The sequence below is a fragment of the Streptomyces sp. NPDC093064 genome, assembly GCF_044754605.1.
Classification (GTDB): Bacteria; Actinomycetota; Actinomycetes; order Streptomycetales; family Streptomycetaceae; genus Streptomyces.
On record NZ_JBIVPK010000008.1, the window covers coordinates 177,272 to 279,924 of the forward strand.

Annotated in this window: 91 protein-coding genes and 1 riboswitch; of the genes, 65 read left to right on the forward strand and 26 right to left on the reverse strand. The window is 70.7% G+C overall.

Going from position 1 to position 102,653, the window contains the following annotated elements:
* Positions 1 to 166: 166 nt before the first annotated feature.
* Positions 167 to 829 (reverse strand): bifunctional DNA primase/polymerase, encoded by a 663-nt coding sequence (locus ACIQFZ_RS12900; RefSeq protein WP_365419660.1) that lies wholly within the window; start codon positions 827 to 829, stop codon positions 167 to 169.
* Positions 830 to 1,276: 447 nt separating this feature from the next.
* Between ACIQFZ_RS12900 and ACIQFZ_RS12905 the strand changes: the two genes are divergently transcribed.
* The 6 genes from ACIQFZ_RS12905 to ftsH all read left to right on the forward strand — a co-directional run bounded on the left by ACIQFZ_RS12905 (position 1,277) and on the right by ftsH (position 10,989).
* Positions 1,277 to 2,761, forward strand: coding sequence for a hypothetical protein (locus ACIQFZ_RS12905; RefSeq protein WP_402691214.1), 1,485 nt, complete (start codon positions 1,277 to 1,279; stop codon positions 2,759 to 2,761).
* Positions 2,762 to 3,073: 312 nt separating this feature from the next.
* Positions 3,074 to 4,438 (forward strand): ammonium transporter, encoded by a 1,365-nt coding sequence (locus ACIQFZ_RS12910; RefSeq protein ID WP_365419665.1) that lies wholly within the window; start codon positions 3,074 to 3,076, stop codon positions 4,436 to 4,438.
* Positions 4,435 to 4,773, forward strand: coding sequence for a P-II family nitrogen regulator (locus ACIQFZ_RS12915; protein WP_225079378.1), 339 nt, complete (start codon positions 4,435 to 4,437; stop codon positions 4,771 to 4,773). The genes ACIQFZ_RS12910 and ACIQFZ_RS12915 overlap by 4 nt, the downstream gene beginning before the upstream one ends.
* 23 nt (positions 4,774 to 4,796) lie before the next feature.
* Positions 4,797 to 7,244, forward strand: coding sequence for a [protein-PII] uridylyltransferase (locus ACIQFZ_RS12920; RefSeq protein ID WP_402691215.1), 2,448 nt, complete (start codon positions 4,797 to 4,799; stop codon positions 7,242 to 7,244).
* A 91-nt stretch (positions 7,245 to 7,335) separates the two neighbouring features.
* Positions 7,336 to 8,883, forward strand: coding sequence for a signal recognition particle protein (ffh, locus tag ACIQFZ_RS12925; protein WP_365419716.1), 1,548 nt, complete (start codon positions 7,336 to 7,338; stop codon positions 8,881 to 8,883).
* A gap of 156 nt (positions 8,884 to 9,039) precedes the next feature.
* Positions 9,040 to 10,989, forward strand: a complete 1,950-nt coding sequence (gene ftsH, locus ACIQFZ_RS12930; RefSeq protein WP_365419670.1) for an ATP-dependent zinc metalloprotease FtsH — start codon at positions 9,040 to 9,042, stop codon at positions 10,987 to 10,989.
* Positions 10,990 to 11,059: 70 nt separating this feature from the next.
* On the opposite strand, the gene ACIQFZ_RS12935 is transcribed toward ftsH, so the two are convergent.
* A complete protein-coding gene (locus tag ACIQFZ_RS12935) occupies positions 11,060 to 11,917 on the reverse strand; it encodes an SAM-dependent methyltransferase (RefSeq protein ID WP_402691216.1) in 858 nt (285 codons plus the stop codon).
* Positions 11,918 to 12,460: 543 nt separating this feature from the next.
* On the opposite strand from ACIQFZ_RS12935, the gene ACIQFZ_RS12940 reads away from it, so the two are divergent.
* The 17 genes from ACIQFZ_RS12940 to ACIQFZ_RS13020 all read left to right on the forward strand — a co-directional run bounded on the left by ACIQFZ_RS12940 (position 12,461) and on the right by ACIQFZ_RS13020 (position 25,671).
* The gene (locus ACIQFZ_RS12940; protein ID WP_361425376.1) at positions 12,461 to 13,057 is read left to right on the forward strand and encodes a hypothetical protein; all 597 of its coding nucleotides are present in this window, start codon (positions 12,461 to 12,463) and stop codon (positions 13,055 to 13,057) included.
* A gap of 340 nt (positions 13,058 to 13,397) precedes the next feature.
* Entirely contained in the window at positions 13,398 to 13,826 is a 429-nt protein-coding gene (gene rpsP / locus ACIQFZ_RS12945; RefSeq protein WP_365419675.1) for a 30S ribosomal protein S16, read from the forward strand.
* 5 nt (positions 13,827 to 13,831) lie between these two features.
* Positions 13,832 to 14,071, forward strand: a complete 240-nt coding sequence (locus tag ACIQFZ_RS12950) for an RNA-binding protein (protein WP_005479813.1) — start codon at positions 13,832 to 13,834, stop codon at positions 14,069 to 14,071.
* A 111-nt stretch (positions 14,072 to 14,182) separates the two neighbouring features.
* A complete protein-coding gene (gene rimM, locus ACIQFZ_RS12955) occupies positions 14,183 to 14,761 on the forward strand; it encodes a ribosome maturation factor RimM (RefSeq protein WP_365419678.1) in 579 nt (192 codons plus the stop codon).
* The gene (trmD, locus tag ACIQFZ_RS12960) at positions 14,761 to 15,594 is read left to right on the forward strand and encodes a tRNA (guanosine(37)-N1)-methyltransferase TrmD (protein ID WP_365419680.1); all 834 of its coding nucleotides are present in this window, start codon (positions 14,761 to 14,763) and stop codon (positions 15,592 to 15,594) included. The genes rimM and trmD overlap by 1 nt, the downstream gene beginning before the upstream one ends.
* A 135-nt stretch (positions 15,595 to 15,729) precedes the next feature.
* On the forward strand, positions 15,730 to 16,080 hold the full coding sequence (gene rplS / locus ACIQFZ_RS12965) for a 50S ribosomal protein L19 (RefSeq protein WP_361425388.1): 351 nt from the start codon (positions 15,730 to 15,732) through the stop codon (positions 16,078 to 16,080).
* Between the two features lie 45 nt (positions 16,081 to 16,125).
* Positions 16,126 to 16,857: a signal peptidase I gene (gene lepB, locus ACIQFZ_RS12970; RefSeq protein ID WP_365419684.1), complete on the forward strand. Its 732-nt coding sequence runs from the start codon at positions 16,126 to 16,128 to the stop codon at positions 16,855 to 16,857.
* Positions 16,850 to 17,941: a signal peptidase I gene (gene lepB / locus ACIQFZ_RS12975; protein WP_365419685.1), complete on the forward strand. Its 1,092-nt coding sequence runs from the start codon at positions 16,850 to 16,852 to the stop codon at positions 17,939 to 17,941. The genes lepB (ACIQFZ_RS12970) and lepB (ACIQFZ_RS12975) overlap by 8 nt, the downstream gene beginning before the upstream one ends.
* Positions 17,829 to 18,839, forward strand: a complete 1,011-nt coding sequence (gene lepB / locus ACIQFZ_RS12980; protein WP_376652190.1) for a signal peptidase I — start codon at positions 17,829 to 17,831, stop codon at positions 18,837 to 18,839. The genes lepB (ACIQFZ_RS12975) and lepB (ACIQFZ_RS12980) overlap by 113 nt, the downstream gene beginning before the upstream one ends.
* 148 nt (positions 18,840 to 18,987) lie before the next feature.
* The gene (gene lepB, locus ACIQFZ_RS12985; protein WP_365419691.1) at positions 18,988 to 19,764 is read left to right on the forward strand and encodes a signal peptidase I; all 777 of its coding nucleotides are present in this window, start codon (positions 18,988 to 18,990) and stop codon (positions 19,762 to 19,764) included.
* Positions 19,754 to 20,293, forward strand: a complete 540-nt coding sequence (locus ACIQFZ_RS12990) for an NUDIX hydrolase (RefSeq protein WP_376652188.1) — start codon at positions 19,754 to 19,756, stop codon at positions 20,291 to 20,293. The genes lepB (ACIQFZ_RS12985) and ACIQFZ_RS12990 overlap by 11 nt, the downstream gene beginning before the upstream one ends.
* A gap of 56 nt (positions 20,294 to 20,349) precedes the next feature.
* The gene (locus ACIQFZ_RS12995; RefSeq protein ID WP_008745401.1) at positions 20,350 to 20,658 is read left to right on the forward strand and encodes a DUF2469 domain-containing protein; all 309 of its coding nucleotides are present in this window, start codon (positions 20,350 to 20,352) and stop codon (positions 20,656 to 20,658) included.
* Between the two features lie 130 nt (positions 20,659 to 20,788).
* Positions 20,789 to 21,151, forward strand: coding sequence for a YraN family protein (locus ACIQFZ_RS13000; RefSeq protein ID WP_365776195.1), 363 nt, complete (start codon positions 20,789 to 20,791; stop codon positions 21,149 to 21,151).
* Positions 21,151 to 22,776, forward strand: a complete 1,626-nt coding sequence (locus ACIQFZ_RS13005; protein WP_402691217.1) for a YifB family Mg chelatase-like AAA ATPase — start codon at positions 21,151 to 21,153, stop codon at positions 22,774 to 22,776. The genes ACIQFZ_RS13000 and ACIQFZ_RS13005 overlap by 1 nt, the downstream gene beginning before the upstream one ends.
* Positions 22,773 to 23,933 carry a DNA-processing protein DprA gene (gene dprA, locus ACIQFZ_RS13010; RefSeq protein WP_402691218.1) on the forward strand — a complete coding sequence of 387 codons (1,161 nt, stop codon included), beginning with the start codon at positions 22,773 to 22,775 and terminating at the stop codon, positions 23,931 to 23,933. The genes ACIQFZ_RS13005 and dprA overlap by 4 nt, the downstream gene beginning before the upstream one ends.
* A gap of 262 nt (positions 23,934 to 24,195) precedes the next feature.
* Positions 24,196 to 25,038: an RNA polymerase sigma factor WhiG gene (gene whiG / locus ACIQFZ_RS13015; RefSeq protein ID WP_365429712.1), complete on the forward strand. Its 843-nt coding sequence runs from the start codon at positions 24,196 to 24,198 to the stop codon at positions 25,036 to 25,038.
* A gap of 75 nt (positions 25,039 to 25,113) precedes the next feature.
* The gene (locus tag ACIQFZ_RS13020) at positions 25,114 to 25,671 is read left to right on the forward strand and encodes a helix-turn-helix domain-containing protein (protein WP_365429718.1); all 558 of its coding nucleotides are present in this window, start codon (positions 25,114 to 25,116) and stop codon (positions 25,669 to 25,671) included.
* A gap of 93 nt (positions 25,672 to 25,764) precedes the next feature.
* Here the strand turns inward: ACIQFZ_RS13020 and ACIQFZ_RS13025 are convergent, their stop codons facing one another.
* Positions 25,765 to 26,499, reverse strand: coding sequence for a murein hydrolase activator EnvC family protein (locus tag ACIQFZ_RS13025; protein ID WP_402691219.1), 735 nt, complete (start codon positions 26,497 to 26,499; stop codon positions 25,765 to 25,767).
* A 270-nt stretch (positions 26,500 to 26,769) separates the two neighbouring features.
* Here ACIQFZ_RS13025 and rpsB point away from each other — a divergent pair, with 270 nt between their 5' ends.
* From rpsB to ACIQFZ_RS13060, 7 genes are all read left to right on the forward strand, one after another.
* Positions 26,770 to 27,720, forward strand: coding sequence for a 30S ribosomal protein S2 (gene rpsB, locus ACIQFZ_RS13030; RefSeq protein WP_402691220.1), 951 nt, complete (start codon positions 26,770 to 26,772; stop codon positions 27,718 to 27,720).
* Positions 27,721 to 27,879: 159 nt separating this feature from the next.
* Entirely contained in the window at positions 27,880 to 28,716 is an 837-nt protein-coding gene (gene tsf / locus ACIQFZ_RS13035) for a translation elongation factor Ts (RefSeq protein ID WP_365427640.1), read from the forward strand.
* A 209-nt stretch (positions 28,717 to 28,925) separates the two neighbouring features.
* Complete coding sequence (gene pyrH, locus ACIQFZ_RS13040; RefSeq protein ID WP_365427642.1) at positions 28,926 to 29,684, forward strand: UMP kinase; 759 nt, start codon at positions 28,926 to 28,928, stop codon at positions 29,682 to 29,684.
* A gap of 190 nt (positions 29,685 to 29,874) precedes the next feature.
* Positions 29,875 to 30,432 carry a ribosome recycling factor gene (gene frr, locus ACIQFZ_RS13045; protein WP_100571789.1) on the forward strand — a complete coding sequence of 186 codons (558 nt, stop codon included), beginning with the start codon at positions 29,875 to 29,877 and terminating at the stop codon, positions 30,430 to 30,432.
* Positions 30,432 to 31,619 carry a phosphatidate cytidylyltransferase gene (locus ACIQFZ_RS13050; RefSeq protein ID WP_402691221.1) on the forward strand — a complete coding sequence of 396 codons (1,188 nt, stop codon included), beginning with the start codon at positions 30,432 to 30,434 and terminating at the stop codon, positions 31,617 to 31,619. The genes frr and ACIQFZ_RS13050 overlap by 1 nt, the downstream gene beginning before the upstream one ends.
* Positions 31,620 to 31,945: 326 nt before the next feature.
* Entirely contained in the window at positions 31,946 to 32,464 is a 519-nt protein-coding gene (locus tag ACIQFZ_RS13055) for a hypothetical protein (protein WP_402691222.1), read from the forward strand.
* A gap of 289 nt (positions 32,465 to 32,753) precedes the next feature.
* Entirely contained in the window at positions 32,754 to 32,978 is a 225-nt protein-coding gene (locus tag ACIQFZ_RS13060) for a hypothetical protein (protein WP_402691223.1), read from the forward strand.
* A gap of 459 nt (positions 32,979 to 33,437) precedes the next feature.
* Here the strand turns inward: ACIQFZ_RS13060 and ACIQFZ_RS13065 are convergent, their stop codons facing one another.
* Positions 33,438 to 33,686: a hypothetical protein gene (locus ACIQFZ_RS13065; protein WP_365776172.1), complete on the reverse strand. Its 249-nt coding sequence runs from the start codon at positions 33,684 to 33,686 to the stop codon at positions 33,438 to 33,440.
* Between the two features lie 220 nt (positions 33,687 to 33,906).
* Positions 33,907 to 34,308 carry a hypothetical protein gene (locus tag ACIQFZ_RS13070; protein ID WP_365427658.1) on the reverse strand — a complete coding sequence of 134 codons (402 nt, stop codon included), beginning with the start codon at positions 34,306 to 34,308 and terminating at the stop codon, positions 33,907 to 33,909.
* A gap of 498 nt (positions 34,309 to 34,806) precedes the next feature.
* On the opposite strand from ACIQFZ_RS13070, the gene rlmN reads away from it, so the two are divergent.
* From rlmN to ACIQFZ_RS13095, 5 genes are all read left to right on the forward strand, one after another.
* A complete protein-coding gene (rlmN, locus tag ACIQFZ_RS13075) occupies positions 34,807 to 35,913 on the forward strand; it encodes a 23S rRNA (adenine(2503)-C(2))-methyltransferase RlmN (RefSeq protein WP_361421491.1) in 1,107 nt (368 codons plus the stop codon).
* Between the two features lie 32 nt (positions 35,914 to 35,945).
* Positions 35,946 to 36,051, forward strand: a riboswitch (TPP riboswitch).
* Between the two features lie 81 nt (positions 36,052 to 36,132).
* Positions 36,133 to 37,209 carry a thiamine ABC transporter substrate-binding protein gene (locus tag ACIQFZ_RS13080; RefSeq protein ID WP_365427661.1) on the forward strand — a complete coding sequence of 359 codons (1,077 nt, stop codon included), beginning with the start codon at positions 36,133 to 36,135 and terminating at the stop codon, positions 37,207 to 37,209.
* Between the two features lie 47 nt (positions 37,210 to 37,256).
* Positions 37,257 to 38,894: an ABC transporter permease gene (locus ACIQFZ_RS13085; protein WP_402691224.1), complete on the forward strand. Its 1,638-nt coding sequence runs from the start codon at positions 37,257 to 37,259 to the stop codon at positions 38,892 to 38,894.
* A complete protein-coding gene (locus ACIQFZ_RS13090) occupies positions 38,895 to 39,929 on the forward strand; it encodes an ABC transporter ATP-binding protein (RefSeq protein WP_365427667.1) in 1,035 nt (344 codons plus the stop codon).
* A 9-nt stretch (positions 39,930 to 39,938) separates the two neighbouring features.
* On the forward strand, positions 39,939 to 40,736 hold the full coding sequence (locus tag ACIQFZ_RS13095) for a maleylpyruvate isomerase N-terminal domain-containing protein (protein WP_376652177.1): 798 nt from the start codon (positions 39,939 to 39,941) through the stop codon (positions 40,734 to 40,736).
* Between the two features lie 59 nt (positions 40,737 to 40,795).
* Here the strand turns inward: ACIQFZ_RS13095 and ACIQFZ_RS13100 are convergent, their stop codons facing one another.
* The 6 genes from ACIQFZ_RS13100 to ACIQFZ_RS13125 form a co-directional block, all read right to left on the reverse strand.
* Entirely contained in the window at positions 40,796 to 41,536 is a 741-nt protein-coding gene (locus ACIQFZ_RS13100; RefSeq protein WP_402691225.1) for an LAETG motif-containing sortase-dependent surface protein, read from the reverse strand.
* A gap of 250 nt (positions 41,537 to 41,786) precedes the next feature.
* Positions 41,787 to 42,194, reverse strand: coding sequence for a VOC family protein (locus tag ACIQFZ_RS13105; protein WP_365776167.1), 408 nt, complete (start codon positions 42,192 to 42,194; stop codon positions 41,787 to 41,789).
* Positions 42,195 to 42,314: 120 nt separating this feature from the next.
* The gene (locus ACIQFZ_RS13110; RefSeq protein ID WP_402691226.1) at positions 42,315 to 43,805 is read right to left on the reverse strand and encodes a hypothetical protein; all 1,491 of its coding nucleotides are present in this window, start codon (positions 43,803 to 43,805) and stop codon (positions 42,315 to 42,317) included.
* A complete protein-coding gene (locus ACIQFZ_RS13115; protein WP_365430350.1) occupies positions 43,787 to 44,530 on the reverse strand; it encodes an ATP-binding cassette domain-containing protein in 744 nt (247 codons plus the stop codon). The genes ACIQFZ_RS13110 and ACIQFZ_RS13115 overlap by 19 nt, the downstream gene beginning before the upstream one ends.
* A gap of 256 nt (positions 44,531 to 44,786) precedes the next feature.
* Positions 44,787 to 46,166 carry an aspartate aminotransferase family protein gene (locus tag ACIQFZ_RS13120; protein ID WP_383057994.1) on the reverse strand — a complete coding sequence of 460 codons (1,380 nt, stop codon included), beginning with the start codon at positions 46,164 to 46,166 and terminating at the stop codon, positions 44,787 to 44,789.
* Positions 46,151 to 46,669 carry an Lrp/AsnC family transcriptional regulator gene (locus tag ACIQFZ_RS13125; RefSeq protein WP_141357882.1) on the reverse strand — a complete coding sequence of 173 codons (519 nt, stop codon included), beginning with the start codon at positions 46,667 to 46,669 and terminating at the stop codon, positions 46,151 to 46,153. The genes ACIQFZ_RS13120 and ACIQFZ_RS13125 overlap by 16 nt, the downstream gene beginning before the upstream one ends.
* Before the next feature lie 171 nt (positions 46,670 to 46,840).
* On the opposite strand from ACIQFZ_RS13125, the gene ACIQFZ_RS13130 reads away from it, so the two are divergent.
* From ACIQFZ_RS13130 to ACIQFZ_RS13140, 3 genes are all read left to right on the forward strand, one after another.
* Positions 46,841 to 48,280, forward strand: coding sequence for a gamma-aminobutyraldehyde dehydrogenase (locus tag ACIQFZ_RS13130; protein ID WP_365430346.1), 1,440 nt, complete (start codon positions 46,841 to 46,843; stop codon positions 48,278 to 48,280).
* 304 nt (positions 48,281 to 48,584) lie between these two features.
* Positions 48,585 to 49,775 (forward strand): extracellular solute-binding protein, encoded by a 1,191-nt coding sequence (locus tag ACIQFZ_RS13135; RefSeq protein ID WP_365430344.1) that lies wholly within the window; start codon positions 48,585 to 48,587, stop codon positions 49,773 to 49,775.
* Between the two features lie 13 nt (positions 49,776 to 49,788).
* On the forward strand, positions 49,789 to 50,340 hold the full coding sequence (locus ACIQFZ_RS13140) for an HXXEE domain-containing protein (protein ID WP_383057989.1): 552 nt from the start codon (positions 49,789 to 49,791) through the stop codon (positions 50,338 to 50,340).
* A 448-nt stretch (positions 50,341 to 50,788) separates the two neighbouring features.
* Here the strand turns inward: ACIQFZ_RS13140 and ACIQFZ_RS13145 are convergent, their stop codons facing one another.
* Positions 50,789 to 51,487: a glycerophosphodiester phosphodiesterase gene (locus ACIQFZ_RS13145; RefSeq protein WP_402691227.1), complete on the reverse strand. Its 699-nt coding sequence runs from the start codon at positions 51,485 to 51,487 to the stop codon at positions 50,789 to 50,791.
* A gap of 29 nt (positions 51,488 to 51,516) precedes the next feature.
* A complete protein-coding gene (locus ACIQFZ_RS13150; protein ID WP_402691228.1) occupies positions 51,517 to 52,680 on the reverse strand; it encodes an adenosine deaminase in 1,164 nt (387 codons plus the stop codon).
* Positions 52,681 to 52,813: 133 nt separating this feature from the next.
* On the opposite strand from ACIQFZ_RS13150, the gene ACIQFZ_RS13155 reads away from it, so the two are divergent.
* Positions 52,814 to 53,503, forward strand: coding sequence for a DUF4190 domain-containing protein (locus ACIQFZ_RS13155; RefSeq protein WP_402691229.1), 690 nt, complete (start codon positions 52,814 to 52,816; stop codon positions 53,501 to 53,503).
* A 119-nt stretch (positions 53,504 to 53,622) separates the two neighbouring features.
* Here ACIQFZ_RS13155 and ACIQFZ_RS13160 read toward each other — a convergent pair whose 3' ends face one another.
* Complete coding sequence (locus ACIQFZ_RS13160) at positions 53,623 to 54,192, reverse strand: NADAR family protein (protein ID WP_402691230.1); 570 nt, start codon at positions 54,190 to 54,192, stop codon at positions 53,623 to 53,625.
* 211 nt (positions 54,193 to 54,403) lie between these two features.
* On the opposite strand from ACIQFZ_RS13160, the gene ACIQFZ_RS13165 reads away from it, so the two are divergent.
* The 8 genes from ACIQFZ_RS13165 to ACIQFZ_RS13200 all read left to right on the forward strand — a co-directional run bounded on the left by ACIQFZ_RS13165 (position 54,404) and on the right by ACIQFZ_RS13200 (position 64,238).
* Positions 54,404 to 55,939, forward strand: a complete 1,536-nt coding sequence (locus ACIQFZ_RS13165) for a gamma-aminobutyraldehyde dehydrogenase (RefSeq protein ID WP_365419540.1) — start codon at positions 54,404 to 54,406, stop codon at positions 55,937 to 55,939.
* A gap of 47 nt (positions 55,940 to 55,986) precedes the next feature.
* Positions 55,987 to 57,234 (forward strand): spermidine/putrescine ABC transporter substrate-binding protein, encoded by a 1,248-nt coding sequence (locus ACIQFZ_RS13170; RefSeq protein WP_365775789.1) that lies wholly within the window; start codon positions 55,987 to 55,989, stop codon positions 57,232 to 57,234.
* Entirely contained in the window at positions 57,231 to 58,403 is a 1,173-nt protein-coding gene (locus tag ACIQFZ_RS13175) for an ABC transporter ATP-binding protein (protein WP_383057981.1), read from the forward strand. Before ACIQFZ_RS13170 ends, ACIQFZ_RS13175 begins: the two co-directional genes overlap by 4 nt.
* The gene (locus tag ACIQFZ_RS13180) at positions 58,403 to 59,326 is read left to right on the forward strand and encodes an ABC transporter permease (RefSeq protein ID WP_365419547.1); all 924 of its coding nucleotides are present in this window, start codon (positions 58,403 to 58,405) and stop codon (positions 59,324 to 59,326) included. Before ACIQFZ_RS13175 ends, ACIQFZ_RS13180 begins: the two co-directional genes overlap by 1 nt.
* Complete coding sequence (locus ACIQFZ_RS13185; RefSeq protein WP_365419550.1) at positions 59,327 to 60,127, forward strand: ABC transporter permease; 801 nt, start codon at positions 59,327 to 59,329, stop codon at positions 60,125 to 60,127.
* A 49-nt stretch (positions 60,128 to 60,176) separates the two neighbouring features.
* Positions 60,177 to 61,604, forward strand: a complete 1,428-nt coding sequence (locus ACIQFZ_RS13190) for an FAD-dependent oxidoreductase (RefSeq protein ID WP_365419553.1) — start codon at positions 60,177 to 60,179, stop codon at positions 61,602 to 61,604.
* A gap of 201 nt (positions 61,605 to 61,805) precedes the next feature.
* Positions 61,806 to 63,671 (forward strand): chitinase, encoded by a 1,866-nt coding sequence (locus tag ACIQFZ_RS13195; protein WP_383057979.1) that lies wholly within the window; start codon positions 61,806 to 61,808, stop codon positions 63,669 to 63,671.
* 114 nt (positions 63,672 to 63,785) lie between these two features.
* Positions 63,786 to 64,238 (forward strand): hypothetical protein, encoded by a 453-nt coding sequence (locus ACIQFZ_RS13200; protein ID WP_383057978.1) that lies wholly within the window; start codon positions 63,786 to 63,788, stop codon positions 64,236 to 64,238.
* Between the two features lie 41 nt (positions 64,239 to 64,279).
* On the opposite strand, the gene ACIQFZ_RS13205 is transcribed toward ACIQFZ_RS13200, so the two are convergent.
* A complete protein-coding gene (locus ACIQFZ_RS13205) occupies positions 64,280 to 64,903 on the reverse strand; it encodes a phosphatase PAP2 family protein (RefSeq protein ID WP_402691231.1) in 624 nt (207 codons plus the stop codon).
* 464 nt (positions 64,904 to 65,367) lie between these two features.
* Positions 65,368 to 66,702 (reverse strand): 4-aminobutyrate--2-oxoglutarate transaminase, encoded by a 1,335-nt coding sequence (gene gabT / locus ACIQFZ_RS13210; RefSeq protein ID WP_365419564.1) that lies wholly within the window; start codon positions 66,700 to 66,702, stop codon positions 65,368 to 65,370.
* A gap of 280 nt (positions 66,703 to 66,982) precedes the next feature.
* On the opposite strand from gabT, the gene ACIQFZ_RS13215 reads away from it, so the two are divergent.
* The 4 genes from ACIQFZ_RS13215 to ACIQFZ_RS13230 all read left to right on the forward strand — a co-directional run bounded on the left by ACIQFZ_RS13215 (position 66,983) and on the right by ACIQFZ_RS13230 (position 73,529).
* Positions 66,983 to 69,415, forward strand: a complete 2,433-nt coding sequence (locus ACIQFZ_RS13215; protein WP_402691232.1) for an ATP/GTP-binding protein — start codon at positions 66,983 to 66,985, stop codon at positions 69,413 to 69,415.
* A 192-nt stretch (positions 69,416 to 69,607) separates the two neighbouring features.
* Positions 69,608 to 71,275, forward strand: a complete 1,668-nt coding sequence (locus tag ACIQFZ_RS13220; protein ID WP_402691233.1) for a PucR family transcriptional regulator — start codon at positions 69,608 to 69,610, stop codon at positions 71,273 to 71,275.
* Between the two features lie 176 nt (positions 71,276 to 71,451).
* Positions 71,452 to 72,897: an aldehyde dehydrogenase family protein gene (locus ACIQFZ_RS13225; RefSeq protein WP_402691234.1), complete on the forward strand. Its 1,446-nt coding sequence runs from the start codon at positions 71,452 to 71,454 to the stop codon at positions 72,895 to 72,897.
* 284 nt (positions 72,898 to 73,181) lie between these two features.
* On the forward strand, positions 73,182 to 73,529 hold the full coding sequence (locus tag ACIQFZ_RS13230; RefSeq protein ID WP_365429083.1) for a helix-turn-helix transcriptional regulator: 348 nt from the start codon (positions 73,182 to 73,184) through the stop codon (positions 73,527 to 73,529).
* 11 nt (positions 73,530 to 73,540) lie between these two features.
* Here ACIQFZ_RS13230 and ACIQFZ_RS13235 read toward each other — a convergent pair whose 3' ends face one another.
* The 5 genes from ACIQFZ_RS13235 to ACIQFZ_RS13255 all read right to left on the reverse strand — a co-directional run bounded on the left by ACIQFZ_RS13235 (position 73,541) and on the right by ACIQFZ_RS13255 (position 77,711).
* Complete coding sequence (locus ACIQFZ_RS13235) at positions 73,541 to 73,729, reverse strand: hypothetical protein (protein WP_361425608.1); 189 nt, start codon at positions 73,727 to 73,729, stop codon at positions 73,541 to 73,543.
* 8 nt (positions 73,730 to 73,737) lie between these two features.
* A complete protein-coding gene (locus ACIQFZ_RS13240; RefSeq protein ID WP_402691235.1) occupies positions 73,738 to 74,490 on the reverse strand; it encodes an IS3 family transposase in 753 nt (250 codons plus the stop codon).
* A 218-nt stretch (positions 74,491 to 74,708) separates the two neighbouring features.
* Positions 74,709 to 75,398, reverse strand: a complete 690-nt coding sequence (locus ACIQFZ_RS13245; protein WP_365429089.1) for a hypothetical protein — start codon at positions 75,396 to 75,398, stop codon at positions 74,709 to 74,711.
* Positions 75,399 to 75,431: 33 nt separating this feature from the next.
* Complete coding sequence (locus ACIQFZ_RS13250; RefSeq protein WP_402691236.1) at positions 75,432 to 77,063, reverse strand: hypothetical protein; 1,632 nt, start codon at positions 77,061 to 77,063, stop codon at positions 75,432 to 75,434.
* A 435-nt stretch (positions 77,064 to 77,498) separates the two neighbouring features.
* Entirely contained in the window at positions 77,499 to 77,711 is a 213-nt protein-coding gene (locus ACIQFZ_RS13255) for a hypothetical protein (RefSeq protein ID WP_365429092.1), read from the reverse strand.
* Between the two features lie 739 nt (positions 77,712 to 78,450).
* On the opposite strand from ACIQFZ_RS13255, the gene ACIQFZ_RS13260 reads away from it, so the two are divergent.
* A complete protein-coding gene (locus tag ACIQFZ_RS13260; protein ID WP_365429095.1) occupies positions 78,451 to 78,786 on the forward strand; it encodes a hypothetical protein in 336 nt (111 codons plus the stop codon).
* A 128-nt stretch (positions 78,787 to 78,914) separates the two neighbouring features.
* On the opposite strand, the gene ACIQFZ_RS13265 is transcribed toward ACIQFZ_RS13260, so the two are convergent.
* Together ACIQFZ_RS13265 and ACIQFZ_RS13270 are read right to left on the reverse strand one after the other, a co-directional pair.
* Positions 78,915 to 79,154 (reverse strand): hypothetical protein, encoded by a 240-nt coding sequence (locus ACIQFZ_RS13265; RefSeq protein ID WP_365429098.1) that lies wholly within the window; start codon positions 79,152 to 79,154, stop codon positions 78,915 to 78,917.
* A gap of 96 nt (positions 79,155 to 79,250) precedes the next feature.
* A complete protein-coding gene (locus ACIQFZ_RS13270) occupies positions 79,251 to 79,751 on the reverse strand; it encodes a helix-turn-helix transcriptional regulator (protein WP_365429101.1) in 501 nt (166 codons plus the stop codon).
* A gap of 196 nt (positions 79,752 to 79,947) precedes the next feature.
* Here ACIQFZ_RS13270 and ACIQFZ_RS13275 point away from each other — a divergent pair, with 196 nt between their 5' ends.
* The 3 genes from ACIQFZ_RS13275 to ACIQFZ_RS13285 all read left to right on the forward strand — a co-directional run bounded on the left by ACIQFZ_RS13275 (position 79,948) and on the right by ACIQFZ_RS13285 (position 81,857).
* Positions 79,948 to 80,232: a helix-turn-helix transcriptional regulator gene (locus ACIQFZ_RS13275; RefSeq protein ID WP_365429104.1), complete on the forward strand. Its 285-nt coding sequence runs from the start codon at positions 79,948 to 79,950 to the stop codon at positions 80,230 to 80,232.
* A 102-nt stretch (positions 80,233 to 80,334) separates the two neighbouring features.
* On the forward strand, positions 80,335 to 80,910 hold the full coding sequence (locus ACIQFZ_RS13280; RefSeq protein ID WP_365429107.1) for a sigma-70 family RNA polymerase sigma factor: 576 nt from the start codon (positions 80,335 to 80,337) through the stop codon (positions 80,908 to 80,910).
* Entirely contained in the window at positions 80,907 to 81,857 is a 951-nt protein-coding gene (locus ACIQFZ_RS13285) for a BN159_2729 family protein (RefSeq protein ID WP_383057964.1), read from the forward strand. The genes ACIQFZ_RS13280 and ACIQFZ_RS13285 overlap by 4 nt, the downstream gene beginning before the upstream one ends.
* A 73-nt stretch (positions 81,858 to 81,930) precedes the next feature.
* Here ACIQFZ_RS13285 and ACIQFZ_RS13290 read toward each other — a convergent pair whose 3' ends face one another.
* Positions 81,931 to 84,786, reverse strand: a complete 2,856-nt coding sequence (locus tag ACIQFZ_RS13290; protein ID WP_402691237.1) for a glycoside hydrolase family 3 C-terminal domain-containing protein — start codon at positions 84,784 to 84,786, stop codon at positions 81,931 to 81,933.
* Positions 84,787 to 85,110: 324 nt separating this feature from the next.
* On the opposite strand from ACIQFZ_RS13290, the gene ACIQFZ_RS13295 reads away from it, so the two are divergent.
* From ACIQFZ_RS13295 to ACIQFZ_RS13320, 6 genes are read left to right on the forward strand one after another with little or no spacing between them, the layout of a single operon-like run.
* The gene (locus tag ACIQFZ_RS13295; RefSeq protein WP_402691238.1) at positions 85,111 to 86,805 is read left to right on the forward strand and encodes an extracellular solute-binding protein; all 1,695 of its coding nucleotides are present in this window, start codon (positions 85,111 to 85,113) and stop codon (positions 86,803 to 86,805) included.
* A gap of 28 nt (positions 86,806 to 86,833) precedes the next feature.
* On the forward strand, positions 86,834 to 87,859 hold the full coding sequence (locus ACIQFZ_RS13300) for an ABC transporter permease (RefSeq protein ID WP_402691239.1): 1,026 nt from the start codon (positions 86,834 to 86,836) through the stop codon (positions 87,857 to 87,859).
* The gene (locus ACIQFZ_RS13305; RefSeq protein WP_402691240.1) at positions 87,856 to 88,791 is read left to right on the forward strand and encodes a carbohydrate ABC transporter permease; all 936 of its coding nucleotides are present in this window, start codon (positions 87,856 to 87,858) and stop codon (positions 88,789 to 88,791) included. The genes ACIQFZ_RS13300 and ACIQFZ_RS13305 overlap by 4 nt, the downstream gene beginning before the upstream one ends.
* 44 nt (positions 88,792 to 88,835) lie before the next feature.
* Complete coding sequence (locus ACIQFZ_RS13310) at positions 88,836 to 90,794, forward strand: beta-galactosidase (protein WP_402691241.1); 1,959 nt, start codon at positions 88,836 to 88,838, stop codon at positions 90,792 to 90,794.
* Positions 90,791 to 93,028, forward strand: a complete 2,238-nt coding sequence (locus ACIQFZ_RS13315) for a glycosyl hydrolase family 95 catalytic domain-containing protein (protein WP_402691242.1) — start codon at positions 90,791 to 90,793, stop codon at positions 93,026 to 93,028. Before ACIQFZ_RS13310 ends, ACIQFZ_RS13315 begins: the two co-directional genes overlap by 4 nt.
* 39 nt (positions 93,029 to 93,067) lie before the next feature.
* A complete protein-coding gene (locus tag ACIQFZ_RS13320) occupies positions 93,068 to 93,781 on the forward strand; it encodes a hypothetical protein (protein WP_402691243.1) in 714 nt (237 codons plus the stop codon).
* 72 nt (positions 93,782 to 93,853) lie between these two features.
* On the opposite strand, the gene ACIQFZ_RS13325 is transcribed toward ACIQFZ_RS13320, so the two are convergent.
* Together ACIQFZ_RS13325 and ACIQFZ_RS13330 are read right to left on the reverse strand one after the other, a co-directional pair.
* Positions 93,854 to 95,905 carry a TIM-barrel domain-containing protein gene (locus ACIQFZ_RS13325; protein WP_383057954.1) on the reverse strand — a complete coding sequence of 684 codons (2,052 nt, stop codon included), beginning with the start codon at positions 95,903 to 95,905 and terminating at the stop codon, positions 93,854 to 93,856.
* 305 nt (positions 95,906 to 96,210) lie between these two features.
* On the reverse strand, positions 96,211 to 97,224 hold the full coding sequence (locus ACIQFZ_RS13330) for a LacI family DNA-binding transcriptional regulator (RefSeq protein WP_402691244.1): 1,014 nt from the start codon (positions 97,222 to 97,224) through the stop codon (positions 96,211 to 96,213).
* A 350-nt stretch (positions 97,225 to 97,574) separates the two neighbouring features.
* Here ACIQFZ_RS13330 and ACIQFZ_RS13335 point away from each other — a divergent pair, with 350 nt between their 5' ends.
* The 4 genes from ACIQFZ_RS13335 to ACIQFZ_RS13350 form a co-directional block, all read left to right on the forward strand.
* Positions 97,575 to 99,515: an acyl-CoA dehydrogenase family protein gene (locus ACIQFZ_RS13335; protein WP_402691245.1), complete on the forward strand. Its 1,941-nt coding sequence runs from the start codon at positions 97,575 to 97,577 to the stop codon at positions 99,513 to 99,515.
* 204 nt (positions 99,516 to 99,719) lie between these two features.
* On the forward strand, positions 99,720 to 100,982 hold the full coding sequence (gene dxr / locus ACIQFZ_RS13340; RefSeq protein WP_402691246.1) for a 1-deoxy-D-xylulose-5-phosphate reductoisomerase: 1,263 nt from the start codon (positions 99,720 to 99,722) through the stop codon (positions 100,980 to 100,982).
* 8 nt (positions 100,983 to 100,990) lie between these two features.
* Positions 100,991 to 102,283 carry a site-2 protease family protein gene (locus ACIQFZ_RS13345; RefSeq protein ID WP_365775792.1) on the forward strand — a complete coding sequence of 431 codons (1,293 nt, stop codon included), beginning with the start codon at positions 100,991 to 100,993 and terminating at the stop codon, positions 102,281 to 102,283.
* A gap of 170 nt (positions 102,284 to 102,453) precedes the next feature.
* A partial coding sequence (locus ACIQFZ_RS13350; RefSeq protein WP_037868215.1) for a flavodoxin-dependent (E)-4-hydroxy-3-methylbut-2-enyl-diphosphate synthase occupies positions 102,454 to 102,653 on the forward strand: 200 nt, incomplete at its 3' end.

Below are 102,653 nucleotides of genomic sequence, written 5' to 3' on the forward strand. Positions count from 1 at the left end.
GCGGTCGCGCTCGGCGGGACTGAATCCATGGGCGACCCGGTCGGCGGGGTCGAGCCCCGGCCCCGCTCGGGGGGCTGACCCCGTGGGCGACCCTGCTCTACAGGACGCCCCACAGCCGCTCGCCGACAGGTGTCCCCGGCGCCGCCGTTCGAGTTCCGTCCTCCGGCTATGCCCGTGACCGGTGGGCCACGTAGGCCAGGGTGCCCAGGAGGAGGCGGGCCTGGGGCGGCTTGGCCGTGTCCAGGGCGGGCGGGCGGAGCCAGCGGACCGGGCCGCGGCCGCCGCGGTCGGACGGCGGGGCCGTGAGGAACGTGCCGGGGCCGAAGCCGCGCAGGTCGAGGGAGGCAGGATCGTCCCAGCCCAGGCGGTAGAGCAGGGCGGGCAGCTCGGCGGCGGCGCCGCGGGCGACGAAGAACTGGGCCCGGCCGTCCGGGGTGGCGGTCACCGGGCCGAGGGGGAGGCCCATGCGCTCCAGCCGGGCCAGGGCGCGGCGCCCGGCCGGCTCGGCGACCTCGATGACGTCGAAGACGCGGCCGACGGCCAGCATCACCGCGGCCCCCGGCAGCTCCCGCCACGCCCTGGTCACCTCGTCGAGCGTGGCCCCGGCCGGGATCTCGGGCGCGAACTCCAGGGGGTGGGCGCCTGGAGCCGGGCAGTTCGTGCGGCCGCAGGAGCAGGCGCCGCCGACGGCCCGCGCGCCCCGCACCACGTCCCAGCCCCACAGCCCGGTGTACTCGGCCACCGCCGTGCACTCCGACGAGCGGTACGACCGACCGCGCCGCCGCGTGCCGGAGCGGATCTCGCGCATGCCGCCGATCGTGAAGCCCATGCCCCCTCCAACGGGTCCACCGCCCCGATGGTTACGAGGCGGATGCCGACCGTCACTCTCTGTTTTCGCCCCTCCCCGGCCCGGCCGGGTCCGTACGGTGTGCGGAAGCGCCGCGGGTGGTGCGTCCGGCGGCGCGCGCCCTCGCGTGCACCGCTCCACTCGCCCGCGCCTGTCCTATGTCAAGTGAATCGCCTAGAGGCAACCGAGGGTTCATTCGAAGGGGTGGCGAATGGTGGCGTTTCAGGGATCCCTGTGGCTGAGCGGGTGATCGTAGGATTACTGTGAGTGTGCGAGGCCTGGGGGCACATGCACTCGTGGGTATGCCGGAGGCAAGTCGCCAGTCGGTTCGAAGGGTGAGAATCGGCGGACGAACAGCCTTGTTGACCGGCATTCTGATAGGGCTTGGCGCACCAAGCGACAAGTGGTCTCAGGGATGGGGGCGTTCCAGTGAGCGGCAACGGCGAAAGCGGGACGAGCGCTGCGAGCGCGGACAAGCGCCCGAACGAGCTGCTCGCCTCGTGGTTCGTGCGCAGCGGCTGGTCCAAGGGCGAGCTCGCACGCCAGGTCAACCGCCGCGCCCGCGAGCTGGGCGCCAACCACATCTCCACCGACACCTCGCGCGTCAGGCGGTGGCTGGACGGCGAGAACCCGCGCGAGCCGATCCCCAGGATCCTCTCGGAGCTGTTCTCCGAGCGCTTCGGTTGCGTGGTCGCCGTGGAGGACCTCGGTCTGCGCACCTCCCGCCCGACCCCCTCCGCCACCGGTGTCGACCTGCCCTGGACGGGCCCGCAGACCGTGGCCCTGCTCAGCGAGTTCTCGCGCAGCGACCTGATGCTGGCGCGGCGCGGCTTCCTCGGAACGTCGCTGGCGCTGTCCGCGGGCCCGTCCCTCATCGAACCGCTCCAGCGCTGGCTCGTGCCCGCGCCCCCGGCCCCCCTGGAGGAGCCCGAGCCACCGGCCGCCTCCCGCCGCCCCGGCCGGCTCTCCCGGCCCGAGCTGGAGCTGCTGGAGACCACCACCGTGATGTTCCGGCAGTGGGACGCCCAGTGCGGCGGCGGCCTGCGCCGCAAGGCGGTCGTCGGCCAGTTGCACGAGGTGACGGACCTCCTCCAGGAGCCCCAGCCCGAGCCCACCGGCCGCCGACTGTTCAAGGTCGCCGCGGAACTCGCCGAACTGGCCGGCTGGATGAGCTACGACGTGGGACTCCAGCCCACCGCGCAGAAGTACTTCGTCCTCGCCCTGCACGCCGCCAAGGAAGCCGGTGACAAACCGCTCGGCTCCTACGTCCTGTCCAGCATGAGCCGCCAGATGATCCACCTCGGCCGCCCCGAGGACGCCCTGGAGCTCATCCACCTCGCGCAGTACGGCAGCCGCGACTGCGCGAGCCCGCGCGCCCAGTCCATGCTGTACGCGCTGGAGGCCCGCGCCTACGCCAACACGGGCCAGCCCGGCAAGTGCAAGCGCGCCGTGCGCATGGCCGAGGACGCCTTCGCCGACGCCGAGGACTGGGACGAGCCCGACCCCGACTGGATCCGCTTCTTCTCCGAGGCCGAGCTGTACGGCGAGAACTCCCACTCCTTCCGCGACCTCGCCTACGTCGCCGGCCGCAGCCCCACCTACGCCTCACTGGCGGAGCCGCTGATGCAGAAGGCCGTGGAGCAGTTCGCCGAGGACCGCGAACACCAGCGGTCGTACGCCCTGAACCTCATCGGCATGGCCACGGTCCACCTGCTCCAGCGCGAGCCCGAGCAGAGCACCGAGTACGCGAGGCAGGCGATGCGGGTGGCCAAGAAGGTCCGCTCCGAGCGCGTGAACACCCGTATCCGCAAGACCGTCGACAACGCCGTACGCGGCTACGGGGACCTCGCCGAGGTCATCGACCTGACCGAACAGCTCGCCGCCGAACTGCCCGAGACCGTCGAGGCCGTCTGACAGCGCCTCCCCGACCCCGGCCGCGGCCGGCCCTCCCGAACTGCCCGACTCGGCTCCCCCATGCCTGGTCATCGGAAGGCCGCCCGCGGCCGGCCTGTTTTTCCTCATGCGCTTCACGGCACGTCACCACGCGCTTCACCGGCACGTAACACAGCAGACCTCTTCGTCACTCCGGCGAAACAACGCGAGGCGTCCACCGAAACCGCGCCGGGCCAGTCTCGTGGCACGGTCGGCCGGCCACCCCCTCGCCGACCGCGCAAGGCTTCGCCCGGCCGCCCGCACGGGGCCGCACCGACCGACGAGGAGACGCCGATGGCATCAGCCGCCATCCTGCTGGCGGCGGACGCGCCCAAACTGTCGTCCGCCAACACCGGCTTCATGCTCATCTGTTCCGCCCTGGTGATGCTGATGACCCCCGGTCTGGCCTTCTTCTACGGAGGCATGGTCCGGGTCAAGAGCACGCTGAACATGCTGATGATGAGCTTCATCAGCCTCGGCGTCGTCACCGTCCTGTGGGTGCTCTACGGCTTCTCGATGGCCTTCGGCGCCGACCGGGGCTCCCTCATCGGCTGGACCTCCGACTTCGTCGGCTTCAGCGGTATCGGCAAGACCGAACTGTGGCCCGGATACACCATCCCGGTCTTCGTCTTCGCCGTCTTCCAGCTGATGTTCGCGATCATCACCCCCGCCCTGATCAGCGGCGCCCTGGCCGACCGGGTCAAGTTCAGCGCCTGGACGCTGTTCCTGGTGCTGTGGGCCACGGTCGTGTACTTCCCGGTCGCCCACTGGGTCTGGGGCGCCGGCGGCTGGGCCAACAAACTCGGCGTGATCGACTTCGCGGGTGGCACCGCGGTCCACATCAACGCCGGCGCGGCGGCACTCGGCGTGATCCTCGTCATCGGCAAGCGCATCGGCTTCAAGAAGGACCCGATGCGCCCGCACAGCCTCCCGCTGGTCATGCTCGGCGCGGGCCTGCTGTGGTTCGGCTGGTTCGGCTTCAACGCCGGCTCCTGGCTCGGCAACGACGACGGCGTCGGCCCGCTGATGTTCGTCAACACCCAGGTCGCCACCGGCACCGCCATGCTCGCCTGGCTCGCCTACGAGAAGATCCGGCACGGCGCGTTCACCACCCTCGGAGCCGCCTCCGGCGCGGTCGCCGGCCTGGTCGCGATCACCCCGTCCGGCGGCGCCGTCTCCCCGCTCGGCGCGATGGCCGTGGGCGCCGTCGCCGGCGTCCTGTGCGCCATGGCGGTCGGCCTGAAGTACCGGTTCGGCTACGACGACTCCCTCGACGTGGTCGGCGTCCACATGGTCGGCGGCGTCGTCGGCTCCCTGCTGATCGGCTTCTTCGCCAGCGGCAAGGGGCAGTCCGCCGTCAAGGGCCTGTTCTACGGCGGTGGCCTGGAGCAGTTCTGGAAGCAGTGCGCCGGCGTCTTCGCCGTCCTCGCCTACTCCCTGATCGCCTCCGCGGTCCTCGCCTTCCTCCTGGACCGGACCATCGGCATGCGGGTCACCGAGGACGAGGAGATCTCCGGCATCGACCAGGCCGAACACGCCGAGACCGCCTACGACCTCACCGGCGCGGGCGGCGGAGTCGTCACCGCCGTCACCACCCCGGCCCTGGCCGCCGCGCAGATCAAGAAGGCCGCCACACAGAGCAGGAAGGTGGACGCATGAAGCTCATCACCGCCGTGGTCAAGCCCCACCGGCTCGACGAGATCAAGGAGGCCCTCCAGGCGTTCGGCGTCAACGGCCTCACCGTCACCGAGGCGAGCGGCTACGGACGTCAGCGCGGCCACACCGAGGTCTATCGCGGAGCCGAGTACACCGTTGACCTGGTGCCCAAGATCCGCATCGAGGTACTCGCCGAGGACGACGAAGCCGAGCAGCTGATCGAGGTCGTCGTCAAGGCAGCCCGCACGGGCAAGATCGGTGACGGCAAGGTCTGGTCCGTGCCGGTCGAGACGGCGGTCCGGGTCCGCACCGGCGAGCGCGGCCCGGACGCGCTCTGACGGCGCGAGGACAGGAGCCGCCGGTGACGGGAGCGGACGTGCGAAGCGAAGCGGAGAACGCGGGGCCCGGCGGCTACGCGGCGGCCCGGCTGCGCCTCCTCACCGAGGGGGCGTGGTACGGGCCATCGCGCCGGGCCGCGCTCGCCGGACTGACCGACCGCTGGCTCGCGGAGCTGTTCACCAGGGCGGCCGGGGGACCGCGGGGCGTCGCCCTGGTCGCCGTGGGCGGCTACGGGCGCGGAGAGCTGTCGCCCCGCAGCGATCTGGACCTGCTGCTCCTGCACCACGGCGGCGGCACCGAGGAGATCGCCGCCCTCGCCGACCGCCTCTGGTACCCCGTGTGGGACCTCGGCATCGCCCTCGACCACGCGGTCCGCACCCCGGCCGAGGCCCGCGGGGCGGCGCGCGACGACCTCAAGGTCCAGCTCGGACTGCTGGACGCCCGGCACCTCGCCGGCGACCTCGGACTGACGACCGCACTGCGCACCGCGATCCTCGCCGACTGGCGCAACCAGGCACCGAGACGCCTGCCCGAACTCCGGGAGCTGTGCGCCGAACGCGCCGAACGGCAGGGCGAGTTGCGGTACCTCCTTGAACCCGACCTGAAGGAGGCCCGCGGCGGCCTGCGGGACGCCACCGCCCTGCGTGCCGTCGCCGCCTCCTGGCTCGCCGACGCCCCGCGCGAGGGCCTCGCCGACGCCCGCCGCCGGCTGCTCGACGTGCGCGACGTGCTGCACCTGGCGACGGGCCGCGCCTCCGACCGGCTCGCGTTGCAGGACCAGGACCAGGTCGCCGCGGAACTGGGCCTGCCCGACGCCGACGCGCTCCTGCGCCAGGTGTACGAGGCGGCACGCGTCCTCTCGTACGCCGGCGACGTCACCTGGCGCGAGGTGGGGCGCGTGCTCCGGTCGCGCGCCGTGCGGCCGAGGCTGCGCGCCCTGCTCGGCGGCCCAAAGCCGGTCGCGGAGCGGACCCCGCTCGCCGAGGGCGTGGTGGAGCACGACGGCGAGGTCGGCCTCGCCCGCACCGCGCGCCCCGAACGCGACCCGGTGCTTCCGCTGCGCGCCGCGGCCGCCGCCGCGCAGGCGGGCCTGCCGCTCTCCCTGCACGCCGTACGGCATCTCGCGGCCACCGCGCGCCCCCTGCCCACGCCCTGGCCCGCCGAGGCCCGCGAACAGCTCGTCACCCTGCTCGGCTCCGGCCGCCCCACTGTCGAAGTCTGGGAGGCGCTGGAGGCGGAAGGGCTGATCACCCGGTTCCTGCCCGACTGGGAGCGGGTGCGCTGCCACCCGCAGCGCAACCCCGTCCACCGCTGGACGGTCGACCGGCACCTGATCGAGACCGCCGTACGCGCCTCCGCCCTCACCCGCCGGGTCGGCCGCCCCGACCTGCTCCTGGTCGGCGCGCTGCTGCACGACATCGGCAAGGGCCTGCCCGGCGACCACTGCGCGGCCGGCGAGACCATCGCCGCGGACGTGGCCGGGCGCATCGGCTTCGACCCGGCGGACACCCGGGTGCTCGCCACCCTCGTACGCCACCACCTGCTACTCGTCCAGACCGCCACCCGGCGCGACCTGGACGATCCAGCCACCGTCCGCGCCGTCGCCGAGGCGGTCGGCACCCAGAGCACCCTCGAACTGCTGCACGCCCTCACCGAGGCGGACGCCCTGGCCACCGGGCCGGCCGCCTGGTCGTCCTGGCGCGGATCCCTCGTCACCGACCTGGTCGGACGGGTCCGCGCGGTTCTCGCCGGGGATGCCCCCGACGAGCCCGAGCCCGCCGCGCCCACCGCCGAGCAGGAACGGCTCGCCATCGAGGCCTTCCGCACCGGCGGGCCCGCCCTGACCCTGCGGGCGCGGACCGAGCAGCCCACCGAGGAGTACCCGGGGGAGCCCCAGCAGCTCGGGGTGGAGCTGCTGATCGCCGTCCCCGACCAGCCCGGCGTCCTGCCCTCGGTGGCCGGAGTGCTGGCGACCCACCGGCTCACCGTCCGCACGGCCGAGCTGCGACCCCTGGACCTGCCGGACGGCGTCGCCCGTGGCTCCGTACTCCTGCTGGACTGGCGCGTCGCCGCCGAGTACGGCGCCCTGCCCCAGGCCGCCCGGCTGCGCGCCGACCTCGTCCGGGCCCTGGACGGCTCCCTGGACATCGCGAGCCGCCTCGCCGAACGGGACGCCGCCTATCCGCGCCGCCACGGCGTGGCGGCACCCCCGCCCAGGGTCACGGTCGCCCCGGCCGCCTCCCGGCACGCCACCGTGATCGAGGTCCGCGCCCAGGACGCGCCGGGGCTGCTGTTCCGGATCGGGCGGGCTCTGGAGGACGCGAAGGTACGGGTGCGCAGCGCGCACGTCAGCACGCTGGGAGCGAACGCCGCGGACGCCTTCTACGTCACCGGCCCGGCGGGCGACCCGCTGCCCGACGAGGAGGCGGCGTCCGTGGCTCGGCGGCTGGAGGAGGCGCTGCGGACGTGACCTCGCGGGCGGGCGGGGACGAATTCCTTGCGGGGCCGGATACCCTGGAGGGCGATCCATCCTGTCGCCGATGCCGAGGACCGACGCCGCCGTGTTCGATACTCTCTCCGACCGCCTCTCAGCCACCTTCAAGTCCCTCAGGGGCAAGGGGCGCTTGAGCGAAGCGGACATCGACGCCACGGCGCGCGAGATCCGCATCGCCCTGCTCGAAGCCGACGTCGCCCTCCCCGTCGTGCGTTCGTTCATCAAGAACGTCAAGGAGCGCGCCCTCGGTGCCGAGGTCTCGAAGGCGCTGAACCCGGCCCAGCAGGTCCTCAAGATCGTCAACGACGAGCTGGTCACGATCCTCGGCGGCGAGACCCGCCGCCTGCGGTTCGCCAAGCAGCCGCCCACTGTGATCATGCTGGCCGGTCTGCAGGGTGCCGGTAAGACCACCCTCGCGGGCAAGCTCGCCAAGTGGCTCAAGGAGCAGGGCCACTCCCCGCTGCTGGTCGCCTGTGACCTCCAGCGCCCGAACGCCGTCAACCAGCTCAGCGTCGTCGCCGAGCGCGCCGGCGTGGCCGTGTACGCGCCCGAGCCGGGCAACGGCGTGGGCGACCCGGTCAAGGTCGCCAAGGACTCCATCGAGCACGCGCGGACCCAGGTCCACGACATCGTGATCGTGGACACCGCCGGCCGCCTCGGCATCGACCAGGAGATGATGCAGCAGGCGGCGGACATCCGGGACGTCGTCAGCCCCGACGAGATCCTGTTCGTCGTCGACGCGATGATCGGTCAGGACGCCGTCAACACCGCGGAGGCCTTCCGCGACGGCGTCGGCTTCGACGGCGTGGTGCTCTCCAAGCTCGACGGTGACGCCCGCGGTGGTGCGGCCCTGTCGATCCGGCAGATCACCGGCAAGCCGATCATGTTCGCGTCCAACGGTGAGAAGCTCGACGACTTCGACGCCTTCCACCCGGACCGGATGGCCTCCCGCATCCTCGACATGGGTGACCTGCTCACCCTGATCGAGCAGGCGGAGAAGACGTTCAGCCAGGAAGAGGCCGAGAAGATGGCCTCCAAGCTGGCGTCCAAGAAGGGCCAGGACTTCACCCTGGACGACTTCTTGGCCCAGATGGAGCAGGTCAGGAAGATGGGCAGCATCAGCAAGCTGCTCGGGATGCTGCCCGGCATGGGCCAGATCAAGGACCAGATCAACAACATCGACGAGCGGGACGTGGACCGCACGGCCGCGATCATCAAGTCGATGACTCCGGGCGAGCGCCAGGACCCGACCGTCATCAACGGCTCGCGCCGCGCCCGTATCGCCAAGGGTTCCGGCGTCGAGGTCAGCGCGGTGAAGAACCTGGTCGAGCGGTTCTTCGAGGCGCGCAAGATGATGTCCCGCATGGCCCAGGGCGGCGGTATGCCCGGCATGCCGGGGATCCCGGGCATGGGTGGCGGTCCCGGCCGGACCAAGAAGCAGCCGAAGAAGACCAAGGGCAAGCAGCGCTCCGGCAACCCGATGAAGCGCAAGCAACAGGAGCAGGAGGAGGCGGCCCGCCGTGCCGCCGCCCAGGCCGGCGGCGCCCTGGGGCTGCCGCAGCAGGGCGGCCAGGACTTCGAGCTTCCGGACGAGTTCAAGAAGTTCATGGGCTGAGGACCGCCGGGGAGTTCATGGGCTGAGGCCCACCCCGAGCGCCGTACGGCACACGCGTGTCACCCGTACGGCGTCTGGACGACGCTGAGGGCGCCCTTCCGCGGAGGGGCGCCCTCAGCGCGTGCCGGGGTACGCCATGTGCCGTAACGTCCAGATATGAGCAATGCCGCGTCGCCGCGCAACGGCTCTGACCAGCCGTGGCGTACCGAGGGCACGCCGGACGAGCCGCCCAGGCGGGTCGGCGCCGGACGGATGCGCGGCAGGTGGTGGGGCCTGCTCGTCACCGCGGTGATCGTCTTCCTGGTGGCCTACGGCGGGCTGAGCTACTACAACCAGGGCAACGAGCCGACGATCTCGTACACCGAGTTCAGCAGGCAGCTCGACGCGGGCAACGTCGGCACGATCTACTCCAAGGGCGACGCGATCCAGGGCCGGCTCAAGAGCGCCCAGGCCAATCCCGAGAGCGGCGGGAAGTACACCAAGTTCAAGACGCAGCGCCCGGCCTTCGCGGACGACAGGCTCTGGCAGGGCCTGAGCAGCCACCATGTCACCGTGACCGCGCAGCCGGTCGTGCAGGAGCGCGGCCTGCTGTCGAATCTGCTGCTCTCGCTGGCGCCGATCGCGGTGCTGGCGGCGCTGTGGATCTTCTTCGCGCGGCGGATCGGCTCGGGTCTGGGCGGGCCGGGCGGTCTGCTGGGGCGCAAGACGCCGCCCAGGCCGGTCGAACTCCAGCCGGGCACCCAGCGCACCACCTTCGCGGACGTGGCGGGCATCGACGAGGTCAAGGGCGAGTTGGACGACGTCGTCGACTTCCTGGAGCATCCGGACGCCTATCGCCACATGGGCGCGAAGATGCCCCGCGGGGTGCTGCTCACGGGGCCGCCGGGCACGGGCAAGACGTTGCTCGCGCGGGCCGTGGCCGGTGAGGCGGATGTGCCGTTCTTCTCGGCGTCGGCGTCCGAGTTCATCGAGATGATCGTGGGGGTGGGTGCCTCCCGGGTGCGCGAGCTGTTCGCGGAGGCCCGCAAGGTGGCGCCGTCGATCGTCTTCATCGACGAGATCGACACCATCGGCCGGGCCCGGGGCGGCGGTGCCTCGGTGGGCGGGCACGACGAGCGCGAGCAGACGCTGAACCAGATCCTGACGGAGATGGACGGCTTCTCCGGCTCGGAGGGCGTCATCGTGCTCGCCGCCACGAACCGCGCCGACGTGCTGGACCCCGCGCTGACCCGTCCGGGCCGTTTCGACCGGGTGGTGAGCGTCTCGCCGCCGGACCGGGGCGGCCGCGAGGCGATCCTGCGGATCCACACCCGCCAGATCCCGCTCTCCCCGGACGTGGACCTCGCCCGAGTGGCCCGTACGACTCCGGGCATGACCGGGGCGGAGCTGGCCAACCTCGCCAACGAGGCCGCCCTGCTCGCGGTCAAGCGGCGGCAGGAGCAGGTGACGCGGGCCGACTTCTCGGAGGCGCTGGAGAAGGTCCAGCTCGGCGCCGAACGTGCGCTGGTGATGCCCGAGGAGGAGCGCAGGCGCACCGCGTACCACGAGAGCGGGCACGCCCTGCTGGGCATGCTCCAGCCCGGCGCGGACCCCGTTCGCAAGATCACCATCGTGCCGCGCGGGAGGGCGCTCGGGGTGACGCTGTCGACGCCGGAGTCCGACAAGTACGCGTACACCGAGGAGTACCTGCGGGGCCGCATCATCGGCGCGCTGGGCGGCATGGCGGCGGAGCACGTCGTCTACGGGGTCGTCACGACCGGCTCCGAGCACGACCTCGAGCAGGTCACCGGCATCGCGCGCGGGATGGTGGCCCGCTGGGGCATGAGCGAGCACCTGGGCCGCCTCTCAGCCCTGCCGGACGACGCCCAGCAGGCCTACGGGCTAGCCGCCGCCCCGCAGACCCTGGACACCATCGACAGCGAGATGCGGCGCATCGTCGACGAGTGCTACGAGGAGGCGTGCCGCAAGCTGCGCGACCACCGGGGACAGCTGGACGCGCTGGCGCAGGCGCTGCTGGAGAACGAGACGCTGGAGGAGGCCGACGCCTACCGGGTCGCCGGGATCACCCGGCTGCGGAAGGAGGCGGAGGCCGGCGGCGTCCAGTGAGGTTCGGGGGTGTGCGGGCGCCGGTGTCCGGGCGTCCGGGTTCGGGCCGTCGTGTTCAGGGTGTCCGCATTCAGGGGGTCCGTGCGATCAGGTACCGGAAGACGTTGGGCATCCACACGGTGCCGTCCGGCCGCTGATGTACGTGCAGGGCCTCGGCGAGTTCCTTGTCGACCTGGTTGCGGTCGGTGGCGGCGACGGCCGCGTCGAACAGCCCCGTGGAGAGCAGTCCGCGTACCGCGCTGTCGAGGTCGGCGTACCCGAAGGGGCAGGCGACGCGGCCGGAGCCGTCCGGCCGCAGACCGGCGCGCTGGGCCACCTCCTCCAGGTCGTCGCGCAGGGCGGGCCGCCAGCTGCCGGGGCTGCGCAGCGGATCGGCGAGCTTGGTCGCCACCCGCAGCACGGACGAGGTCGCGCAGCGCTCCGGCGGTCCCCAGCCGGCCAGGACCACGGGCGCCCCCTTCTCGGCGAGCGGTGTCGCGGCGGCGAGTAGGCCGGACAACCCCTCCGAGTCGCCCGCGAGGCAGCCGATCGGCTCGAAGGCGGTCACGACGGTGAACGCGGGGCTGCCAGGAGTGGCGGCGTCCCGCGGTGATCCGTCGACGATACGGGCGGTCGCACGCGTGGGTGTGTCCCACGGTTCCGGGAGCAGCCGCCGGCGGGCGAGGGCCAGCCGCTCAGGGCGGGAGGAGTCGACACCGGTGACCGTCGCGCCTCTGGCCGCGGCCAGGAGCAGGGCGAGCCCGGAGCCGCAGCCGAGGGCCAGCAGCCGTGTGCCGGAGCCCACGTCCAGTCGCGCGTAGACGGCCTCGTAGAGCGGGATCAGCATCCGCTCCTGGATCTCGGACCAGTCACGCGCGCGTGCGTGTGGCTCCGTGTCGGGGACTGTTGCCGTGTGCCGTACGTGCTGCCGCACGAGCGCAGGTGTCATGGATAGGCGCCCCAATCCGCCGAGTGCTGTCGCTGTGCCCGGTTCCGTGGCCCCCGCGCCGTGCGCTCCCACTTCCCCCCGTATGCCAGGTAACTCCGAGCCCTTCCTCGCGTCCAGGGGTCGCGGGGCCCTGCTTGCGTCCTGCGGCGGTGCGGGCAGAGATTTCACATCCCGGCAACCTGGATCCGGGATCGACGTGGCCGGAAGTCGGCTTGTCCTATGGGCCGGTGCCGGACGCCGGAGGCGCACCGGGTAACGTCGCGGGCGTCGCGAGCGCCGACCGGGATGAGGGTCCCCGGCGGGGAAGCGGCCGAAACGCCTCTTGCGCGTGGCGCGATCCCGACGCCCCCCGCGTGCGCGAGGGGCGTACGCGCCGGTGCGTACTCCCTTTGCGCACCACCTTGGGTGGAGCTGTGCGGCTTCTCCGCAGATCAGCGCACCCGCCCTCGTCAGGACGCATCAGCGACGACTGACGGGTACGTGCAAATTATTTGGGATGGCCCGGAATAGGAACACAGCGGCCCTCCGGCTCGTTGTCATTACGTGAGCACGACACCACCTGTTCTCGCCGCAGAGCTGGCGCAGGCGTGGGCCGACATTCAGCGGTACCACCCCGAGCTGCCGGACCTTGCCGCGCCTGAGTCCCTGATCGGGGAGTCGTCGTCCGCGTGCGGACACGAACTCTCCTTCGAGCGACTGCTTCACGAGGCAGTCCATGGCGTCGCCGCCGCGCGCGGCGTACGCGACACGTCCCGTGCCGGCCGCTACCACAACCGCAGGTTCCTCGCGATCTCCGAGGAGCTGGGCCTGGACCACCCCGAGGAGCCGCACCCGAGCAGCGGCTTCTCGCTGGTCTCGCTCAGCCCCGAGGCGAAGCGGCGCTACCGCCCGACGATCGAGCGCCTCCAGCGTGCGCTGAAGGCGCACTCGGTCGCCACCTCCGCCGACACCGGTCGTTCCTTCCGCGGACCGGCCGCCCGCCACGGCTCGTCCGGCGGCGGAGTCAGGGTCAAGGCGGTCTGCGACTGCGGTCGCAATGTGCGGGTCGTCCCCTCGGTCCTGGCCCAGGCCCCGATCATGTGCGGCGGCTGCGGCAAGCCGTTCAGGATCCCGGAGCCGGTGGGCGCCGCGACCGGCTGACCGGCTCACTGCGCGTACCGGCATCTCGTGGGTGCCGGGTGAGCAGCAGGACGGTGCGCGGGGTGCCGCCGTACGCGGCGGCACCCCCGCCGACGCGGGCAGGCGCTCGCATCCACGGCACCCGGAGCGCCGGGTGCCGCTCAGTCGTGCCCGGGGGCGGCTCCCGCACCCTCCGCCCGGCGAGACCCACCGGGTGTGGCACAATGGCTAGCTGTACTCGACAGCCGCACAGGACCCCTCTCTCCTCCGGCTGACGCGTCCATCGGGCACTCGGGTACCGCAACCCCACGCGGCGTCTCCGCCGTGCCCAACCACGTCAAATCCAGGAGAACCCACTCCCGTGGCAGTCAAGATCAAGCTGAAGCGTCTGGGCAAGATCCGTTCGCCTCACTACCGCATCGTCGTCGCCGACTCCCGTACCCGCCGTGACGGCCGGGCCATCGAGGAGATCGGTCTGTACCACCCGGTGCAGAACCCCTCGCGCATCGAGGTCAACGCCGAGCGTGTGGCGTACTGGCTCTCCGTCGGCGCCCAGCCGACCGAGCCCGTGCTCGCCATCCTGAAGAAGACCGGCGACTGGCAGAAGTTCAAGGGCGAGCCCGCCCCTGCGCCGCTGCTCCAGCCGGCCGAGAAGACGGCGCGCCCGTCGTTCGAGGCCCTCGGTGGCGACGACGAGAACAAGGGTGAGGCCATCACCCAGAAGAAGAAGGCTGAGAAGAAGGACGAGGCCGCGGCCGAGTCTTCTTCGGCTGAGTCGACCGAGGCCTGAGCAGCATGCTCGAGGAGGCGCTTGAGCACCTCGTGAAGGGCATCGTCGACAACCCTGACGATGTGCAGGTCGCCTCGCGCGACCTGCGCCGCGGACGGGTGCTCGAGGTCCGGGTGCACCCGGACGACCTCGGCAAGGTGATCGGCCGCAACGGCCGCACCGCACGCGCCCTGCGCACTGTCGTGGGCGCCATCGGCGGCCGCGGTGTCCGTGTCGACCTCGTCGACGTGGACCACGTCCGCTGACGCTTTTCGCAACCGGCTCGGGCCGGGGAGGGCCGCTGGGCCGTCCCCGGCCCGTAGTCGTATGAGCCGCCCGGCGGCTCGCGTTCAGAGTTCCGACAGGAGATCTTCCACGTGCAGCTGGTAGTCGCACGGATCGGCCGCGCCCACGGCATCAAGGGCGAGGTCACCGTGGAGGTACGTACCGACGAGCCCGAACTGCGGCTCGCCCCCGGCGCCGTCCTGGCCACCGACCCGGCGTCCGCCGGCCCGCTGACCATCGAGACGGGCCGCGTCCACAGCGGTCGCCTCCTGCTGCGCTTCGAGGGCGTGCGCGACCGCAACGCCGCCGAGGCCCTGCGCAACATCCTCCTGATTGCCGAGATCGACCCGGAGGAGCTTCCCGAGGGTGAGGACGAGTACTACGACCACCAGCTGATGGACCTCGACGTCGTCACCGTGGACGGCAAGGAGGTCGGCCGGATCACCGAGATCTCCCACCTGCCCTCCCAGGACCTCCTGATCGTCGAGCGTCCGGACGGCACCGAGGTGATGATCCCGTTCGTCGGAGAGATCGTCACCGAGATCGACCTGGAGGAGCAGCGGGCGATCGTCGACCCGCCGCCCGGCCTCATCGACGACCAGGCCGTCCTCGACGAGGCTGCCGACGGGCCCGGCGCCTCCTCGGGCACGTCCGCGGAGGAAGAGTCCTGATGCGGCTCGACGTCGTCACGATCTTCCCCGAGTACCTGGAACCCCTGAACGTCTCCCTCGTCGGCAAGGCACGCGCGCGTGGACAGCTGAACGTGCACGTCCACGATCTGCGCGGCTGGACGTACGACCGCCACCACACGGTCGACGACACGCCCTACGGCGGCGGCCCCGGCATGGTCATGAAGACCGAGCCCTGGGGCGACGCCCTGGACACCGTCCTCGCCGACGGCTACGAGACCGGCTCGCACGCGCCCGCGCTCATCGTCCCGACGCCCAGCGGCCGGCCCTTCACCCAGGAACTCGCCGTGGAGCTCTCCGAGCGCCCCTGGCTGATCTTCACACCGGCCCGCTACGAGGGCATCGACCGCCGGGTGATGGACGAGTACGCCACCCGGATGCCCGTCTACGAGGTCTCCATCGGCGACTACGTCCTCGCCGGTGGCGAGGCGGCCGTGCTGGTCGTCACCGAGGCCGTGGCGCGGCTGCTGCCCGGCGTCCTGGGCAACGCCGAGTCGCACCGCGACGACTCCTTCGCGCCCGGCACGATGGCCAACCTCCTGGAAGGCCCCGTCTACACCAAGCCGCCCGAGTGGCGCGGCCACGGCATCCCCGAGGTGCTGCTCAGCGGCCACCACGGGAAGATCGCCCGCTGGCGGCGGGACGAGGCCCTGCGGCGCACGACGGCCCACCGGCCCGACCTCATCGAGCGCTGCGATCCGAAGGCCTTCGACAAGAAGGACCGCGAGATGCTGTCCATCCTGGGCTGGTCGCCGGACCTCGAGGGTGAGACGCACGGTCGATTTTGGCGCAGGGCCGACGACGTGGAAGAATAGGGCGCTGCTGTGCGCTGGTCCGGCGTGCGCCCCTGCCACAGGGGGACACGACGCCCGTCCCGACCCGCGCAGCACCGACCCCATACATCTAGTGCCCGTTGATGACCTGTGGCATCAACGAAGAAAGCAGACGAAATGTCTCACCTGCTCGACTCCGTCGACGCCGCGTCGCTGCGCGAGGACATCCCGGCCTTCCGCCCGGGCGACACCGTCAACGTCCACGTCCGCGTCATCGAGGGCAACCGCTCCCGTGTGCAGCAGTTCAAGGGCGTGGTGATCCGTCGCCAGGGCTCCGGCGTGCGCGAGACCTTCACGGTCCGCAAGGTCTCCTTCTCCGTCGGCGTCGAGCGCACCTTCCCGGTGCACACCCCGATCGTCGAGAAGATCGAGCTCGTCACCAAGGGTGACGTGCGCCGCGCCAAGCTGTACTACCTGCGCGAGCTGCGCGGCAAGGCCGCGAAGATCAAGGAGAAGCGCGAGAACTGAGCGCTTCTCGGAGTTCATGGCGGGGCCGGATAACATTCGGCCCCGATGGACACCGAAGCACAGCAGACGGAGCGCGACCGCTCCTCCCGCCCTTGTGACGGCGAACCCGGTGAGACCCCGGGGACGCGGGGGCCGGAGGAACGGTCGCGTTTCGCGTTGATGTCGCGGATCACCGAGTGGCTTCCCGGCGGGAGGATCACCCTGGCCGCGCTGAGCGGCCTGGTCTTCCTGCTGCTCCTCAACACGTTCGTGATGCAGCCGTTCGAGATTCCGAGCGGATCCATGGAGCCGGGATTGAGGATCGGGGACCGCGTTGCCGTAAACAAGTTGGCGTACCGTTTCGGAGCCGTGCCGCGGCGCGGCGATGTCGTCGTGTTCGACGGCACCGGGTACTTCGGGGACGGCGACTACATCAAACGCGTTGTGGGTGTAGGCGGAGACCATGTGGTCTGCTGTGACGAGGAGGGCAGGATCCAGGTGAACGGCCGGTCGGTCGACGAGTCGACGTTCCTCTACCCCGGTGACAGCCCGTCCGCCGTGTCCTTCGACGTCGTCGTGCCCGAGGGCACCCTGTTCGTCCTGGGCGACCACCGGGGCGACTCCAGCGACTCACGCGACCATCTGGGCTCGCCGGGCGGCGGCATGATCCCGGTCGGCGACGTGATCGGCCGGGCCGACTGGATCGTCTGGCCCTTCGGCCACCGGACCCACCTGCACCGGCCGGACGCCTACGCGCGTGTGCCCGCCGCAGCCCATGCGGGCGGCGGCCATGGGTAGCCGCGGCAGGCCGCGCGGTGTCTCCGCCGACGCCGCCGACAACCTCCTGCCCACCGGGGCGCGGCGCGCCGCGGGCTCGGCCGGTGGCCGCACCCGCGCGGAGCGGCGCAAGCTGCAACGCAAGGTCAAGCGGCGGCGCAGGCGCTCCGCGGTCCGGGAGATACCGCTCCTCGTCGGTGTCGCCGTGCTCATCGCCCTGGTGCTGAAGACCTTCCTCGTGCAGGCCTTCGTGATCCCGTCGGGCTCCATGGAGCAGACGATCCAGATCGGCGACCGGGTCCTGGTCGACAAGTTCACCCCGTGGTTCGGCGCCAAGCCACAGCGCGGGGACGTCGTCGTCTTCAACGACCCGGGCGGCTGGCTGGCCGGCGAGCAGACCGCCCACAAGGACGACCCCGTCGGGGTCAAGCAGGTCAAGCAGGGCCTCACCTTCATCGGCCTGCTGCCCTCCGACGACGAGAAGGACCTCATCAAGCGGGTCGTCGGCGTCGGCGGTGACCACGTCAAGTGCTGCGACACGCAGGGCAGGGTGACCGTCAACGGTCTTCCCCTGAACGAGGGGGACTACCTCTATCCGGACAACGCCCCCTCCAACACCCAGTTCGACATCACCGTCCCCCCGGGCCGGCTGTGGGTGATGGGCGACCACCGGGCCAACTCCGCCGACTCGCGCGCCCACCAGGACACCCCGTACGGCGGAACCGTCTCGGAGAACTCCGTGGTGGGGCGGGCCATGGTCATCGGCTGGCCCGTCGGCCACTGGACCATGCTGAAGGAGCCGAAAACCTTTTCTTCGGTGCCCGACGCGGCGGCTGGGTCGACCGCCGCTCCCCGCCTGTCGCATAGGGTTGCCCCAGACGATCCGAACGGATCGGTTCGACTCCCGAGCCCTGCGGAACTCCCGCTCGTTATGGGAGTGGTGGGCCTGCGCCGCGCACGGGGCAGGCGGCGGCACGGAGTGAGGAGTTGGCGTGGGGGATGTGGCGGTTGGCGCACGGTCCGGACACGACGGCGAGGAGCACCGCGGACACCCCGAGGGAGCGGCGGACTCCGCTGCGCGCAGCGCCGTGACCTCCGGGAGTGAGAGCGAGACAGCCGAGGACGGCACGGTGACGGAGCACAACCACAGCGGTGACCAGGGGAGCGGGGACAGCACCCCCGAGGCGAGGAAGCCCCGCTCCTTCTGGAAGGAGCTGCCCATCCTGATCGCTATCGCGCTGGTGCTGGCGCTGCTGATCAAGACCTTCCTCGTACAGGCGTTCTCGATTCCCTCGGACTCGATGCAGAACACCCTTCAGCGGGGCGACCGCGTCCTCGTCGACAAGCTGACCCCGTGGTTCGGCTCCGAGCCCGAGCGCGGCGAGGTCGTCGTCTTCCACGACCCGGACGACTGGCTGGCGGGCGAGCCGGCGGCCAGCCCGAACGCGCTGCAGACCGTGCTCAGCTGGATCGGCCTGATGCCGTCCGCGGAGGAGAAGGACCTCATCAAGCGCGTCGTCGGCGTGGGCGGCGACACCGTCGAGTGCAAGAACACCGGCCCGCTGATGGTCAACGGCAAGCCGCTGTACGAGCCGTACGTCTACCCGGGCAACACGCCGTGCAGCATCGACGACCAGGGCGGCCAGTTCACGGTGCACGTGCCCGCGGGCTACATCTGGGTCATGGGCGACCACCGGCAGAACTCCCGGGACTCGCGCTACAACCAGACCGACAAGAACCACGGCATGGTCCCGGTCAAGGACGTCGTCGGCCGTGCCATCGTCAAGGCCTGGCCGATCAACCGCTGGGGCACGCTGCCGGTCCCGGAGACCTTCGACCAGCAGGGCATCAACGATCACTCCTCGGCGGCGGGCGCCCTGACGGTGGCCCCCCAGGGCGTGGCCCTGACCGCGGTCGTGCCGGTGGCGCTGTGGCGGCGCAGGCGGGCCGCGAAGGCCGTGACCGGTACGGGCACCCCGACGACGGCCACGGGAAGCCGCTGAGCCGCTGGGCCGCCGAGCCGGGGCAGTGCGGCGGCGCGGCGGCTTCCGCCGGTACCGTCCGCCGCTGTGAAGTCCTCGTGGAGCATGCGGCGGTGGCCCGGAAGGAGGGGCTGCCCCGTTCCGGTACCGCCCGGTAGGGTTCGGGTCCATGGGTGGCGAGAGCACGACGCGTACGGCCCCGCGCAGCGGCGGCACGGGCAGGGATCCGGTGGGCGGCAAGGCCGGGCAACGGCTGTCCGGGCTCGCCGTGGCCGTGGGGCTGGTGCTGTTCCTCGGGGGATTCGCGTGGGCGGCGGTGATCTACCGCCCGTACACCGTGCCCACCAGTTCGATGGTGCCGACGATCGGCATCGGCGACCGGGTGCTGGCCCAGCGGGTCGACGGCGGTCAGGTGCACCGCGGTGACGTGGTCGTCTTCCATGACAAGACCTGGGTGCAGAACTCCGCCGTGATCAAACGCGTGGTCGCCGTCGGCGGCGACACCGTCGCCTGCTGCGAGCAGGGCAGGCTGACCGTCAACGGCAAGCAGGTCGACGAGCCGTACCTGAAGGGCGCCGTCGCCGAGGCCGGCGGTTTCCCGACCGTGAAGGTGCCCCAGGGCCGGCTGTTCCTGCTCGGCGACGAGCGCCAGGGCTCCCTGGACTCCACCGCCCACATCACGGACGCGGCCGCGGGCACCGTCTCGCGCGACGCCGTGGACGCCCGGGTCGACGCCGTCGTCTGGCCCATGAAGGGCCTGCTCGAGCGTCCCACCGGCTTCGAGGCGCTCGGCGCCCTCTCTCAGCCCGGACCGCTGCGCACGATCACCATGATGATCGTGGCGGGTGCCGTCCTGGTCCTCGCCGGGGGCGCCTACGGCCCGATCGCGACGTGGCTGGGCGGCTCGCGCGCCCGCACCCGGACGGAGCCGGCCGGTGCTCGCTGAGGACGCCGGGGACGCCGAGGACGCCGCAGGCACGGACGGTTACCGCGGCGGACTGCGCAAGGTCGCCCGGGTGGTCCTGCTCGACCCCGAGGACCGCATCCTGCTGCTGCACGGCCACGAGCCGGACGACCCGGCGGACGACTGGTGGTTCACCCCGGGCGGCGGCCTGGAGGGCGCCGAGACGCGCGAGGAGGCCGCCCTGCGGGAACTCGCGGAGGAGACCGGCATCACCGAGGTCGAACTCGGCCCGGTGCTGTGGCGCCGCACGTGCTCGTTCCCGTTCGCGGGCCGACGCTGGAACCAGGACGAGTGGTACTACCTGGCCCGTACGGACCGGACCGCGATCGAGGCCACGGCCCTGACCGAGCTGGAGCGGCGCAGCGTCGCCGGAGCGCGCTGGTGGACGTGTCAGGAACTGATCCGGGCACATGAGACGGTGTATCCGACCAGACTCGCCGAGCTGCTGCGCACACTGCTCGACGAAGGTCCCCCGGCCGGGCCCGTGACCCTCGACACCGAAATCGTCTAGGGCCTCATGGGACTGGCGCACAATGGTGGGATCGCACGGCTGAAGGGGAACATGCCATGAGCGCCGAGGACCTCGAGAAGTACGAGACCGAGATGGAGCTCAAGCTCTACCGGGAGTACCGCGATGTCGTCGGTCTGTTCAAATACGTGATCGAGACCGAGCGGCGCTTCTACCTCACCAACGACTACGAGATGCAGGTCCACTCGGTACAGGGTGAGGTGTTCTTCGAGGTGTCGATGGCCGACGCCTGGGTGTGGGACATGTACCGGCCGGCCCGGTTCGTGAAGCAGGTACGCGTCCTCACGTTCAAGGACGTGAACATTGAGGAGCTGAACAAGACCGATCTGGAGCTGCCGGGCGGGTGAGGGGCGTCAGCGGTCCTCTCTCGCCGTCACTCGTGTGAGTGACAACGTTGTCCACAACCGGTGAGTAGCCCACCAAGATCCACTCCGTGGGGCCGGATGCGTGACCGTGGGCGCCGGAGGTGGTGCCGACATGAACGCACGAAGCGCGCTCGGCAGGTACGGAGAGGGCCTGGCGGCCCGGCGGCTGGCCCAGACCGGCATGACGGTCCTGGAGCGCAACTGGCGCTGCGGCAGGACCGGCGAGATCGACATCGTGGCCCGGGACGGCGACGTGCTGGTCGTCTGCGAGGTGAAGACCCGCCGGGAGGGTCTCTTCGAGCATCCGATGGCCGCGGTCACACCGGAGAAGGCCGAGCGGCTGCGCGGCCTCGCGGAACGCTGGATCCAGTCCCATGGAGGGGCGCCGCCCGGAGGCGTCCGCATCGACCTGGTCGGCGTCCTGCTGCCCCGGCGCGGAGCGCCCATGGTCGAGCACGTACGGGGGGCCGCCTGATGGGCTTCGCGCGGACGTGTTCCGTGGCCCTCGTCGGTGTCGAGGGCGTGGTCGTCGAGGTGCAGGCGGACCTCGAACCGGGCGTCGCCGCCTTCACCCTGGTGGGCCTGCCCGACAAGAGCCTGACCGAGAGCCGGGACCGGGTGCGGGCCGCGGTGGTCAACTCCGGTGGCGAGTGGCCGCAGAAGAAGCTCACGGTCGGGCTCAGTCCGGCCTCGGTGCCCAAGGCCGGCAGCGGCTTCGACCTGGCCGTGGCCTGCGCGGTGCTCGGCGCCGCCGAACGAATCGATCCCCGGGTGCTCGCCGACATCGTGATGATCGGGGAACTCGGCCTGGACGGGCGGGTGCGTCCGGTCCGGGGCATCCTGCCGGCGGTGCTGGCCGCCGCCGACGCCGGGTACGAGCAGGTGGTCGTGCCCGAGTGCGCCGCCGCCGAGGCCTCGCTGGTGCCCGGCGTCTCCGTCCTCGGCGTCCGCAGCCTGCGGCAGCTGATCGCGGTGCTGACCGACGAGCCGGTGCCCGAGGAGGACCCGGACGAGCAGGGACGGCCGGACCCGCTGCTGGCCGGCCTGCGCCTGCCCGGCACGGGCGCGGCCGCCGGAATGCACAGCGTGGGCGCCGCCCAGCAGGACCAGGGACACGACCTCGCCGACGTCGTCGGCCAGGTCTCGGCCCGTACGGCGGTGGAGGTCGCCGCGGCCGGGGCGCACCACCTGTTCCTCGAAGGGCCGCCGGGCGCGGGCAAGACCATGCTCGCCGAGCGGCTGCCCGCACTGCTGCCCCGCCTTGCCCGGGAGGAGTCCGTGGAGGTCACGGCGATCCACTCGGTGGCCGGACTCCTGCCGCCGGGCAGACCGCTGATCGACCTCGCCCCCTACTGCGCCCCGCACCACTCGGCCACCATGCAGGCCCTCGTCGGCGGCGGCCCGGGCGTCGCCAGGCCCGGGGCGGTGTCGCTGGCCCATCGAGGCGTGCTCTTTCTGGACGAGACCCCTGAGTTCAGCAGCCACGCGCTCGACGCCCTGCGCCAGCCGCTGGAGGCCGGCCATGTGGTGATCGCCCGCAGCGCCGGGGTGGTGCGGTTCCCGGCGAAGTTCCTGATGGTGCTCGCGGCCAACCCGTGCCCCTGCGGCCGGTTCTCGCTGCGCGACACCCTGTGCGAGTGCCCGCCGTCGGCGGTCCGCCGCTACCAGGCCAGGCTGTCCGGCCCGCTGCTCGACCGGGTCGACCTGCGGGTCGAGGTGGACCCGGTCACCCGCTCCGAACTCACCCGGCGCGACGCCCGGGGCGAGGCCACGGCGGCGGTGGCCGACCGGGTGCGGGCCGCCAGGGAGCGCACGGCGGCCCGGCTCGCGGGCACACCGTGGCGGACCAACAGCGAGGTGCCCGGCCGCGAGTTGCGCAGCCGCTGGCACGTGGTGGCCGGCGCGATGGACGAGGCCGAGCGCGGCCTGGAGCGGGGCGTCCTCACCGCGCGCGGACTGGACCGCGTCCTGAGGGTCGCCTGGACGGTCGCGGACCTGGCCGGCCACGACCGCCCCGACGCGTCGGACGTCGCCCTGGCGTTGCAACTGCGCACCGGAGTGCCACGGGGCGTGCCCATGACCATCGGGGCGCCGGTGTGAACGCCACCCGGGCCCCCGACCGCGAACTGCTCGCCCGGGTCCTCCTCAGCCGGGTCGTCGAGCCCGGGGACGTGGCCGGCGGGCGGTGGCTGCGGGAGTTCGGGGCGGTGGAGGTGGCCCGGCGGCTGCGCGACGGCGTTCCTCGGCTCGCCGGGGTCTCCGACAAGCGGTGGTCGGGGCTGTGTGCCCGGGCGGCACGGGCCGAGCCCGAACGCGACCTCGCCGCGGCCCGGGAGGCCGGTGTGCGGTTCGTACGCCCCGGGGACACCGAGTGGCCCGCCCAGCTCGACGACCTCGGCGACGCGCGGCCCATGGGACTGTGGGTGCGCGGCCGGCCCAGCCTGCGGATATGGGCGCTGCGCTCGGTCGCGGTCGTCGGCGCCCGAGCCTGCACCCAGTACGGCGCCCATATGGCCGCGGCCCTCGCCTCCGGCCTTGCCGAGCGCGGCTGGGTGGTGGTCTCCGGCGGCGCCTACGGAGTCGACGGCGCCGCCCACCGCGGCGCCCTCGCCGCGGGTGGCGCCACCGTCGCCGTCCTGGCCTGCGGCGTCGACCGGCCCTATCCACGCGGGCACACCGAGTTGATCACCAGGATCGCGCAGCAGGGTCTTGTGGTCGGCGAACTGCCGCCCGGTGACCACCCCACGCCGAGCCGGTTCATCGTCCGCAACCGAGTGATCGCGGCGCTCACCCGGGGCACCGTGGTGGTCGAGGCCGCCCACCGCAGCGGATCGCTGGTCACCGCGCGGGCGGCGCAGCGGCTGGGACGGCACACCATGGGCGTGCCCGGCCCGGCCACCAGCGCGCTCTCCGCCGGTGTCCACGAGCTCCTGCGCGGCGGGGCGGTGCTGGTCGGCGACGCCGCGGAAGTCGTCGAACTGGTGGGCGACATGGGTGAACTCGCCCCGGACCGGCGCGGTCCCGTACTCCCGCGCGACCTGCTGGAACCGGACGCCCGGCAGGTTCTGGCCGCGTTGCCGGCGCGCGGCGGGGCGACGCCGGACGAGATCGCCCGCGGCGCCCGGACGACCGCGGACGACGCGGTCGCGAAACTGTACGAACTCCGATCACTGGGGTACGTCGAACGACATGGCGAGGGATGGAAGTTGACACGCCAGGCGCTGATCTCGGCCCGGGAGGGCCGCGAGCGGTGCTGACCGAGAGTGTTCGGCCGTCCGGGGGAGACCCGATGTCGTTGGGGATTCCCGCAGTTGGGCGCCGTCGCGGTCACCGAGGGTGACGTGCGTGACCCGGCGGGGCGCATCGCGGAACGAATCTGCGCACGCTTCACGCCCCGCCGTTCGCGCACTGCGACACATCAGTCACGCTACGCTCACGTGGTTCCGACCACAGAAACGACTCAGACCGGCAACTCACGCAGACGACCGCATTCCACGGCAGAACGACACAAGGCGACGAATGCCCCAGCACACCTCCGGGCCCGACCGGGCGGCGATCCCCTCAGCCGCCCGTGACGGTGGCAGCGTGCGGCCGCCCGCTCCTTCGACGCTCGAGGAGCTGTGGCGGTCGTACAAGGCGACGGGGGACGAGCGGCTGCGGGAGCAGCTGATCCTGCACTACTCGCCGCTGGTGAAGTACGTGGCGGGACGAGTGAGCGTCGGCCTGCCATCCAACGTGGAGCAGGCCGATTTCGTCTCCTCCGGGGTCTTCGGGCTCATCGACGCGATCGAGAAGTTCGACATCGAGCGGGAGATCAAGTTCGAGACCTACGCGATCACGCGGATCCGGGGCGCGATGATCGACGAGCTGCGGGCGCTGGACTGGATCCCCCGCTCGGTGCGGCAGAAGGCGCGGAACGTGGAACGGGCGTACGCGACCCTGGAGGCCCGGCTGCGGCGCACGCCGTCGGAGGTCGAGGTGGCCGCCGAGATGGGCATCGCGGTCGACGAACTGCACGCCGTTTTCAGCCAGTTGTCGCTGGCCAACGTGGTGGCGCTGGAGGAGCTGCTGCACGTCGGCGGCGAGGGCGGGGACCGGCTGAGCCTGATGGACACGCTGGAGGACACCGCCGCCGACAACCCGGTGGAGGTGGCCGAGGACCGGGAGCTGCGCACGTTCCTGGCCCGGGCGATCAACACGCTGCCCGAGCGGGAGAAGACCGTCGTGATGCTCTACTACTACGAGGGCCTCACGCTCGCCGAGATCGGCAACGTGCTCGGTGTGACCGAGAGCCGGGTCAGTCAGATCCACACCAAATCGGTGCTTCAGCTGCGTGCGAAGCTGGCGAGCTTCGGGCGCTGACCCGGGCGGAGTCCCTCCCGGTCCGGGTGGCGCGTCCGTAAAGTGGTCGACGTGCCAAGGATTCGAGCGGCCTCCGTGGCCGAGCACCGGTCGATGCAGCGAGCCGCCCTGCTGGACGCGGCGCGGACCCTGCTGTCCGAGGGCGGGACGGAGGCGCTGACCTTCCCCGCCCTGGCCGAGCGGACGGGGCTCGCACGGTCGTCGGTGTACGAGTATTTCCGGTCACGGGCCGCCGTGGTCGAGGAGCTGTGCGAGGTCGACTTCCCGGTGTGGGCCGCGGAGGTTGCGGCCGCGATGGCCTCCGCCGACGGGCCCGCGGCCAAGGTCGAGGCGTATGTGCGCAAGCAACTGGAGCTGGTCGGGGACCGGCGGCACCGGGCCGTCGTGGCGATCTCGGCGAGTGAGCTGGACGCGGGCGCCCGGGAGAAGATCCGGGCCGCCCACGGCGGGCTCGTCGCCATGATCGTGGAGGCGCTGGGGGAACTGGGGCACGAGCAGCCGCGGCTGGCGGCGATACTGCTCCAGGGCGTGGTGGACGCGGCGGTGCGGCGGATCGAACTGGGCGCCGCGGAGGAACCCGCGGCCATCGCCGAGGCCGCGGTGGGGATGGCACTGCGCGGCGTCTGCGGCTGACGCCGGCGGAGGCTGGGACGGCACGGGCCGGACCGGGTCCGCAGGAGGCTCCCCAGCCCGCCGCTGGGGGCAGGAGGCCCGCCCGCCCCGCGGTCAGGGCAGCGGCACCCCCAGCACCGGCAGCAGTCTCGTCGGTCCGTTCAGGAGCCACGGCGGGAGCAGGAGAAGCGGGTTCAGGTAGGTCTTGCCGCGCAGCAGGCCCCAGTGGACGCACGGGCCTTCGCAGTGCCGGCCTGTCGCCTCAACGGTGCCGATGACCTCACCTGCCGCCACCTCGTCGCCCTGCTTCACCGACGCCCTCACCGGCTCGTACGTCGTCCGCAGCGGTGGGTCGCCGGTGCCCGTCAGTTCGACCGACACCACGCCTCTGCCGGCCACCGGGCTCGCGAAGAACACCCGCCCGGCCGCCACCGACCGAACCGGCGCGCCCGGCGACGCGCCCAGGTCCACGCCCCGGTGCCCGGGCCCGTAGACCGTCGCCGGAGGATCCCAGCCGCGCAGCACCCCGGGGCGTACCCCCACCGGCCACACCCGGCCCACGGCCCGTACCGGCGGGTTCCCTTCCCCGGAGCCGGAGCCGGAGCCGGAGCCGGAGCCGGAGCCGGAGCCAGGGCCGGAGCCAGGGCCAGGATCGGGATTGGAGTCAGGGCGGGCCGGCGCGGCGGGGCCGCCGTCCGCCCAGGCCGCCCACGCCGCCGAGCCCAGCAGCGCTGTAGAGGCCACGAGTGCCACCAGCGCCCAAGAGGCCGCCACCGCTGCCGCCCACCTGGGCAGCCGCCACCGCCGGGCACCGGCGGCCGTCCATTGCATCGCACGCATCCGAACCATGCGCCCACCGTCCCGCACCCCGCCGACGGCGGCCCGAACCTGTGGACAACTCACCTGTTGTGGACAGCGGCGTCACCCGGCGCCCCGCGGGTCCCGTACACTTCTGGTGGCGACCCGGGTCACTGGGTCGACTTCGCACGCCCCGACACTCGGACCGGAGACGGCCGGTGTCAGCGCCCCTCGGTCCCTCGTGGCACGGCGCACCAGGGCGTCAGGCGCGGAAGCCGTCCGGCATCCGCGGCACAACCGAGAAACTCAAGGAGTACGGCCATGGCCGTCGTCACGATGCGGGAGCTGCTGGAGAGCGGCGTCCACTTCGGTCACCAGACCCGCCGTTGGAACCCGAAGATGAAGCGCTTCATCTTCACCGAGCGCAACGGCATCTACATCATCGACCTGCTCCAGTCGCTGTCGTACATCGACCGCGCCTACGAGTTCGTCAAGGAGACCGTCGCCCACGGCGGCACGGTCATGTTCGTCGGTACGAAGAAGCAGGCGCAGGAGGCCATCGCCGAGCAGGCCACCCGCGTCGGCATGCCCTTCGTCAACCAGCGCTGGCTGGGCGGCATGCTCACCAACTTCTCGACCGTCTACAAGCGCCTGCAGCGCCTGAAGGAGCTCGAGCAGATCGACTTCGAGGACGTCGCGGCCTCCGGTCTGACCAAGAAGGAGCTCCTGGTCCTCTCCCGCGAGAAGGCCAAGCTGGAGAAGACCCTCGGCGGTATCCGCGAGATGCAGAAGGTGCCCAGCGCCGTCTGGATCGTGGACACCAAGAAGGAGCACATCGCGGTCGGCGAGGCCCGCAAGCTCAACATCCCGGTCGTCGCCATCCTCGACACCAACTGCGACCCCGACGAGGTCGACTACAAGATCCCGGGCAACGACGACGCGATCCGCTCCGTCACCCTGCTCACCCGTGTGATCGCCGACGCGGTCGCCGAGGGCCTCATCGCCCGCTCCGGCGTGGCCACCGAAGGCAAGGGCGAGAAGGCCGCGGGCGAGCCGCTCGCCGAGTGGGAGCGCAACCTGCTCGAGGGCGAGAAGAAGGCCGAGGAGGCCCCGGCTGCGGAGGCTCCGGCTGCGGAGGCCCCGGCTGCGGAGGCTCCCGCCGCCGAGACGCCGGCTGTGGAGGCTCCCGCCGCCGAGGCGCCGGCTGCCGAGGCGCCGGCTGCCGAGGCGCCGACCGCCGAGACTCCGGCTGCCGAGGGCGAGCAGGCCTGATTCCGTCAGCGCCAGCGTTGACGGCGGGAGCGGCGACATGAAGTCCGCTCCCGCCGTTCACCCGTAGGTCAGCACAGAGTCGGGCATCTGCATCTACATGTAGATCGCAGACCGTGCAGATCTTCGATCCTCCAGACTTCGAGAAAGATTCACAGACTCATGGCGAACTACACCGCCGCCGACGTCAAGAAGCTCCGCGAGCTCACCGGCGCCGGCATGATGGACTGCAAGAAGGCGCTGGACGAGGCCGAGGGCAACGTCGAGAAGGCCGTCGAGGCGCTCCGTATCAAGGGCCAGAAGGGCGTCGCCAAGCGCGAGGGTCGCTCCGCCGAGAACGGCGCCGTGGTCTCGATCATCGCCGACGACAACTCCTCCGGTGTCCTCGTCGAGCTGAAGTGCGAGACGGACTTCGTCGCCAAGGGCGAGAAGTTCCAGACCGTCGCCCGCGCGCTCGCCGAGCACGTTGCCAAGACCTCCCCGGCCGACCTCGAGGCCCTGCTCGCCTCCGAGATCGAGGCCGGCAAGACCGTCCAGGCGTTCGTGGACGAGGCCAACGCCAACCTCGGCGAGAAGATCGTCCTGGACCGCTTCGCGCAGTTCTCCGACGGCTTCGTGATCGCGTACATGCACCGCACGATGCCCGACCTGCCCCCGCAGATCGGTGTCCTCGTCGAGCTCGACAAGCCGAACGCCGAGGTCGCCAAGGGCATCGCCCAGCACATCGCCGCCTTCGCGCCGAAGTACCTCGCCAAGGAAGACGTGCCGGCCGACATCGTCGAGTCCGAGCGTCGTGTCGCCGAGGAGACCACCCGCGCCGAGGGCAAGCCCGAGGCCGCGATCGCAAAGATCGTCGAGGGCCGCCTGAACGGCTTCTTCAAGGACGCGACGCTGCTCGGCCAGCCCTACGCCCTGGACAACAAGAAGTCGGTCCAGAAGGTCCTGGACGAGGCCGGTGTCACCCTGAAGCGCTTCACGCGCATCAAGGTCGGCATCTGAGTCCAAGGTCCGTACCGCGACGGACCCCCGACCCCGATAGGGTCGACAGCAGTCGTCCACGTCGCTCGTGTGTGCAGCCACGTACACGCGAGTGACGGACGGCAGCAGATCTGACGAGGAGGCCATTGCCGCTGCATGGGATGCGAAACACGCCCCACCGGCAATGGCCTTCTTCGCATGTGCACCACGTATAACAAAGGCGGGATCTCATGACCACCAAGGCCCAGAAGAGCGACGACGGCAAAGTACCCGGCCGGTTTCTGCTGAAGCTGTCCGGAGAGGCCTTCTCCGGCGGCGGGGGCCTGGGCGTCGACCCGGACGTGGTGCACGCCATCGCCCGTGAGATCGCGGCCGTCGTGCGCGACGGCGCGCAGATCGCGGTCGTGATCGGCGGCGGCAACTTCTTCCGCGGTGCCGAACTCCAGCAGCGCGGCATGGACCGCGCCCGCTCGGACTACATGGGCATGCTGGGCACCGTGATGAACTGCCTCGCCCTGCAGGACTTCCTGGAGAAGGAAGGCATCGACAGCCGGGTCCAGACCGCCATCACCATGGGCCAGGTCGCCGAGCCGTACATCCCGCTGCGCGCCGTGCGCCACCTGGAGAAGGGCCGCGTGGTCATCTTCGGCGCCGGTATGGGCATGCCGTACTTCTCCACCGACACCACCGCCGCCCAGCGCGCCCTGGAGATCGACGCCGAGGCGCTGCTCATGGGGAAGAACGGCGTGGACGGGGTTTACGACTCCGACCCGAAGGCCAACCCGGACGCCGTGAAGTTCGACTCCCTCGGCTACGGGGAGGTCATCACGCGGGACCTCAAGGTCGCCGACGCCACGGCGATCACGCTGTGCCGTGACAACAAGCTCCCGATCGTCGTCTTCGAGCTCCTGAAGGCGGGCAATATCGCCCGCGCCGTCAAGGGTGAGAAGATCGGCACGCTTGTGGGTGACCAAGGCAGCCGGGACTGACCGGCGGACCCCGCACCGCGGGAAGCCGGAAAGAGACCTGTCCGGGCGACGGACGGGACGGACCCTGGCCGGGGGATGGACAATGTCCTGCCGGTCGGGAACCGTGCAGGAAGATGACGCGACGAAGCCGGCCGCCGGTCCCGACAGGGAAACCGCGGCCGGGCCTACTCAAGACACGCAGGAGCAAGTGGTGATCGAAGAGACCCTCCTCGAGGCCGAGGAGAAGATGGAGAAGGCCGTCGTGGTCGCCAAGGAGGACTTCGCCGCGATCCGCACCGGCCGTGCGCACCCGGCGATGTTCAACAAGATCGTGGCCGATTACTACGGCGCGCCGACGCCGATCAACCAGCTGGCCTCGTTCTCCGTGCCGGAGCCGCGCATGGCCGTCGTGACCCCGTTCGACAAGACCGCGCTGCGCAACATCGAGCAGGCGATCCGCGACTCCGACCTGGGCGTCAACCCGAGCAACGACGGCAACATCATCCGCGTGGTGTTCCCCGAGCTCACCGAGGAGCGCCGCCGCGACTACATCAAGGTCGCCAAGGGCAAGGGCGAGGACGCCAAGGTGTCCATCCGCTCCGTGCGCCGCAAGGCCAAGGACGCCATCGACAAGCTGATCAAGGACGGCGAGGTCGGTGAGGACGAGGGCCGTCGTGCGGAGAAGGAGCTCGACGACACCACCGCGAAGTACGTGGCGCAGGTGGACGAGCTGCTGAAGCACAAGGAAGCGGAGCTGCTCGAAGTCTGATGGACGACACTTCCTGGGGAGCGCCGCGGCAAGCCGGGTACTGGGGGCCCGCGGACGGGTCACCCGCCCATCAGGGACCCGTCCCCGGGGCCGCTGGGGCGGGTCCCGCGTACGATGCGCATGACGCCCAGCGGACCCGCCCCATGCCCGTCGTGCCCGACGTGCCCGCTCACGGCGGAAACCAGGATGACGACCGGGGTGCCGCCCAGCCGGGCGGCGCCTCGTTCCGCGACGACACGCCGCAGCAGCCGCACCACGTGCCGCAGCCGTGGTCCCATGACACGCCGCAGACACCGCCCTTCCACGGGATGGCGTCGCAGAATCCGGAGCCCATGCCCGACGCCCCGCAGCCGGCGCCCGCGCCGCAGAAGAAGAGTGCGGGCCGCGACCTGGGCGCCGCCATAGGCGTCGGCCTCGGGCTCGGCGCGGTGATCATCGTGTCGCTGTTCGTCGTCAAGGCCGTCTTCGTGGGTGTCATCGCGATCGCGGTCGTGGTCGGCCTGTGGGAACTCACCAGCCGGCTCGAGGAGCGCAAGGGCATCAAGGCGCCGCTCGTGCCGCTGGCGGTCGGCGGCGCGGCCATGGTGGTCGCCGGGTACGTCCGGGGCGCAGAGGGCGCCTGGGTGGCGATGGCGTTGACGGCGCTCGCGGTCCTGGTCTGGCGCATGACGGAACCGCCGGAGGGTTACCTCAAGGACGTCACGGCCGGTGTCTTCGCGGCGTTCTACGTGCCGTTCCTGGCCACGTTCGTCGCGATGATGCTGACCGCGGACGACGGTCCGCGCCGTGTGCTGACGTTCCTCGCGCTCACGGTGGTCAGCGACACGGGCGCGTACGCCGTCGGCTGGCGCTTCGGCCGGCACAAGCTCGCCCCGCGCATCAGCCCGGGCAAGACCCGTGAGGGCCTGTTCGGCGCGGTGGCCTTCGCGATGGTGGCCGGCGCGCTGTGCATGCAGTTCCTGATCGACGACGGCGCCTGGTGGCAGGGCCTGCTGCTCGGCCTCGCGGTCGCCGCCACCGCCACCCTCGGCGACCTCGGCGAGTCCATGATCAAGCGGGACCTGGGCATCAAGGACATGGGCACCCTGCTTCCCGGCCACGGGGGCATCATGGACCGCCTCGACTCCCTGCTGCCCACCGCGCCGGTGGTCTGGCTCCTGATGGTCCTCTTCGTCGGCTCCGCCTGAACCCACGACCACCGAGCCCCCACCTCGCCGGGTGGGGGCTCGACGCCGTTCACCGCTTGGACCACGTGCCGGGCCTGACGTTAAAATCCTCCCCATGGGGCAGGCTCGGCTGGGGGATGACGGCACATATCACGGCGATCTGCGGTGCCGATGGTGCGAAGCCCTCCTCAAACAGGACGGACGGCGCAAGCCACGGCTGTACTGCGGTGGCTGGCATCGGACGAAGACGTACGCGGCCTGGGCCGGCACACTGATCGCCGGCCTCTTCTGACCCGGCCCTGCGTACCGCCTCCTCCCTTCGCCCCGGCCTTGACCTGGAGCCCGCTTTGCCTCTGCCGACGGGTACCACCCGCCCGATATCCCTGCTCCTGTCGACTGCGCTGGCGGCGGCAACGCTCACCGGCTGCGCGTTGGTGGAACTCGCAGGGGACTGCGAGGGGACCGAGGACCGGGTGAAGGAGATGGCGGCGCTCGACATCCTCGACTCCCGGCCCGCCGGGGCCACCGTCGCCCGGGGCTTCGAGAAGGTCGACGCCGGCTGCTGGGCGGACAGCGGCGATGTCTCGGTGTATGCCAACCGGACATACGCCTTCCCCGGCACACAGGCCGAAGTGGCCGCGTACTACCAGACGGCGGCGGTACGGGACGGATGGAATCCGGACTCCGAGGCCTTGCCCGATGACCTGTGCTTCGCCAGAGAGAACAAGGTCCTGCAGATCGTCTTCCTCACCGCCGAGGGCCTTGCGGAGGACGGTCACGGAAGCCGCCCCGACCTCACCACCGGGGCCGGCTACTCGATCAACATCGACTCGTTCGTGAGCAGCGGCGTCGAGGCGGGCTGCTAGAACAGGCCCCAGGCGGCACGCGGTAAGACCTTCTCCACTTCATCAAGCACCCGTCGTCACTTCGCTCCTCCGGGTGGGCGCGGACGGCCGGCGGCGCGGAGGAGCGGTTGTCAGAGCCCGCCTGGAACACCTCGCGCGGGGGTAGCGGCGGGGCGGCCTCGAACCACGGCCTGCGGATCCGTTCCCATCGACAGCAGCCGCCGCAGGACGTGCTAACGGAGCGGACCGGCTCCCTTGGGCTTCGGTCCGCTCCGCTGCGAGTGACTAGTAGTGACCAAAATCAGTAACCGTGCCTGCCGCGTTCGCCGCGTTCGCCGCGTTCGCCACGCTCGCCGCGTTCGCCGCGTTCGCCACGCTCGCCGCGTTCGCCGCGTTCTCCGCGCTCTCCGCGTTCGCCACGCTCTCCGTGGCCACGGTGGCCCCCGTGGCCGTGGCCGTGGTCATGGCCACGGGCGGGGAAGAGAACATTGAAGATCGCCATGGCGCTCCTCCTGAATATGCCAGAGGCATATGAGACATGCTTGAAGGTGATACGTCCCAGGGTGGGAATTGGATGGCGTTTTGAGTCAAAAGACGGCAAAGGGGCCGTCCGAGAGTGATCAGCGGCGACCAGTGACGACCACTGACGGCAGTGCGAACGGCAGCGGTCAGCCCGGTACGGCAGCGACAGCCGTCGGGTTATAGCCATGTGGCCCGATCGCACTCATCATGAGCGGCATGCAGAGTGTCCAGGTGGGAGCAAGAACCGGCAAGAGTGGGAGCAAGAACAGGCAAGACACGGGGATCGCTTGGTAGAACCTCGGTCTTCTTGTTCGCGGCGGGGAGCTTTGACGCGGGGATTTACCTCGCCGAGTTGATCACGGATGGTGACCGCTGGGTCCAGATGCTCGAGTCCGCTTCTGCCCTGCTGTTCCTAAGCTGGATTGCCGGAGCCGTGGGCTGGGTGCCACGGTGGCTCGCGCCACGACGGTTTTCAAGGTTGTGTGGGGCACGCGGCTCTGCGACGCAACCCCCACGCCCTGAACCGACTGCTCACGAAGATACCGACGCCGATGGACAGCGCGATCGGCACGACGTCGAGGGTCACGTGGCGGCCCCCGGCTGCCAACGACGCCAGAAACGCGATCGCCGTGAGGGTCGCGGCGGCCGCGGTGAGGAAGACGGCTATCTCGGCCCACCACATCGCCCGCGTCGGTTGAGTTGTCATGCCGATGTTGTACATCGCGCATCTGGCTGCTGTACAGCAGGGAAGTACAGCAACCCCGTGCCCAGGACCGACCGTTGCCAACCCCAAGCAACCAGCCGACGCGCCCGGCCGACCTCAGCGGCCACCGTGCCCATAGTTCGCATCGAGGGGATCAGCCGCGACGAGCGGACCCCGCCGCTCGATCACTCGCCGCCATATCAGCGGGTACCGAGCGGTCGGCAGCCCAGGTGTGCGATCAGGCAGCCTTTGCCCGGCTGACGATCAAAGCGAACAGGGCTGCACCAACGGGTACCCCGACAATCGCGCCTACCTGGAACCCCACCTGGAGCGTGGGGGAGAGCCACGCCTGCGCTGTGAAGCCGAGCCCTGCCATCACGAGCACGGCCACGAGAGCGACGGCACATCCAACGCGTCGGCGCGGCGGCTCGGCGAGGTAGAGCCCGAGCATCGGGGCAGCGGCGAACACCTGGACCGCGAAGGTGAGCGTTCTATCGACCCCGTCTTCGAAGTGCCAAAGCGCCAGAGCCAGGACTCCCCAGACAGCAAGACCGAGCAGAGCACGCAATGCGACGGAGACGACCGCAACCCACGCTCGACGGCGAATCGGGACAGTCTCGGGGCCTTGCTCTCTCGTCACGCCGAGAGGTTAGTGGTCGTACGGGACAGTGCATGGCCCTGGGTCTTTTGAGTTCCCCCGCTCGACATGAGCTGTGCCCGGCGGAGCCGAACATCGTCTTGCGTGCCACAGCCCGCAGCCGCACTCTCCTGGTGCGCTGATCACAGACCTTCGGATCCGGCGTAGCTCACGGCCGTGATCGCGGCACGACAAGCGCATGGATCAAGGTATATCGGCGGTGCTCGGAGCGAGTGTCGGTGTGCCCGGGACAGTGGGAACGGCCGTTCTGACGTATCCAGCGGCCCGCAAGCATGCCTATGACCAGGGAAGCGTCACCCACCGCAGCACGCTCAGGACCGAGCGTCGAGAGGCGTACCTCGCGTCCTGCGACAGTCCCGGCTCGGGCCGCCCCTGGGCCGTCCGAGGGGGACCGGCGGCGACGGATGGCGACCACCGGCGACAGGTGTCCCGACCGGCAGCCCCAGGTCACCGGATTTGATCTGCGACACTGGTACAGCCATGCCTAAGCCCGGAGAACTCACTTTCGTCGCCCCGCGCGGTGCCAAGAAGCCGCCGCGGCACCTTGCCGATCTGTCGCCCGCTGAGCGCAAGGAGGCCGTCGCCGCGATCGGCGAGAAGCCGTTCCGTGCCAAGCAGCTCGCGCAGCACTACTTCGCGCGGTACGCGCACGACCCGGAGCAGTGGACCGACATCCCCGCCGGATCCCGCGCCAAGCTCCAGGAGGCGCTGCTTCCCGAGCTGATGACGGTCGTACGGCATCTGTCGACCGACCAGGGGACCACCCGCAAGACGCTGTGGCGCCTGTTCGACGGCACGCTCGTGGAGTCGGTGCTCATGCGCTACCCGGACCGGGTGACCATGTGCATCAGCTCGCAGGCGGGCTGCGGCATGAACTGCCCGTTCTGCGCCACGGGACAGGCCGGGCTCGACCGGAACCTGTCCACCGCCGAGATCGTGCACCAGATCGTGGACGGGATGCGCGCCCTGCGGGACGGAGAGGTCCCCGGTGGTCCCGCTCGCCTGTCGAACATCGTCTTCATGGGCATGGGCGAGCCGCTCGCCAACTACAACCGCGTCGTCGGCGCCATCCGCGCCCTGACCGACCCCGAGCCGGACGGGCTCGGCCTGTCCCAGCGCGGGATCACCGTATCGACGGTGGGCCTGGTCCCGGCCATCCACCGGTTCTCCGACGAGGGCTTCAAGTGCCGGCTCGCCATCTCCCTGCACGCGCCGGACGACGAACTACGCGACACGCTCGTCCCGGTCAATACGCGGTGGAAGGTGCGGGAGGTGCTCGACGCCGGATTCGAGTACACCGCCAGGTCCGGGCGCCGGCTGTCCATCGAGTACGCGCTGATCCGGGACATCAACGACCAGGCGTGGCGCGGCGACCGGCTCGGCCGGCTGCTCAAGGGCAGGCCGGTGCACGTCAACCTCATCCCGCTGAACCCGACGCCCGGCTCCAAGTGGACCGCGTCCCGCCCCGAGGACGAGAAGGCCTTCGTCGAGGCGATCGCCGCCCACGGTGTGCCGGTGACCATCCGGGACACCCGCGGTCAGGAGATCGACGGCGCCTGCGGTCAGCTGGCTGCCACCGAAAGGTAGCCGGACGGTAGGCTGATACCGCACACATCTTCATATTCCGACAGGGGAGCGCCACAGCGCTGAGAGTGCGGCACCGGCCGCAGACCCTCTGAACCTCGCCCAGGTCATTCTGGGTAGGAAGTTCGGTCATCACTCAAGCTGTTGTGCCCTGCCCGGGTGTCCCTCGCGGATCCCGGGCAGGGCCGCGTCTCTTCCTGGCCAACCCCCAGGAGGACTTCAGTGCACACCAAGACGTTCGCCGTCGTGGCGGTCGGGCTCGGCCTGGTCACGCTGTCGGCGTGCGGTTCGTCGCCGGGCGACAAGAGTTCGGCCGGCTCCAGGACGGTGACGCTGGTCAGCCACAACTCGTGGGCCGCCTCCAAGAGCGTCATCGCGGACTTCGAGAAGAGCTCCGGCTACAAGGTCAAGGTCCTCGAGGACGGCGACGCCGGCCAGGCCGTCAACAAGGCCATCCTCACCAAGGACAACCCGCAGGGCGACGTCTTCTTCGGCGTCGACAACACGCTGCTGTCCCGCGCCCTGGACAACGGGCTGTTCCAGTCGTACGAGCCGAAGGGTTCGGACCTGATCCTGCCGCAGTACCGCGTCGACGAAGCGAAGCACCGGGTCACGCCCATCGACACCGGCGACATCTGCGTCAACTACGACAAGAAGTACTTCGCCGACCACAAGCTGACCCCGCCCGCCTCGTTCGACGACCTGGTCAAGCCGGAGTACAAGAACCTCCTCGTCACCGAGAACGCCGCCACCTCCTCGCCCGGCCTCGGCTTCCTGCTCGGCACCGCCGCGCAGTACGGGGACAAGGGCTGGCAGGACTACTGGAAGAAGCTCAAGGCCAACGGCGTCAAGGTCGTCGACGGCTGGGAGCAGGCCTACAACCAGGAGTTCTCCGGCTCCGCCGGCGGCAGGAAGGCCAAGGGCGACCGTCCCCTCGTCGTCTCCTACGCCTCCTCGCCGCCCGCCGAGGTCATCTACGCCGACCCGCGGCCCAAGACCGCGCCGACCGGCGTCGCGCAGGGCACCTGCTTCCGCCAGGTCGAGTACGCCGGACTGCTGAGCAACGCCGGGAACACCGAGGGCGGCAAGGCGTTCCTGGACTTCCTGATCACCAAGAAGTTCCAGGACGACATGCCGCTGAACATGTTCGTCTACCCGGTGCGCGAAGGCGCCCAAGTGCCCCCGGAGTTCGTGAAGTACGGCCCCCAGGCCAAGGACCCCGAGACCATGGTCCCCGCCAAGATCGCCGCCAACCGTGACCAGTGGGTCAAGTCGTGGACCTCGCTCGTCCTCAGGTAGGCCGCGGACGCGGCCGCCGGACGGGGAACGCGGCGCGGCTCGGTCTCATGGCCGTGCCCGTCGCGTTCTTCGCGGTGTTCTTCGCCTACCCCGTGGTCGCGATCGTCCGGCGCGGCCTGGAGGCCGACGGGGCCTGGCAGTTGGGGCGGATCGCCGATGTGCTCGGACAGTCCGACATCCGGCACGTCCTGTGGTTCACCACTTGGCAGGCGCTCGCCTCCACCGTGCTCACCCTGCTCGTAGCCCTGCCCGGCGCCTATGTCTTCGCGCGCCTCGACTTCCCCGGCCGGCAGGTTCTGCGAGCCGTCGTCACCGTGCCGTTCGTGCTGCCCACGGTCGTGGTCGGCACTGCGTTCCTCGCGCTGGTCGGGCGCGGCGGCCTGCTCGACGAACTGTGGGGCGTACGGCTGGACACCACGGTCTGGGCGATCCTGCTCGCCCACGTCTTCTTCAACTACGCCGTCGTCGTACGGACCGTGGGCGGTCTGTGGGCGGGGCTCGACCCGCGCCAGGAGGAGGCGGCCCGGATGCTCGGCGCCTCGCCGCTCGCCGCCTGGCGGAAGGTCACCCTGCCCGCGCTGGCGCCCGCGGTCGCCGCCGCCGCACTCATGGTCTTCCTGTTCACGTTCACCTCCTTCGGTGTGGTGCAGATCCTCGGCGGCCCCACCTTCTCCACCCTCGAGGTGGAGATCTACCGGCAGACGTCCGAGATCTTCGACCTGGCCACCGCCGCGGTCCTGACGCTCCTCCAGTTCGCCGCGGTGGGCGCGATCCTCGCCGTGCACGCCTGGACCGTTCGGCGCCGCGAGACCGCGCTGAAGCTGGTGGACGCCTCGCTGACCGCCCGCCGGCCGCGCGGTGCCGGGCAGTGGACGATGCTGGCCGGTGTCCTCGCCACCATCGCCGTCCTCGTCGTACTGCCGCTCGCCGTGCTGGTGCAGCGGTCGCTCACCGCGCCCGGGTTCGGCTACTACCGGGCGCTGACGAACGCGGACGGCGGCACCTTCCTGGTCGCGCCGATCGACGCCGTCGGCACCTCCCTGAGCTATGCCGCCGCGGCGACCGCCATCGCCGTGGTGATCGGCGCGCTCGCCGCCGCGGCCCTCACCCGCCTCCCTCACTCTCGCCTTCGCTCCAACGGGGGGACCCCCATCGCGGCCCGGCTCGTACGCGGCTTCGACGCGCTGCTGATGCTGCCGCTCGGGGTCTCCGCGGTGACCGTCGGCTTCGGCTTCCTGATCGCCCTGGACCGCCCGCCGCTGGACCTCAGGCAGTCCTGGATCCTGGTTCCGCTGGCGCAGGCCCTGGTCGGCGTGCCCTTCGTCGTACGGACCATGCTCCCCGTGCTGCGCGCGGTGGACGTACGGCTCCGGGAGGCGGCGGCCGTGCTCGGGGCCTCGCCGTGGCGGGTGTGGCGGGAGGTCGACCTGCCCCTGGTACGGCGGGCGCTGCTGATCGCCGCCGGGTTCGCCTTCGCGGTGTCGCTGGGGGAGTTCGGGGCGACCGTGTTCATCGCGCGCCCCGACCGTCCGACGCTGCCGGTCGCCGTGGCGCGGCTGATCGGCCGGCCCGGAGACCTCAACTACGGCCAGGCGATGGCCCTGTCGACGATTCTGATGGTGGTGTGCGCGGTGGCGCTGCTGGTGCTGGAGCGGCTGCGCACCGACCGGAGCGGGGAGTTCTAGATGCTGCTGAGCCTTGAGGCCGCGACCGTGCGCTTCGGCGGGCGGGACGCGCTGGACGCGGTCGACCTGTCGGTCGCCGAGCACGAGATCGTGTGCGTGCTCGGACCCAGCGGCAGCGGCAAGTCGACACTGCTGCGCGCGGTGGCCGGGCTCCAGCCGCTGGACTCCGGGCGGGTACTGCTGGATGGGCGGGACCAGTCGGGGGTGCCGGTGCACCGGCGCGAGGTGGGGCTGATGTTCCAGGACCACCAGCTGTTCCCGCAGCGGGACGTGGCCGGAAACGTCGGCTTCGGGCTGCGGATGCACGGCGTGGCGAGGAGCGAACGGGACGCCCGCGTGGGGGAGTTGTTGGAGCTGGTCGGGCTGCCCGGTGCCGGGCGGCGGGCCGTGGCCGCGCTCTCCGGCGGGGAGCAGCAGCGGGTGGCCCTCGCCCGGGCGCTCGCCCCCCGGCCGCGGCTGCTGATGCTGGACGAGCCGCTCGGCCAGCTCGACCGCTCGCTGCGGGAGCGTCTCGTCGTGGAACTGCGTGAGTTGTTCGGACGGTTGGGCACCACCGTGCTCGCGGTCACGCACGACCAGGGCGAGGCCTTCGCGCTCGCCGACCGGGTCGTGGTGATGCGGGACGGCCGGATCGCCCAGTGGGGCACGCCACTCGAGGTGTGGCAGCGGCCGGCCGACGCCTTCGTGGCCCGTTTCCTCGGCTTCGAGAACGTGGTGGAGGCGAACGTGGACGGCGAGGTAGCGGTCACCCCGTGGGGCAAGGTGCCGGTCCCCGGCGGCTCGGCCCAGGGGGCCCGCACCCTCCTCGTCCGGCCCGCGGGAGTCCGCCTCGTCCCCACCGCCGAGGGACTGCCCTGCGCGGTGACCGCCCGCACCTTCAAGGGCACCCACGTCACCGTCCACCTCCAGCCCGACAACGCCCCCCGCCTGGAGGCGGCCTGTGCCCTGCGCGCGGCACCGGAGGTCGGGGACGAGGTGGCCGTGGAGTTCGACACGACCGAAATCGTGGTGCTTGATCGACCGCAGGGCACCTAGTGTGCGGGCATGACGCTGCTTTCCTACGAACGTTACTGTGACGAAATCGCCCACCAGGTTGATGAGTTGCGCTCCCTGCTCGCCTCCGGCGCCGACTTGTCCGGCACCGTGCCGACCTGTCCGGACTGGACGCTGGAGGAGCTCGTACGGCATATGGGCGGTGCCCTGCGCTGGGTGGAGGCGCTGGTCCGGACCCGCGCGCTGGAGAACGTCCCGGACGACGCGGTCCCGCTGGCCGAGGGGCCGAAGGAGCAGGGCGACCCGGCCGCGCTGGACGCCTGGCTGGCGGAGACCGGCCGGATGGTCGTCGACGCCCTCCGTGAGGCCGGACCGGACACGAAGGTGTGGACCTGGGCCGGGATCCTCGACACCCGCTTCTGGGCCCGTCGTATGACCCATGAGATCACGATCCACCGTGCCGACGCGGCGCTCGCCGCGGGCCGGCCCTACGAGGTCGCCGCGGACGTGGCCGCCGACGCCATCGACGAGTGGCTCCAGATCGTGGAGTTCATCCAGCGGAAGAAGGCGTCCCCGGACGCCCAGGAGCTGCGCGGTCCGGGCCGCAGCATCCATCTGCACGCCACCGACGGCGATCCCGGGCTGAACGCCGAGTGGGTCATCGAGCTCGCCGAGGAGGGCGTCACCTGGCGCCGCGGTCACGAGAAGGCGACCGTCGCCCTGCGCGGGCCGCTCACCTCCGTGCTGCTCGCGTTCTACAGCCGGCTGCCCCTGGACAGCACCGAGCTGGAGGTGCTCGGCGAGCGGGAGCTGCTGGAGTTCTGGCTGGCGCGGGCTACCTTCGAGTGAACGACCGTGGCCCGCCCCCGAGTTCGGGGGCGGGCCACGGGTGGTGCGCTGGTGGGGCGTCAGCGGTTGCTGTTCGCTCCACGGCGGCGCATGCCGAAGAAGACCGCGCCACCGCCGACGACGACCAGGGCGGCCGCGATGCCGGCGATCATGCCGGTGTTGGAGTCGGCACCGGTCTCGGCGAGGTTGGAGTCACCGACCGCGGGCGACGGAGCGTTGTTCTCGGCGCCGGCGGGAGCGGTGGTGCTCTCCGAGGCGGACGCGGTCGGGGCCGCGGACTCCGACTCCGACGGCGACTCGGACGGCGACTCCGACTCCGACTCCGTCGCCGACGGGGTCGGCGTCTCCGGGGCCGGCGGCGTGGCCGGAGTGCTCGGGGTCTCCGTCTTGCAGGCCGTGGACGGAGTGGTCAGGTTCGGCTTGATGTCCTCGTTGACCAGCTTTCCGTCCTTGCCGGCCTTGACGTGGATGCGGTAGGTGGCGTTCGGCTGCCAGTCCTCGGCGAAGGTGATCGTGGTGCCCTCACGGGAACCCTTCACCGTGAGCTCACCGACCTCACGGGCGTCGGCGCCGTTGTTCTGGAGGAACACGGAGACGACGGCCTCGGTGCGAGAGGGGTCCTTGTCGGTGACGACGATGACGCCCTTCTCGCCGTCGCACTTGGCTTCGGCGGAGAACTCCTTGATGTTGCAGGCGAGCGCGTTGCCCGCGGCGCCGAGAGCGAGAGCGGCGGACGCGGAGGCGACACCGAGGATGCGCACGGTGCGTGCGGTACGACGGGATATGGACAAGATGGCCACTGTGCCCTTCACGGGATGCCCAATTGCGGGGGGTTTGAGGGGTGTTGGGGCAACGACGAGGTTGAGCTCCCAGTAACCCCAGGAGGCTCAGATTTATAAGTGCTCCGTCGGGAGTGTCAATCCGTCAGCCTCCGAACGGCGTTGACTTTACCTCATTATTAACTATGCAAATGTTTCAACGTGTTGGCATGAGTCTGGGCGGGTGCCGACGCACCCGCCCAGATCGCTCCTGGCCTCGCCCCCCGTGGGCTCAGCCCTGCACCGCCGCCGGGTCCATCCACATGACCTCCCAGGTGTGGCCGTCGAGGTCGTCGAAGGAGCGGCCGTACATGAAGCCCTGGTCCTGGGTCTCGTCGGTCGCGGTGCCGCCGGCCGCGACCGCCTTCTGCACCAGTTCGTCGACCTTCTCGCGGCTCTCGGCGCTCAGGCAGATCAGCACCTCGCTGGACTTCGTCGAGTCCGCGATCTCCTTCTTGGTGAAGTTGGCGTAGTGCTGCTTGCTGAGCAGCATCGCGATGATCGTGTCGCTGATGACGACGCAGGTGCATTCGTCGGTGGAGAACTGGGGGTTGATGGTGTAGCCGAGATCGGTGAAGAACTTCCTGGACGCGGCCACGTCGTTCGTCGCCAGGTTCACGAAGATCATCTGCTGGTACATGGCGGGGTCTCTCCCATCGCGGTTCCTTGCCGTTCACAGGGGTAGACCCGGGGTCCGCGCGGAACTCATCGGCGGCCCCGGGATTTCTTTCACGCCTCTTCTGCGGGGCCGGCCGGTGGCTCAGGGGACCAGCGGCAGGGCGGCGAGATCGGCGACCACCAGGGTCAGCGGGATGAGCAGGGCCAGCAGGGCGCCGCAGCGCAGGAGGGCGGCGGAGCGCAGCATCGCGGCCGGCGCGCCGAGCCGCCGCAGCGCGGCGATGGCGTCGGCACGGGACTGCCTCGCCTCGACGGCGGCGATCAGCAGGGTGGCCACGGCGCAGCCGGCGACGAGCAGCGTGCCCAGCGTCGTCAGCGGGCCGAGCGCCCGAGCGGTGCCGTCGTAGGCCGCGATCATGGCGTACGTCCCCGACGCCACCGCGCAGACCACGCCCAGCGGGCGGCCGACCCGGCCCGCCTCCTCCATCAGGACGCGCCCGGCCAGGAGCCGCAGGGCACCGGGGCGGGCGGACTGGAGGACACGGCCGCACAGGTGGGTGAGCCCGGGGCCGGCCAGGGCGAGGCCGAGGGCGGTCATCAGCCAGCCGATGAGGACCGGGGCGGAGCCGGCCGCAAGGCCGCCGGGGAGGGCCGGACCGGGGGCGGCACCGGGGGTGGTGGACCGTCCGGCGTACGCCTCCACGGCCAGGCCGGCGGCGAGTACGGCGATGCCCCAGGGGAGCCCGGTGGGCGGCTGCCGTGGGGCCGGGGGCCGGTGGGGATCCGGGGCGTCGTGCGCGGGTTCGTGACCGGCGTCCTCCGGGGCGCCGGACAGGTCGTCCCCGGTCGGATCGGCGCCGGACAGGTCGGCCCTGGTCAGGTCGTCCCTGGTCAGATCGTCCTCGGTCCGCGCCGTGCCGTCGGCCGTGTCCTGGGGCCGGATCGCGCATGCCGTCGCCGACCGGCCCTGTGTCGCCGAGCGGCTCTGTCGCCCGGCGGCCCCGTCGCCGAGGCGTGCCCCGAACCGGCCGTACGCCCCGAACGTCTCCCGCGTACTGGTGCGCCGGTACGCCCCGAAGCGGCCGTACTTCCGGCCGGTGTTCCGGGCCGCCGTGGGCCTCGGTTCCCGGGGGAACAGCACCAGCGCGACCGCCACCGAGGCGAGGACGGGGACGACGGCCAGCAGCGTCAGCACCGCCGGCACCGGCAGCGGCTCCCCGGCCGCCAGGAACGTGGGTGCCGCGCCGTCGAACGGCAGTTCCGTGCCGTCGTCGCGCAGGTACATGAAGAGCAGCAGCGCGAGCAGCGAGCCGAGCCCGCAGGCCAGGGCGGTCGTGGCCGCCGAGACGGCCATCAGACGGCCCGGACCGAGGCCGAGCGCCGACAGGCCCGACCGGGGACGGGTCCCCGGGTCGGTGCGGGCCACCGCGACCGCCAGGTACACCGTCGCGGCCAGGGGCAGCACGCACCAGGACAGCCGCAGGGCCGCCGCGGCCGAGTGCTCCGGGTGACCGAGCGCGTAGCCGAGGCTGGACAGCAGCAGGAAGCCCGTGCCCGCCGACGCCGCCGCGACCGTCAGGCGGCGCAGTTGGACGCCCGGGCGGGCGACGCGGATCAGACGGAGAGCGAGCACGCGGCCCGGCCTTCCGCGGTGTCGCCGACCGGGGGCAGGTGCACGGTCTTCACACACCGCCCGTCGAGCACCGCCACCGTCCGGTCCGCGAAGGCCGCGGTCTCCGGGTCGTGGGTGGCGAGCACGACCGTGATGCCGTGCGAGCGGGCGGCGGTGGTGAGCGTGCGCAGCACGTGGGCGCGGTCGGCGCGGTGCAGCGGGGCCGTCGGCTCGTCGGCGAACAGCACCGTGGGGGAGGGGGCGAGCGCGCGGGCGATGCAGACGCGCTGCCGCTCGGCCTGGCGCAGCCGGTGCGGGCGCATACGGGCCAGGTCGCCGACGTCGAGGCGCTCCAGCCACTCCAGGGCGGCCACCTTGGCCCGCCGCCGGCTCGTGCCGCGCAGCATCAGGGGCAGGGCCGTGTTCTCCCAGACGTTCAGCTCCGGTACGAGCGTGGGCGCGGGGTCGACCCAGCCGAACCGGTCGCGGCGCAGCCGCTCACGGGCCAGCGGGCCCAGGGTGTGCACCGGGACGCTGTTGAACCAGACCTCGCCGCGCCGCACCCGCGTCAAGCCGGACAGGCACCGCAGCAGGGTCGTCTTGCCGCTGCCGCTCGGCCCGCTCACGGCGAGGATCTCGCCCTGCGCGACACCGAGGGAGACACCGCCGAGGGCGGGCGAGCCGTCGTCGTGGGTGTAGTGCAGGGCCCGCGCCCAGAGCACCTCGTTGTCGGGTGGGACGTCCATGGGCGTACACCTCGGTTCTCATCGGGAATTCCGTGCCGTGTCCCCCGTACGGGCGAACGAGTATGAAGACCTCGGGTCACGGAGCCGGTCCGACGCAGAGTGACGCGTCAAGGGCACGCTAGGCAGCGCCTGGGGAGAGCCCGGACAACACACGGCCCCGGGCCGCCGTTTCTCACTCGAACGGACGGCACCGGGGCCGGTGTTGATCATCTGATCGCAGATGTGCGCCTTTCGCGCGGCGGTCGGGCCGCCGCGGTCACAGCTTGGTCCACGCCTCCGACAGGGTCGCGCGCAGGATCTGCTCGATCTCGTCGAAGGTCTCCTGGTTGGAGATCAGCGGCGGGGCGAGCTGGACGACCGGGTCGCCGCGGTCGTCGGCACGGCAGTACAGGCCGTTGTCGTACAGCGCCTTGGACAGGAAGCCGTACAGGACCCGCTCGGTCTCCTCGTCGGTGAAGGACTCCTTGGTGTGCTTGTCCTTCACCAGCTCGATGCCGTAGAAGAAGCCGTTGCCGCGGACGTCGCCGACGATCGGCAGGTCGTGCAGCTTCTCCAGGGTGGAGAGGAAGGCGCCCTCGTTGTCCAGCACGTGCTGGGTGAGGTTCTCGCGCTCGAACAGGTCGAGGTTGGCCAGGCCCACCGCGGCCGAGACCGGGTGGCCACCGAAGGTGTAGCCGTGCAGGAAGGTGTTGTCGCCCTTGTAGAACGGCTCGGCCAGGCGGTCGGAGATGATGCACGCGCCGATCGGGGAGTAGCCCGAGGTCATGCCCTTGGCGCAGGTGATCATGTCCGGCACGTAGCCGAACTTGTCACAGGCGAACATGGTGCCCAGGCGGCCGAAGGCGCAGATGACCTCGTCGGAGACGAGCAGCACGTCGTACTGGTCGCAGATCTCGCGCACCCGCTGGAAGTATCCGGGCGGCGGCGGGAAGCAGCCGCCGGCGTTCTGCACCGGCTCCAGGAAGACCGCGGCGACCGTGTCCGGGCCCTCGAAGAGGATCTGCTGCTCGATCTGGTCGGCGGCCCAGCGGCCGAAGGCCTCCGGGTCGTCGCCGAAGATCGGGGCGCGGTAGATGTTGGTGTTCGGGACCTTGTGTGCGCCCGGCACCAGCGGCTCGAACGGCGCCTTCAGGGCCGGCAGGCCGGTGATGGACAGGGCGCCCTGCGGGGTGCCGTGGTAGGCGACCGCACGGGATATGACCTTGTGCTTGGTGGGTTTGCCGGTCAGCTTGAAGTACTGCTTGGCGAGCTTCCAGGCGGTCTCGACGGCCTCGCCGCCGCCGGTGGTGAAGAAGACCTTGTTCAGGTCGCCCGGCGCGTAGTCCGCCAGGCGCTCGGCCAGCTCGACGGCCTTGGGGTGGGCGTAGGACCAGACGGGGAAGAACGCCAGCTCCTGCGCCTGCTTGAACGCGGTCTCGGCCAGCTCCGTGCGGCCGTGACCGGCCTGGACCACGAACAGACCCGCGAGACCGTCGAGGTAGCGCTTGCCCTTGTCGTCGTAGATGTAGGTGCCCTCGCCGCGCACGATCGTCGGCACGGGGGCGTTCTCGTACGAGGACATGCGGGTGAAGTGCATCCACAGGTGATCGTACGCGGTACGGCTGAGGTCCTTGCTCACGGTTATCGGGTTCCCCACATGTAGGTCTGCTTCTTGAGCTTGAGGTAGACGAAGCTCTCGGTGGAGCGCACGCCGGGCAGTGCCCGGATGCGTTTGTTGATGACGTCCAGCAGCTGGTCGTCGTCCTCGCAGACGATCTCGGCGAGGATGTCGAACGAGCCCGCGGTCATCACCACGTACTCGACTTCCGACATGCCGGTCAGCGCGTCGGCCACGGACTCCGTGTCGCCCTCGACGTTGATCCCGACCATCGCCTGCCGGCGGAAGCCCACGGTGAGCGGGTCGGTGACGGCGACGATCTGCATCACGCCCTGGTCGAGCAGCTTCTGGACGCGCTGGCGCACGGCCGCCTCGGACAGGCCGACGGCCTTGCCGATCGCGGCGTACGGACGGCGGCCGTCCTCCTGCAACTGCTCGATGATGGCGAGGGAGACGGCGTCCAGGTGCGGGCTGCTCCCGTTCCTGGACTCGCGGGAGTCCCTCTGTTCTGCGCTTCGACTGGGCACGACCTCACTGTGCACGACGTATCGACAGTTCCGCAAGGCCGATGCAATGAAATTCGTTGTTTGCGATACCGAGACGTGCGGATTTCGCAGAACTCGCGGGGGTGGGGGTGTTGAAAACGCGGCACCCCGGACTAGGGTGGGTGCCTCAGCGATGGGACATCTTGAACAGGACCAGGAGGGCCGGCAGTGAGCACCGAGCTGCGTCGTCTGCGCAACTACATCGACGGTGAGTTCCGGGACGCCGCCGACGGACGGACCACCGAGGTGGTCAACCCCGTGACGGGCGAGGCGTACGCGACCGCGCCGCTTTCCGGGCAGGCGGACGTGGACGCCGCCATGGCGGCCGCGGCCGCGGCCTTCCCGGGCTGGCGCGACACCACCCCGGCGGAGCGCCAGAAGGCCCTGCTGAAGATCGCAGACGCCTTCGAGGAGCGCGCCGAGGAACTGATTGCGGCGGAGGTGGAGAACACGGGCAAGCCGATCGGGCTGACCCGCTCCGAGGAGATCCCGCCGATGGTCGACCAGATCCGCTTCTTCGCGGGTGCGGCCCGGATGCTCGAGGGCCGGTCGGCGGGCGAGTACATGGAGGGGCTGACCTCGATCGTCCGCCGCGAGCCGATCGGCGTCTGCGCGCAGGTCGCGCCGTGGAACTACCCGATGATGATGGCCGTGTGGAAGTTCGCCCCGGCGCTCGCCGCGGGCAACACGGTGGTCCTGAAGCCGTCGGACACCACCCCCGCCTCCACGGTCCTGATCGCCGACATCATCGGCTCGGTCCTGCCCAAGGGCGTCTTCAACGTCATCTGCGGCGACCGCGACACCGGCCGTCTGATGGTGGAGCACCCGACCCCGGCGATGGCCTCCATCACCGGTTCCGTGCGCGCCGGCATGTCGGTCGCCGAGTCGGCCTCCAAGGACCTCAAGCGGGTCCACCTGGAGCTGGGCGGCAAGGCCCCGGTCGTGGTCTTCGAGGACACCGACATCGACAAGGCCGTCGAGGACATCTCGGTCGCCGGCTTCTTCAACGCCGGCCAGGACTGCACGGCCGCCACCCGCGTCCTCGTCCACGAGTCCATCCACGACGCGTTCGTCTCCGCGCTCGCCAAGGCCGCGGCCGAGACCAAGACCGGGCAGCCGGACGACGAGGACGTCCTGTTCGGCCCGCTGAACAACCCCAACCAGCTCAAGCAGGTGGCCGGCTTCATCGAGCGGCTGCCCGCCCACGCCAAGGTCGAGGCCGGCGGCCACCAGGTCGGCGACAAGGGCTACTTCTACGCCCCGACCGTCGTCTCGGGCCTGAAGCAGGACGACGAGATCATCCAGAGGGAGGTCTTCGGCCCGGTCATCACCGTGCAGTCCTTCTCGGACGAGGACCAGGCCGTCGAGTGGGCCAACGGCGTCGAGTACGCGCTGGCCTCCTCGGTGTGGACCAAGGACCACTCCCGCGCCATGCGGATGTCCAAGAAGCTCGACTTCGGCTGCGTGTGGATCAACACCCACATCCCGCTGGTGGCCGAGATGCCGCACGGCGGCTTCAAGAAGTCCGGCTACGGCAAGGACCTGTCGGCGTACGGCTTCGAGGACTACACGCGGATCAAGCACGTCATGACGTCGCTCGACGCGTGACGTCGACCGCGTGTCACTGACCGCGTGTCACTGACCACGTGACGCGCTGAGCGCGTGGCTCGCCCGCTCGCGGCCCCGGACGGAGGACGGACCGTCCGGGGCCGCGGTGTGTCCACGGCCGGGCAGTGGTCGACAAGGTGCGTCGGCGGCCGGGCAGTGGTCGACAAGGTGCGTCGGCGGCCGGGCTGTGATCGACGCGGTGCGTCCACGGCCGCGCGGTGATCGACAAGGTGTCGGCTCCCTCCCGGCGTGCTCGACGCTGCGTCGATTGTCCGACGGTGGACACGCGCGGCATCCTGGGCCGGTGCTCAAGACTCCGAAGACGCCCCCGCTCTCCCGCCGCTCCCTGCTGCGCGCCCTGGGCGGCACGGCCGCGCTCGGTGCGCTCGCCGGCTGCGGGGTGCCCGCCGCCTACGTCCAGCCCGGTGACCGCGCCATCCCGGACGCCTCCGCCACCGATCACCGGCTGACCTGGGCGAACTGGCCGCTCTACATCGACACCGACGACAAGAACCCGAACAAGCGGCCCACTCTCGAGGCCTTCGAGAAGCACACGGGCATCGCCGTCGACTACGTCGAGGAGATCAACGACAACGACGAGTTCTTCGGCAAGATCAGCCCGTCCCTGATGAACCATCAGGACACGGGCCGCGATCTCATCGTGATCAGCGACTGGTTGTGCGCGCGGTTCGTCCGGCTCGGCTGGGTGCAGGAGATGGACCGCGCCCGTCAGCCGCAGGTGGCCCAGTACCTCGACCCGCTGCTGCGCGACCCCGCCTTCGACCCGGGGCGCAAGTTCACGATGCCGTACCAGTCGGGCATCACCGGCATCGCCTACAACCGCCGCAAGCTCGGCCGTGAGATACGCCAGGTCTCCGACCTGTGGGCGAGCGACCTCAAGGGCCGGGTCACCCTGCTGTCCGGCCTGGACGAGGCGTTCGCACTGCTGATGCAGGCCAACGGCGTGGACATCACCAAGTGGAAGACCCGCGACTTCGACAAGGTCTGCGACCAGGTCGAGCGGCAGGTCCGCAAGGGCCACATCCGCCGCTTCACCGGCAACGACTACACCAAGGACCTGGTCAGCGGGGACGTCCTGGCCTGCCAGGCCTACTCGGGCGATGTGATCCAGCTCCAGGCGGACAACCCCGACATCCGCTTCGTCGTGCCCGAGGAGGGCGCCGAACTGTGGTCGGACTCCTGGATGATCCCCAACCGGGCCGGCCACAAGGCCAACGCGGAACGCCTGATCGACTACTACTACGACCCCGAAGTGGCCGCGGAGCTCGCCACCTGGGTCAACTACGTCTGCCCCGTCCCGGCGGCCCAGGCCGTGCTCGCCGACTCCAAGGACCAGGACACCGCCGAACTCGCCGAGAACCCGCTGATCTTCCCCGACGCCACCATGCGCGAGCGCCTCGCCATCGCCCGGGACATGTCCTCCGAGGAGCGCGTGGAGTTCGCCAAGCGCTGGAACGCCATCGTGGGGCTGTAGCAGACTCACCGGAGTGACACACACCCCGAACGACCAACAAGTGGGCCCCGCCGTCACGTTCGGGCTACTGGTGGCCTGGGCCCTCCACGACGTGGAGGAGTTGGCCACTGTGCCGGGCTGGCAGCGGCGCAACGTGCCAATACTGCGGGAGCGCTTGCCGGGGGTGCCGGAGGCGGTGTGGCGGCGCCTCGGGTCCGTGGATGCGCGTGAATTCGCGGTGGCCGTAGGGATGATGGGCGCGATCGTCGCCGCCGCGTCCGCCGCGGGCCGGGCGACCGGCGGGCGTTCCGGCTACTACCAGACGGCGCTGAACGCCTTCGGGCTGCACGGCCTGGTCCACCTGGCCCAGGCCGCGGCAGTGCGCGGGTACACCCCCGGCTCCGCCACCTCGCCCTTCCTGGTGGTCCCCTTCACCCTCTGGGCCCGCGCCCGTCTGCGCCGCGCCGGTGTCCTGCGCCCCACGCGTCCCCGCGACCTGGTCCTCGGCCTGGGCCTCGCGGGCGCGGCCACGGTGGCATCGCACGCGGCGGCCGGCCGGCTGCTGGGCGGGCGGTCCGCTACCTGAGTGCCGCCAGCGCGATGCGTTCGGCCACCGGGTTCCTCGACTCACCCTTGGCGTCGGAGGGGTTGACCGAGTGGACGAGGGTGCGGCTCAGGCGGTGGTCAGGGCCGTGGCGCGTGCGTGCATCGGGTGCTCCCGGAGGGTGCTAGGTCCTGTCGTCACATTCCCGTCGTCGCCCGAAGGGCGGCTCCGCGGCGTCTGGTGCGTGCTCTCGGCGTGCCGGGCGGAAGTCCTCGTACTGGACGTACTTGGGCTTTCGCCCGGTGTGGCGAGAGTGCGTGCCAGGCGTCGCGGGGCAGGCGGGAATGTGACGACAGGGCCTAGGCGGGCTGGCGCCGAACATCCTTCAGGCGGGCGGCGCCCGGCGGATCGTCGCCGGGGAGGGCGTCCGACCCCGAGGCGCCCCGGAGCAAGTGCCGGACGGCACCGGCGTGTTGTCGGGGGCGGTCCCCTACGGTGCCGCGGTCTGCGCGGTGCGCAGGGTGTGCAGCAGGTCGACGCGGTTGGTCGTGATGGAGTCGGCGCCGAGGTCGAGGAGGCGGCGCAGGGAGCGGCGGGTGTCGGGGGTCCAGACGGACAGCAGGTAGCCGTCGCGGTGGACGCGGGCGGCGAGGTCCCGGTCCACCAGGGTGAACCGGTAGTTCAGCCACCGGGGCCGCACCGCGTCCAGCAGCCCGGCCCGCGGGGGCGCCAGGCTCGTCCAGGTCAGCGCGATCTCGGCGGCCGGGTCGGCGGCGCGCACCGCGAGCATGGCCTCGGTGCCCGCGCAGTAGTACACGCGGTCCCGTGCCCCGCACGCGTCGACCACGTCGACGATCCGCCGCACCGCCCGCGGGCGGGCCGGGCCCGGCAGGTCGATCATCACCCTGCCGGTGTCCGTCGCGGTGAGCGCGTGCTCCAGCGTGGGCACCCGGCCGTCCGTCACGTCGCGCAGCTCTGCCGCGGACAGCGCGTGCAGCGGCCGGTCGTGGGCCCACAGCCGCTTCAGCGACTCGTCGTGCAGCAGCACCGGAACACCGTCCCGGGTCAGCCGTACGTCGATCTCGACCGCGTCCGCGCCTTGGCCGAACGCGGAGCGCAGTGAGTCGACGGTGTTCTCGCGGAAGCGGTAGGGGTCGCCGCGGTGCGCCACGGCGGTCACGGTCTGCATGGGCCCCATTGTGTCCCGCCGTGTCCCGCTCAGGGCGCGAGCCACCGCGCGGTGTAGGCGTCGATCTCCTCCACGATGCGCGCCTTGCCGGCCGCGTCCAGGAAGGAGGCGTCCACCGCGTTCTTGGCGAGCTCGGCCAGGCCCCGCTCGTCGAGTTCGAGCAGCCGGCCGGCCACGGCGTACTCGTTGTTGAGGTCGGTGCCGAACATGGGCGGGTCGTCGGAGTTCACCGTGACGAGGACCCCGGCGCGGACGAACTCCTTGATGGGGTGCTCATCCATGGTGCGCACGGCCCGGGTGGCGATGTTGGAGGTCGGGCAGACCTCCAGCGGGATGCGGTGCTCGGCGAGGTGGGCGAGCAGCTTCGGGTCCAGGGCGGAGCTGGTGCCGTGACCGATGCGCTCGGCGCGCAGTTCGGTCAGCGCGTCCCACACTGTTTCGGGCCCCGTGGTCTCGCCCGCGTGCGGGACGGAGCGCAGCCCGGCGGCGATCGCCCGGTCGAAGTAGCGCTTGAACTGGGGCCGCGGTACGCCGATCTCGGGCCCGCCGAGCCCGAACGACACCAGGCCCTCGGGGCGCAGCCGGTCGTCGGTGGCGAGCCGGATCGTCTCCTCGGCCGACTCGAGACCGGCCTCACCGGGGATGTCGAAGCACCAGCGCAGTACGGTCCCGAACTCGGCCTGGGCCGCCTTGCGGGCGTCCTCGATCGCGTCCATGAAGGCGCGCTCGTCGATGCCCCGCCGGGTGGAGGAGAACGGCGTGATGGTGAGCTCCGCGTACCGCACCTGCTGCCGGGCCAGGTCGCGGGCCACCTCGTAGGTCAGCAGCCGGACGTCCTCCGGGGTGCGGATCAGGTCCACGACGGACAGGTACACCTCGATGAAGTGGGCGAAGTCCGTGAAGGTGAAGTAGTCGGCCAGGGCCTCGGGGTCGGTGGGCACCTTGGAGTCGGGGTGGCGGGCGGCCAGCTCGGAGACGATCCGGGGGGAGGCGGAGCCGACGTGGTGCACGTGCAGTTCGGCCTTGGGCAGTCCGGCGATGAAGGCGTGCCGGTCACGCGATGCGTGCGGGTCGAGCAGTGCGTGCGGGTCACGGGGTGCGTGCTGGTCGGTCAACGGGTCCCTCCCCGGGAAGGGCGCCGCGGGCCCTGCGGGCGCGGCGCGGGTGATCGGCTGATCGGTGAGCACGGTCATCGTAGGCGCATGCCTCGCCGTGACCGCGGGCCGCGTTCCTGAACGGGGGCGGGGCTGCCCGGTGCCCGGCGGTCCACCCGCGCCGACGAGGCCTTAGCATGGCGGGGCGATCGATCGAGGGGGAGACGACGAGATGACGGACGGAACGCAGGCCGGCGGGGGCGCGGGAGCCGAGGATCCGTGGGCGCCGCCCGGCAGCAGGCCTTCTCTGGAGAAGGACACGTCCGCTCCGGCGCAGTCCCCCGGGCCCGAGCAGCCGCCCGGCTTCACCCCGCCGTCCGTGCACGACCAGGCGACGATGGCCTCGATGCCGGCGGCCGGTTTCCCGCCGCCCGCCTTCGGCGCCCCCACCGCGGACTCCGCCGTGCCGCCGCCGCCCGTCGCTCCCACCGGTCCGGGCATACCCACCGGTCCCGTACCCGGCGGGTACGGCTACCCCGGCTATCCGGGAGCGGGCCAGGGCTGGCCCGGCATGCCGATGCCCCCGGACAACGGGATGGGCACCGCCGCGATGGTGCTCGGCATCCTGTCCTCCAGCATGTTCTGCTTCTACGGCATCTTCGGGGTGGTGCTCGGCGTCCTCGCCGTCATCTTCGGCGTCAAGGGCCGCCGGAAGGCCGACCGCGGCGAGGCCAGCAATCGCGGCCAGGCCCAGGCCGGCCTGATCACGGGAATCATCGGCATCGTCCTCGGCCTCGTCGTGATCGCCCTGCTGATCGTCGGCTTGTCCTACGCCGGCACCGTCGAGGGTTCCTCGACGTCCTACGACGCGGGCCTCGGCCGCACCCCCCTGTCGGCCGTGGCGGTCCTTGCCGAGCGCTGACCCCTGAGCGGCCGTGGCCTTCCTGGCCCAGCGCTGACCCCGACCTCGGGCCGGCCGTGACCGTCCTGGTCGACCTCTGATCCTGACCGGCCCGCCCTCCGCGCGGGCCGGTCGCAGCACTAGCGCACCCGCATACCGGCTCGCAGCCGCTCGCGCGCCTCCATCAGCGCGAAGCCCAGCAGGTTCGGCCCCCGCCAGCGCTCCGGATCGGCCGCCGCCTCGTCGCCGGCGGCCAGTCCGATGCCCCATATGCGGTCCACCGGGCTGGCCTCCACCAGCACACGGTCGCCCGTGGTCAACAGGAACTCCCGCAGCGCGGGGTGGGCGGCGAACTTGTGGACGCCGCCTTCCACCACGATCCGGAACCGCTCCCGCTCCCACACGTCCTCGTCGAAGCCGCGTACGAGCCGCCCCTCCTTCTTCGCCTCCGCCGGATGCCGCGCGGCCAGCACCCGCCGCTCCGCCTCCGCGTCCCCGAACAGCCGCGCCTTGCCGGCCATCATCCAGTGCTCCGCGGTCGCGTACGGCACCGCGTCCACCGTGAACGGCGACGGCCACCACTGACTCAGGCAGCTCGGGCCGACCCGGCCGTCCGGGTGCGGCCGATGCCCCCAGAAGTAGACGTAACGCACTCGGGTCCCCGCGCGGACTTCCCTGGTCAGAGCCTGCCTGGAGTCGATGTTCCCCATGCACGCGAGTGTGGCACGCGCCACTGACACACCGTCCTGCCTTTTCCGTGCCTACTCGACACCTGGTCGACAGATTCCGTTGCGTAACCAAAAGGCAACAACGGAATCACTTGTTGGAGTCCCAGGGCTCTGTCAGGATCGGCACTCAAATCGAGCTGGAGCTACGCCACCCGCCCTCGGTGACCGAGGGACTACGGCGGAGGAGAGCGACATGCACAACCCGGGCAGTGCCACCCCGGACCGATTCCCGGCGCAGGACCGTTTCGCCGAGGGCGCGCAGTACATCGCCGGAAGGCTGACCAAGGGCACGTCGGGCCGCAGTCACGCGGTCGTCGACCCCGCCACCGGCGAGGAGGTCTACACGTACGAACTGGCCGGCCCTGAGGACGTCGACGCCGCGGTGGCCGCCGCGCGCGAGGCGTTCCCCGGCTGGGCGGGCGCCACGCCCGGCGACCGCTCGGACGCGTTGCACCGCTTCGCGGCCGTGCTCGCCGACCGGGCGGAGGACTTCGCCCGCGCCGAGTCCCTCCAGTGCGGCAAGCCGCTGAAGTTGACCCGCGAGTTCGACGTGCCGGGCACGATCGACAACGCGGCCTTCTTCGCGGGCGCCGCCCGGCATCTCCAGGGACAGTCGGCCGGCGAGTTCTCCGGTGACCACACGTCCTACGTTCGCCGCGAGCCCATCGGGGTCGTCGGCTCCATCGCGCCCTGGAACTACCCCCTCCAGATGGCCGCCTGGAAGATCCTCCCGGCCGTCGCCGCGGGCAACACCATCGTGCTCAAGCCGGCCGAGCTGACGCCGCTGACCTCGCTGATGTTCGCCCAGGCCGCCACCGACGCGGGCATTCCGGACGGCGTGATCAACATCGTCACCGGCACCGGCAAGGTGGCCGGCGAGCACCTGATCGGCCACCCGGACGTGGTCATGACGTCCTTCACCGGTTCCACCGCCGTCGGCAAGCGTGTCGCCGAGATCGCCACCGCGACCGTCAAGCGCCTGCACCTGGAGCTCGGCGGCAAGGCACCCTTCGTGGTCTTCGACGACGCCGATCTGGAGGCCGCCGTCAACGGCGCGGTCGCGGGCGCGCTCATCAACACCGGGCAGGACTGCACGGCCGCCACGCGCGCGTACGTGCAGCGCCCCCTGTACGAGGAGTTCGTCGCGCGGACGGCCGCCCTGATGGAGACCGTCCGGCTGGGCGACCCGTTCGCCCCCGGCACCGACCTCGGCCCGCTGATCTCGCATGTCCACCGCGACCGCGTCGCCGGTTTCGTCGACCGGGCGCGTGCCTACGCGCGCGTGGTCACCGGCGGTGAGGCTCCCCAGGGCGAACTGAAGAACGGGGCGTACTATCGCCCCACCCTCGTCGCGGACGCGGCGCAGGACAGCGAGATCGTCCAGTCGGAGATCTTCGGTCCGGTGCTGGTCGTTCTGCCGTTCGACAGTGATGATGAGGGGATTCGGCTGGCCAACGACACTCCGTACGGTCTGGCGGCCTCGGCGTGGAGCCGGGACGTCTACCGGGCCAACCGCGCGACGCGGGAGATCAAGGCGGGGTGCGTGTGGGTCAACGACCACATTCCGATCATCAGCGAGATGCCGCACGGCGGTTATAAGCAGTCCGGCTTCGGCAAGGACATGTCCTCGTACTCGTTCGAGGAATACACGCAGATCAAGCACGTCATGTTCGACAACACGGCGGTGGCCCGCAAGGACTGGCACCGCACGATCTTCGGGGACCGATAGCAACGACCAGGCCTTGAACCAGGCCTTCCCGAAAGGGCACCACGCGCATGGAGCAGTACGAGCCCGACCGCCTCACCCCGGCCCAGCTGGCCGCCGTGCGGCGCAGCTTCCGCAACGGCAGGGCCTCTTTCAGCCGCCGCTCGATGCTGCGCGCCTCGGCGGGCGGCGCGCTCGCGGTCGGGGGACTCGGGGCGCTGAGCGCCTGCGGGATCCCCCCGGCCGGCCAGGCACAGGGTGGCACCTCCGCGGAGGACCACTCGGCCAAGGAGAAGATCCTGAACTTCTCCAACTGGCCCGTGTACATCGATGTCGACGACAGCGGAAAGAAACACCCCACGCTCGACACGTTCACCCAGCAGACCGGCATCAAGGTCAAGTACAACGAGGACATCAACGACAACAACGAGTTCTTCGGCAAGGTCAAGCCGGAGCTCGCCGCCGGCCAGGACACCGGCCGGGACCTCATCGTCCTCACCGACTGGCTGGCCGCGCGGATGATCCGGCTGGGCTGGGTGGAGAAGCTGGACCCGGCGAACCTGCCGCACGCCTTCGCCAACCTGTCCGAGCAGTTCCGCAGCCCGGACTGGGACCCGGGGCGCGCCTACTCCTATCCGTGGCAGGGTGTCTCGAACGTCATCGCCTACAACAAGAAGGCGCTCGACGGCATCGAGGTGAAGTCGATCTCCGACATGCTGGACAACCCCAAGCTCAAAGGCCGGGTCGCCTTCCTGTCGGAGATGCGCGACACCATGGGCATGATGTTGATCGACATGGGCAAGGACCCGGCGAAGTTCACCGACGACGACTACGACGCGGCGATCGCTCGCCTGCAGAAGGCCGTCGACAAGGGGCAGATACGCCGCTTCACCGGCAACGACTACACGTCCGACCTGACCAAGGGGGACGTCGCCGTGTGCCTCGCCTGGGGTGGTGACATCGTCCAGCTCCAGGCAGACAGCGCCAACGTCGACTACATCATGCCGGAAGCCGGATTCACGACGGCCACCGACAACCTGCTCGTCCCCCGCGGGGCCCGTCACAAGGCGAACGCCGAGCGGTTGATCGACTTCTACTTCCGGCCCCTGACCGCGGCGCAGCTCTGTGCCTACACCGCGTTCATCAGTCCCGTCGACGGCGCGCAAGCGGAGCTGGCCAAGATCGACAAGTCTGCGGCGGAGAACCCGCTGATCATCCCCACCAAGGACATGGTGGCCAGGTCCCATTCCTTCCGCGCCCTGAGCGACAAGGAAGAGGCGGCCTACGAAGCGAAGTTCGCGAAGCTCACAGGGGCGTGACGACAATGATGACGAAAGACAACAGCGGCGACGTCCGCCTCTCCCAGATCGGCAAGCGCTACGGCGCCTTCACCGCCGTGCACCCGTTGGACCTGACCGTCCCGCAGGGGTCCTTCTTCGCCCTGCTCGGCGCCTCCGGCTGCGGCAAGACCACCACCCTGCGCATGATCGCCGGCCTGGAGGAGCCCACGCAGGGCTCCGTCCACCTCGGTGACCAGGACGTGACGCACCTGCCGCCGTACAAGCGCCCGGTGAACACGGTCTTCCAGTCCTACGCCCTCTTCCCGCACCTCGACATCTTCGAGAACGTCGCCTTCGGTCTGCGACGGCGCGGCATCAAGTCGGTGAAGAAGCAGGTCGAGGACATGCTCGACCTGGTGCAGCTCGGCGAGCAGGCGCGCAAGAAGCCGCACCAGCTCTCCGGCGGCCAGCAGCAGCGCGTCGCGGTCGCCCGCGCGCTGATCAACCACCCCAAGGTGCTCCTGCTGGACGAGCCGCTCGGCGCCCTGGACCTGAAGCTGCGCCGCCAGATGCAGCTGGAGCTCAAGCGCATCCAGACCGAGGTCGGCATCACCTTCATCCACGTCACGCACGACCAGGAGGAGGCCATGACCATGGCCGACACGGTCGCCGTGATGAACGGCGGCCGGGTGGAGCAGCTCGGCTCGCCCACCGACCTCTACGAGAACCCGCAGACCACGTTCGTCGCGAACTTCCTCGGCACCTCCAACCTGATAGAGGCCGAGGTCGACGCCAGGAGCGGCGAGGAGATCGTCCTGAAGGCGGGCGGCGGCAAGCTCACCCTGCCCCAGGCGCGCTGCTCCGCCCCGGCCACGACCGGCGGCAAGGTGCTCGTCGGCGTCCGCCCGGAGAAGATCTCCCTCACCCACACCGACGACGCGGGCGAGATCCCCGACGGCCGCAACCGCATCACCGGCCGGATCTCCCAGTCGAGCTTCATCGGCGTCTCCACGCAGTACGTGATCGACAGCCCCGTCTGCCCCGAGTTCGAGGTCTACGCGCAGAACATCGACCGCGACGCCCGCCTGGTGCCCGGCGCCGAGGTCGTCCTGCACTGGAACCCGGCCCACACGTTCGGCCTGGACGCGGCACAGGACATCGACGCGGGCGTCGAGAGCCTCGGGACCGAAGAAGGGGACGCAGCCTGATGGCCGCCGTCACCGAGGCGCCCGCGCCGCCCACCGCCCAGCAGACGAGACCGCCGCGCAGGCGGGGCCGCTTCACGCCGTACTGGCTGCTGCTGCCCGGCATCCTCTGGCTCGTCGTCTTCTTCGCGCTGCCGATGATCTACCAGGCGTCCACGTCCGTGCAGACCGGCTCCCTGGAGCAGGGATACAAGGTCACCTGGCACTTCGCGACCTACTGGGACGCGCTGTCCGAGTACTGGCCGCAGTTCGTCCGCTCGGTTCTGTACGCGGCCTCCGCGACGATCATGTGTCTGCTGCTCGGCTACCCGCTGGCGTATCTCATCGCCTTCCGCGCGGGCCGCTGGCGCAACCTGATCATGATCCTGGTGATCGCGCCGTTCTTCACCAGCTTTCTGATCCGCACCCTGGCCTGGAAGACGATCCTCGCCGACGGCGGCCCGGTCGTAGGCGCCCTCAACGCGCTGCACGTCCTGGACGTCACCAACTGGCTCGGCTGGACCGCGGGCGACCGGGTGCTCGCCACCCCGATGGCGGTGGTGTGCGGTCTGACCTACAACTTCCTGCCGTTCATGATCCTGCCGCTGTACACCTCGCTGGAGCGCATCGACCCGCGGCTGCACGAGGCGGCGGGCGACCTGTACGCCAGGCCGTTCACCACCTTCCGCAAGGTCACCTTCCCGCTGTCGATGCCGGGCGTGGTCTCCGGCACGCTGCTGACCTTCATCCCGGCGGCCGGCGACTACGTCAACGCGGACCTGCTCGGCTCGACCGACACCCGCATGGTCGGCAACGTCATCCAGACGCAGTTCCTGCGGATCCTGGACTATCCGACGGCGGCGGCCCTGTCCTTCATCCTCATGGCCGCGATCCTCGCCATGATCACCATCTACATCCGCAAGTCCGGCACGGAGGATCTGGTTTAAATGGCCTTCGTCAACTGGCTCAAGCGCCGCCTCGTCGTCATCGCCGGACTGCTGACGCTCGGATACCTGCTCCTGCCGAACATCGTCGTCACGGTCTTCTCCTTCAACAAGCCGAAGGGCCGCTTCAACTACCAGTGGCAGGCGTTCTCCATGGACGCCTGGAAGGACCCGTGCGGTGTCGCCGACATGTGCGGATCGCTGTCGCTCAGCCTCCAGATCGCCGTCTGGGCCACGATCGGCGCCACCACCCTCGGCACGATGATCGCCTTCGCGCTGGTCCGCTACCGCTTCCGCGCGCGGGGCACCGTGAGCTCGCTGATCTTCCTGCCGATGGCGATGCCCGAGGTGGTCATGGCGGCCTCGCTGCTCACCCTGTTCCTCAACATGGGCGCGCAGCTCGGCTTCTGGACCATCCTGATCGCGCACATCATGTTCTGCCTCAGCTTCGTCGTCGTCGCCGTCAAGGCGCGCGTGATGTCGATGGACCCGAGGCTGGAGCAGGCCGCGCAGGACCTGTACGCCGGACCGGTGCAGACCTTCGTCCGGGTCACCCTGCCGATCGCGGCCCCCGGAATCGCCGCGGGTGCGATGCTCGCCTTCGCGCTGTCGTTCGACGACTTCATCATCACGAACTTCAACGCGGGCTCGACCGTGACCTTCCCGATGTTCGTCTGGGGCTCGGCACAGCGCGGCACACCCGTCCAGATCAACGTCATCGGTACGGCCATGTTCGTCATCGCCGTACTGCTCGTGCTGGTCTCCATGGCCATCGGCCGCCGCCGTACCAGGCAGAAGGCATAGCACCCGCCTCACCGCAACAACGAAATTGACTCTGTAGGGAGTTGAAATCATGGCCCCTGGCGCCATGAGCCGTGAGCACGACTGGACCACATCCCTCTCCGAGGCCCAGCCGGTCCCGTACTGGCTGGACGACCCCGGCAGGCCCCGCCCGGAGCCGGCACTGACCGGAGCCGAGACCTGCGACCTGCTGGTGGTCGGAGGTGGTTACAGCGGACTGTGGACCGCGCTGATCGCCAAGGAGCGCGATCCCGCCACGGACGTGGTGCTGGTGGAGGGCCGCGAGGTGGGCTGGGCCGCCTCCGGCCGCAACGGCGGCTTCTGCGCCGCCTCCCTCACGCACGGTCTGGCCAACGGCCTCGCCCGCTGGCCGCAGGAGATCCACAAGCTGGAGGAACTGGGCGCCCGCAACCTCGACGCCATCGAGGAGACGGTCGCCCGCCACTCCATCGACTGCGAGTTCGAGCGCACCGGCGAACTCGACGTCGCCACCGAGCCGTACCAGGCCCGGGAACTGGAGGACTGGTACGCCGAGATGCAGGAGCACGGCCTGGCCGAGGGCTTCGAGTTCCTCGACCGGGACGCGGTGCGCGAGCAGGTCGCCTCACCGACCTTCGAGGCCGGCCTGTGGGACCGCCGGGGCGTCGCCATGGTCCACCCGGCCAAGCTCGCCTGGGGACTGAAGCAGGCGTGCGTGCGCCTCGGCGTGCGCGTCTACGAGCGCACGCCCGCCCTGACGCTGAGGCCGCACGGCGCCGGAATGTCCGTACGCACGCCCTACGGCCGGATCAGGGCCCGCCGGGTCGCGCTCGGCACCAACGTCTTCCCCAACCTGGTCAAGCGGGTGCGCTCGTACACCGTCCCGGTCTACGACTACGCCCTGATGACCGAGCCGCTCAGCGCCGAGCAACTGGCGTCGATCGGCTGGAAGAACCGGCAGGGCCTCGGGGACTCGGCGAACCAGTTCCACTACTTCCGGCTGTCGGCCGACAACCGCGTCCTGTGGGGCGGTTACGACGCGATCTACCCGTACGGCGGCCGGGTGCGCGCGGAGTACGACGACCGTCCCCAGACCTACGCCAAGCTGGCCGGGCACTTCTTCACCTGCTTCCCGCAGCTGGAGGGCGTCCGCTTCACCCACGCCTGGGGCGGGGCGATCGACACCTGCTCGCGCTTCTCGGCGTTCTTCGGCACCGCCCACCAGGGGAAGGTCGCCTACGCGGCCGGCTACACGGGCCTGGGCGTGGGCGCGACCCGCTTCGGCGCCGAGGTGATGCTCGACCTGCTGGCCGGCCGGCGCACCGAGCTCACCGAGCTGGAGATGGTCCGCAAGAAGCCGCTGCCCTTCCCGCCGGAGCCGTTCGCCTGGACCGGCATCGCGCTCACCAAGTGGTCACTGGCCCGCGCCGACGAGCATGGCGGCCGGCGCAATCTGTGGCTGCGGACGATGGACCGCCTGGGCCTGGGCTTCGACAGCTGACACCCGCGAGGAGACCTCCCTCCCTCACGACGCGCCGCCGCGCGTCCACGGGGGAGGGAGGTCTTCGCATGCCCACGCGAGGACGGCGGCCGCCAGGGCCCGGGACATGCCGCTGATGCCACAGGTCTTGACAACCGAATTGGTCTGGACCAAATTGGGCGCGCTCCACCCTCCCCAATCCCCCCATGACCGGAGGCAGTTGTGGACCGCGACATACGGAGACCAGCCAGGCCGGCCAGACCGGCCGGACCGGCCAGGCGCCGGCTGCTGGCCGCGCTGACGGCCACGTTCCTCGCCCTGCCCGGCGTCACCGCGCTCACGACGACCGCGCGAGCCGCCGACGCGGACATCCTGCGCAACGGCGGCTTCGAGGCGGGCCTCGACGGCTGGACCTGCTCGGGATCCGGTACGACGGTGAAGTCCCCGGTCCGCAGCGGCAGTTCGGCGTTGCAGGCCACCCCGGCCGGCAGTGACAACGCCCAGTGCACGCAGACGGTGTCGGTCCAGCCGAACTCCCAGTACACGCTGAGCGGTTACGTCCGCGGCTCCTACGTCTACCTGGGCGCGAGCGGCACCGGCACCACCGACGTCTCCACCTGGACCCAGTCCGCCCCCGACTGGCAGCAGCTCACCACCACCTTCCGCACCGGCGCGCAGACCACCAAGGTCACGGTCTACACCCACGGCTGGTACGGCACGGGCGCCTACAACGCCGACGACCTCTCGCTCGTCGGCCCGGGCGGGAACACCGGCCAGCAGCCGCCCGCCGCGCCGACCGGTCTGAAGACCGGCACCGTCACCTCGACCAGCGTGGCCCTGTCCTGGTCCCCGGTGGCCGACGCCACGAGCTACACGGTCTACCGCGACGGCGCGAAGGCCCAGACGGTGACCGGCACGTCCGCCACGATCACCGGCCTGTCGCCCTCGACCGCGTACGGCTTCCAGGTCGCGGCGGTGAACGCCGCGGGCGAGTCCGCGAAGTCGGCGACGGTGACGGCGAAGACGGCCGCGGACTCGGGCGGGCCCGGCGGCGGCACCGCGGACCTTCCGCCGCACGCCCTGGTCGGCTATCTGCACGCGAGCTTCGCCAACGGCTCCGGTTACACGCGCATGGCCGACGTCCCCGCCGGCTGGGACGTCATCGACCTGGCCTTCGGCGAGCCGACGTCGGTCACCTCGGGCGACATCCGCTTCAACCGCTGCCCGGTCACCGAGTGCCCGAACGTCGAGAGCGACGCCGAGTTCAAGGCGGCCATCAAGGCCAAGCAGGCGGCCGGCAAGAAGGTCCTGATCTCCATCGGCGGCCAGAACGGCCAGGTGCAGCTGACCACGACGGCGGCCAGGGACACGTTCGTCTCGTCCGTTTCGCGGATCATCGACGAATACGGCCTCGACGGCCTCGACATCGACTTCGAGGGCCACTCCCTGTCCCTCAATGCGAACGACACGGACTTCCGGAACCCGACCACGCCCGTGGTGGTCAACCTGATCTCGGCCCTGAAGACCCTGAAGGCGAAGTACGGCGCCAAGTTCGTCCTGACCATGGCCCCGGAGACCTTCTTCGTGCAGATGGGCTACCAGTACTACGGCACGGGCAAGTGGGGCGGCCAGGACCCGCGCTGCGGCGCCTACCTCCCGGTGATCCACGCCCTCCGCGACGACCTGACCCTCCTCCATGTCCAGGACTACAACTCGGGTCCGATCATGGGCCTGGACAACCAGTACCACTCCATGGGCGGCGCGGACTTCCACATCGCCATGACCGACATGCTCCTGACGGGCTTCCCGGTGGCCGGCGACGCGGCGAACGTCTTCCCGCCGCTGCGTCCCGACCAGGTCGCCATCGGCATGCCGGCGTCCACCAACGCGGGCAACGGTTATGTCGCCCCGTCGGAGGTCACCAAGGCCCTGGACTGCCTGACCAAGAAGGCGAACTGCGGCTCCTCCACCACCCACGGCACCTGGCCGGCCCTGCGCGGCCTGATGACGTGGTCGGTCAACTGGGACCGGTTCGGGAACTGGCAGTTCCAGAACACCTTCGACGCCTACTTCGGACGCGGCCGCTGAGCTGTGAGCCGGCTCACTCCAACGAGAGGTCACAAACCGCGTAATGGCTGATGGGATACCTCCCTCTCCCTTGTGGCGCGGCCCGCATCCACGAACGATGAGGGAGGTCTTCTCATGACGGGGGCGAAGACGGAGGCCGCCTGGCCGGCATCGGTCGCGCCGGACCCCGAGGCCTGCCGCTGGGAGTGGGAACGCAACCCCCAGGGGGTCGCCCTGCTGCCCGCGGGCAAGGCCTGGGACGTCCTGATCCTGCCCGGCGTGCTCGGCTGTCCGACGCTCGACGTCCTCACCCGTGTCCTCGACCGGCCAGGGCCGGTGCTGGCCGACTTCGGGGGCGAGCGCACGGGCTTCTTCGTTCCGCCGGGCACCGCGGCCCGCTGGCTCGGCACCGGTATCCGCACCGCGGGGCTCGGCACCTGGATCGTCGTGCCGTATCCGGGGCGGAGCACCGGCAGGGTGCGCTGGCTGGTCACCCCGGACGGCTCGGGCACCCTCACCGACCCGGCACTGCTGGAACTGGCGATGCACGAGGCGGCCGCGGCCCTGGCCCTCAAGGAGGAGGGCTGATGTGCGGGAGCCGGCTAGAACACACAGATGGGATACCAGTTCTAGGGTGCGGCGTCAGTGGTCACGGCGGCGCCGATCAGCAGCCACAGCGCGGACAGCAGCACGGAAGCCAGGCACCAACCGGCCACGACATCCAGTGGCCAGTGGTAGCCGCGCCGCACCAGCCCGAAGGAGGCGCCGGACACGAGAGCGGCGAACACCGCGAGGACGGTCCGGCGGGCGGCGGCCGTGCGCAGCCAGGGCAGCAGCACGAGCACCGCGGCACCGTAGGCGACGGCGGCGGTGGCCGCGTGCCCCGACGGGAAGTACCCGGTACCGGGCGGCATGACCGCGGTACCGGGCCGGGCCGTCCAGGCCTTCAACGGCACGACGAGCGCCGGGAGCAGGGCCATCGCCACGGCTGCCGCGAGGGGCGCGAGCCACCAGCGCTTCGCAGCGGCGGCGCGTCCCCGCCAGGCCGTATGGATCAGGACGGCCAGGAGCACGGGTACCGCGATCTGCACCTGGCCCAGATCGGAGAGCAGTTCGGAGAGGCGGTCCGGGTGCAGCAGGGCGTGACTGACCTCCCGGTCCGCGTCCAGCAGTGGGCCGCCCGCCGTCACCTGCCAGGTGATCAGTGCGAACAGGAGGGCCGGGACGGCGAGCAGGAACACCACGAACACCACGGTGCACAGCTTCGCAGGCAGGGCGAGTGAGCCCGGACCCGGGCCGGTCGGTCCCGGGCCGTGCCGGTCCCGATCCCTGCCGGCCGGTCCCGGACACACCGAAGGGCCGGCACAAGGGGGGGTGTGCGCCGGCCCGACGGGGACGGCCGTCCCATCTGTCTGCGACCGTCCGGATCGGAAGGCCGCGCGCCCCGGGGGGTCTGGGGCGGGCGACTGTCCGATCATTGAGGAGAACCAGAACCCGTGGGTTCCGGGTGTGTGCGCGAGGCACGACCAGGTCGAAGCTGGGGAGGCTACGGCCTGAGGCCGCCCACAGTCCCCTGTGGGCGGGTGTATCTCTCATCCGGGAAGAACCTACGGCAGCCGGTGGGCGGAGGACAGCGGGAACGGCGTCCTGCCATCCACCTCGCACACCTTCTTCACACGCTCTGCCGCCGGCTGCGTCAGGCGTGCATATCCGCCGCTCAGATGCGCGCGAACGCCTGCTCGATGATGTCGAGGCCTTCGGTCAGCAGGTCCTCGCCGATGACGAGCGGAGGCAGGAAGCGCAGCACGTTGCCGTAGGTGCCGCAGCTCAGGACGAGCAGGCCCTCGGCGTGGCAGGCCTTGACGAGCGCAGCCGTCGCCTCCGGGTTCGGCTCCTTGGTGCCACGGTCCTTGACCAGCTCGATGGCGATCATCGCGCCGCGACCGCGGACGTCGCCGATGATGTCGAACTTGTCCTGCATCGCGGTGAGGCGGGCCTTCATGATCTCCTCGATCCGCTTCGCCTTGGCGTTGAGGTCGAGTTCCTTCATGGTCTCGATCGCGCCGAGCGCGCCCGCGCAGGCCACCGGGTTGCCGCCGTAGGTGCCGCCGAGGCCGCCCGCGTGCGCGGCGTCCATGATCTCGGCGCGGCCGGTGACGGCGGCCAGCGGCAGGCCGCCGGCGATGCCCTTGGCGGTGGTGATCAGGTCCGGGACGATGCCCTCGTCCTCGCAGGCGAACCACTGGCCGGTGCGGCAGAAACCGGCCTGGATCTCGTCGGCGACGAACACGATGCCGTTGTCGGCGGCGAACTGGCTGATCGCGGGCAGGAAGCCCTTGGCCGGCTCGATGAAGCCGCCCTCGCCGAGCACCGGCTCGATGATGATCGCGGCCACGTTGTCCGCGCCGACCTGCTTGGTGATCTGGTCGATGGCCTGCTTGGCGGCCTCGGGGCCGGCGTTCTCCGGGCCGGTCGGCCAGCGGTAGCCGTAGGCCACCGGCACCCGGTAGACCTCGGGCGCGAACGGACCGAAGCCGTGCTTGTACGGCATGTTCTTCGCCGTCAGCGCCATGGTGAGGTTGGTGCGGCCGTGGTAGCCGTGGTCGAAGACGACGACGGCCTGGCGCTTGGTGTGGGCGCGGGCGATCTTGACGGCGTTCTCGACGGCCTCGGCGCCCGAGTTGAACAGCGCGGACTTCTTGGCGTGGTCACCCGGCGTGAGCTCGGCCAGCGCCTCGGCGACGGCCACGTAGCCCTCGTACGGCGTGACCATGAAACACGTGTGGGTGAAGTCGGCGAGCTGCGCGGAGGCACGGCGTACGACGGCCTCGGCGGACGCGCCGACCGACGTCACCGCGATGCCGGAGCCGAAGTCGATGAGGCGGTTGCCGTCGACGTCCTCGATGATGCCGCCGCCGGCACGCGTGACGAAGACCGGCAGCGTGGAGCCCACGCCCTGCGCGACCACAGCGGTCCGGCGGGCCTGCAGCTCCTGCGACTTCGGGCCGGGGATGGCGGTGACGACGCGGCGCTCCTGCTCAAGTGCGGTCATGGGGGCTCCCTGATGAGATCTTGCGTACGGCGGCGTTTTTCGGACGCTTTTCCTTCTTTTCTCGCAGGTTAGGGCGGCGGGGAGGACGTGGGCATGCTCCATGTGGGCGTTGTCGGCGACCGCGGTTGTCCGCGGTGGACATAGGAGGGACGCGGGCCGGAAAACGCGGGCGCCGGCGCCGTGACCTGCGGTGTGCCGCGCAATCGGTGAACTCCCCTTGCGCGGGCGTTAGATTGACTCGCTGATGGTGGACGGAACGGCTGGTCAGGGGGCAAGGGCGATGGACGACGGGACGCAGGACGCCCGGGGTACGCACGCGAACCCCGTGCCACGCCCGGCGGTGCCGAGGGACGCTCCCGCGGCGCCACCCCGGCCGAGCATCCCCCCGGCCGCACCCGGCGCCTACGAGCAGTATCCGCAAGAGGGACCTGGACAGCACGGGCAGCTCCCCGAGCGGCGGCCCGGCGTCGCCGAGTGGCTCGACACCCCCCGCCCGGCCGCCGCGCCCGGCATCTGGCGCTTCGGGCACCGCCCGCCCAAGGTCGCGAGGACGCCGGACCGGCTGCCGTCGATCACGATCGTCGGGCTGCTGATCCCGCTGGTCGTGGCCCTGCTGGTGTGGTCGCTGTGGCGGCAGGGCGCGCTGCCGTACCAGGGGGCGCCGCTGAAACTGTTCACCCCGGACGACTGGTGGTGGGGCGGCACCGTGTCCCCCAAGGGGATGCAGGGCCGCGAGGCCATGGTGGTCTACGACGGCGTGTTCTTCGCCGTGCTCGTCTACGCCGTAGGACGGCTGGGCAGCTGGCCCGACGTCGTACGGCACTTCGTTGGCCGCCGCCCGCAGCCCGCGCGGGCCCTGTTCGCCGCCGCCGGCGCCCTGATCGCGCTCAGCCTGGTCTTCCCCGGTGCGTTCCCGGGCGTCGGCTGGGACCCCCTGCCGGTCGTCGACCCCGTCTTCTCCCTGATCGTCCTCGTCTCGGGCGGCTACGGCCTCTTCGCCTCCCAGCTGTTCACCGACGCGCTGTACGCGCTCATCACCCTGCTGGTCGTCTGGCCGTTCGCCAGGGTCGGCGGCTGGTGGGCGTACGCCGGGGAGCTCGCCGCGCGCCGCCGGGCGGCCGCGGACCCCGTCGCCCCGCCCGCGGCGGACCTGCCGCGCTCGCAGTGGCCCGGACCGCGCCACGCCGGGCAGTACCAGGCGGCCGACCTGCTGACCGCCGAAGTCGCCGCCGGCCGGATGAACGACGTGGACTGCGCCCGGATCGAGCGGGCATGGGAGGCGGCCCGGCGGGAGGCACACCCGGCCGCCTTCACCGAGACCGTGCTGCGGCAGGGCGCCGCCGCCTGGACGCACCCCTCCGGGGCGCGCGACCTGCCGGGCCGCACCGCGCGCCACGACCTGCTGGAAGGGCAGGTGCGCATCGGACGCTGGGCGGGGGAGCGGACCCCGCGCGACTACGAGGGGGCGGCGGCCGCCCTCGGCCCCGAGACGCTCGGCACCTCGCTGCTGCTGGTGGGGCCGTCCGGCTCCGGGAAGACCCGGCACGTCACCGGGCCGGTCACCGAGACGCTCACCCTCCAGGCCCTCACCGGAGCGTGCGCGGTGGTCGCCGTCCGCGCCGCCGGGACCCCGCTCGGCCCGGACTCCGCGTACGACGTGGTGGTCCGGATCGGCGACCCCGCCTCCGTCCACGACCTCGACCCTTACGCCGGGTCCGACGACCCCGACGAGGCCGCCGCCTTCCTGGCCGAGGCCCTGGTCGGCGACCTGGACACCGTCGGCGGGCAGAGCGCCGCCACCGCGCTCGCCCAGCTGCTCGGCCCCTACCGGGCGGCGCACGGGCACTTCCCGCCGCTGCCGGCGCTGCGCGAACTGCTGGAGGGCGATCCGGGCGCGCTGGCGTCCCTGCGGGCGGCGCTGTCGACGGACGAGCACGCCGTGATGCGGCGCGAACTCGACGCCCGGACGCGGCAGGCCGGCTCCGCGGCCGACGCCGGACCGGCCCTCGCGGACCGGCTCGCGCTCCTGGACCGGCCGGCCTTCGCCGACTTCTTCGGCGCGGCGGGGCCCGGCGGCCGGCCCTTCTCGCTGCGCGCGGTGGCCCACCATCCGCTGCGAGTCCGCGTCGACCTGCCCGAACGCGGACACGAGGAGGCGTCCCGGCTGATCACCCGGCTGGTCCTGGCCCAGTTCCACACCGTCGTACGGGACACCCGGCGCCCCCACTTCGCCTGTCTGGTCCTCGACGACGCCACCGGGGCCGTCACCGCGGAGTCGGTGCGCCGCGTCCAGGGGCTGCGCTCCCAGAACGCCGGCGTCGTCCTCGCGCTCCGGTCGGTCGCCGACGTGCCCGAGGCGCTGCACGGCCCGCTGCTGGGGGCCGTCGGCTGCCGTATGGCGCTCGCCGGCGTCACCACCTGGGACGGCGGCCGGTTCGCGCAGGCCTGGGGGACCGAGTGGGTGGAGACCAAGGAGGTGGCCAAGCACACCGTCTTCGCCCACCAGCCGATGACCCGCGCCATCCACGCCCTGCGCAAGCTGGTGACCGGACGGGCCGTGACCACGGACGCCGTGACGACCCGGCAGGTGGAGCGGGAGCGCTGGTCCGCCTCCCAGCTGGCCCACGAGGTCCCGCCCGGGCATGCGGTGCTGTCGCTGACCGGCGTCCGGGGCGAGCACACGCCGCCGCTGCTGGTGGAGCTGCTGGGCTGAACGGGGCGGGAGGCGAACGCGGCGGGTATGCGCACGGCCGTAACACGTTGACCGTACGGTGAGGCAGAATCGGCATAGGTTGTTCATACGTGACGTCCAAAAGATCACAATGATCATCCGATCTCCATAGAGCCTCCGCACAAGAACCCGTAGAAGAAACCCGCACAAGAACCCCGCTGACCAGAAGGCCTCATGCCCCCGACGCTCGCCTCGCTCGTCCACCACTCCGCGCTCAAGCTGACCGTGCGTGCGGGCGGGGACCGCCTGGACGTACCCGTCCGCTGGGCCCACGTCAGCGAGCTCGCCGACCCCGTGCCGTACATGGAGGGCGGGGAACTGCTGCTGATCACCGCGCTCAAGCTGGACGCGGAGAATCCCGACGCCATGCGCCGCTATGTGAAGCGGCTGGCCAAGGCCGGGGTCGTCGGGCTCGGCTTCGCCGTCGGGGTCAACTACGAGGACATCCCCGCGGCGCTCGTCGACGCCGCCGAGGAGGAGGGGCTGCCGCTGCTCGAGGTGCCCCGCCGCACCCCGTTCCTCGCCATCAGCAAGGCGGTGTCGGCGGCCATCGCGGCCGACCAGTACCGGGCGGTCACGGCCGGCTTCGCCGCCCAGCGGGAACTGACCAAGCAGGCCCTGAACGCCGGACCCGAGGGCCTGCTCGCCGCGCTCGCGGCCCAGGTGGACGGCTGGACGGCGCTCTACGACGCCTCGGGCGCCGTCGTCGGCGCGGCACCCGAGTGGGCCACACGCCGCGCCGAACGGCTCACGGCCGACATCGACCGGCTGCGCGACCGTTCGGCCCCCGCGTCCGTCGTGGTCGGCGGACCCGAGACCGAGGACCGCGTCGAACTGCACTCCATCGGCACCGGGCGCCGCCCGCGCGCCGCGCTCGCCGTCGGCACGGCCGCCGCCCTCGGCACCGCCGAGCGGTACGCCGTCCACTCCGCCGTGGCCCTGCTGACGCTCACCACGGAACGCTCACGCTCGCTGCACGCCGCCGAGCAGCGCATCGGCGCCGCCGTGCTGCGCATGCTGCTCGCCGGGCAGCCCGACCATGCCCGCGCGGTGGCCGGAGACCTGTACGGCGGCCTGCTGGACGCCCCCTTCCGCATGATCGTCGCCGAGTCCGCCTCGGCGTCCGCCGCGCGGGCGCACGCCGGCGCTCACACGCGCGTGCAGTCCGCCGCACCCTCCCCGGCCGCCGTACTGGCCGCCGCCGGCACCGGCGCCGACCCGCTCGCCGTGCTGGCCGAGATCGTGGAGGCGGCCGCCGCCCGGTCGGGGGAGGCGGTGCTGGTGGTGCCCGACGGGGAGCGCCTGGTGGTGCTCGCCGCCGACGGGGGCGCGGCCGTGGCGGTGTGCGGCCAGTACGCCGCGGCGCTGGAGGCGGCGCGGGCCGAGGCCGTGCGCGAGCAGTCGGGCGGGGAGGAGGGCGAACTGGTCGTCGGGCTGTCCGGGCCGGCCGGGCCCATCGCGGCCGCCGCCGCGTACAAGCAGGCCGACCAGGCGCTGTCGGTGGCGCGGCGGCGCGGACGGGTGCTCGTCGAGCACGACCAGCTCGCCTCCGGATCAGTGCTGCCGCTGCTGGCGGACGACGCGGTCAGGGCGTTCGCGGACGGGCTGCTGCGCGCGCTGTACGAGCATGATGCGACGGGCCGCGGCGACCTGGTGGCCTCGTTGCGGGCCTGGCTGTCCCGGCACGGCCAGTGGGACGCGGCCGCCGCCGACCTCGGAGTCCACCGGCACACCCTGAGGTACCGGATGCGCCGCGTCGAGGAGATCCTCGGCCGCTCCCTGGACGATCCGGACGTGCGGATGGAGCTGTGGCTGGCGCTGAAGGCCACGTCCACGGAGTAGGGATCCTGCCGGACATCGCGCCGGCCACCCCGCCGGATACGCCTCGTACGCCAATCCGGCGCACCCCCGCCCCGCACTGCTACGACTCGGACAAGCGACCCCGGGCCGCCCCCGCCCTACCGTGGACGACGAAAGCCAAGTACATCTCTCCTACACGGAAGGGCCGGGACTCCTTGATGACTTCCACCCACGCCTTCTGGCTCGCCGGCCGCCAGGTCACCGGCGAGGACACCTTCGACGTCACCAGCCCCTGGGACGGGCGGCTGGTCGGCAAGGTCGGCGTGCCGTCCGACGCCCAGGTCGAGGAGGCCGTGGCGGCCGCGTACGCCGTGCGGGACGAGTTCGCCGCCACCCCGGCGCACGTGCGGGCCGCCGCCCTCGACCACGTCAGCAAGCGGCTGGTCGAGCGCACCGAGGAGATCGCGCAGCTCATCTCCGCCGAGAACGGCAAGCCGATCAAGTGGGCGCGCGGCGAGGTCGGCCGTGCCGTGTCCGTGTTCCGGTTCGCCGCGGAGGAGGCCCGCCGGTTCAACGGCGGCGACGCCCAGCGCCTGGACACCGACGCCGGCGGCCAGGGCCGCCTCGCGTTGACCCGCCGCTTCCCCAAGGGCGTCGTCCTCGGCATCGCGCCGTTCAACTTCCCGCTGAACCTGTGCGCCCACAAGGTCGCCCCGGCCATCGCCGCCGGCGCGCCGATCATCCTCAAGCCCGCCCCGGCCACCCCGCTGTCCGGGCTGATCCTCGGCGAGCTGCTGGCCGAGACCGACCTGCCGGCCGGTTCCTGGTCGATCCTCCCGGTCGCCAACGACAAGATGGCGGCCCTCGTCCAGGACGAGCGCCTGCCGGTCATCTCCTTCACCGGTTCCGAGAAGGTCGGCTACGCGATCATGGACTCGGTGCCGCGCAAGCACTGCACCCTGGAGCTCGGCGGCAACGGCGCGGCCGTCGTCCTCGCCGACTACGCGAGCGACGAGGACCTGGACTGGGCCGCGGGCCGCATCGCGACCTTCTCCAACTACCAGGGCGGCCAGTCCTGCATCTCCGTGCAGCGCGTGATCGCCGACGCCTCGGTCTACGAGCGCCTGCTGCCGCGCATCGTCGCCGCCGTCGAGGCCCAGGTCACCGGTGACCCGTCCGACCCGAAGACCGATGTCGGCCCGCTGGTCAGCGAGGACGCCGCCAAGCGCGTGGAGTCCTGGGTGCAGGAGGCCGTCGAGGCCGGCGCCGCCCTGCACACCGGCGGCAAGCGCGACGGTGCCTCGTACGCCCCGACCGTCCTCACCGACGTGCCCTCCGAGGCGACGATCTCCTGCGAGGAGGTCTTCGGCCCCGTCCTGACCGTGCAGAAGGTGAACGGCGAGGCCGAGGCCTTCGCCGCCGTCAACGACTCCAAGTACGGCCTCCAGGCAGGCGTGTTCACCCACGACCTGCAGACCGCCTTCCGCGCCCACCGCGCCCTGGAGGTCGGCGGCGTGGTCGTCGGCGACGTCCCCTCCTACCGCGCCGACCAGATGCCGTACGGCGGCGTCAAGCAGTCCGGCGTGGGCCGCGAGGGCGTCAAGTTCGCGATGGACGACTACACCTACGAGCGCGTCCTGGTCCTGACCGGCCTCGCCCTGTAGGCCTGACGGTCCGCCGAGCGACGACGGCCGGAGCCCGCTGTGCGGGGGCTCCGGCCGTCGTCGTATGCCCGTGTGCGCTGACAAAAAAAGAGGGTGGCTCGAGGACCGGCGACGGGACCAGCGGCTGGTCTTCCCGGCCGTTGCCGCCGCCACCGTAGCCGAAGGCGGCGACCAGAGAAAACGTGCAGAACGACCTGAGGGCCACGCCGTTAGACTCATTGGCAAGCGGCCGATCAACCTCCCTCGGACAGGAAGAGCCAGGGGTGCCCAACACACTGCAGGAAATGATCAAGAACAAGCTGGGCCAAAAGGGATGGTCCTACAGCGATGTAGCGCGCCGGGGTGGCATCTCTCGCTCGACTGTTCACCATCTGGCGACGTCGGCGAAGCTGGCGCAGATGCCTCAGCAGACCACGCTGGAGGGTCTCGCCAGAGGCCTGGGTATACCGGTGGCGCCTGTGCTGCGTGCGGCAGCCGAGGCCGCAGGTGTCCATGTGTACTTCGAGAACGCGCCCGAGATCACGGATCCGGAGGTGGAGGTCCTCATCGCGAGCGTGCAGAAGCTCAGTCCTGCGGCCCGCCGGCATGTGGCTGTGCTCGTCGAGTCCTTGCTGCAGGCAGGGGAGTCCTAGAGCAGGGTGGATCAAAACCTCTCCATACCTGCCACTTTGATCCAGCCGATCAGTGTCCGCACTGTCGCGTAGTCGAGTTCTGCCACCCTGACAATCGCTTGTAAACCGTGGGAATCCATCGGCACGCACGCCGCATCCAGGGCGCAGTACAGCAGCACTTGATGGGCCTGCGTCGCCGAAAGAGGCCTTCCTGCATCCATTCCGGCCCTTAATTCCTCGGCGATTGGCAGGGGTGGTGTGACGTCCATGTCTCCAGACTTTTCTCGAGCCTTCGCAGATCATCCTCGTCGTTGTGGTCCGTGAGTTCGCGGCACGTTCTTTCCCAGAATGCCTCGACCACTGCGTGATCGCACCAATCGCCGATGGTCCCGGAAGCAGGGCCGCGCCTCAGGGCCTGCGCACGCTCGGTGAAACTGCATCCGACAAGGTTTCCTTTTGCGATGTCCGGGGCCTGCTCCGCGGCGGCCTCGTAGGAAATCGCTTTGTCGAGGGCGCGATCAATGAGCGAGGCGCTCGCCTCGGGGGCCGTGCTCCAGCTCACGAGGTGATGCGATGTCGAGTCGAGTACGACAGCAGCGGACAAAGTGCCCTTCGGCGTGCTGTGGGTGAATACGTCGATGACCCAGCGCCGGTTGGAAACCCCGGAGGCAGCGGGCGGCGCGCCCTCGTGCAGCCTGCCGGCCCTGCCGCGGATGCCGGCCTGAGCCATGAGAAGCTCCACCGTTCCATGGCTGACACTGATGCCGTAGCGGCGGCCGAGCTCCTGCCGGATGCGGCGGTAGCCAAAGGTCGAACCGGATGAGCTGTAAATGTCGAGAATGATCCGGGTCAGCCAGGCGTGCCGCAATGATCGAGCCGACGGAACGCGGTCACGCCACGCGTAATATCCGGACTCCGAGACGCCGAGCAGCTCAATGATGCCGCGCGCCGGGAAGCCCTCTTCCGTCATCGCGGAAATCACTTCGTATCGTCTTTTGGGGGCACCACTTCCGACATGAGGTCAATGGCTCTCCGGCACGCCGCGATCTCTCTCTCCAGCTTTTCGATGCGAGCTTGCGCTTGCTTCAGCTTGGACTGGGCCATGAGATGAGCGCTGCTCACTGGACCTCGCTTCCCGACTGTGATGTCAGTACTCAGGGCTGTGGTGGGAGTCCACAGCCCTGAGCGCTCTTGCGGGACCTACCGGACGTAGCGGTGCATGGTCACGGTCGGTGCGAAGTCGGTCAACGAGTCGCTGCCGCCACCCCTTGGCGCGCGGGCCGCCTCACGGTCGAGGATTGTCTTCACCCTGCGGGCCAGCTCGTCCGCCTGTTGTGTGACCTGGGAGATCGGCAGGCGAGACGCCTTGAGGGCCTCGACCTGGTGGTTGATCGAGTCGAGTTCGTTGCGGCCGTCGCGGCTGAGGCTGAATCCCCGAGGCGTGGCGACGATGAATTGATATGCCCCGGAGAACGTCTCGCACGCCGGGCAGTGATCGTTGATGCCCCTGCTGATGTTGGAGGCGTTGATGAGGCGCGCGTTTCGGCCGGCCGTGGTGACGATCTGGTAGGAGAGGGCGATCGAACGGCAGGGGGCGTCGATGGAGCAGCCTGAGGACACTGCCGTAGCCCGGTTGTTCGCCGTCACGGCGACGGACGGGCCGTATTCGTGGATCTTGAAGGATTCGTCGAACTGGTTCCTGTGGGCCCTGTTGGCGTGGCTCTGCGCCATGTCGACGGCGATGGCGACGCTCTGGGAGAAGCGGGAACTGCCGGGGCTGGCACCCGCCGAGGTGGTACTGGCCGTCACGGCCAGTCCGGCGGTCGCGGCGATGCCGAGGCCGATCGCCGCTTTGGAGGAGGTCTTGGGGCGGGGCTTGCGGTGGTTCATCGTTCTCTCCTGCGGATGAGGTGGTGTGCGGAGTCAGGAAGGGCTGGAGCCGGATGGGGCTGTCGCGGAGGGTGAGGGGGATGCGGTGACGGACTCCGAGGGAGGGGAAGAGGGGGACGCGGAGGCCGTCCGGCTTTCGGAAGGGTGTGGGGACGGCGTGGTGGGAGTGCTGCCGGCTGGTGTGGTCGGGATCGGACCTGCCTCCGCCGTGGAGGCGGCCGGTGTGCCGGGGGGAGGCGCCGGGGCGGTTGCCGAGGTGGCGGGCGGGGCTGCCGCGGAGTGGGATGGAACGGTGCCGGGGGACGAGGTGCTGTTGTGTCGTGTGACCCGCTTCCCCGGGGTGGTGCCCGCAGGGTGGCCCGCCGGGGAGCTCGTGGGGGTGGGGTGCGGGGCTCGGACGGTGGGTACGCCGGGTTGCAGGACAGGAGTGACCGGGGCTGATTCGGGGAGTGGCTTGGGCGCAAGTCCCTGCACCCAGGCGGTTCCGAGAACGGCGCAGCCGGCGACGACTGCGGCTGCCAGAGCGAGACGCATGGCCGGCTTGCCCTCTGTCGCTCTTCTGGCGGCGCGGTACAGGCGGGCCGTCAGCCGGCCCGCGAGATAGGCGCCTCCTGCCATCGGGCAGAGCAGCATGAGTGTGCCGATGACTCCGACCAGCCCGGCAGTGATCTGCCCTGCCGTGAACGCCGAGTACGTGCCGAGGCATTGGGCCGAAAGGCTGCGCAGTGCGGTGGCCAGGAGGCGTGGAAGATTCCACAGGGCGTACCCGGCCTCCGCCAGGAGCAGGGGGATCATGGTCAAGACCCACACGGTCACGATGATCCGGGCGGAGCGCTTGAGGTCGGCCGCACCTGCGACGGCGCGTTTCCGTCCGGGCAGCATGCTCAACAGGATGGGCTTGACCTTGCCATACAGGTCGGGAACACCGGCCAGATCGCCGAGGATGTAGTAGCCGTCGAGCCGTACCGCCGGCATCAGCTGTTCGAGGACCTCGAAGTGCGTGAGGTAGACCGCGGCAAGGAAGAAGGACTGGCCCGTGAGAAGGTAGCCCGCGGTGAGGGCCAGCATGAAGATGACGTTGAAATACACGCCCCCCAGCCCGGTGCGCAGGCGGCCGGTCTTCCCGATCCGGTACACGTCGGTGACGTCCGTGTACATGGATGGCCAGATCAGGAAGATGCCGCATCCGATCTTTCCGGGTACGCCCCCGCTGTACCGGCAGGCCGACGCGTGCCCGAACTCGTGAAAGACGAGGGAGGCGACTGTCAGCACGAAGAGGATGAGCATCCACAGCGGCTGTTCGAGTACTTGCAGCACGGACGTGATGGCTCCATGAACACCGAAAAGCCAGATGTCCATGGCCGCGGTGCCTGCGAGTACCAATGCCACAACAAGGGGCCGGTGCAGCCAGGAGAGCGCGGCGGCGATGCGGGCCACCTGCGCCTCGCGGAAGATCACTTTGTGGCCACGGAGGGCGAGGAGCAGGTCCGAGCGCGGGGCCGGGGGCGCTTCCGGCAGGTCTCCGAAGGGGACCGTGATACCGAGGGGAGTGAGCTTTCGCTCCACCAGGTGGACGACGTTCTCCGTGGTGACTTCAGCCCCGTAGCGCCCGCTCACCCGATGGGAGATCGCTTCGGCGTCGCGTACGCCGTCGATGGAGCTCACGACGAGGTACAGCAGGCGCGACAGTTGGATTACCTGACCATCACCTCGGCGGACAATGTACTTGCGCTCGGTGAAGCCAGACCCCTGGTATTCCCCGAGGGTCTGCAAGCCGTGGCTCAGTCGGGGAACAGGCGCGGCGTTCCACGGCATGAAGGTGCCGGCCGCCTTGGTGTGCATCGAGTGGGTGAATGAGTCCGGCGTGCCGTTGGCGGCCGCATCCTGTGGGAATCCGTCCCAGGGGTGCGGAACCTGAACATCCAGCGTTCTGAAGCCGCTGGGTTCTTCGGACGCCGTCATTACTCTTCTCCAAGGCGCGTCTGATTTTCTGAAGAATGGCCACAGCACTGGACAGCAGGCGTGCCGTATGGAATACCGGGCGTGGAGCGGGTGCAGGGCCAAGTCCGTCGACCTGGCCCTGCACACCGCCTGCCGGAGTTACTGCTGAATGCTGATGGCCTGCTGGGCCTCGGACTGGGCGACGGCCCAGGGCGAGCACGAGTTCAGCGCGGCGGACTCGTTGTGAGCGCTCACGTGCGCGGTCTTCTTAGTGATGCTGGTCATCTTGGTGAAGTTGAACGAGAACTTCCCCAGCGCCTCCCGGCCGGGCAGCAGTTCCGCGGTCTCGGCCTCGAGCTGGTCCATGTTCATGGGGACACCTTTCATTGAAGGGTTGTTGGGGGTTCTGGCGGCAGAGATCCGCTCTTCGCAGCCGGGTCATGCGGAAAACCCTGCTGTGGAGCCGGAGGCGGCGGAACCGCTGGGGGAACCAGCAGGCACACACCAACCGCGCCGTCCAGAGACTCCGAACGGTTTGTCCGGAGGTCCCGGACAGTAGCGGACGCGGAAGCGGGAGTGCAAACCTCCTATATGCGACATGTGTTCAAAAGTGCACGGTCGTTCACTTCCGGGGTCCCCGCGGGGGCGGGGTGTGGCCGGCGCTCCAGAGGCTGTGTGTCGACCTGTACGCGGGCTTCGAGGGGCGAGCGAACTCTGCAAAAGTCAGGGCAGAGCAATGGCGGGTGTCGCGCTCTACGGGCGGCGAAGTAACAGGTGGAGGACTCCTGCTCCGTTTTTCTACTCCTCGAAATACGGGTCATTTAAGAGCGGGAATTAGCCTGCGGGAGCCATTGATTCAGTCCGGAGAACTGGTCGGACGGCTAATCGCGCCACGCCGCATAATTCGTCTGGACGGGTGTTTCGAAAAGGCGGGGCGGCGTTGCTTCATGCATGCTCGGCAAGGCAGCTGAGCTGCTGCTTTCTAATCCCGGCCGGCTGTCCCCTCGTGCCTGACCGCACACCGGCTTCAGCAGTGGGCCCAGTAATTCGATGTAACGTCTGATGCAGCGGCAGGGAAACACCGAATTCCTGCCGTTCGAAAGGAGAGCAAGTGAAGACCATTGCGAGATCGGTGGCGGTCGCGCTTCTGACTGCCGGCGCCGTCGTGGTGCCTGCCTCCGCAGAGGCGATCGCGGCCCCGCTCCATGCCCCAGCCTCCGCGACGTTGGCGGCCCACTCGTTCGACCGAGGCGACCGTTACGGCTCCTACGAGTACCGCCACGGCTCTGACCTGCGGCGACACCGCGACTACTGGCGTCATGACAGCTACCGGTACCGGTCCTGCGACCGCTACTCAAGGTGGGACCGGGACTGCGACCGGGACTGGCGCTACCAGTCGAACCGATGGGACCGATGGGACTGCTACCCCTACGGGCGTCGCTACTAGTCCCGCTCCCGTGAAAGGCCGAGCCGCCCGCCGTCGAACCTTCCGACGGCGGGCGGCTCGCCTTTTACTGAGGCGGGGGTGATCTCGGAACTCGGTGGTGGAGGGATTTTCCTATTCGCGCCCGGTAATCAGTCGATGGTCAGCCTATAGACCGTCAGGGCCATTCCGTCGACTGAAACGCAGGAATCCATCTGGCTTGTTGTCAACCTGGGGATAAGCTTGCTGATGGTCTGAAGTTCGGCCGCACTGAGAACGGTGGTGGCGACCTTGATCAGGTCGGTCAGTGTTGCCTCGGACACTTCCTGGCGTGCGTCACCGGGGAGCAAAATCACCGTCTCACCAGTGCTGCCACGGACGACAGCGGTCATGGAAGTTCCTCGTACGACGAGCACCTGCTACCCCTCTCGCCAGCGCACCATTTTCGACCCGCTGATACTGGCGCGGCAGGAGGGAGGGTATCCGGTTCACCCCAGTGCGACGGCCTCCCAGCCGTCGGCCGCGTCGAGCTCCTCTTGGAGTCTGATCGCGTGGACGATACTCGCGTTGAGTGTCTTGCGAATGATGGGATCGGAGATCCCCCACGCGTTCATGGCCTCGTTCGGGGACAACGCTGCTGAGGCTGCCTCGTGGCTTGCGGTTCGGGGCCCTCGTTGTTCAGGGATGAGGCCGCTCTCCACCAGCATTGCTCGGTGATCGAGGTCGAGGACCGTGGCCCACTTCGTCAGCTGTGAGGGGAGCGGCAGGGTTCTGCCGTCCAGCGTCCGGCTGATGGTGGTCAGGCTCAGTCCGGTCAGGGCCGCCAGTTGTGCTCGGCCGCCCTTGCGCCGGCGGATGTCGTACCCGGCCGCGGTCGCGGCCGCGGAGAGGTAGGCGCCGACACGCCGCGCTTGAGCCTGTCGCCCGGTCCGATTCCCCTGATGGAGATCTTCCGTAATCCGCATGTCCGGAGGGTAGCGCGCATGCATGTACTTTCACGCTAGTTGCATGCGTGCACCTTTGCAGGTCAAGGGCCTAGATCGGCATTCCTCCAGGCCAACTCATCGATCGAGTACTTATGTGCGAATAAAAATAGCCTTGCGTCACATCAGCCTGGCAACTTCCATACGTCCGTGCGTGTGGGTTAGCCGCACGGATGCAAGTCCCTTAGGGGGTCTTCTGACCATGCTCCGCCTCCATATGGCCAAGCTCCTGGTGAAGGCCAAGGAGCTTGGTGACGAAAGTGTTGCCGACGTGGCCCAGCGCACCGGTATCAGCAGGTCGACGCTCCACCGACTCGCGGCCGGGACGAAAGAACCGAGCCTGGCCACGCTCTGGACGCTGCGCGACGCCTACGGGGTCGGGCTCGACACTCTCGTGTACGACGACCCGCTGGCCACGCGGCGCACCGCCGTTTCACGCCGGTGGCCGACGCCCGCTCCAGCCGGACGCCGGCGCGAGTCCGGCTGACGGCCCGCGGAGCCCGCGGGGGCGGCCTCTCCTCGTCACCCAGCCCCACATCGTTCCTCCACTCACGATCGGAAGCAGGCTTTGATTTCTTATGCCCAGGCCGTGTCCGGCGGCCTCACAACGAGGGAACCGGCCCTCATCACCCGCGCCCAGCAAGGCGATCCCGAGGCATTCGGCGAGCTGTACCGGATGTACCACGACGTCGTCGCCGCGTTCATCGGCCTCCGCGTCAGATCGAACCCGACGCTCGCCGAGGATCTCACCGCCGATGTCTTCATGAAGGCGTGGGCCAAGATCGGCACCTTCCGGTGGACCGGCACGTCGATCCGTGCCTGGCTGTGCACGATCGCCCGCAACGTGGTCGCCGACCACTTCAAGGTCGCCGCGACACGGCGCCTGACCTTCGTGGACCAGATCACCCACGTGTGGGACGCCTGGGTGACCCCGGCGAGCACCGCGGAGGACACGGTCCTGTCCACCCTTGCCGCTGCCGACCTGCACCACGCCCTGTCCGGGATCACGCCACGTCAACAGGCCGTCATCCGGCTCCGGTTCCTCCGCGAGCTGTCCGTCAGCGAGACGGCCCGCACCATGGGCACCACCGACGCCGCCGTCAAGACCCTGCAGTGGCGCGCGCTCGACTCCCTCCGCAGGGCCTATGTGGAGGCGGGAGCATGACGACCACTCCCGAGAGCCGTAGCGACGTCGAGATCGAGCGCGAACTGACCGAGCAGTTGGCGCAGTTGGCCCGGAGGTTCATCGCCGGCCTCCAGGCGCAGGGGCGCCTGGTGGAAACGGGCGGGGCCGAAGCTCTCAAACGGCTCCAGGAACAGGACGAAGCGCAGCGCGGCCTGCCCGAAGAGGACCAGCCGGCCGCCGACGTCACCGAAGCCGCCGACCCGAAGCCGCCCGCCCCGGCACTCCTCCGCGTGATCGCCCTGCCCGGCACCGGCCTTGACAGTCCCCCGGCGCCCGACACCGCGGCAAGTGTGCCGCAGCCGGCTGTCGTGCCCGTCGCCGAGCAGACCCCCATGATCAGGCCCGCCGCCGCTCGGACCACGAGCACCGAGGAGCAGGGCGCGGCCGACTGGACTCCGGCGCAGGCCCGTACGGCCGCTGTGGCGGCCAAGCTGCGGGCCGAGAACGCAGGCCGGCTCGAGACCACGCACATCACCTCGGACCACGAGCGCGTCGTCATCCACATCCACGCCCTCTCACTCGACCACTGGGAGTACTGGCTGACCGCCATCGGCGCAGCACTCGACGCTCCCACCCACCGCGCCGGATGGGCCCAGACCGCCGCCGGACAGATCGACGCCGTCGACGTCCACCTCACCGCGTACCAAGTGCCGCACCTCCTCGACACAGCCGCTGAGGCCGCCGGCGAACCGTTCTTCTTGGGAGGGCGCGTTTACGACCTCGCCCGCGGCCAGGTCGACCGGCACGGCCAGATGTGGAGCTACCTCGGCCAACGACGGGAAGACGGCATGCCGCTGCTGACCCTCTGCGGTACCAGCAGCCCTCCGTACCCGCTCGCCACGATCGTCACGGCCAACGGCCCCCTCTCCGCCGTTGAGACGCAGACCGCCGCGGCCTCGTCCCCGGACGCCGAAGACACCCGGTGAACACCGACCCCGATCACGGTGAGCCGCATCCAGGGGACTCACATGGCCCGAGACGGGCCGGGACGGGTCGTTCTCAACTCGTGAAGCCGATCCGCGCGAGGCGCAGGGGGCCGCGCAGCCCGAGGCGCAGATCGTGTACGCCGGCGGCGGTGGCCGGAACGGTGAGGGTGGTGTAGTCGTACGGGCCCGACGTGGGGCTGTCCAGGACGACCACCGCGAGTACCGGGCCGCCGTCCAGGGACAGTTCGACCGTGCCCTCGCCTGCCACCTCCACGCTCACCCGCGTCACACCAGTGCTGAAGTCGCAGTCACGGTAGAGCAGTTCGCCCGGCCTGCCGGGAGCGGGTGTCACCGCGTCGCCCGTCGTCCTTGTCCGGTCGACGATCTCGATGCCCGACTGCTCGTCGAAGTCGGCGGCGTTCAGGCCGCGTTGCAGGACCGGGCGCGGAGTGCCGGGCTCGCCGTCGAGGGTGAGGGTGGTGCGGAGGCGGATGTCCTCGCTGGAGGCGCCGACGAGGAAGTCGTACGGGCCTGGCTCCAGACGCCGGCGGCCCAGTGACACGTCCCAGAACTCCAGTGCGATGAGGGGGACTTCGAAGGTCAGGTCGGCCTTTTCACCGGGCGCGAGCGTGACGCGGCGGTGGGCGGCCAGCTCCCGGCGCGAGCGCGGGACCGACGGGTTCGCGGCGCGGGTGTAGAGCTGGGCGACCTCGTCCGCGGTGACGCCCCCGTGGTTGGTGACCGTGAAGGATACGCGCACCGTGTCCTGCCCGACCCGGACCGCCAGGTCGCCGTATCCGAACGACGCGTACGACAGCCCGTGCCCGAAGGGGAACAGCGGGGTTCCCTCGAAGTACAGGTACGTCTGGCGGCTGCCGATCACGTCGTAGTCGAGCAGGTCCGGCAGGTCGGAGTCGTCCGCGTACCAGGTCTGCGGGAGCCGGCCGGCGGGGGAGGAGTCACCGGCCAGCACCCGGGCCAGGGCGGTGCCCGCCGCCTGGCCGCCGTGGGCGGTCCACAGCACCGCCCGCAGGGGAGCTGGGTCGACCGCGTACGGGTACGACGAGACCAGCACCAGCGCCGTGTTCCGGTTCGCGGTGCGGGCCGCGCGCAGCAGCCGCTCCTGGTGCTCCGGCAGCCGCAGGGTCCTACGGTCCTGCGTCTCCCGGCCGTTGATGTGCGGGTCGTTGCCCGCCACCACCAGCACCACGTCGGCCCGGTCGGCCGCGCGCGCCACCGCCTCCTCCCCGCGCTCGGACACGAGCAGCTCGAAGACCTCCGCGACCTCCGCGCCGTCCGGCCCGTTCTCCTCGGCGATCCTCACGCCGTCGGCGGTGACACGGACGTGGCGACCGGTCCCGATGTGCCGCAGGAGGTGCCCGCCGCGGTGCGGTTCGAGCCGGAACGTCTCCTGCACCACCCAGCCGCCCGGCTGGTCGGCCGAGGCGCGCACACAGCCGTCGTCGGCCACCGACAGGTAGCGGCCGTCCGGTGCGCGCAGGGTCAGGACGCCCTCCCCCCAGTCCATCAGGGACAGCACGGTGCCGGTGGCGTCGGTGGTGAGCGGCGGCAGGTCGGTGCGGCCGGCCAGCAGGGCGGGGTCCAGCGCCCCCTCCGAGCCGCGCGCCGTACCTTCGGCCTTCCCGGGCGGCACGTGCAGGAAGCGGCCGTCGGCCGTGCGCAGCCGCACCCGGTCCACCCCCTCCGCGAACTCGACGCGCTCGGCGCCGAACCGCTCGTACAGACCCTCCAGCGGTGTGGACCGGCGCAGCAGCGTTCCGCTGTACCAGTCGAGCTTGCACTCGTCGGCGAGCGGGCCGACCACGGCGACGCGGGCGCCGGCGGCCAGGGGCAGCAGCCCGTCGTTGCTCAGCAGCACGACCGCCTGCTCGGCGGCCTCCAGCGCGAGCGCCCGGTGCTCGGGCGTGTCGAACTCCCCGGTGCCGGCGTGCGGATCCTCCCGCGGGTCGAACTCGCCGAGCCGGAAGCGCACCGAGAGCTGCCGGCGCACGGCCGTGTCGACGTCGGCCTCGGTCAGCAGGCCCTGCTCCAGGGCGCCCCGCACCCGCGCCACGGTCTTCGCCGGATCCGTGCCGTGGTCGGTGAGGCTGTCCACGCCGGCCAGCAGCGCTGCGGCGGTGGCCTCCTCGTGCGTGGCGAAGTAGTGCTCGGAGTCGACCAGATTGGAGGGCGCGCCTGCGTCCGAGCAGACCAGCAGGTCCTCTTCGGTCCAGGTGCGCAGATGCTCGCGCAGGTACGGCGAGACGTGGTTGGGGCGGCCGTTGACCAGGTTGTAGGCGGGCATCACACCGGCCACCGCGCCCGCCGCCACCGCCTCCCGGAAGGCCCGCAGGTCGTACTCGTGCAGGACGCGCGGGCGCACCGAGGAGGACGTGGTGTCCCGGCGGGTCTCGTTGTTGTGCGCCAGCCAGTGCTTGAGGACCGGCGCCGTGCGCCAGTACGTCGGATGGCCGCCCCGCAGGCCGCGGGTGTAGGCGACGGCGATCGCCGACGTCAGCCTCGGATCCTCCGAGTAGCCCTCCTCGTTGCGGCCCCACAGCGGGTGGCGCAGCGGATTCACCACCGGGGCCCAGACATTGAGGCCGACGCGGTCGTCGCGGGCGCGCATCGCCCGGACCTCGCGGGACACCGCCTCGCCGATCCGTCGCACCAGGTCGTCGTTCCAGGTGGCGCCGAGCCCGACGGCCTGCGGGAAGACCGTCGCCGGGCCCATCCACGCCACCCCGTGCAGCGCCTCCTGACCGGTGCGGAACGCGGCGAGGCCCAGTCGCGGAACGGCGGGCGCGAACTGGTGCAGGAAGGAGACCTTCTCGTCGAGGGTCAGCCGCGCCAGCAGATCGTCGACGCGCTTCGCGAACGGCAGCCGCGGATCGCGGAACGGAGGCGTGTGAGGCGTTCGTACGGTCACGTGGGGGTCCCCTAGCGCTGGAACGGCAAGCCTCTTTCGAAGCGCTTCGATGCTCAGTCGACTCGGGGGCGGGTGTCAAGACGGTCCGGGGCAGCAAGTCCGGTTCCTGGCCCGCACCTCAAGGGGCGTATGAGACCAGTCCGTTGGGCCGCGCCTCGGAGCAATCTTGGAACCGACCCTTGTGCGCCCTCAGGTGTTCACTTAACCTCGCAGCAACATCGAAGCGCTTCGACTCAGTTCGACCTCCCCGTATCGATACATCAAGACACCGCAGCCGACGGCCCCACCGCCGGGTGTCCTGGTGCGCCACGAAGGGTTGACGCAATGACGCCGAACGCCGCCCCCGCCTCCACCGGCCCCAGCCGGAGAAGCTTCCTCGCCTCCACGGCGGTCGCCGCCGCAGCGGTGACGGGAGGGATGCCGCTGCTCGCCGCCTGCGACGGTGGCGACGGCGGCTCGCGCGGCGGCACCACGTCGGGCAAGGGCGCCAGGAAGCTGCTGCCGTCCTACGTCGCGAACAACGTCGTCTCGCCCGACATCCCCGCCAAGAACGGCTCCGCCGTCGGCTTCACCCGCCCGCTCGACCTCGCCGGCCTCGAGACCTCCGTGCCGAAGAAGCTCGGCAAGGGCGGCAAGGTCAGCGTCATGTCGCCCTTCTGGGGCTCCCCGCCCAAGCAGGACAACGCGTACTACCGGGCGATGAACGACCTCATCGGCGTCGACGTCGTCTGGCAGAACCAGGACGGCAACACCTACGACCAGAAGCTCGGAGCGGTCCTCGCCTCCAGCAGCATCCCGGACGTAGTGGTGGTCCCCGGCTGGAACATGGGCGGCAAGATCCCCAGTGCCATCACCAGCAAGTTCGCCGACCTCGGCCCCTACCTGTCCGGGGACGGGGTCAAGGAGTACCCGAACCTCGCGGCGATTCCGACGGACGCCTGGCAGCGCTCCATCTTCGGCGGCAGGCTCCGCGGCCTGCCGATGCCCGCCTCCTACGTCACGAACATCGTGCCCCTCTACCGCCAGGACCTCTTCGACAAGGAGGGGTACGAACTTCCCCGCTCGGCGGACGAGTTCCTGGCGCTGGCCAAGGAGATCACCAACGCCCGGGCCAAGCGGTGGGCCTGCGGCGACATGAAGTGGACGGCGTTCAACGCCTTCGGTGTGCTCTCCGGCGGCGAGAAGCCCCTCGGCTGGGACCTCGTCGACGGCAAGCTGGTCAACCGCGTCGAGACCCAGGAGTACCTGGAGGCGCTGGAGTGGACCCGCAAGCTCTTCGCCGCCGGATACGTCCACCCCGACTTCGAGCTGGGCAAGAGCGCCTCCACCGACCCGGGCCCCAAGTTCGCCGCCGGCGAGTTCCTGATCTACAACAACGACATCTCGCAGTGGTACGGCCGCGCCGCCGAACAGGCCACCCAGAACCCGGACTTCAAGGTCTCGGGCATGGACGTCTTCGGCCACGACGGCGGCCACCCCACCCTGTGGGCCACCCAGCCCGCCAACATCTTCGCCTTCGTCAGCAAGAAGGCTTCCGAGTCGGTCGTCCGCGACGTGCTGGCCGTCGCCAACGTCACCGCCGCCCCGTACGGCACCAAGGAGTACATGCTCACCAACTACGGCGTCGAGGGCACGCACTACACCCTCAAGGACGGGGTGCCCGTCAAGAACGACAAGGGCAACAACGAGGTCATGAACGCCTACGTCATGGTCGCGAGCCCCGCCCCGACCCTCGCTCACCCCGACCTCCCCGACATCACCAGGGCCCAGGTCGAGTGGCAGCAGCGGATGGGCGCCTTCACCAGGAAGTCCGCCTTCTACGGCATGCAGATCACCGAACCCTCCCGCTGGACCAACCTGTCCAACGACTTCGAACAGCTGGAGGACGACATCGTCCGCGGCCACAAGAAGATCGCCGACATGCAGCAGGCCGTCTCCGACTGGAAGAGAAAGGGCGGCGACGACCTGCGCGACTGGTACAGGAAGATCCTCGACGAGAACGGTTCGGCGGCAGGCTGACCCGGGCGCTGAGGCAAGGAGACCGGCCGTGTCCCACAGCACGGTGCCTCGGAGCAGGACCGAGGCCGGCACGACGGCGAGGGCGTCCGGCGGCGCCACCGGAACCAGGGGCGATCCGCGCCCGGGGAGGCTGAGCCCGCGCATCAGGTTCAGACGCGACCGCGTGCTGCTCCTGATGACGCTCCCGGCCGTCGTCCTCGTCCTGCTGTTCAACTACATACCGATCCTCGGCAACGTCGTCGCCTTCCAGGACTACGACCCCTACATCAGCGACAACGGCGTCGTCTCCATCGTGCACAGCCCCTGGGTGGGCCTGGAGAACTTCCAGGCGATCTTCGCGGACTCGGCCTTCTGGAACGCGATGAAGAACACTCTGGTGCTGTTCTTCCTCCAGCTCGTGCTGTACTTCCCCCTCCCGATCCTGCTCGCGCTGCTCATCAACAGCGTGGTCAGACCCCGGGTGCGGGCGGTCGCGCAGGCCGTGCTGTACCTGCCGCACTTCTTCTCCTGGGTGCTGGTCGTCGCCGTCTTCCAGCAACTGCTCGGCGGCGCCGGGCTGCTCTCCCAACTGTTGCGGCAGCACGGCTACGACGGCCTTGACATCATGACCGACCCCAGCACCTTCAAGTTCCTCATCACCGCGCAGAGCGTGTGGAAGGACGCCGGCTGGGGGATCATCGTCTTCCTCGCCGCGCTCGCCTCGGTGAGCCCGGACCTGTACGAGGCCGCGGCGATGGACGGCGCCGGACGGTGGCGCCGCGTCTGGCACGTCACGCTGCCCGCGCTGCGCCCGGTGATCGCGCTGCTCCTCGTGCTGCGCGTCGGCGACGCCCTCACCGTCGGCTTCGAACAGATCCTGCTGCAACGCGACGCCGTGGGCCCCGGAGCCGCGGAGGTCCTGGACACCTTCGTGTGGTGGAACGGCGTACGCAACCAGGACTTCGGCTACGCGGCCGCCGCCGGCCTGATCAAGGGCGTGGTCAGCCTCGGACTGGTCCTCGCCGCGAACAAGGTGGCCCATCTCATGGGCGAGCAGGGGGTGTACCGGAAGTGACCACCGTGATCGGCAAGCCCGTACGCGAACGCCGCCGGTGGGCCGCCCCGGCCCGGCCGGTGTGGGAGGAGAAGCCCACCGGGGCCGGCCTCGCGGGCAAGGGACTGGTCCTGACCCTGGCCTGCCTGGCGATCCTCTTCCCGCTGTGGATCGTCGTCGTCACCAGCCTCTCCTCGCGCAAGACCATCGACGAGGCCGGCGGTCTGGTCATGGTGCCCAAGGGCGTCACCTTCGTCGCCTACCGGGAACTGCTCGGCGGCGGCCAGGTCACCCGCGCCGCGGTCGTCAGCACCCTGGTCACCCTGATCGGCACGTTGTTCTCGATGACCGTGTCCGTACTGTGCGCCTACGGCCTGTCCCGCACCGGCTCGCTCGGCCACCGCTGGATCCTGATGACGCTGCTGGCGACGATGTTCTTCAGCGCCGGCCTCATCCCCACCTACCTGCTGGTGCAGACCCTCGGCCTGACCGACACCTACCTCGCGCTGATCCTGCCCAGCGCGGTGAGCGTGTTCAACATCCTCGTGCTGCGCGGCTTCTTCATGAACATCTCGCCGGAACTCCTCGACAGCGCCCGCATCGACGGCGCCGGCGACCTGCGCATCCTGTGGCAGATCGTGATGCCGCTGTCCCGTGCGGTGCTCGCCGTGATCACGCTGTTCTACGCGGTCGGCTACTGGAGCGCGTGGTTCAACGCGTCCCTCTACCTCAACGACCAGAGCATGCTGCCGCTCCAGAACGTCATGATCCAGCTCGTCCAGAAGCAGCAGGCCCCGGTGGGCCTCGCCCAGTCCATCAAGACCGGTCAACTGTCCGGGCTCGCCGTGCAGATGGCGGTCATGGTGATGGCGCTGCTGCCGGTGGCCGTGCTGTCGCCGTTCGTCCAGAAGCACTTCAGGAAGGGGATGCTCACGGGGGCCGTCAAGGGATAGGCGGCTCCCGCGCGGCGACCTTCTTCCAAGGTGAGGACACTGTCATGCAGACGACCAACGGCCGCATCCTCTTCGGCGGCGACTACAACCCCGAGCAGTGGCCCGAGGAGACCTGGCACGAGGACGTCCGGCTGATGAAGGACGCCGGGGTCAACTCCGTCACCCTCGGCGTGTTCTCCTGGTCGAAGCTCGAACCGCACCCCGGCGCCCGCGAGTTCGGCTGGCTCGACACCGTGATGGACCTCATGGAGGCCAACGGCGTCGGAGTCGTCCTCGCCACCCCCACCTCCTCGCCCCCGCCCTGGATGGGCCGCCTGCACCCCGACACCCTGCCCCGCGACGAGGACGGCCGCACCGAGTGGTGGGGCGGCCGACAGCACTTCTCGCACTCCAGCGCCACCTACCGCCGCTACGCCGCCGCCATCACCGAGGACCTGGCCGCCCGCTATGCCGACCACCCCGCCCTCACGATGTGGCACATCAACAACGAGTACTGCACCCACGACCACGGCGACGAGGCCGCCTCCGCCTTCCGCCGCTGGCTGCGCACCCGGTACGGCACCCTCGACGCCCTCAACGCCGCCTGGGGAACGGCGTTCTGGAGCCAGGGCTACGACAGCTGGGACGGCATCCTGCCCGCGCGCCGCGCCCACTACCTGAAGAACCCCGCCCAGGTCCTGGACTTCCGCCGCTTCACCTCCGACATGCTCCTGGAGTGCTACCGCGCCGAACGCGACATCGTCCGCCGGCACACCCCGCACCTTCCGGTCACCACCAACTTCATGCCGCTGTGGTCCGGTCAGGACGGCTGGCGCTGGGCCGCCGAGGAGGACGTCGTCTCCGTCGACCTCTACCCCGACCCGCGCGATCCCCTGGGCGCCCAGTACGGCGCGTTCGTCCAGGACCTCACCCGCTCCCAGGCCCGCGGCCCCTGGATGCTCATGGAACAGGCGGCCGGTCCGGTCAACTGGCGTGCCGTCAACCATCCCAAGCCGCCCGGGCTCAACCGCCTGTGGTCCCTTCAGGCGGTGGCACACGGCGCCGACGCCGTCTGCTACTTCCAGTGGCGCCAGTCCCGGCAGGGCGCGGAGAAGTTCCACTCCGGGATGGTCGGCCACGCCGGCGAGCAGGGCCGTACGTTCCAGGAGGTCAAGCGGATCGGCGCCGAACTGCGGCGGATCGGCGCCGAGGTGTCCGGCACCCACGGCACCCGCGACATCGCGGTCCTCCACGACTGGCACTCCTGGTGGGCCTGCGACCAGGACGGCCGCCCGTCCGAGCACATCGAGTACCCCGAGGTACTGCGCGCCTGGCACCGCGCCCTGTGGGAAGCCCGCCTCGCCACCGACTTCGCCCATCCCGAGCACGACCTCACCGCCTACCGGCTCGTCGTCGTCCCCCAGCTCTACCTGCTCACCGACGCGGCGATCGACAACCTCCTGGCGTACGTCGCCGGCGGCGGCACCCTCGTGTGCGGTTTCCTCACCGGGGTCGCCGACGAGGACGACCGTATTCGCCCCGGCGGCATGGATCCGCGGCTGCGTGAACTGTTCGGCATCCGCACGCTGCACGAGTGGTGGCCGCTGGACGCGGGGGAGAGCGTCGCGTGCGCGGGCGGACTGCGCGGGACGCTGTGGTCGGAGGAGATCGAGGCCGCCGGCACCGCCGACGAGACGGTCCCGTACCAGGGCGGCGAGCTCGACGGGCTGCCCGCCGTGCTCCGCCGGGGCCGCGCCTGGTACGTCTCCACCCTCCCGGAGCCCGAGGCACTGCGCACCCTGCTCACCCGCATCGCCGCCGGTGCGGGCGCCCGCCCGGTGCTGGACGGGCTGCCCGCCGGGGTCGAGGCCGTCCGGCGCGGCGAACTGCTGTTCCTGCTCAACCACGGGCGCGAGCCGGTGACCGTCGACGTGCCGGGCACCCACCGCGACCTGCTCACCGGGGCGCCCGTGACCGGCCGCACGATGCTCGGTCGGTACGGAGCGGCGGTGCTGAAACCGTGACCGGGGGACTTCGGCACGGAACCTGGGAACCCCTCCCGGCCGCCCGCTGGGAGGACGCCTTCCTCAGCGGCAACGGCCACCACGGCGCCCTGGTGTTCGGCGATCCGGACGACGACCGTGTGATCGTCACCCATCACACCCTCGTCCGCCCCAACGGCGGCGAGCACGCCAGGCCCCCGCAACTCGCCGATGAACTGCCCGCTCTCCAGGACCGGTTGCTGGCCGGCGACCGCACGGCCGCCGAGTCCTTCACGGACGGACGGGCGGTGCAGTGGGTGCAGCCCTTCCACCCGGCCTTGCGGATCCGGCTGAGCCGCCCGCCCCGCGCCCGGCAGGTCCCCCGAGTTCACGACTCCGCTCGAACAAGGGGGACCCCCTACCGCCGCTCGGTCGACTTCACCAGCGGCGAGGCGACGGCGGTGTGCGGGGAACGGATCAGCCGCGTCTTCGTCTCACGCGCCGACGACGTGATCGTCCAGCACGTCACCGCGCCCGGCCCCACGCTCGACGTCCGTCTGGACCACCGGCTGCCCGGCGTGCCGCCCGGCCTCGGCGTCGGCCAAGGGGCGCTGCTCACCGCCGAGGGCGCCGTACTGAGCCTGCACGCCCGCTACCCCGGCAGCGACCGCGCCTACACCGGCGTGCTGCTGGTCGCCGTCACCGGTGGCACCACGGCGCTCGCCCCGCCCGGAGTGCGCGTCACCGGCGCGGACTCGCTGCTGTTGCTCACCCGGGTGCGCCGGCACACCGGTGAACCGTCCGTGACCGAGGAAGCGGAGGCCCTGCTCGACCTGCTGACCGGGCGGACGTACGACGACCTCCTCGACCGCCATCTGCCCGCGCACCGCACCGCCTACCACCGCGTCACCCTCGACCTGCGCGGCGAGCCCGTCGAACGCGCCCTATCAGGCTCGGAGTTGCTCAAGCGGCCGGGCAGCGCGGCCCTGGTGGAGCGGCTGTTCGCGGCCGGCCGCTACCATCTGCTCTCCGCCAGCGGCCTGCTCCCGCCCCGGCTCACCGGACTGTGGACCGGCGACTGGGACACGGCCTGGTCCGGCGCGTTCACCACGGACGCCAACCTCAACCTCCAGACCGCCTCCGCCGCCGCGGCCGGCCTCCCCGAGGTCGGCGAGGCCCTGGCCCGGCTCGTCGAGGCACAACTCCCCGACTGGCGGGACAACGCTCGCGCGACCTTCGGCGCCCGGGGGGCCGTGGCGCCCGCGCACACCGACGGCGAGTCCGGCCACGCGTACCACTTCAGCCGTGAGTACCCGCTGCACCTGTGGACCGCCGGCGCCGACTGGCTGCTCAAGCCGCTCGTCGACCTCGACGAGACACGCGGCGCCCAGGAGCCCCGCACCGCCGCCGCGCTCGCCGAAGTCGCCCGGTTCTACGAGGACTTCCTCACCCGCACCGACGAGCACGGCCACCTCGTGGTCGTCCCCTCCTACTCGCCCGAGAACCGCCCCGCCAACGCGAGCTGGGGCACGCTCAACGCGGCCATGGACCTCTCCGCCGCCCGGCACGCCCTGCGGACGGCCGCCGCCTACCACCCCGGCACCCCCGACGCCGACCGCTGGCAGGCCCTCGCCGACCGCCTCCCACCGCACCGGATCAACGCCGACGGCGCCCTCGCCGAATGGGCGTGGCCCGGCCTGGCGGACGCCTACGACCACCGCCACCTCAGCCACCTCTACGCCGTCTGGCCGCTGGACGAGATCGACCCCCACGACACCCCGGGCCTGGCCGCCGCCGCCCACCGCGCCCTCGCGCTGCGCGGCGCGGAGAACGACTCGGCCCACGGCCACCTCCATCACGCCCTGATCGCGGCCCGCCTAGGCGACGGCGAACGCGTCGGCCGCGCCCTCCGGTACGTACTTGAGGGCGACTACTTCCACGCCTCCTTGATGAGCGCCCACTACCCGGACCGGAACGTCTACAACGCCGACGCCGCCCACGCCCTGCCCGCCGTACTGATCGAGACGCTGGTGCGGTCCACCCCGGACCGGCTGGTCCTGCTGCCCGCGCTCCCGTCGGCGTACCCGGAGGGCGAACTGCGCGGGATCCGCACCCGGTTCGGGGCCGAAGTCGACCTGGCCTGGAGCGCTGACGCGGCCACGGCGCTGCTGCGCCCCACCCGTACCCTCCGCATCGACCTGAGGACTCCCTCCGGCGCACGACCGCTCGACCTGGTCGCCGGAGAGGCCCGCGCCCTCGACCTGAGGACGTGGTGACCCCCCGCAACTCCCCCCACCCATGGAAGGGACACCACCATGGCAACACGCACCCGGAGCAGACTCTCCACGGCGCTGCTCGCGCCCGCCCTCGCCCTCGGCGCCACCGTCGGCCTCGCCTCCGCCCCCGCCCAGGCCGCCGTCTGGAACTCCTGCGACCAGTGGGGCAACACCACGCTCAACGGCTACACGCTGTACAACAACATCTGGGGCTCCGGCACCGGCAGCCAGTGCATCTGGGCCAACTCCGGCACCAACTGGGGCGTGTGGGCGAACCACCCCAACACGGGCGGCATCAAGTCCTACCCGAACGCCAAGAAGGTGGTCAACAAGCCGATCACCTCGCTCGCCTCGCTCACCAGCGGCTACAACGTCACCGTCCCGTCCTCCGGCGCGTACAACACCTCGTACGACATCTGGGACACCGGCTACAAGTACGAGGTCATGCTCTGGGTCAACAAGACCGGGGCCGTCGGCCCGCTCGGCAGCTCCCAGGGCAGCGTCACCCTCGGCGGCTCGACCTGGAGCGTCTACAAAGGCAACAACGGCTCGAACGACGTCTTCTCGTTCATCCGCAGCTCCAACTCCAACTCCGGCACGGTGAACATCCTGCCCCTCCTGAAGTGGATCAAGGACACCAAGGGCTGGTTCGGCAACGTGACCATCGGGGACGTGCAGTTCGGCTACGAGATCACGTCGTCGTCCGGCGGACTGGACTTCACCACCAACAGCCTCACGGTCAGCAGCAGCTGACCCGGGGCCCATGAGTGTGCGGCCGGTCCCGCACAGGGGAGGGACCGGCCGCACGTCCGCGTCCGGGCCGCGCTACCCGGCGACCGGCAGCTCGGCCCCGTCCCGCAGGAACAGCGGGATCCGGTCCAGCGGGGCGTCGACCGTCACGGCCGTACCGCCCGCGTACTCCCGGCCGGTCCACGCGTCGGTCCACCGCGCGCCCGCCGGGAGGTACGCGGTGCGGGCCGTGGCCCCGGCCGTCAGCACCGGGGCGACCAGCAGGTCCCGGCCGAGGAGGTAGGAGTCGTCCGCCGTCCACGCCGTCTGGTCCGCGGGGAACTCCAGGAACAGCGGCCGCATCACGGGCAGCCCCTCCTCGTGGGCCTCCCGCATGACCTCCAGCACGTACGGCTTCAGGCGCTCGCGCAGCCGCAGGTACTTCTCCAGGACGGGGTACGCCTGCTCGCCGTACGACCAGACCTCGTTGGGGCCGCCGGTCATCTCCGGGCCCAGCGGCATGCCCGGGTCCCGGAAGCCGTGCAGCCGCATCAGCGGGGACAGCGCGCCGAACTGGAACCAGCGTACGAGCAGTTCCTGGTAGGCGGGATCGTCCGGGTCGCCGCCGTGGAAGCCGCCGATGTCGGTGTTCCACCAGGGGATCCCGGACAGCGCGGTGTTCAGGCCGGCCGCGATCTGGCGGCGCAGGGTCGCGAAGTCGGTGCCGATGTCACCGGACCACAGGGCGGCGCCGTGGCGCTGACTGCCCGCCCACGCCGAGCGGTTGAGAGTGATCACCTCGTCCACGCCGGCGGCGCGCAGGCCCTCCTCGAAGGCGCGGGAGTTCTCCGCCGGGTAGAGGTTGCCGACCTCCAGGCCGGGGCCCGCCCAGTAGCGCAGGTTCTCGGCGAAGCCCGGCTTCAGCTCCGGCTCGCAGGCGTCCAGCCAGAACGCCGTGATGCCGTACGGGTCCAGGTAGTTCTCCTTGATCCTGGACCACACGAACGCGCGCGCCTCGGGGTTGGTTGCGTCGTAGAAGGCGACCTGGACGGTGGAGGCGACCTGCTTGTCCGGCCAGTCGGCGTGCGCCATCGGGCCGTACTGGGTGCCGATGAAGTAGCCGCGCTGCTCCATCACCGGGTGGTTCTCGCTCAGCGGGGACACCGACGGCCAGACGGACACCACCAGCTTGATGCCGAGGTTCGTCAGCTCGCGCACCATAGCCGCCGGGTCCGGCCACTCCTCGGGGTCGAACTTCCACTCGCCCAGGTGGGTCCAGTGGAAGAAGTCGCAGACGATCGCGTCGATGGGCAGGTTCCGCCGCTTGTACTCCCGGGCCACTTCGAGGAGTTCGTCCTGGGTGCGGTAGCGCAGTTTGCACTGCCAGAAGCCGGCCGCCCACTCGGGCAGCATGGGCGTACGTCCGGTCACCGCGCTGTAGCGGCGCTGGGTGTCGGCCGGGGAGCCCGCGGTGATCCAGTAGTCGATCTGGCGGGCGGAGTCCGCCACCCAGCGGGTGCCGTTCCCGGCCAGCTCCACGCGGCCGATGGCCGGGTTGTTCCACAGCAGGGTGTAGCCGCGGCTGGAGGTGAGCACGGGGATGGTGACCTCGGCGTTGCGCTGGACCAGGTCGACGACCAGGCCCTTCTGGTCCAGCCGGCCGTGCTGGTGCTGGCCGAGGCCGTACAGCCTCTCGTCGTCGTAGGCGGAAAAGCGCTGCTCCAGGCGGTGGTGGCCGTTGCCGACGGCGGTGTAGAGGCGGGGGCCCGGCCACCAGAAGTGGGCGCGCTCCTCCGCCAGTAGCTCCGTGAGGTCGTCCGTGCGCAGGAAGCGGACCAGGCCCGCGGCGTCGACGTCGACCGTGAGCGCGCCGACGGTCAGGCGTCCGCGGCCGTCCTCGATCTTGACGGTGCTCTCGGTGGCCGGCGCGTGGGCGAGGAGCGCACCGGGCAGGCCGTCCAGGACCGGGCCCCCGAGCCGGGCGCGCACCCGGACCGCGTCCGGCCCCCACGGCTCGATGCGTACGGTCTCCTGGCGGCCGCTCCACTCAAGCACGCCGTCCCGGTCGCGGAACATGCCGACCGTGGGGGAGGACTGGGCGAGGCTGACCGGGCCGTGCGGGGGCTGGGTCTCGGCATGCTGGTTCACCGGGTTCCTCCGAGGATGCCCCGCCCTTCAGAGCGGGGAGGAATGGGACGGGCTGGTACGCTCTCCAGCGTGCTGAGCGAGAACCAAGCCAGCACAGCAACTCCTTCGCTTGCAGTGCCAAACCGGGCTGGTTCCACCCCGGCTGGTGTTGATCGTGTAAGACCTGCTGGTCCGCTGGATCCGCAGGCGACGTGAGCCAGGAATCTCCCTGCTTCAGCTGGGAGAGGGTTCAAGAGTGCTCCTTGAAGGAGTGGGGGGTGGGGGCGGAGGCGTCCTGGGCGGGCCGGGGCCGGAGCGGACCGGTGTCAGGAGCCGGAGGGAACCGGCCCGGAACTCGCCCGGACCGTCAACTCGGGCGCGATGAGCACCACTTCGTCCGTGCCGCGTCCGTCGAGCTTGGCCACCAGGCGCGCGACGGCGTGCCGGCCCATCTCCTGGGCGGGGACGCCCACCGAGGTCAGGCGCACCGAGGCCTGGACAGCGACCTGGTCCGGGCAGATCGCGACCACCGACACGTCCTCGGGGACCGCGCGGCCCTGCTGGCGCAGCAGGGCGAGCAGGGGTTCGACGGCGGACTCGTTCTGCACGACGAAGCCGGTGGTGCCGGGGCGCTCGTCGAGGATCCGGGCCAGGGTCACCGCCATCGCGTCGTACCCGCCCTCGCACGGGCGGTGCAGCAGGCCCAGGCCCAGCTCGCGGGCCCGGGAACGCAGACCGTCGAGGGTGCGCTCGGCGAAGCCGGTGTGCCGTTCGTAGACCGCGGGCGCCTCGCCGATGACGGCGATGTCACGGTGCCCGAGCAGTGCCAGGTGCTCCACGCACAGCGCGCCCGTCGCACCCCAGTCCAGGTCCACGCAGGTCAGCCCGGTGGTGTCGGCGGGCAGCCCGATCAGGACCGACGGCTGGTCGGTCCCGCGCAGCAGCGGCAGTCGTTCGTCGTCCAGCTCGACGTCCATCAGGATCATGGCGTCGGCGAGTCCGCTGCCGGTGACCCGGCGCACCGCGTCGGGGCCCTCCTCACCGGTGAGCAGCAGCACGTCGTAGCCGTGCGTGCGGGCGGTGGTCGCCACGGCGATGGCGATCTCCATCATCACCGGCACGTACATGTCGGTACGCAGCGGGACCATCAGGGCGATGATGTTGGACCTGCTGCTCGCCAGGGCGCGGGCGCCCGCGTTCGGGTGGTAGCCGAGCTCCCGGATGCTCTCCTCGACCCGCTGTCGGGTGCTCGCGGAGATGGACCGCTTGCCGCTGAGGACGTAGCTCACCGTGCTCGCCGAGACTCCGGCGTGCTGGGCGACCTCGGCGAGGGTGACCATCCAGCTCTCCAAATTGTGTGAAGCGCTTCGACAGTGCGCGGTGCTGACATCGGGGCGTGAGGGTGGTTCGACAGTAACCCCGGCGAGAGTGGGTGTCCATAGCCTGTCGAAGCGCTTCGATTGTTTTCCTCCCCTGGTCCGGGGCGGGGCCATCCGAACGGAGTACACGAGTGGTCGTCACGCCCCGCGCACAGGATGCTGGGGGTGGCATCACACCGAAACAGACGGTGGACTGCGAGCGTCCGTGCGCGTGGGGTGGTGGATCCGCCCGGTATCGGGTACATACGATCCAGTAGCACCGGTCGGTAACGTACCGCCCCCACATCCCTCTTCGCGGCGAGGTGAGCCTCATGTCCGCACCAACGTCCAACAAGCCCACGGTCACCGAGCGCGAGGCCCGGCAGGTGGCGGAGGCCGCCCGGGAGCAGGACTGGCGCAGGCCAAGCTTCGCCAAGGAGCTGTTCCTCGGCCGCTTCCGGCTCGACCTCATACATCCGCATCCGCTGCCCGCCGCCGACGACGCCCAGCGCGGCGAGGAGTTCCTGTCCAAGCTCCGCGACTTCTGCGAGACGAAGATCGACTCGGCCCGCATCGAGCGCGACGCGCGGATCCCGGACGAGGTCATCACCGGGCTCAAGGAGCTCGGCGCCCTCGGTATGAAGATCGACACCAAGTACGGCGGCCTCGGCCTGACCCAGGTCTACTACAACAAGGCCCTCGCCCTGGCCGGCTCCGCCAGCCCCGCGATCGGCGCGCTGCTCTCCGCGCACCAGTCGATCGGCGTACCGCAGCCGCTGAAACTCTTCGGCACCCAGGAGCAGAAGGACACCTTCCTGCCGCGCTGCGCCCGCACCGACATCTCCGCCTTCCTGCTCACCGAGCCGGACGTCGGCTCCGACCCGGCACGCCTGGCGACCACGGCGGTCCCGGACGGCGACGACTACATCCTCGACGGGGTCAAGCTGTGGACGACCAACGGGGTCGTGGCCGACCTCCTCGTCGTCATGGCACGCGTGCCGAAGTCGGAGGGCCACCGCGGCGGCATCACCGCCTTCGTCGTCGAGGCCGCCTCCGAGGGCATCACGGTGGAGAACCGCAACGCCTTCATGGGCCTGCGCGGCATCGAGAACGGCGTCACCCGCTTCCACCGGGTCCGGGTCCCGGCCACCCACCGCATCGGCGCCGAGGGGCAGGGCCTGAAGATCGCCCTGACCACCCTGAACACCGGCCGACTCTCCCTGCCGGCGATGTGCGCGGGCGCGGGCAAGTGGTGCCTGAAGATCGCCCGCGAGTGGTCCGCGGCCCGCGAGCAGTGGGGCAAGCCGGTCGCGCTGCACGAGGCGGTCGGCTCCAAGATCTCCTTCATCGCGGCCACCACCTTCGCGCTGGAGGCGGTGCTCGACCTGTCGTCCCAGATGGCCGACGAGAACCGCAACGACATCCGCATCGAGGCCGCCCTCGCCAAGCTCTACGGCTCCGAGATGGCCTGGCGGATGGCCGACGAACTGGTCCAGATCCGCGGCGGCCGCGGCTTCGAGACAGCCGCGTCCCTCGCCGCCCGCGGGGAACGCGCGGTGCCCGCCGAGCAGATGCTGCGCGACCTGCGCATCAACCGCATCTTCGAGGGCTCCACCGAGATCATGCACCTGCTGATCGCGCGCGAGGCGGTCGACGCCCACCTCTCGGTCGCCGGCGACCTCATCGACCCCGACAAGACCCTCTCGGACAAGGCGAGGGCGGGCGCGAACGCGGGCGTCTTCTACGCCAAGTGGCTGCCCAAGCTGGTCGCGGGCCCGGGCCAGCTCCCGCGCTCGTACGCCGAGTTCCACCCGCCCGGGCACCTCGACCTCTCCGGCCATCTGCGCTACGTCGAACGCCACGCCCGCAAGCTCGCCCGCTCCACCTTCTACGCCATGTCCCGCTGGCAGGGCCGGATGGAGACCAAGCAGGGCTTCCTCGGCAGGGTCGTCGACATCGGCGCCGAACTGTTCGCGATGAGCGCGGCCTGCGTCCGCGCCGAGCTCCTGCGCTCCCAGGGCGACCACGGCCGCGAGGCCTACCAGCTCGCCGACGCCTTCTGCCGCCAGTCCCGCATCCGCGTCGCCGAACTCTTCGACCGCCTGTGGACCAACACCGACGACCTCGACCGCAAGGTCGTCAAGGGCGTCCTCGGCGGCGCCTACACCTGGCTGGAGGAAGGGGTCATCGACCCGTCGGACGACGGCCCCTGGATCGCGGCGGCGGACCCCGGCCCGAGCGAACGGGAGAACGTGCACCGCCCGATCAGGTGACGGCAGGCCGACGGCCACGAGACGCGGTACCCACCCGTCGGCGATCTCCACCGGCCGCCCGGAGGCATCGGCCACCGGGCGGCCGACCGCGTCCGCCGGCGGGGGCGCGCCGTGCCGCGTCCCGGCGCGGCGACCGGCGACTCGCTCCCCCATCGGGAGGGACGCGCTGTCCGTTCGGGGAGCCGCTGCCGCCACAATGGGGGAATGAGCGACAGTCCAGCCCCTCTCGCCGACCCGCACCTCGTCTTCGACCCCGTCGCCGGGGACGGGCCCAAGGACGTGGTGGTCCTCGGGTCCACCGGGTCCATCGGCACCCAGGCCATCGACCTCGTACTGCGCAACCCGGACCGCTTCCGGGTCACCGGGCTCTCCGCCAACGGCGGACGGGTCGGTCTCCTCGCCGAGCAGGCGTACCGGCTGCGGGTGCGGACCGTCGCCGTGGCCCGCGAGGACGTCGTACCGGCCCTGCGCGAGGCGCTCGCCGCGCAGTACGGGACGTCCGAGCCGCTCCCCGAGATCCTCGCCGGACCGGACGCGGCCCCCCAGCTCGCCGCCTCCGACTGCCACACCGTCCTCAACGGCATCACCGGCTCCATCGGCCTCGCCCCGACCCTCGCCGCCCTGGAGGCGGGCCGCACCCTCGCGCTCGCCAACAAGGAGTCGCTCATCGTCGGCGGCCCGCTGGTCAAGGCGCTCGCCAAGCCCGGTCAGATCATTCCCGTGGACTCCGAGCACGCCGCCCTCTTCCAGGCACTCGCGGCGGGGACGCGGACCGATGTGCGCAAGCTGGTCGTCACCGCCTCCGGCGGGCCCTTCCGCGGCCGGACCAAGGCCCAGCTCGCCGACGTCACCGTCGAGGACGCCCTCGCCCACCCCACCTGGGCGATGGGTCCGGTGATCACGGTCAACTCCGCCACCCTGGTCAACAAGGGGCTGGAGGTCATCGAGGCACACCTGCTGTACGACATTTCCTTCGATCGCATTGAGGTCGTCGTGCATCCGCAGTCGTATGTCCACTCGATGGTTGAGTTCACCGATGGATCCACCCTCGCCCAGGCGACGCCCCCCGACATGCGCGGGCCCCTCGCCATCGGCCTGGGCTGGCCCGAACGCGTTCCCGACGCCGCGCCCGCCTTCGATTGGAGCAAGGCGTCGACCTGGGAGTTCTTCCCGCTCGACAACGAGGCCTTCCCCTCCGTGGGGCTCGCCCGGCACGTGGGCCGGCTCGCCGGCACCGCCCCGGCCGTGTTCAACGCGGCCAACGAGGAGTGCGTCGACGCGTTTCTGCGCGGCACACTGCCCTTCAACGGGATCATGGAGACCGTGACACAAGTGGTCGAGGAACACGGCACACCCCGTACGGGAACTACCCTGACGGTGCCGGACGTCCTCGAAGCGGAGACCTGGGCCCGCGCCAGGGCCCGGGAACTGACAGCGCGGACGGCGACAGCGGAGGCGCGTGCATGACGTCCTTGATGATGATCCTCGGCATAGTCGTCTTCGTGGTGGGCCTGCTGGTCTCGATCGCGTGGCACGAGCTGGGGCATCTGTCCACCGCCAAGCTCTTCGGCATCCGCGTGCCGCAGTACATGGTGGGATTCGGCCCGACGCTCTGGTCGCGCAGGAAGGGCGAGACGGAGTACGGCATCAAGGCCATCCCGTTCGGCGGCTACATCCGCATGATCGGCATGTTCCCGCCGGGCGACGACGGCCGGATCACCGCCCGCTCCACCTCGCCCTGGCGCAGCATGATCGAGGACGCCCGTTCGGCGGCCTTCGAGGAACTCGGCCCCGGTGACGAGAAGCGCCTGTTCTACACGCGTGCCCCGTGGAAGCGGGTCATCGTGATGTTCGCGGGCCCCTTCATGAACCTGATCCTCGCGGTCGCGCTGTTCCTGACCGTCCTCATGGGCTTCGGCATCTCGCAGCAGACGACCACCGTCAGCTCGGTCTCCCAGTGCGTCATCGCACAGAGCGAGAACCGCGACAACTGCACGAAGACCGACGCCCCGGCGCCGGCCGCGGCCGCGGGTCTGAAGGCGGGCGACAAGATCGTCTCCTTCAATGGGATGAAGACCGGCAACTGGAACCAGCTGTCCGACCTGATCCGCGCCAACCCCGGCAAGGAGGTGTCGATCGTCGTCGACCGCAAGGGCCAGGACGTCACCCTGCACGCGAAGATCGCCACCAACCAGGTCGCCAAGAAGGACTCCCACGGCCAGATCGTGCAGGGGCAGTACGTGAGCGCCGGATTCCTCGGCTTCAGCGCCGCCACCGGCATCGTCCGCCAGGACTTCGGCCAGTCCGTGACCTGGATGGGCGACCGGCTCGGCGAGGCCGTCCACTCCATCGCGAGCCTGCCCGGCAAGGTGCCGGCCCTGTGGAACGCGGCCTTCGACGGCGCCCCCCGCCAGCCCGACTCCCCGATGGGCGTGGTCGGCGCGGCCCGCGTCGGCGGCGAGATCTTCACCCTGGACATCCCGCCCACCCAGCAGCTGGCCATGGCCCTGATGCTGGTCGCCGGCTTCAACCTCTCCCTGTTCCTGTTCAACATGCTCCCGCTGCTCCCGCTGGACGGCGGGCACATCGCGGGGGCGCTGTGGGAGTCGCTGCGGCGGAATCTGGCGAGGGTGCTGCGCCGGCCGGACCCGGGTCCGTTCGACGTGGCGAAGCTGATGCCGGTGGCCTACGTGGTGGCGGGCGTCTTCGTCTGCTTTACGATCCTCGTCCTGATCGCTGACGTAGTTAACCCGGTCAAAATCTCCTAGCGGACCCCATCGAAGGCGGCCGGACGGGTCTCCCGTCCGGCCGCCTTCAATTGAGTGGGTTTTGATGGGTGGGATGTGCTGGGGCACATGGACGTGCCGTAATCTCGATGCCTGGAGCCCGCCGCTGAACGAGGCCGGACCTTGATCCACGACTTGGGGTTGCACAGCAGATGACTGCGATTTCTCTCGGCATGCCGTCCGTTCCGACCAAGCTCGCCGAGCGCCGCAAGAGCCGGCAGATCCAGGTCGGCTCCGTGGCGGTGGGCGGGGACGCGCCGGTGTCGGTGCAGTCGATGACGACGACGCGTACGTCGGACGTCGGCGCCACGTTGCAGCAGATCGCGGAGCTGACGGCTTCGGGTTGCCAGAT

Coding starts and splice junctions, on each gene's coding strand:
- ACIQFZ_RS13170 (WP_365775789.1), top strand. CDS start 55,987: ATGGAGCAGTACGAGCCCGACCGCCTCACCCCGGCCCAGCTGGCCGCC.
- lepB (WP_365419691.1), top strand. CDS start 18,988: ATGGGTGGCGAGAGCACGACGCGTACGGCCCCGCGCAGCGGCGGCACG.
- ACIQFZ_RS13295 (WP_402691238.1), top strand. CDS start 85,111: ATGACGCCGAACGCCGCCCCCGCCTCCACCGGCCCCAGCCGGAGAAGC.
- ACIQFZ_RS13320 (WP_402691243.1), top strand. CDS start 93,068: ATGGCAACACGCACCCGGAGCAGACTCTCCACGGCGCTGCTCGCGCCC.
- dxr (WP_402691246.1), top strand. CDS start 99,720: ATGAGCGACAGTCCAGCCCCTCTCGCCGACCCGCACCTCGTCTTCGAC.
- ACIQFZ_RS13230 (WP_365429083.1), top strand. CDS start 73,182: ATGATCAAGAACAAGCTGGGCCAAAAGGGATGGTCCTACAGCGATGTA.
- ACIQFZ_RS13065 (WP_365776172.1), bottom strand. CDS start 33,686: ATGTACAACATCGGCATGACAACTCAACCGACGCGGGCGATGTGGTGG.
- ACIQFZ_RS13090 (WP_365427667.1), top strand. CDS start 38,895: ATGCTGCTGAGCCTTGAGGCCGCGACCGTGCGCTTCGGCGGGCGGGAC.
- ACIQFZ_RS13085 (WP_402691224.1), top strand. CDS start 37,257: ATGGCCGTGCCCGTCGCGTTCTTCGCGGTGTTCTTCGCCTACCCCGTG.
- trmD (WP_365419680.1), top strand. CDS start 14,761: ATGCGGCTCGACGTCGTCACGATCTTCCCCGAGTACCTGGAACCCCTG.
- ACIQFZ_RS13285 (WP_383057964.1), top strand. CDS start 80,907: ATGACGACCACTCCCGAGAGCCGTAGCGACGTCGAGATCGAGCGCGAA.
- rlmN (WP_361421491.1), top strand. CDS start 34,807: ATGCCTAAGCCCGGAGAACTCACTTTCGTCGCCCCGCGCGGTGCCAAG.
- lepB (WP_365419685.1), top strand. CDS start 16,850: ATGGGTAGCCGCGGCAGGCCGCGCGGTGTCTCCGCCGACGCCGCCGAC.
- whiG (WP_365429712.1), top strand. CDS start 24,196: ATGCCCCAGCACACCTCCGGGCCCGACCGGGCGGCGATCCCCTCAGCC.
- lepB (WP_365419684.1), top strand. CDS start 16,126: ATGGACACCGAAGCACAGCAGACGGAGCGCGACCGCTCCTCCCGCCCT.
- pyrH (WP_365427642.1), top strand. CDS start 28,926: ATGACCACCAAGGCCCAGAAGAGCGACGACGGCAAAGTACCCGGCCGG.
- ACIQFZ_RS13145 (WP_402691227.1), bottom strand. CDS start 51,487: ATGCAGACCGTGACCGCCGTGGCGCACCGCGGCGACCCCTACCGCTTC.
- ACIQFZ_RS13180 (WP_365419547.1), top strand. CDS start 58,403: ATGGCCGCCGTCACCGAGGCGCCCGCGCCGCCCACCGCCCAGCAGACG.
- ACIQFZ_RS13025 (WP_402691219.1), bottom strand. CDS start 26,499: ATGGTTCGGATGCGTGCGATGCAATGGACGGCCGCCGGTGCCCGGCGG.
- ACIQFZ_RS13335 (WP_402691245.1), top strand. CDS start 97,575: ATGTCCGCACCAACGTCCAACAAGCCCACGGTCACCGAGCGCGAGGCC.
- ACIQFZ_RS12900 (WP_365419660.1), bottom strand. CDS start 829: ATGGGCTTCACGATCGGCGGCATGCGCGAGATCCGCTCCGGCACGCGG.
- ACIQFZ_RS13050 (WP_402691221.1), top strand. CDS start 30,432: ATGGACGACACTTCCTGGGGAGCGCCGCGGCAAGCCGGGTACTGGGGG.
- ACIQFZ_RS13190 (WP_365419553.1), top strand. CDS start 60,177: ATGGCCCCTGGCGCCATGAGCCGTGAGCACGACTGGACCACATCCCTC.
- ACIQFZ_RS13255 (WP_365429092.1), bottom strand. CDS start 77,711: ATGAACATGGACCAGCTCGAGGCCGAGACCGCGGAACTGCTGCCCGGC.
- ACIQFZ_RS12995 (WP_008745401.1), top strand. CDS start 20,350: ATGAGCGCCGAGGACCTCGAGAAGTACGAGACCGAGATGGAGCTCAAG.
- ACIQFZ_RS13155 (WP_402691229.1), top strand. CDS start 52,814: ATGACGGACGGAACGCAGGCCGGCGGGGGCGCGGGAGCCGAGGATCCG.
- ACIQFZ_RS13000 (WP_365776195.1), top strand. CDS start 20,789: ATGAACGCACGAAGCGCGCTCGGCAGGTACGGAGAGGGCCTGGCGGCC.
- tsf (WP_365427640.1), top strand. CDS start 27,880: ATGGCGAACTACACCGCCGCCGACGTCAAGAAGCTCCGCGAGCTCACC.
- ACIQFZ_RS13245 (WP_365429089.1), bottom strand. CDS start 75,398: ATGAACCACCGCAAGCCCCGCCCCAAGACCTCCTCCAAAGCGGCGATC.
- ACIQFZ_RS13225 (WP_402691234.1), top strand. CDS start 71,452: ATGACTTCCACCCACGCCTTCTGGCTCGCCGGCCGCCAGGTCACCGGC.
- ACIQFZ_RS13235 (WP_361425608.1), bottom strand. CDS start 73,729: ATGGATGCAGGAAGGCCTCTTTCGGCGACGCAGGCCCATCAAGTGCTG.
- ACIQFZ_RS13005 (WP_402691217.1), top strand. CDS start 21,151: ATGGGCTTCGCGCGGACGTGTTCCGTGGCCCTCGTCGGTGTCGAGGGC.
- ACIQFZ_RS13220 (WP_402691233.1), top strand. CDS start 69,608: ATGCCCCCGACGCTCGCCTCGCTCGTCCACCACTCCGCGCTCAAGCTG.
- gabT (WP_365419564.1), bottom strand. CDS start 66,702: ATGACCGCACTTGAGCAGGAGCGCCGCGTCGTCACCGCCATCCCCGGC.
- ACIQFZ_RS13330 (WP_402691244.1), bottom strand. CDS start 97,224: ATGGTCACCCTCGCCGAGGTCGCCCAGCACGCCGGAGTCTCGGCGAGC.
- ACIQFZ_RS13105 (WP_365776167.1), bottom strand. CDS start 42,194: ATGTACCAGCAGATGATCTTCGTGAACCTGGCGACGAACGACGTGGCC.
- ACIQFZ_RS13185 (WP_365419550.1), top strand. CDS start 59,327: ATGGCCTTCGTCAACTGGCTCAAGCGCCGCCTCGTCGTCATCGCCGGA.
- rplS (WP_361425388.1), top strand. CDS start 15,730: ATGTCTCACCTGCTCGACTCCGTCGACGCCGCGTCGCTGCGCGAGGAC.
- ACIQFZ_RS13215 (WP_402691232.1), top strand. CDS start 66,983: ATGGACGACGGGACGCAGGACGCCCGGGGTACGCACGCGAACCCCGTG.
- ACIQFZ_RS13115 (WP_365430350.1), bottom strand. CDS start 44,530: ATGGACGTCCCACCCGACAACGAGGTGCTCTGGGCGCGGGCCCTGCAC.
- ACIQFZ_RS12915 (WP_225079378.1), top strand. CDS start 4,435: ATGAAGCTCATCACCGCCGTGGTCAAGCCCCACCGGCTCGACGAGATC.
- ACIQFZ_RS12910 (WP_365419665.1), top strand. CDS start 3,074: ATGGCATCAGCCGCCATCCTGCTGGCGGCGGACGCGCCCAAACTGTCG.
- ACIQFZ_RS13160 (WP_402691230.1), bottom strand. CDS start 54,192: ATGGGGAACATCGACTCCAGGCAGGCTCTGACCAGGGAAGTCCGCGCG.
- ACIQFZ_RS13150 (WP_402691228.1), bottom strand. CDS start 52,680: ATGACCGTGCTCACCGATCAGCCGATCACCCGCGCCGCGCCCGCAGGG.
- ACIQFZ_RS13345 (WP_365775792.1), top strand. CDS start 100,991: ATGATGATCCTCGGCATAGTCGTCTTCGTGGTGGGCCTGCTGGTCTCG.
- ACIQFZ_RS13270 (WP_365429101.1), bottom strand. CDS start 79,751: ATGCATGCGCGCTACCCTCCGGACATGCGGATTACGGAAGATCTCCAT.
- ACIQFZ_RS12935 (WP_402691216.1), bottom strand. CDS start 11,917: ATGACACCTGCGCTCGTGCGGCAGCACGTACGGCACACGGCAACAGTC.
- ACIQFZ_RS13275 (WP_365429104.1), top strand. CDS start 79,948: ATGCTCCGCCTCCATATGGCCAAGCTCCTGGTGAAGGCCAAGGAGCTT.
- ftsH (WP_365419670.1), top strand. CDS start 9,040: ATGAGCAATGCCGCGTCGCCGCGCAACGGCTCTGACCAGCCGTGGCGT.
- ACIQFZ_RS13165 (WP_365419540.1), top strand. CDS start 54,404: ATGCACAACCCGGGCAGTGCCACCCCGGACCGATTCCCGGCGCAGGAC.
- ACIQFZ_RS13310 (WP_402691241.1), top strand. CDS start 88,836: ATGCAGACGACCAACGGCCGCATCCTCTTCGGCGGCGACTACAACCCC.
- ACIQFZ_RS13095 (WP_376652177.1), top strand. CDS start 39,939: ATGACGCTGCTTTCCTACGAACGTTACTGTGACGAAATCGCCCACCAG.
- rpsB (WP_402691220.1), top strand. CDS start 26,770: ATGGCCGTCGTCACGATGCGGGAGCTGCTGGAGAGCGGCGTCCACTTC.
- ACIQFZ_RS12950 (WP_005479813.1), top strand. CDS start 13,832: ATGCTCGAGGAGGCGCTTGAGCACCTCGTGAAGGGCATCGTCGACAAC.
- ACIQFZ_RS13200 (WP_383057978.1), top strand. CDS start 63,786: ATGACGGGGGCGAAGACGGAGGCCGCCTGGCCGGCATCGGTCGCGCCG.
- ACIQFZ_RS13265 (WP_365429098.1), bottom strand. CDS start 79,154: ATGACCGCTGTCGTCCGTGGCAGCACTGGTGAGACGGTGATTTTGCTC.